Raw genomic sequence first — 110,718 nt, 5'->3', positions numbered from 1 at the left:
AAGCCCCGGATTGAACACCAGCCCCGCCTTGCAGCCCGCGCCCTTGATGGCCTGGATGCTGCGGTTCACGTGCGGCGAGGCATCGGGGTGGAAGCTGATGTAGTCGGCGCCCGCTTCCGCGAAGGAGGCGGCCAGCGCGTCGACCGGCTGGATCATCAGGTGCACGTCGATCGGCACCGCCTCGCCGTCGGCCGTCTTGGCATAGGGCTTGAGGGCCTTGCAGATCATCGGGCCGAAGGTCAGGTTGGGCACGTAATGGTTGTCCATCACGTCGAAATGGATCCAGTCGGCGCCGGCGGCGATGACCTTGGCCAGTTCGTCGCCCAGATGGGCGAAATCGGCCGAGAGAATGGAGGGGGCGATGCGGAACGGCGTGCTGCTCATGCCCCGATTGTCGCAGCCGGCGGAAAACCCGGAAAGCAGTGCAAGAGAAGGCTCCAGTTACCATCGCGCGCATGCCGCACAGCCCCATCCGCGTCCAGGTCGAACCGCGCTATCTCGCAGACCAGTCCTCGCCCAAGGACAAGATCTACACCTTTGCCTACACCGTCACCGTGACCAACGAGGGCGAGACCAGCGCCCAGCTCATCGCCCGCCACTGGCTCATCAACGACGCCTCGGGCCATGCGCAGGAGGTCAAGGGCCTGGGCGTGATCGGCCAGCAGCCGCTCCTGGCGCCCGGCGAATCGTTCCGCTACACCAGCGGCTGCCGCCTGCAGGCGCCCAGCGGCACCATGCACGGCAGCTACTTCATGGTGACGGAAGACGGCGAGCGCTTCGACGTGCCGATTCCGATGTTCGTGCTGGAGGCGGACATCGGCGGGGCGCCCGTTTCACGGGTATTGCACTAGCACTCCCCCAGGCTCCGCGCACTTCGTGTCGCTCCTCCCTCCCCCTCGCCGGGGGCAACACCTGAGGCCCGGCGGAGCCGGTTCCTCGGTGTTTCTGGTATTTGGTTCTCCTTTTTAAGTTTTTTCATGGCTGCTGCATCGCTTGACCTGCAGGGGCTGCTGGCCCGGCTTGATCCGACGGCGGATGTGGCGCAGCGCCACATCTGGCTGATCGACGTCTTCGACTGGCTGCGCGGCGACCGTGCGTCGCCGCAGGCGGCGGTGGGGCGGGTGTCGCTGCTGCTCGACGCGGTCGAGGCGCGGCCCGAGCTGCGCGGGCGGCTGCGGGCATGGTGGCGCGCCTTCACGCAGGCGGTCGACCTGACCACGCTGCTCGCGGACTACGGCTTTGCGCCGCGCACCGCCTTCGTGAGCGAGCTCACCGAACGGCTGCGCCGCAAGATCCTGCCCGGCACGCCCGAAACCACCGACGCCTCGGACCTGTTCCGCATGGTGCTGCCCGGCGCGTTCGACGCGGGCTGGATCGCATTGCTCGACGACGCACAGCTCGCGCGCATCGGCAATCTGCTGGCCGACGCCGCACTCGACGACATCGATGGCGCTCCGCGCTGGCGCCACACCGTGATGGACGCCGTCACCTACTGCAGCAGCCAGGTGGTGGCGGCCGGCTTCTCGCCCGAATTGCGGCTGCGCATGAGCGCCGCGAGCGAGAGCCGCGCCTTCCATGCGCTGATGTCCGATCTCGACGCGTTGCGCGAGCAGATGTTCCGGGCACCCCGCGACGAAGACGCGCTGCAGGCCGCGTTCCTGGCCTTCCGCGACCGGCTCGACGCCTGCCGCGCCAGCGCCTCCTCGGTCTACACGCACCTGGAGGACAACGGCATCTCGGTCGGCCTGGTGTTCCGGCTGCGCCAGCTGCGCGAGCGGGTGCTGCGCATCCGCGAGCTGCTCGACTGCCTGATCTCGCCCGCACCCGCGCCCAGCGTGGCGCGGCTGGTGGGCCGGCTGGTGCTGGCCGGCGGCGAGCGCAACAGCATCCGCGCGCTGATCGCGTCGAATTCCTCGATGCTCGCGGCCAAGGTGACCGAGCGCAGCGCCGAGACCGGCGAGCACTACATCACGCGCGACCGCGCCAGCTACCTGCAGATGGTGCGCAAGGCCGCGGGCGGCGGCGCGCTCACTGCGCTGACGGTGCTGCTCAAGTTCGGGATCTATTCGCTCGCGCTGTCGGCCTTCTGGAGCGGGCTCTGGTCGGGACTGATGTATGCCGCCAGCTTTGTCGCGATCCAGCTGCTGCACCTGACGCTGGCCACCAAGCAGCCCGCGATGACGGCGCCCGCCATGGCAGCGCGGCTGCGCGACATCAAGACCGATGCCGCGGTGGCCGATTTCGTCGACGAAGTGGCCAACCTGGTGCGCTCGCAGGTGGCGGCCGTGCTGGGCAACGTGGGGCTGGTGGTGCCCGCGATGCTGGCGCTCGCCCTGCTGGTGCAGTTCGCGCTCGGCCGGCCGCTGCTGGACACCGCGCATGCCGCGGCCACGCTGCAATCGCTCTCGCTGGCGGGCCCGACCGCGCTCTTCGCGGCCTTGACCGGCGTGCTGCTGTTCGCGGCCAGCATCGTCGGGGGCTGGACAGAAAACGCCTTTGTCCTGCATCGCCTGGACTCCGCCATGCGTTACAACCCTCGCATCGGCGCTTTTCTGGGTGCCGCCCGCGCCCGCCGCTGGGCCACCTTCATGCGCACGCACATATCGGGCTTTGCCTCCAACATCTCGCTCGGGCTCATGCTCGGACTGCTGCCCGCATTCGCGGGTTTCTTCGGGCTCGGGCTGGACGTGCGCCACGTGACACTGTCGGCCGGGCAGATCGCGGCGGCCGCGGCCTCCACGGGCATGGCGGTGCTCCAGCAGCCCGCGCTGTGGTGGGCGGTGGCGGCTATTCCCGTGATCGGCGCGCTCAATGTGAGCGTGAGTTTCTATTTCGCATTCCGGCTGGCGCTGCGCGCGCACAGCGTCAGCCTGGGTGACCGCGCACGCATCCGCAGCGCCATCTGGGCGCGCTGGCGCAGCCGGCCCATCAGCTTTTTTCTACCTGCATGAATTTGACGAATCTCATCAACGATCTGCTGGGCTTCTGGTCCGAGTGGCTGCGCCCTTCGGCCGGCCTGCCCACGGTGCTGTGGTCGCTGCTGCTGGCCGCGGCGGCGGCCTCCGGCCACCTGGTGCAGCGCTACCTGGGCCTGCCCAAGGTGGTGGGCTATTCGATGGTCGGCGCGGTGGCCGGCCTGGCCGGTTTCGAAGGCGCGATCTGGCCGCTGCGCGGCATCAGCCTGTTCCTGCTGGAGCTCGGCGCGGCCGTGGTGCTGTTCGAGGCCGGCGGCCGGCTGCCGCTGCGCTGGTTCCGCCACAACCCGATGGTGCTGGTGCAGAGCCTGCTCGAGGCCACGCTCACCTACTTCGGCGTGTTCTGGATGCTGCAGCTGCTGGGCCTGCCCGATCCGGTGGCCAACCCCATCGCGCTGATGGCCATCGTCGCCTCGCCGGCGGTGCTGAGCCGCGTGATCATCGACACCCGCGCCTCGGGGCCGGTGACCGAGCGCGCCATGACGCTGGCCACGCTCAACACCTTCTATGCGCTGGCGCTCGGCTATGCACAGGCCGGCCTGATCGAACGGGCGCCGCAGACGCTGCTGCAGAAGCTCTATCCGGTGGCGGTGGTGCTCGGCCTGTCGTTCGTGGTCGGCGCCATCCTCGCGCTGGCGCTGCGCACTGCCCTGCGCTTCATGAGCCCGACGAGCGAGAACACCTCGATCCTGCTGCTCGCGCTCATTGCGGCTGCCAGCGCGCTCACGGCCCACGTCGGCGGCTCGGCGCCGCTGGCCGCGCTGATCGGCGGGGTGCTGCTCAAGACGCTGAATCCCAAGCCCTGGGCCTGGCAGCGGCAGCTCGGCACGGCCTCGTCGCTGCTCACCATGCTGATGTTCGTGCTGGTGTCGATCGTGGCGGCGCAGGCCGACTGGACGCTGCCCGTGGCCAGCGTGGTGCTGGCCGTGATCGGCATCCGCCTGTTCGCCAAGATCGCCGGCGTGGCCATTGCCAACCCGGGCAGCGGCGCGAGCTGGAACCAGGCCTTCTGGGTGGGCTGCGCGATGTCGCCGCTGTCGTCGATCGCGCTGCTCATCGCCTCCAACTTCACCACCGCGTCGCCGCTGCTCGGCACCATGATCACGCAGGTGGCCCTGCCCTCGATTCTCCTGATGGAAGTGATGGGCGCCGTGCTCGCCACCGTGGCCATCCACGCGGTGGGCGAAAGCTCGGTGCCCTGGACGCCCCAGGCCTTCAGCACCACGGAGGACACGCAGCGATGACCGCGGCCATGCCTTTGCCCGACAGCGACGACTTCCGCTCGCCCGCCCTGCCCGCGGACCCCGCGAGCCGCGTGGTCAAGCTCGAGCCCTTCAACCGCTCCGAAGCGCTGTCGCTCGGCGTGGAGCTCGAGCTGCAGCTCGTCAACACGCACGACTACGACCTGGCGCCCTATGCCGAGGACATGCTGCGGCTGATGGCGCAGACCCCGCTGCCCGGCAGCGTGGTGCCCGAGATGACCTCGAGCATGATCGAGATCTCGACCGACATCTGCCATTCGGCGCAGGACGTGATCACGCAGCTCTCGCCGATCCGCGAGGCGCTCATCAGGAACGCCGACAAGCTCAACATCGCGGTGGTGGGCGGCGGCACGCATGCCTTCCAGCAGTGGCACGAGCGGCGCATCTACGACAAGCCGCGCTTTCGCGAGTTGTCGGAGCTGTACGGCTACCTGAGCAAGCAGTTCACCATCTTTGGCCAGCATGTGCACATCGGCTGCCCCGATGCCGACTCGGCGCTCTTGATGCTGCACCGCATGTCGCGCTACATCCCGCACTTCATTGCGCTGTCGGCCTCGTCGCCGTTCGTGCAGGGGCAGGACACGCAGTTCGACTCGGCCCGGCTCAACTCGGTGTTCGCGTTCCCGCTCTCGGGCCGCGCGCCCTTCACGCTGAGCTGGAAGGAGTTCGAAGCGTACTTCGAGCGCATGACCCGCACCGGCGTCGTGCGCAGCATGAAGGACTTCTATTGGGACATCCGGCCCAAGCCCGAGTTCGGCACCATCGAGATCCGCGTGTTCGACACGCCGCTCACGGTCGAGCGCGCGGCCGCGCTCGCGGGCTACGTGCAGTCGCTGGCCGCATGGTTCCTGCAGGAGCAGCCCTTCGAGCCGACCGAGGACGACTACCTCGTCTACACCTACAACCGCTTCCAGGCCTGCCGCTTCGGGCTCGATGCGGTGTACGTCGACCCGGCCAGCGGCCAGCACATGCCGCTGCGCGACCACATCCTCATGACCATGACGCAGCTCGAATGGCACAGCGAGGCGCTCAACGCCACGCAGGCGCTCGGCGAGCTGCGCACCAGCGTGGAAGCCAACCGCAACGATGCGCGCTGGCTGCGCGAGAAGCAGGGCAAGGAGCGCCTCTTGGCCGAGGTGGTGCGGCAGGCGGCGCTGCGCTTTCGCGGCGGCGGAGCCTAGGCGGCCACCGCCTCCTGCGAGAACTGCCTGCGGTAGGCCGTGGGCGACACCTTGAACGCCGCCGCGAAGTGCTTTCGCAGCGACACCGCCGAGCCGAAGCCCACGTCGGTGGCCACGCGTTCCACCGGCCGGTCTGTGGTTTCGAGCAGCCGCTGCGCGAGCGCAAGCCGCTGGTTCTGCAGCCATTGGCCGACGGTGGTGCCCGTGGCCTCGCGAAAGCGCCGCGTGAAGGTGCGCCGGCTCATGAGCGCGCGCCGCGCGAGGCTGTCGAGCTCATGCGGGCTCTGGAGGTGGCGGCCCAGCCATTCGAGCAGCGGCGCAAGGCGGTCGCCGTCCGCCGCGGCGGGCATCGGCTGGCGGATGTACTGCGCCTGTCCGCCCTGGCGGTGCGGCGCCACCACCATGCGCCGCGCGGCGCGGTTCGCCGCCTCGGCGCCATGGCGCACGCGCAGCAGGTGAAGGCAGCAGTCGATGCCCGCGGCCGTGCCGGCCGAGGTGAGCACGTCGCCGTCGTCGACGTACAGCACCTCGGGCTGCAGCCTCACCTTCGGATATTGCCTGGCAAAGGCTTCGGCCAGGTTCCAGTGCGTGGTGGCCGGGCGTCCATCGAGCAGGCCCGCCTCGGCCAGCACGAAGGCGCCCAGGCACAGCCCGACCACGATGGCGCCGCGCCGGTGCGCCGCCTGCAGCGCGCGGATCAGCGCCGGCGGCGCGGGCCGGCCGTCGTCGCACCATGAGGGCACGATCACGATCTGCGCACGCCGGATCGCCTCGAGACCGTGCGGCACCCCGAGCGTGAAGCCCGCATTGGTGTGCAGCGGGCCCGGCTCGGTGCCGCACACCTGCAGGCGAAAACGCGGGTCGCCTGCTTCCGTGCGGTCTTCGCCGAAGACCATGCACGGCACCGACAGGTGAAAGGGGCTGATGCCGTCGAAGGCGACGACGGCGATGGTTTCCAGGGTTTTTCGAGCCATGGCCCGATTTTATCGATGAATGGCTTTCGGGCCACTTTCTGCCGAAGGCTCCAGCGCGAACAATCGGGCCATCCCAACCACTTGCAACACGGAGCCACCCACCATGAGCAACCACCCCGCCCCGCGCCGCGCCCTCGTCGTGATCGACGTGCAGAACGAATACTTCGAAGGCGGCGGCCTGCCCATCGAGTACCCGCCGGTCGAAAGCTCGCTGCCGAAGATCGCGCAGGCCATGGACGCCGCGCGCGCGGCCGGCACGCCGGTGGTCGTGGTGCAGCACCACGCACCCAAGGGCGCGCCGGTGTTCCAGGCCGACGCGCACAACGGCCAGCTGCATCCCGAAATTGCGAGGCGGCCGCGCGACCACCTCATCACCAAGACCTTGCCGAGCGTGTTCACCGGCACCGACTTTGCCGACTGGATCGCGCGCCACCAGATCGACACGCTCAGCGTGGTGGGCTACATGACGCAGAACTGCGATGCCTCCACCGTGTTCGAGGCCATGCACCGCGGCCTCAACGTGGAGTTCCTTTCGGACGCGAGCGGCGCGCTGCCCTACTCGAATGCGGCCGGACAGGTCAGCGCCGAGGAAATCCACCGCGTCTTCAGCGTCGTGTTCCACAGCAACTTCGCGGCCGTGGCAAGCACCGAGGCCTGGATTGCCGCGCTGCAGGCCGGCCAGCCGATCGAGAAGGACAACGTCGTGATGTCGAACCGGCGCGCGCGGGCCTGAGCGGTTCAGCGCTTATGCTCGCCCCATGGGTGAATTCGACCTGATCACACGCTACTTCCAGCGCCCCGCCAAGCGCTCCCCGCTCGGCGTGGGCGACGACTGCGCATTGCTCGCGCCCGCGCCCGGCATGCAGCTTGCCGTGTCCTGCGACATGCTGGTCGAGGGCCGGCACTTTCTGTCGACCGTCGATCCCGCGCGGCTCGGCCACAAGGCGCTGGCAGTGAACCTCAGCGACCTGGCGGCCTGCGGCGCAAAGCCGCTGGCCTTCACGCTCGCGCTTTCGCTGCCCGGTGTCGACGAGCCCTGGCTCGAAGCCTTTTCGCGCGGCCTGTTCGCACTGGCCGACGAACACGGCTGCGAGCTCGTGGGCGGCGACACCACGCGCGGCCCGCTCAACATCTGCATCACGGTGTTCGGCGAAGTGCCGGCCGGCGCGGCGCTGCTGCGCTCGGGCGCGCACGCGGGCGACGACCTCTGGGTCAGCGGCACGCTCGGCGATGCGCGGCTCGCGCTCGAGGCGTTCCGCGGCACGCTCTCACTGCCCGCCGACGTGTTCGCGCAGGCGCGCATGCGCATGGAGCAGCCCACGCCGCGCGTGGCGCTGGGCCAGGCGCTGCGCGGTACCGCTTCCGCGGCGGTGGACGTGAGCGATGGCCTCGTGGGCGACCTGGGCCACATCCTCGCGTCGAGCAAGGTGGGCGCCACGCTCGATGCCGATGCGGCCACCGGCGTGATCGCCGCGGCCGCGTCCTGCGGCCTCGGCACCGAGATCCTGCGCACCTGCGCACTTTCAGGTGGCGACGACTACGAGTTGGTCTTCACCGCACCGCCCGCGGCGCGCGCCGCGGTCGAACAGGCCGGCAGGGAAAGCACCACGCGCGTGACGCGCATCGGCCGCATCGACGCCGAAGCCGGCCTGCGCATCGTGGACGCCGGCGGCGCGCCGGTGGCGCAGCGCTTCGGCTCCTTCGACCACTTCGTCTGATCAGGACCCTCGGACCATCGCCTGCATCTTGGCCTGGGCGGCGTTGATGGCAGCAGACTGGCCATTGAGCTCCTGCAGCATCTTGTTGAGCTGCGCCTGCACGGCCGGATCGCTCACGCTGACCGACGAGCCCGAGACCTGGATCTTCGACTTGTTCTGCTCGAGGTAGTCGCCCACCGCGAGCGCGCCGTCGAACACCTTGTCGAGGGCAGGGAACACCTCCTTGAAGGTGGCGGCCGGCGCCGAGACGGTCTTCTCGTAGGCCTTGTCGTAGACCTGCTTCAGGTCGTCGGGCTGCTTGAGCTTCGCGTGCGCGGCGTCGGCCTTGGCCAGTTCCTGGTCGAGCGCGGTGCGCAGGCCGCCCAGGCCGTCCTTGGCGGCCTTGAGGTCGTCGCGCCGCGACGCCAGGTCGGCAATCGAGCGCAGCGCGCCCTTGGCCATGACCTGGCCCATCGGCTGGCTGACCGACTTGTTCATGCCCTCGTTGAAGTCGGCGATCACCGCGTAGTGCTGCGCATAGTCGCCGAAGGAGGCCTTCTCGTCGGCCGTGGGCGTGGGCACGCGCAGGCCGGGCTTGTCGAGCACGCGGGCCTGCAGGAAGCCGATGAAGGCGGTGCGCTGCTCGGCCTCCTTGCTGCCGCAAGCCGCGAGCAGGAAGCTGAACGCCAGGCACAGCCACAACGCGTTGAAACGGACCCGGGTTCTTTTCATGATGCAGGTGCCTTCGCGCTTGGATGAACCGCCGAGCATACGATGGCCCTCATCGGCGGCGCGCGGCAACGAAGCGCGCCACCAGCCACGCCGCCAGCGCGGGCGCGATTGCGAAGCTCGCAAACAGCCAGGCCGCGGCGGAGCGCGCGCCCGCCGCGCCGCCGGGCTCGCTGAGGCCGGCCGCGTTGGCCACCAGCCCCGCCACCGCCGCGCCCACGGCCATGCCGTAGAGCTGCACGGTGGTGATCGAGGCCGAGGCCAGGCCTTCCTGCCCGGCCGGCGCGAGCGACATCACGCGCGTGACCAGGTGCGGCCATCCGATGCCCACGCCCAGCCCCACGGCCGCCAGCGCGATGGCGGCCAGCAGCATCTCGAGCCCCGGCGCAAAGCGCCCGGGTGCCGGCAGCAGCAGCGCGAGCGCGGCAAGCCCCAGCGTGCAGGCCACGGGCCCGGCGCGCAGCATGCGGTCGGCGCCCGCGCCGCTGCGCCCCGACGACAGCAGCGAGCCCGCGCTCCAGCCACCGGCCATCGCCGCAGTGAGATAGCCGGCCGACAGCGGCGAATGGCCATGCAGCAACTGCAGGAAGTACGGCACGAAGATCTCGGTGGTGGTGCCGATCAGGAGCAGCACCACGCAGGCATAGATGGCGCCCATCGGCGTGCGCAGCGCGTAGGCGCCGGCGGGCAGCAGCCGCACCGCGGCATGCCGGTCGATCCGCGTGGCGGCCACGCCGAGCGCCAGGCCCAGCGCCACGCCGGCGGCCTGCCAGGCCATGGCCGACAGGAACTCGCTGGCCGCGATCACCAGCACCGAGGCCGCCAGCAAGCCGATCTGCAGCGCCGCAATGCGCGGCATGGCCGATGGCCGTTCATGCCGCACGCCGGCCGCGGGCCGCAACTGCACCGCGACCAGCAGCGCCTGCACGGCAGCCAGCGGCAGCAGCGACCAGAAGGCCCAGCGCCAGTGCCCCGCCTGCGCGAACAGGCCGCCCACCGCCGGCCCGCAGAGCGTGGCCACGCCCCACATGCCCGACACCAGCGCCACCGCGCGCGGCCACAGCCGCGGCGCGAACACCCGCTGGATCAGCGCATAGCTCAGGGCCGCGAGCAGGCCGCCGCCCAGCCCCTGCACCGTGCGGCCCGCGAGCAGCCACGGCATGGCCGGTGCGAGCGCGCAGGCCATCGACCCCGCGCCGAAGACCACGAGCGCCGCCAGGCAGGCGCCGCGCGGACCCCGCCGCGCCAGCAGCCGCACCGACAGCGTGGCGCCGAGGATCGATCCCACCACGAACAGCGTGGTGCTCCAGGCGTACCAGTCGAGCCCGCCGATCTCGTTCACCACCGAGGGCAGCACGGTCGTCACGATGTGCACGTTGACCGCATGCAGCGCAACGCCGCCCGTGAGCGCCAGCGCACGCCAGCCGTTGCGGCCGCTGAACAGTTCGCTCCAATCGGCAGCGGGCGAAGCGGGGTGGAGCGAGGCAGGGGCGTTGGATGAGGCGGCAGGCATATGGCGCGGTCCTTGGCAGACGACGGGTGGCAAGGCAAGGCCCGGATACTAGGCCGGCCTTGCGAATTAAACAAGCTATTGCTTTGATAAATAGAGGGCCTTGGGCAGCCCCCCGAATGCGCGACACTCTGGCCTGATGCAAGCTGCTTCTTCCTCCGCAGGCCCCATGCCGCCAGCCACGCCCCGCCGTCCCTCGATCGCTTTCCTGTTGTCCCACCCGGCGCATTTCATCGCCATGGGCTTCGGCTCCGGCCTGCCGCGCGTGGCGCCCGGCACCGTCGGCACGCTGTGGGCCTGGGCCGCCTTTGCCGTGATGCAGCTGTGGCTCACGCCCGCGGCCATCGGCTGGATCATCCTGGCCTCGCTGCCGATCGGCTGGTGGGCCTGCAGCATCACCGCGCGCGACATGGGCGTGGCCGACCCGGGCAGCATCGTGTGGGACGAGGTGATCGCGTTCTGGATCGTGCTGTGGCTCGTCACGCCGGCCGGCCTGCTCGCGCAGGCCATCGCGTTCGGCCTGTTCCGCTTCTTCGACGCCGCCAAGCCGGGGCCGGTGGCCTGGGCCGATGCGCTGTTCAAGCAGCGCGACGCGGTCCAGGTGCGCTGGTGGCGCGCGGGCTTCGGCATCATCCTCGACGACCTGGTGGCGGCGTTCTGCACGCTCTTGGTCATCGCGCTCTGGCGCGCATGGTGAACACGATGGAAGCCTCGACCCCAGCGAATTTTCTTGCCGACCAGGACACGCCCGCGCTCGTCGCGGCCTTGGCCGACCTGCTGCTGAAGAAGGGCTGGATGCTGGCCACGGCCGAAAGCTGCACCGGCGGGCTCATTGCCGGCGCATGCACCGAGCTCGCAGGCTCCAGTGCCTGGTTCGAGCGCGGCTTCGTCAGCTACTCGAACGCGGCCAAGACCGAACTGCTGGGCGTCGATGCTGCGCTGATCGAAGCCCACGGCGCGGTCAGCGAGCCGGTGGCGCGCGCCATGGCCGAAGGCGCCATCGCGCATTCGGCAGCGCGCGCCGCGGTGGCCGTGACCGGCGTGGCCGGCCCCACCGGCGGCAGCCCCGAAAAGCCGGTCGGCACCGTGTGGTTCGGCTGGTCGGTCGACGGGCAGGTGCGCACCGAGCGCCGCCGCTTCGATGGCGACCGCGCCGCGGTGCGCGCCGCCACGGTGCACTACGCCCTGCAGACACTGGTGGGCCTGCTCGGCCCGCAGCCCGGCACCACAACGAAGGCCCCATGACATGACAACTGCCACCGCCAATGCCCAGACCATCGAGCGCTTCTACGAGGCCTTCTCCAGGCTCGACGCCCGCGCCATGGCCGCCTGCTACGCCAGCGACGCGGCCTTCGACGACGAGGCCTTCTCGCTGCGCGGCCGGCAACAGGTGGGCGGCATGTGGCGCATGCTCTGCGACGCCACGCGGGCCAAGGGCGCCGACGTCTGGCGTCTGAGTTGGCGCGACGTGCAGGCCGACGGCACCAGCGGCCAGGCCCATTGGGACGCGCACTACCGCTTCAGCGCCACCGGCCGGCTGGTCGACAACAGCGTCGATGCGCGCTTCGGCTTCACGCCCGAGGGGCTGATTGCCACGCACCGCGACAGCTTTGCCTTCTGGACCTGGTCGCGCCAGGCGCTCGGCGCGCCGGGCCTGCTGCTCGGCTGGACGCCGATGCTGCGCAACAAGGTACGCGCCACCGCGGCCGCCAATCTCGCCACTTATCTCGCACGCCAACCATGAGCAACAGCAACCTCGCCATCACCAACAACGAAGCCCTGCACCGCTACGAAGCCGCGCTCGAGGGCCAGCTCGCGGCCTACGCCGAATACAACCTGCTGACCGACGCCATCATGTTCACCCACACCGAGGTGCTGCCCGAGCACGAGGGCAAGGGCGTGGGCTCGGGCATTGCGCGGCATGTGCTCGACGAGGCGCGCGCCAAGGGGCTGCATGTGATTCCGGTGTGCCAGTTCATTGCGGGCTACATCCGCAAGCACCGCGAATACGCCGACCTGGTGCGGCCCGACATCCAGCGCGCCTTCAAGATCTGAGGGCGTCGGCCTTCGGCGCGGGCAGCCACGCGAAGGCCGCGATGCCCAGCACCAGCAGCGCGGCAATGGTGGCCAGCACGGCCGTGAGCGGATCGCCGCCATGCGCCGCGGCCACCGAGGCCGCCACGCCGGTGGCCCACTGCATGAGCGCGACGCCGAGGAACATCGCCATGGTGAAGACCGCCATCGCGCGGCCCGTGAGCGTCGCCGGATAGGCCACGCGCACGTCGGCGTACTGCCAGACGATGAAGCCCGAGAGCACGCCGATCAGCACCATGCCGCCGATGTCCAGCCAGGCCGAGTGCGTGAAGGCAATGAGCGCGAACAGCGCCGCATAGCCGAGCGCGCACACCACGATCCGGCGGCGGCGCGCGGCACCGTCGCGGTCGAAGCGGCCGAACAGCGGCGCACCGAACAGCGAGATCACCGACACCGCGATGGCGACGTTGCCGCTTTGCACCAGCGAGTAGCCGTGGCGCTCCATCATGAGCGGTCCGAGCCAGAGCCCGCGCAGCGAGATGAAGGCGGCGTAGGTCACGGCCCCGAGCATGACGATGCCGAGCGTGTGCGGCATTGCGAGCAGCGCGCCGAACTGGCGGATGGCCTCGGGAATCGACTCGTTCACCCGCGGCACGGCCGCGGCGGGCTCGCGCACCCAGTGCCAGATCGCGAGCCACGCCAGCGCCGAGGCCACGGCCAGCACCAGGAAGCCCGCGCGCCACGAATAGGCCTGCACCAGCCACGCGAGCGGCGTGCCGGTGGCTAGCATGCCGAGGCCGCCGATGGCCAGCACCAGGCCCGAGACGGTGGCAAAGCGCGCGGCCGGAAAGTGCCGCGCGATGAACACGGTGCACACCAGGAAGGCCGGCGCGCAGCCGACGCCGATCAGCGCCTGCCCCGCCACCAGCACCGCGTAACTGGGCGCGAACGCCGACAGCAGCGCGCCCGCGATGGCGACCGGAAAAGCCACCAGCACCGTGCGCCGCACGCCATGCAGGTCGATGCCGATGCCCATGAAGAGCTGCATCGCGCCAAAGGCGAAATGAAAGGCGCCCGAGAAAATGCCCAGTGCCTGGGCCGAGAGCCTGAAGTCGGCCTGCAGCGGGCTCGCCATGATGGCGCCCACCGTGCGAAAGGCCTGGCTCAGCGCCACGCCGGCGCACAGCGCCAGCACCATGGCCCACGCCGCGCGTGGCGTCAGCCGTGCGCTGGCAGGGCCGCTGTCAGGCACCGTGGCACTTCTTGTATTTCTTGCCGCTGCCGCAGGGGCAGGGGTCGTTGCGGCCGGGCGTGGCTTCCTTGCGCACGGTCTCGACCTTCGGGCCCAGGCTCTTCCAGAGCTGGCGCAGGTCGTACACGGCCCAGATGGCGGCGCCGAAATCGTCCAGCCGCTGCTGGCTCACGCTCGGCGGGCCGTCGTCGCTGAACATCGAGAGCGTGGGCTTGGCCTTGTCGTCCTCGGTCAGCGCCACGATGTTGTCGAGCGCGTCGTCCAGCATCTGGGCGGCTTCCTTGTCGCGCGGCGCGGCCCAGTCCTCGGGCCAGTTCTCGACCGCGTACATGAAGCCCAGCGCCCAGACCTGCGCGAACGAGGGAATTTCCTCGCCCGCCACCTCGGCGCGCTCTTCCTCGGGCAGCGAGGCGATGGCGCCGCGGGTGTCGAGCACCTCGGGCTGCCAGCTGCGCTCGTCGTCGAGCGACTGCACGTCGGCGTCCAGGCCCTCTTCGATCTCGAGCCAGCGGCGCTTCCAGTTCCAGACGAACTCCATGTGCTGGGCCGGCACGAAGCCCTCGCCCAGCAGCACCGGCCAGTATTCGGCCGGCTCGATGGGCCGGCGGGTGCAGATCAGCGCGGCCATGAAGCCTTCGCAGAACTCCCACTGGGGAATTTCCTCGTCCTGCTCGCGCATGGAGTCCAGCGCCTGGTCGAGGGCGTCGAAATCGTCGGGGCCGAGGGGGGCGGAAGCGGCCGCTTCGGCCTGGGGGGTGTCGTGGTTGTTGGTCATGGCAAGTTCGGGGCAGCCCTCTATGATGCAGCAGGCTCCGGTCGACACTATTTCTATGTCCACGATTATTCCGTTTCCGACGCGCTACAGCGCCTTCGCCCTGTGCGTGGTCGGCCTGGCGGCCTGCATCGCCCTGGTGCTGGTGTCGCCCCACCTGTGGCTGGCCTGGGTGGGCGTGGCGGTCTTCGCGGTGCTTTCGGGCACCGGCGTGCACGACCTGCGGCAGGCGCGCCACGCGATCCTGCGCAACTACCCCGTCATCGGCCACCTGCGCTTCCTGCTCGAATTCATCCGGCCGGAAATGCGGCAGTACTTCATCGAGAGCGATTCCGAGGCCGCCCCGTTCTCGCGCGCGCAGCGCTCGCTGGTGTACCAGCGCGCCAAGGGCGAGCCCGACAACCGGCCCTTCGGCACGCAGCTCGACGTGACCATTGCGGGCTACGAGTGGATCAACCACTCGATGCAGCCCACCAAGCTCGACAACCACGATTTCCGCATCGTGATCGGCGGCACGCCGCACACCGCCGATGCCAGCCCGCCGCCGTCGGGCGCGGCGTCGCACCATCCCTGCACGCAGCCCTACAGCGCGAGCGTGTTCAACATCTCGGCCATGAGCTTCGGCGCGCTGTCGGCCAATGCGATCCTCGCGCTCAACCAGGGCGCCAGGCTGGGCGGCTTTGCGCACGACACCGGCGAAGGCTCCATTTCGCAGCACCACCGCGTGCATGGCGGCGATCTGATCTGGGAAATCGGCTCGGGCTACTTCGGCTGCCGCAACGAGGACGGCAGCTTCAACGCCGAGCGCTTCAGCGCCAACGCGCGCGATCCGCAGGTGAAGATGATCGAGATCAAGCTGAGCCAGGGCGCCAAGCCCGGGCACGGCGGCGTGCTGCCGGCACCCAAGGTCACGCCCGAGATCGCGGCCGCGCGCGGCGTGCCGATCGGCATCGACTGCGTTTCGCCCTCGTCGCACAGCGCGTTCAGCACGCCCATCGAGATGATGCATTTCATCGCCAGGCTGCGCGAGCTGTCGGGCGGCAAGCCGACCGGCTTCAAGTTCTGCCTCGGCCATCCGTGGGAGTGGTTCGCGATCGTCAAGGCCATGCAGGCGACGGGCATCACGCCTGACTTCATCGTGGTCGACGGCGCCGAGGGCGGCACCGGCGCCGCGCCGGTCGAGTTCAGCGACCACGTGGGCGCACCGCTGCAGGAAGGCCTGCTGCTGGTGCACAACACGCTCGTCGGCGTGAACCTGCGCCACCGCATCAAGCTGGGCTGCGCGGGCAAGGTGATCACCGCCTTCGACGTGGCGCGCATGATGGCGCTGGGCGCCGACTGGTGCAACGCGGCGCGCGGCTTCATGATGGCCCTGGGCTGCATCCAGGCGCAAAGCTGCCACACCGGCCACTGTCCCACCGGCGTGACCACGCAGGACCCAGTGCGCCAGCAGGCGCTGGTGGTGCCGACCAAGGCCGAGCGCGTGCGCAACTTCCACCGCAGCACGCTGCATGCGCTGCAGGAGCTGGTGCAGGCCGCCGGCCTCGACCATCCGCAGCAGATCACGGCGCACCACATCGTGCGGCGCATTTCCGACACCGAGGTGCGCCTCCTGAGCAACCTGGTGATGCAGGTGCAGCCGGGCGCGCTGCTCGGCCCGCTCGACAAGCAGCACAACGTGTTCCGCACCTACTGGCCGCTGGCCAGCGCCGAGAGCTTCCAGCCCCTGACACAAGGACCGCACGGCCTGGTGTCGAACCTTCCGCTGGCCGCATGAACCCCTTGCGACGCGGCGCATCGGCGCGGCTGCACAGCGCCAAGGGCGCGGCCTCCGCGCCCGCGCCGCTGGACGCGCAGCCCTTCGTGCCGGCGGCCGGCGACTACGCCGAATTCCTGCGCCTCATGCTGCCCAAGCAGCAGAAGAACGTCGCCAGCCACCGCCTGGGCAGCGAGCGCGTGTGGCTCAAGAAGGCCGGCCCGCGCCACGGCAAGTGGGGCTACCGCGTGATGGCGGCGGTCGCGCGCATGGCGCGGCTGGACATCATCAAGCCGGTACCCAACCCGGGCGGCGAGGCCGCCATCGCCACCGAGGCGCGGCGCCTGCGGCAGCTCGCGGCCGCGGGCCTGCGCGTGCCGGCGGTGCTGGCGCAGCAGCCCGACGGCCTGCTGATCTCGGACCTCGGCCAAAGCGGCCGCGCCACCGTCGTGCTGCAGGAGCGGCTCGACCAGGCCGCCGCCGCCGGCCCGGCCGCGCTGCTCGCGGTCTGGCGCGTAGGGCTGGCCGCGATCGCCAAGGTGCATGTGCGCGGCCAGCACCTGAGCCAGGCCTTCGACCGCAACCTGGTGCAGTGCCCCGACGGCGTGATCGGCTACATCGATTTCGAGGACGACCCCTCCGAGGTCATGACCCTGGCCGAGTGCCAGGCCCGCGACTGGCTCAGCTACCTGCACTCCACGGCCATGATGCTGGAGGCCGCCGCCCCCGAAGCCGCCGGCCAGCACTGGCACGCCGCGCTGGCCGAGGTGGACACGGAAGTGCGCGAGCGCATCGCCGAGGCGGCGCGGCGCATGAAATGGGCGCAGAAGCTGCCCGCGAGCCGCCGCTGGGGCCGCGACACGCAGCGCGTGCGCGCGGTGGCGCGGCTGCTGGGGCGCTGGCACCTGGGGCCGGCCGCTGCGCTGCAGAACTAGCAGCGGTCGTCAGGGGCGCTGTTGGCGGCTGAGTTGCTTCTGCCGCCATCTGCGGAATGCGAGGTCGCCGAGCCAGCCGCCGGCAATGGCGCAAAGGGCCTGCACTGCAAGAGCGATGACGAAGGCTTGCGACAAATCGCTCTCGCTTTGGGCCCTGTTCATTTCGTACCACTGCCCAATGGGAACGAGCACACCTTTGGCAGCAAGAAAGCTGAGGGTCAGCGCTCCGGCCAGAATACAGAGCAGTCGAATGAGTATCTTCATGGAACTCGGCCGATCCGTGATCGCTACATGAGCTACGGGCGATCAGGCTGCCTCTGCCGCCACTTGCGAAATGCCCAGTCGCCGAGCCAACCGCCCGCGATCAATGCGAGGAGTTGAACGGCGAGCGCGACCATGTACGCCTGGCCCAGGTCACCGTCGTTCCTTGCAAAGTTGAGCTCGTACCAATGGCCCACAGGGCCAATCAGCTTGTAGAAAACAAGGCTGAGTGCAATCGCTCCGACCAAAATACAGAGCAATCGAACGAGTGTTTTCATTTGGCCCAGATCAATGATGACCCCGCCCAACAGATGCGCCACGAGCTACTTGCGATCAAGCTGCTTCTGTCGCCATTTGCGAAATGCCCAATCGCCCAGCCACCCGCCCGCAACAGCGAAAATCGCTTGCACAGCAAGAGCGATAACGAAAGCGTCGGATACATCGTCGAAGCTCTGGGCCTTGTTCATTTCGTACCACTGCCCAATAGGGGCGAGCACGACTTTCGAAACAAGAAAACTGAGCACCAGCGCTCCGACCAAAATGCAGAGCAGTCGAGCGAGGATCTTCATAGGACCGGCCAAAACCATATAGCTTGCGCATGGCGCATGTCAGTGAGGACACCTTCCCAAGAGATCCGCCACTGAATGAGGAACCAGGACGAAAGTTTAGTCAACCGCGATCCATTCCAGAGATCGATATGGTCGCCCTGCCGCCCCTCACCCCAGTAGTTCTGGATGAACACGATGCCAGTGCGTCCTGCAATTTTGTCGAATCCTTCCTTGCCGGTGTACTTTTCGGTGCGCGACATAAGACCGGCGGTTCCCGAATCAAGCCAGCTCGCTAACTCCTGTGCCCGGATCGGATACTTCGGCTTGTCTTTTTGCCAGGAGTAGACGCCTCGAAAAGTGTCGAGATTCATGCTCGACCGGATAAAGGCAGCGCCAACGTTGATCGCACATTGGTCCTTGTAAACGTCCTTGTCCAATAAAGCGCCGTCGCCCTTGATATTGGGATGATTGGCCCAGAGCGTCGCGAAAGATGGTTGCATTTTTTCCCGTCGAAACAAGAATTGAAGGGTGGCGCCAGTGAAAGCTAACACCGTCCCTCGCAGGTGTCGATGAGTCGGAAGTTGTCAATCCGCCGGTTTTCGCGCGTTCCAGCGCGCAGCGGCAATCGACCGGTCCCATGGGTGCAGTTGGCGCGGCATGAGCCGACGCGCCATCACTGCGCCGGCTACGAAATCCCGAGCGCCGCCTGCACCACCACGCCGCGCAAGGCCAGTCGCTTCTTCATCGACAGCACCGCGCGGTCCTTGCTGAGCAGCAGCGCGCGGTGCGCCACCGCAAGGTCGATGAAGACCTGGTCGTCGGGGTCGCTGCAGACGCAGGGCGCACGCGATGGAACGCCTTCGATCATGCGCACCCGCGTGTCGAAGTCCGCCAGCACCGCGGGCACTTGCAGGCCGCGCTGCGCCATGCGCCGGGCGATCAGCGGGTAGCCGAGCACGCGCTCGAGTTCGACGCGCATCGCGGCCGTTGCGAGCCAGCGCAGTTCGCCCGCGGCCAGCAGGGCGATCAGCGGCACCCAGGCGGGATCCTCGAAGACCAGGAGGTCGAGCGCGATGTTGGTGTCGATGACGACGAGGCCGGATTCCGGAACGGTCATGGTGGCGTGCGATCGCGCACCCGCAAGTGCGCGCAGTGCTACTTCCTGGCCGAACCCGCAACCATGTCGAAACGGAACAGCCGGCACTCGATGGGCCCGTTCCACATCGGCACGCGGCGCGATTCCTTCAGCCGCATCTGCCTGGGCAGCTTCAGGTCGGGCGTGAGCACCCAGGCGGTCCAGCCGGCGTAGTTCTTCTTCCAATGGGTGGCGAGCTGCGGAAAGAAATCGCCGCCGCCGTCGCTGCCTTCACCGCCGCCCTCGCCCGGGGTCTGCGCGGCCTCGCGGGCGCCGAAGCGCGCCACGCCGCCGACCTCGATGCGCTCGCCGTACGGCGGGTTGAGCATGATCACCCCGCCCTCGGCCGGCGGCATGCGCTGCAGCGCGTCGCCGCCGCGGAACTCGATGGCATCGGCAACGCCGGCGCGCTCCGCGTTGCGCTCGGCAAAGTCGACCATGCGGTGCGAGACGTCGGAGCCGAAGATGGCGACATCGCGCGGCACCGCCGACGACTGGGCCTCTTTCCTGATGGCGTCCCAGACGTGCGCCTGGAACGGCAGCAGCTTCTCGAAGCCGAAGCGCCTGAGCGACCCGGCCGCAATGCCGCGCGCGATCTGCGCCGCCTCGATGGCGATGGTGCCGCTGCCGCAGCAGGGGTCGTACAGCGGCTCGGCGGCCACGGCGCCGGTTTCGGGGTTCCACCAGCCGCTGGCGGCCAGCATGGCGGCGGCCAGCGTTTCCTTCAGCGGCGCATCGCCCTTGTCCTGGCGCCAGCCGCGCTTGAAGAGCGGCTCGCCGGAGGTGTCGATGTAGAGCGTGCAGTGCTCGGTGGTCAGGTGGGCGAACACGCGGCAGTCGGGCCACTGGGTCTCGATGCTCGGGCGCACGCCGCCGGCCTTGGCGCGGAAGCGGTCGGCAATGGCGTCCTTGATGCGCAGGGTGGCGAAGTTCAGGCTCTGCAGTGGGCTGTGCTGCGCCGTGGTCTCGATCTTGAAGGTCTGCTTGGGCGTGAACCAGATCTCCCAGGCCACGCCGCTGGCGATGGCGTAGAGGTCGTTCTCGCTGCGGTAGGGCGCGTGGGCCAGCTCGACCAGCACGCGCTGCGCGAGCCGGCTGTGCAGGTTGAGCTTGAGCGCGTCGCGCCATTCGGCGCGCACCCGCACGCCGCCGCGCAGCGTGAGCAGGTCCTGGCCGACGCGGCCGGTGAGCGCATGGACTTCCTGCGCGAGGAATTCCTCGACGCCGGCGGCGCAAGGCAAAAAGAGAGAGAGATCGTTCACGGGGGGTTCGCCATCATTCGGCCGCTGGGGAACGCCATTGTCGCCGCGCCGGGCCGCTTCTCTATATAGTGGATCGGCCGATGAATTCCACCACCGCGCCCATGGTTGCTCCGGCTGTCGCCGACGACGATGGGCGCTTTGCCATCCAGTGCGAGGTGCTGCGGCTGTCGATCCGGCCGATCGGGCCGGTGCTGCTGGCGCAATACCTGCTGAACTGCGGCGTGGCGGCGCTCTTCGCCTGGCAGTATTCGCTTTCCCGCGCACTGGTGTGGATTTCGCTCATCACCGTGGTGACGGTCATGCGCGGCTTCTTTCCGCAGCGCCTGCCCGACCCCTTCACCCCGCAAAGCCTGCGCGATGCACAGCGCACGCACACGGCGCGCACCGGCATCTGGGAGCTGGCGCACGGCCTGGCCGGCGTGCTGCTGTTCAACCCGGGCCAGCCCGAGCAGCAGCTGCTGCTCGGGCTGATGCTGATGGGCATGACGCTGTCCTCGGCGTTCTCGGTGTCCTTCTACGTTCCGGCCACGCAGCTGGCGATCACGCTGCTGCTGGCGCCGGTGATCGTGACCGGCCTTTGGCTCGGCGCGCCGGCCATGAAGGCGGTGGCGCTCATCGGCATCGGCCTGACCGCGATGATGTGGAAGCTGGTGGCCGAGCATTCGCGCCAGCTCGAGGAAAACATCGGCTTGCGCCTCAATGAACGCAGCCTGCGCGAGCAGGCGCTGGCCGGGCTGCGCGCCTCCGAGCAGGCGCAGGCCGAGCGGCTGCGCTTCTTCTCGGCCGCCAACCACGACCTGCGCCAGCCGGTGATGGCCATCGGCCTGCAGGCCGAGGTGCTGCGCCAGCAGCTGGACAACGGCGCCGATGCGCCCGTGGTGCAGCACACGGTGGCCTCGCTCGCGCGCGCGCAGCAGGCGCTCGAAGGCCTGACCAACCAGCTGCTCGAGATCGGCCGCATCGAGGCCGCGGCCGATCCGCTGCAGCCGGTGGCGGTGCCGCTGGCGCCGCTTTTGGCCGACCTCGCGCGCCAGGCCGGCAATGGCCGCGTCACGGTGCGCTGCCCCGCCGATGCGGTGGGCTGGGCCGATGCGGTGTCGCTGCGCCGCGTGCTGGCGAACCTGGTCGACAACGCCGTCAAGTTCACGCCGCGCGGCCGGGTGCTGCTGGCCGTGCGCGCACGCCAGCGCGACACCGGGCGCGCCTGGCGGGTGGAGGTGCGCGACAGCGGCATCGGCATTGCGGCGGACTCGCAGGAGCGCGTGTTCGGCGACTTCGAGCAGATCGGCAACGTGGAGCGCAACCTGCAGCGCGGCCATGGGCTGGGCCTGGCGATCGTGCGGCGGCTGGCCGCGCAGCTCGGCATCCAGGTGTCGCTGCGTTCGGCGCCGGGGCGGGGCTCGGTGTTCGGCTTCGAGCTGCCCGCGGCGCCGGCCGATGCGCCGGTGGCGGCTCCCGCGCCCGCGGCGCAGCCCCGGTCCGGCGCGGCGCACGCCCTGCGGCCCGGCCTGGCCGTGCTGGTGGTGGAAGACAACACCGTGGTGGCCGACAGCCTCAGCGCGCTGCTGCAGCAATGGCAGCTCGCGCCGCGCGTGTACGCCAGCGCGGCCGAGGCGCTGGCGCTGGCCGACCTGCGCGCGCTCGACGTGGCGCTGTGCGACATCCGGCTGCCGGGCGCGCTCGACGGCATCGCGCTGGCGGAACGGCTGCAGCGGCAGAAGCCCTCGCTCGCCATCGCGCTGGTCTCGGCCGAAATCGGCGAAGCCACCCAGCGGCTGGCCGCGGAGCGCGGCTGGCATGCGCTGCGCAAGCCGGTGCAGCCGGCCGAACTGCATGCGGTGCTGGTGCAGGCGCAGCAGGCGGCATCGGGGCGCTGACCGGGCGGGCGGTGCGTCTGGCACGGCTCGTGCACTGCCTTCACCGCTTCCGATATATGCTCCGCGCACAGGCCGCCGGTCCTGCCCCCGATGTCCATCGACACCCCCTCCCACCCCGCCGCCATGGCCGATGCGCCCGCCGATCCGCGCGGCCTGCGCGAGCTGCGTTATGGCCCGGTCGCCATGGCGCTGCACTGGCTGCTCGCGGCCATGATCGTCGGCTCGCTCGGCGTCGGCCTCTACATGACCGGCCTGCCGCTCTCGCCGGCGCGCATCAAGCTCTACAACTGGCACAAATGGGCCGGCGTGACGATCCTGCTGCTGTCGGCCGTGCGCCTGCTGTGGCGGCTGCGCCATCCGCCGCCGCCGCTGCCGGCCGAAGCGGCGGCGGCCATGCCGCGCTGGCAGCGCAGCGGCTACCGCGCGAGCCACGCGCTGATGTACCTGCTGTTCCTCGCCGTTCCGCTGTTCGGCTGGGCCTACAGTTCGGCGCTGGGCTTTCCGGTCGTGTGGTTCGGCGTGCTGCCGCTGCCCGACTTCGTGCCGGTCGACAAGGAATGGGCCGAGGCCGTGCTCAAGCCGCTGCACAAGGGCAGCGCCTTCACGCTGGCCGCGGTGGCGCTGCTGCACGTGGCGGCGGTGCTCAAGCACCACTGGATCGACCGCGATGGCATCTTGAAACGCATGTGGCCCGCGCCACGCAAGGAATCCGCCGGATGAAGCGCACCTCCCGTCTCTGTCTTGCGGCCGCCCTGGCGTTCGCCCCTCTCGCGCCCGCGCTCGCCGAGCCCGCCACGGCCACCCGGCTGGTGGCGGACAAGAGCCAGATCGCCTTCGTGAGCAAGCAGATGGGCGTGCCGGTGGAAGGCACGTTCAAGAAGTTCGATGCGCAGGTGGCCTTCGACCCGCGCAAGCCCGAAGGCGGCACGGTCGCATTGCAGATCGACACGGGCAGCGCGTCGCTGGGCGTTCCGATGAGCGATGCCGAACTGCCCAAGCCGCCGTGGTTCGATACGGCGCATTTTCCGCAGGCCAGTTTCCAGTCGAGCGCGATCAAGGCGCTGGGCGACGGCCGCTTCGAGATGGCGGGCAAGCTCACCATCAAGAACATCTCGCGCCCGATCACGGTGCCGGTGAGCATTGCGCCGGCCGGCGCCCACGCGGTGGCCAGCGGAAGCTTTACGATCCAGCGGCTCGACTACAAGGTGGGCGACGGCGAGTGGACCGACACCTCGGTGGTCGGCAACGAGGTGCTGGTTCGCTTCAAGTTCACGCTCGCGGGGTTCGGCCCGCTCTGAATTCCTTTATTTCGTTCTCACGCCACGCACGCCCATTGCCATGAAGAAGCTCCTCCTCGCTGCCGCGCTCTCAGCCGCGGCGGCCCTTGCCACCCCTGCCCTGGCACAGGAATACACCGCGCCGCCCGTCGCCGCCAAGCCCGCGGGCGGCCCGGTGAAGAACGCCAGCTACGTGATCGACCCCACCCACACCTTCGTGATGTACGAGATGGGGCACTACGGCACCACCACCAACCGCGGCCGCTTCAGCACCAAGGACGGCTCGGTGCAGATCGACGGCAGCGGCAGCAGCGGCAAGGTCGACATCACGATGGACATCAGCTCCATCAACACCGGCGTCGACCTGCTCAACCGCCACGTGCAAAGCAAGGACTTCTTCAACGTGGCCGAATTCCCGACCGGGCGCTTCGTGGCGGACCGCATCGAGTTCAACGGCGACAAGGTGGCCGACGTGCCGGGCACGCTCACGCTGATGGGGCAGACCAGGCCCGTCACGCTCAGGGCCGTGCGCTTCAACTGCTACCTGAACCCGCTCATCAACCGCCAGGTCTGCGGCGGCGACTTCGAGACGACGGTGCAGCGCAGCGACTGGGGCATCACCTGGGGCCTGAACTTCGGCTTCGAGAACAAGGTGAAGCTGCTGGTGCAGGTCGAAGCGGTCAATGTGCAGCAATAGAAGAAGAAGGAGGCAACCATGAGCGGCATCACGGTTCCGTTGCTGGGCATCGCGGGCGCGATGATCGTCGGGGCCATGAGCCCCGGACCGAGCTTCGTCATGGTGGCGCGCACCGCCGTGTCGTCGTCGCGCCGCGACGGCCTGGCCGCGGCGCTGGGCATGGGCGCGGGCGGCGTGGTGTTCGCGATTGCGGCGCTGGTCGGGCTGCAGGCGGCGTTCCTCGCGGTGCCGGCGCTCTACCTGGCGGTGAAGCTGCTCGGCGGCGCCTATCTTGTGTACCTGGGCATCCGCATCTGGCGCGGTGCGCGCGAGCCGCTGTCCACCGCGCAGGAGGAACGCGCGGCCGCAGGCACGGGCGGCAATGCACGGCGCGCATTTCTCCTCGGCATGGGCACGCAGGTCAGCAACCCGAAGACGGCGGTGGTCTACGCCAGCATCTTCGCGGCCTTCCTGCCGCGCGAGGTGCCGCTGGCGCTGGCGCTTGCGGTGCCGGCGGTGATCTTCTGCATCGAGACCGGCTGGTATGCGGTCGTCGCGCTGGCGCTGTCGTCGGCGGCGCCGCGCTCGGCCTATCTGCGCTACAAGGCCTGGATCGACCGCGCGGCCGGCGGCGTGATGGTGCTGCTGGGCCTCAAGCTGCTGTCGGGCGTGCGCAGCAGCAGCTGAGCCGCGCGGACTACAGCAGGCTCTCGGGCGTCAGCGGCGCCAGCATCTCGAGCATGGTGCGGCCCCAGAAATCGGAGTCGGGCTCCTCGTTCAGCACGGTGGTCCGGCCGGCCTCCTCCTCGCTGATCCACTCGATGCGCGCATTGCCGCTGTCCTTCGCAAAGCGCAGCCGGTAGGCGCCCTGCTGCTTCAGCACCTCGATGAGCTTGAGCGTCTGCTGCGCCATCTCGGGGCTGCGGATGAACAGGCCGATCTCGGTGTTGTGCGTTTCGGAGCGCGGGTCGAAGTTCATCGAGCCAACGAAAAGAACCTGCCGGTCGATCACCGCCGACTTGGCATGCAGCCGCCCCACCGAAGTGCCGAACAGGCCGAGGCGCACGCTGCGACGCGTGCGCGTGGTGCTCAGTTCGTACAGCTCGGCGCCGAGCTCGAGCATCTCGGGCCGGTAGCGGCGGTAGGCGGTGTGGACCAGCGGCTCGTCGGTGGCGGCGAAGGAATTGGTGACGATGCTGATCTTCACGTTGCGCCGGCGGATCTCGCGCATCACTTCGAGCCCCGCCTTGCCCGGGATCAGGTAGGGCGAGACGATGGTCACCTCGGAGCGCGCGCGGCGCATCTGCTCGACCACGTTGTAGCGCACGCTGTCGACGTCGAGCAGCGGCACGCCGCCGTACGAGGCGGTCTTGCCGATCACGCGCTCGGGCGAATCGGCATACGCCTCGGCCAGCGTCCAGATCAGGTCGAGCTTGCCGGCATCCAGGTCTTCGGCGATCGGGCTGTAGCCGAGCAGGTCGTTGGGCGCGGGCCGGGGCGGCGGCGGCGTGGTGTCCGGGCCGGTGGCGGTGTCGAAGCGCTTCTGCAGCTCGTCACGTGTCAGTGTGCTGGCCACCACCGACTGGACCGGCCGCACATAGACGCTGTTCCAGTACTGGTCGAACAGCGCGCCCAGGCGCGGAATCAGCGCGCCGGCGACGAAGGTATCGAGATCGAGAAAATTCTCGCCCGCCGTGCGCCTGAAATACTGGTTGCCGATGTTGCGCCCGCCCGCCACCGCCATCGCGCCATCGGCGATGAAGAGCTTGTTGTGCATGCGCCGGTTGACGCGGCTGAAGTCGAACAGCGAGGCGGTGAAGCGCCTGAGCAGGCTGCCGCGCCCGGCCGGAAAGGGATTGAACAGGCGCAGCTCGACATTCGGCGTGGCGGCCAGGCCGAGCAGCAGCTCGTCCTCGCCCGAGGTGTAGAGATCGTCCATCAGGAGCCGCACGCGCACGCCGCGCCGGGCCGCATCGCGCAGCGCGCGCAGCAGGTAGCGGCCGGTCTCGTCGTTCTCGATCTGGTAGTACTGCACGTCGAGCGTGCGCTGGGCGCGCCGCGCGAGCTGGATGCGCGTGTCGAAGGCGAAATCGCCGCCCGGCATCAGGCGAAAGCCGCTCAGGTCGGGGTCGGGCTGCGAGGCCAGCGCGATCTTGCCGAGCGCGGTGTCGGCCGAGGCGGCCATGGCCCGGGTGCCCGGGCGCGGCGCCTCGTCGGGCAGGGTGGCGCAGCCGGCGAACAGCAGCACCGCCGCCATGGCGAAGACCCATTGCCCACAGCGCGACAGCAGGCGACGGGCCATCGGCGGCTTTCTACAGCGCCTTGCGGAGGTTGGCGGGCGCGATGCGCAGGGCCTCGCGGTACTTGGCCACGGTGCGGCGCGCGCACTCGATGCCCTGCTCCTTGAGCATCTCGGAGATCTGGCTGTCGGACAGCGGCTTCTTGATGCTCTCGGAGCTCACGAACTGCTTGATCAGCGCGCGCACCGCGGTGCTCGATGCATTGCCGCCGGTCTCGGTGCCCAGCGCCGAGCCGAAGAAGTACTTGAGCTCGACCGTGCCGAAAGGCGTGGACATGTACTTGGCCGTGGTCACGCGCGAGATGGTCGATTCGTGCAGGCCGAGTTCGTCGGCAATCTCGCGCAGCACCAGGGGTCGCATCGCGAGCTCGCCGTGCACGAAGAAGCTCTTCTGCCGCTCGACGATGGCGTTGCTCACGCGCAGGATGGTGTCGAAGCGCTGCTGGATGTTCTTGATGAACCAGCGCGCCTCCTGCAGCCGCTGCGACAGCGCCTGGCTGCCCTCGCCCTTGTGCGACTTGAGCGCGCCGGCATAGATGTCGTGCACGCGCAGCCGCGGCATCACTTCGGGGTTGAGCATGACGCGGAACTTGGCATTGGTGCCGCGGCCGATCTTGGTGACGATCACGTCGGGAATCACGATGTTGCGCTCGACATCGACAAAACGGCGGCCCGGCTTGGGCTCCAGGCGCGAGATGACCTGCAGCGCCGAGCGCACCAGCTCTTCGTTGGTGCGCGTGAGCGTGGCCAGGCGCTTGAAGTCGCGCCGCGCGAGCAGCTCCATCGGCTGCTTGCAGATCGCGATGGCGGTCTTGCGCACCAGCGCCTGTTCCTCGGTCTCGCTTTCGCTGGCGAGCGCGCGCAGCTGGATGCAAAGGCATTCGCCCAGGTCGCGCGCGCCGACGCCGGCCGGCTCCAGGCTCTGCAGCAGGCCGAGCGCCACCTGGAAGTGGTGCACCAGCTCGTCGAACTGGTCGTTGTCGTCGCCCGCGAGGCCCGAGGCCAGCGCCGGCAGGGAGTCTTCGAGATAGCCGTCGTCGTTGAGCGATTCGATCAGGAAGCGCAGCGCGGCGCTGTCGTTCTCGTTGAGCCGCAGGCTCAGCGCCTGCCGGTGCAGGAAGGACTGCAGCGACTCCTGGCTGCGCGCGAGCTCGGTGGCGTCGGCGCGCTCGTCGTCGCCCAGGTTGTTCTGGCGCGCGGGGGCATCGCTGCCCCATTCGCTGTCGTCGGGCGCCATGTCGACGGTGCCGTCGCCTTCCCAGTCGGGCTCGCGCTCGGTGGCGTCGGCGGCGGGAACCTCGGACTCGGCCGTGGAGGCGGTTTCGCTGGACGTGGCGGTCGCGCTGCTGGCCGGGGCCGAGCTGAATTCGCCCTCGGCGGCTTCACCGGCCTCGTCGCGCGGCACCGGCGTGTCGATGGCGTCGAGCCCGAATTCCTCGCGCGCGGCTTCTTCCGCGGTGCGTTCGAGGAACGGGTTCTCGTCCAGCATCTGCTCCACTTCCTGGCTCAGTTCGAGCGTGGACAGCTGCAGCAGCCGGATCGACTGCTGCAGCTGGGGCGTGAGCGCCAGGTGCTGCGAAACGCGAAGGGACAGCCCTTGCTTCATGGAGACCGACTCCTCCCTTACATCCGGAAGTGCTCGCCGAGGTACACCCTGCGTACTTCGGCGTTGTCGACGATCTCCGAGGGTGTGCCTTGTGCCAGCACATGCCCGTCGCTGATGATGAACGCGTGATCGCAGATGCCCAGCGTTTCACGCACGTTGTGGTCGGTGATGAGCACGCCGATGCCGCGCTCCTTCAGGAAGCTGATGATCCGTTGGATTTCGATCACCGCGATCGGGTCGATGCCGGCAAAGGGCTCGTCCAGCAGGATGAAGCGCGGCTGCGTGGCCAGCGCGCGGGCGATCTCGACCCGGCGCCGCTCGCCGCCCGAGAGCGCGAGCGCGGGCGAATCGCGAAGATGGTCCACCCGCAGGTCGGCCAAAAGGCCCGAGAGGCGCTCCTCGATGCGCTGCTTGGTTAGCGGCGCGGGCTTGCCGCTGGCGTCGGGCTCGCGCTGGAGCTCGAGCACGGCGCGCACGTTTTCCTCGACCGTGAGCTTGCGGAAGATCGAGGCTTCCTGCGGCAGGTAGCTCAGGCCCATGCGCGCGCGCCGGTGGATCGGCATGTGGGCGATGGGCTCGCCGTCGATGGTGATCTCGCCCGCATCGGCCCGCACCAGCCCCACGATCATGTAGAACGAGGTGGTCTTGCCGGCGCCGTTGGGGCCGAGCAGCCCGACGACCTCGCCCTTTTGCACGTCGAGCGAGACATCCCGCACGACCTTGCGGCTGCCGTAGCTCTTCTGCAGGCCGCGCACCACCAGGCGGCTGCCCGGCGTGCCGTCGGCGTTCTGGGTTCCAGCGGCTTCGATCACTTGCGCCTTTCCCCGTCGCCGCCCAGCGTGGTGCTCGAGCGCAGGCCGGCACCGGGTGCCGGCTGGGGCGCGGCCGCCGCTGGCGCGGCCCGTCCGCCGGCGGGCGCCGAGGCTCCGGGCGCCGGCGCGGTGGCGCTCTTGGGCGTGAGGATGGTCCGCACGCGTCCGCCTGGGGGTGCGTTCACGCCCGTGTTGGGCGGCACGGTGGAACCGTTGACCGTGTAGGTGTCGTTGCTCTGGTCGTAGACGATGAGCGCGCCGGTGCTCTCGTCGTTGGGCGTGGCGCCGATCAGCCGGCGCATGACGGCATTGCGGATGAACTTGACGTTGTCGGCGCGGCTGTCGTATTCGATGACCTCGGATTCGCCCTCGATCCACTCGTCGGGCGCATTGCGCTTCTGCTTGTAGTAGGCCCTTTTGCCGGGCGCCGCCGTGACCACGCCGTACTGGTAGCCCTCGGCGTCCTGGCGCACGTCGATGCGCGCGCCGCGGATGATGATCGTGCCCTTGGTGACCAGCACGTTGCCCGTGAACACGCTCGTCTGCTTGAGATCGTCGTAGCGCATTGCATCGGATTCGATGTTCATCGGCTTGCTGCGGTCGGCGGTCTCGGCCAGCGCGCCCGAGGCCAGGCCGGCCAGCAGCAGCGCGCCGGCGGCCAGGCGGCGGATTCGGCGAACGAAGGGGGTGGTGTGGGGATAGGAGGGCAATGTCATAGAGGCACGAAACTTGCTCTGAACCATTGTATGCGGCGGATCAGCACCAGCCACCAACGCCGATGAAAAAGGCCCGCCGAAGCGGGCCGGTGTCCCCATCGGGAGACACCGCGGAACCGGCTTCGCCGGGCCGCAGGTGCCGCCCCTGCAAGGGGTGGGCGCAGCGGACACGAAGTGCCGCGCAGCGTGGGGGCTAGCCCTTTTTCGCTTCGCCGATCAGGTAGTTGGTGACCTGCAGCGCCTTGGTCATGTTGCCGGCCAGCTCGCCGTCCACGTACCAGCGCCCGTTCACGGCCAGCGCCGGCACGCCGGCCACCTTGTAGGCGTCGGTCAGCTGCGCGGCGCGCTTGGCCTTGCTGGCCACGCCGAAGGAGGTGAAGACTTCCTTGAACTTGGCGCCGTCCAGCCCGTTGGCCCCGGCCCAGGCAATGATGTTGGCATCGCCGTTCACGTTCTGGCGCTGCTTGTGGATGGCGTCGAAGACCTTCGGCTGGAATTCATCGACCTTGCCCATGGCTTCGAGCGCGTAGTACAGGCGCTGCTTGGCCTCGACGTCGTTGCCCACGAAGGGCACGGGCACGCGGCGGAACGCCACTTCCTTGGGCACCGTCTTTAGCCAGGCTTCCAGCTGCGGCTCGAAGTCGTTGCAGTGCGGGCAGTTGTACGAGAAGAACTCGATCACCTCGACCTTGCCCGCCGGCGCGTCGACCGGCACGCGCTTGTCGAGCACCAGGTACTCGGTGCCGGCCTTGGGCGCGCGCGCCTGGGCGTGTGCGGTGTTGCCAGCCAGCGAAAGCAGGCCCAGCGAGGTGGCGGCCAGCGAAAAGTCACGACGTTTCATTGAAAGAGTTCTCCTGTTGGGTACGGCAGACTGAGCCGGCGCGCCGCGCGGAGTTCCCGCGTGCGGCATGCCCAGGGCGATCCTGGCGGCGGCCCATGCCGCGCGGCGAAGCTTAAAGAATATCCGCGGCGCCTGCCGGCTGGCTCAGCGCTGCACGCGCACGAGCGCCGATTCGAGGCCGCCGCTGTCGAGCCGCTCCTTCAGGCGATCGGCCTCGTCCTTCTTGTTGAACGGGCCCGCGCGCACCCGGTAGACCGTGCGGCCGGCCTGCTCGCGCTCGGTGACCCGGGCCTCGACACCCATCAGCGACAGCTTGGCGCGCTGGGCCTCGGCGTCGTCGGTGGTGCGGAAGGCGCCCGCCTGCACGAAGTACATGAACGGATCGGCACCCGCCGCCGCGCTGTTGCTGCTGGGCGCGGCGGAAGCCGTGGTGGTGCTGCCACTGTTGCCGCCGGCGCGCGCGCGGGCCAGGTCGCCGAGCGGATCGTTCGATGGCGGCAGGGAATTGGCCTCGGCCGGCACCGGGGCCGGGCGCGCGGGTTTCGGAGCCACCACCACCGGCACCGGCGGCGCGGGCGGCGGGGCCGTGCCCGGCGCCACGGCCGCGGTGTCGCCGCCGGCGGGTGGCGCCACCGGGCCGGCCGCGGCTGGCGGCTTGGGCGCGCCGGCCTTGCCTGCCAGCGGCGCGTTGGGGTCCCAGTCGCGGTTCTTGCGGGCTTCGGCTTCGTCCTGCTCGGCACCGCCGCGCTGGGTCTTGGTCACGAACGGGATCGGCACCTTGGTCACGTAGACCGCGATGCCCAGCGCGACACCCAACCCCAGCACCAGGCCGACGATGAGCCCGATGACGATGTTGCCGCGTTGTCTGGTTGTCTTCTTCATAGTCAGTTCACATCTTGCTCGGCGCACTGACGCCGAGAATCGCGAGGCCATTGTGCAGCACCTGCGCGGTGGCCGCGACGAGCGCGAGCCGCGCCAGCTTGACCGGCTCGTCGTCGACCAGGATGCGCTCGGCGTCGTAGTAGCTGTGGTAGCTGGCCGCCAGTTCGCGCAGGTAGAAAGTGACGTCGTGCGGCGCGAAATCCTTGGCGGCGGCCGTGAGCATGGCCGGGTACTTGGCCAGGAGCAGCATGAGCGCCTGCGCGGCCGGGCTTTCGAGCGGCGACAGGTCCACGTCCTTGAGCGAGGTGGCGTCGCCGCCCCAGCCCGCCAGCACCGAGCAGATGCGCGCATGGGCGTACTGCACGTAGTAGACCGGGTTGTCGTTGTTCTTGGCCACGGCGAGGTCGACGTCGAAGGTGTATTCGGTGTCGGGCTTGCGGCTCAGGAGGAAGAAGCGCACGGCGTCGGTGCTGGTCCACTCGATCAGGTCGCGCAAGGTGACGTAGCTGCCGGCGCGCTTGCTGATCTTGACCTCTTCGCCGCCCTTCATCACGCGCACCATGGTGTGCAGCACGTAGTCGGGATAGCCCTCGGGAATGCCCACGCCCGCCGCCTGCAGGCCGGCGCGCACGCGCGCGATGGTGCCGTGGTGGTCGGTGCCCTGGATGTTGACCACCTTGTGGAAGCCGCGCTCCCACTTGGCGATGTGGTAGGCGACGTCGGGCACGAAGTACGTGTACGTGCCGTCCTGCTTCTTCATCACGCGGTCCTTGTCGTCGCCGTAGTCGGTCGACTTCAGCCACAGCGCGCCGTCCTGCTCGTAGGTCTTGCCGGCGGCCACGAGCTTGCGCACCGCCTCCTCGACGCGGCCGCTGGTGTAGAGGCTGGATTCGAGATAGTAGTTGTCGAAGCGCACGCGGAAGGCCTGCAGGTCCAGGTCCTGCTCGCGGCGCAGGTAGGCCACGGCGAATTCGCGGATGGAGTCGAGGTCGTCGATGTTGCCGCTGGCGGTGTATTCCCGGTCGTCCGACTTGACGGTCTTCTTCGCCTTGAAGTCTTCGGCGATGTCGGCGATGTAGTCGCCGTTGTAGGCGGGCGCCTTTTCGCCGCTCGGCCATTCGGGGTCGCCGGGCTTGAAGCCGCGGGCGCGCAGCTGGGTGCTGTGGGCCAGCGTCTGGATCTGCACGCCGGCGTCGTTGTAGTAGAACTCGCGCCAGACGGTGTCGCCCTGCGAGGCGCGCAGGTTGCAGATGGCGTCGCCGAGCGCGGCCTGGCGGCCGTGACCGACGTGCAGCGGCCCGGTCGGGTTGGCCGAGACGAACTCGACCAGCACCTTTTCGCCGGTGGCGGGCTGCTGGCCGAAGGCGCCGCCCGCGGCCAGCACCTCGCGCACGATCTGCTGCTTGGCAGCCGTCTTGAGGCGGATGTTGAGGAAACCGGGGCCGGCGACCTCGATGGCTTCGACCCATTGGCCGAAAACCGGGGTGGCGAGCAGCGCGGCACTGAGCTCCTCGGCCAGTTCGCGCGGCTTGCGCCCGAGCGGCTTGGCGAGTTGCATGGCGGCCGTGCTGGCGAAATCGCCGTGGGCAGCCACCTTGGGCGACTCGAACGCGGCTTTGGAGCCAGCGCCGGGCGAGAGGGATTCGAGCGTGTTCGCGAGCGCCGCGAGCAGCTCCTGTTTGACCAATAGCATCTGCGAATTTTACCGGGGGCAAACCCGGGGCGCCGTTGACCATCGTCATCCGATCGCTGGCTTGGGCCGTTAGAAGCCTCGGCCCCGGGGCGGGGCACCTGTCACAACCCACCTTGCAAGGACATATCACCATGAAGAAGTTCCTTTCCCTGGTCGCCCTGGGCGCCTGTCTCTCCTTCGGCGCCGCACAGGCACAAGACAAGGCCCCGGCTGCCAAGGCTCCGGCACCTGTCACCGCTCCCGCAGCGACCCCCGCCGCTCCTGCGGCGGCCACCCCCGCAGCGCCCGCCACCGCGGCAGCGCCCGCCGCGAGCTGCGAATCCAAGGCCATCGACAAGAACGGCAAGCCGCTGGCCGGCGCCGCCAAGGGCAGCTTCATCAAGAAGTGCGAAAAAGACACCAAGGCCGCCGCAGCACCCGCTTGCGCAGCCAAGGCCGTCGACAAGAACGGCAAGCCGCTGGCCGGCGCCGCCAAGAACAGCTTCATGAAGAAGTGCGAAAAGGACGCCAAGGCCTGAAGCCGCGCCGCGCTCCAGCCTGCGCAAACAGGGCCCGCCGCGTGCGGGCCTTTTTCATGGCTACTTCAGCACGCTCAGCAGGTTGTTGAAATCGTCGGTCCAGGGGCGGACGCCGGCGCGCAGCACGATCGGCGAGGCCGCGGCGCGCACCGGCTCGCGTGCCAGCACGGCGGGATCGCGCGCCACCAGCACCCAGTCGGTCGGGCTGAGCCACCTCGAGGCTTCGGCGTCGTCGCTCACGAGCACGGCATGCAGGCCCTTCAGCTCGGCGATCCGCGCGACCACGGGCGCGAGCTCGAGGAAACGGTTGGTCACATGGAAGGCCACGATGCCATCCGGCTTCATGTGCCGCAGGTAGACATCCATGGCCTGCGCCGTGAGCAGGTGGGCCGGCACCGCATCGCCCGAGAAGGCGTCCACCGCGAGCAGGTCGAAGCCCTGCGGCGGCTCGCGCTCCAGCGCCAGCCGCGCATCGCCGAGCACGCGCTCGATGCGCGCGGGGCTGTCGCGCAGGAAGCTGAATTCGCTGTCCGCGAGCTCGAACACCTGTGGATTGATCTCGTAGATGCGGTAGGCGTCGCCGCTGCGGCCGTAGCTCGCGAGCGTGCCGGCGCCCAGGCCGATCAGCCCCACACGGCGCGGCCCGGCCGGTGCAGCAGCCATGGCGCGGCCGATGCCCGAGGTGGCGCCGTAATAGGTGGTGGGCTCGCGCCGGCGGGCCGGGTCCAGGAACTGCTCGCCGTGCTTGATGGAGCCGTGCGACAGCACCCGCACGCTGTCCGAGGGATGGAGGCGCCGCATGTCGAAGGTGATCAGCGCGCCATGGAAATTGCGCAGCAGGTGGCGCGCGTCCGACCGGTCGCTCGCGATCTGCGCCATCAGGAAGTACGCGCAGCCGGCCGCCAATGCCACGCTCATGGCCCGCAGCCAGTTCCGGCGGCGCAGGACGGCCGCCGCCGTGAGCGCCGTCAGCACCAGGCCGATGCCCAGCTCGTAGTACGCCGGCAGCACATGCGGCGCCACCAACCCGACCGTGGCGCCGCCCAGCGCGCCGCCGAGCGCGAGCATCAGGTAGAAGCGCGTGAGATAGCGCGGCGCCGGCCGCAGCCTGGCGGTTTCGCCGTGCAGGAACATGCATAGCACGAACAGGCCGCCGACATAGATCGGCAGCCCCGTGCGCACGTCCGAGCCGATGTGGTGCTGCAGCCCGAAGGCGCACAGCAGCAGCACGCCCGCCGCCAGCGGCAGGAAGACGCCGCGCCGGTACCAGCGGTCGCTCTCGAAGCACAGCACGAAGGTGAACAGGTACAGCGACAGCGGCACGATCCAGAGAAAGGGAACCGCCGCGACGTTCTGGGTGATGTGGTTGGTCACGGCCAGCAACAGCCACGACGCCAGCGCCGGCAGCACGAGCCAGAGCAGGCCGTCGGACCAGCGCGGCGGTTTTTCGCTATCGGCGGCGGCCGCGGCCTGGCCGGGCGCCGCGCCAACCGGCACAGCCGCAGGCCAGCGGTATGCCACCAGCAATGTCGTGCCGGCGCACAGCAGCGCGAACAGGCCGTAGCCCCACGACCAGCCGAGCGCCTGCTGCAGCAGCGAGCTGCGCGGCTCGATCAGCACCGGGTAGCTCAGCAGCGACAGCAGCGACGCCAGGTTGGAGAGCGAGAAGTAGCGGTACACCCGCGCGCTCCAGGGCGTGCGCGCCACCCACGACTGCACCAGCGGCCCGGTGGTCGACAGAAGAAAGTACGGAAGGCCGATGGTCGCGAGCAGCAGCCCCAGGATCAGCCACGCCGGGTCTTCGGCGCCGGTGGGCTTCCAGCGCGCGGCCACCACCAGCGGAAGGAAGGCCAGGCTCGCCAGCAGCAGCCCCACGTGCAGCGCGGCCTGCGCGCGCACGCGAAGGCGGCGCGTGACCCAGTCGGAGTACGCATAGCCCGCGAGCAGCACGGCCTGGAAGAACACCATGCAGGTCGACCAGACGGCGGCCGAGCCGCCGAACCAGGGCAGGATCTGCTTGGCGATCAGCGGCTGCACCAGGAACAGCAGGAACGCGCTGCTGAAGATCGTGCCGGCAAACAGAAGCTGGATGCCGGCGCGTTCCATGCGCGCCTACTTGCCGAAGCCGCGCGCGAGGAACACGGCGACCAGCGGAATCAGCGCGATCAGGTGGGCCTGCACCATCACCAGCCGGCGCGTCTTGCGGATGTCGGCCTCGGCCGGCAGCGTGCCGTTGGCGCGCAGCGCCTTGCGCCAGCGGAAGTAGGTGAGCGTCGGAAAGATCGAGAGCACGCCGACGATGATGAACAAGCCGAGCTTCACGTGCAACAGCGGGTTGGTCCAATACCACGCCGTGCCCTTCACGCCCCACACCGTGCGCGCAATGCCGGTGGCGAGCACCGCGATGGCGGCCATGCCGTAGACCATGTCGACCTTGGCGAGCCGCTCCACCACGGCGGCATTGAGCCACTGCACGCGGCACAGCGCCGCTTCGCTGGAGATGAAGACGACCATCGTGAGGATGGCCAGCAGATGCAGGTAGGCGAGGATGGCTTCGAGGGTCATCGATGGCTTTCTTCTTCAATGGGGTTGCAAATGCTTGCAGATTGTGACGCCGCTCGCGCGCTTTACCCCCTGCCGCCCCAGAATTCGGGCCGTCCGTACTGCTCCTTGAGGAAATCAAGCCACAGTCGCACCCGCAGCGGCAGGTGCTTGGTGCCCGCGAAGACCGCGTAGATGCCGTTGGGCGGCGCGGCGAATTCGTCCAGCAGCGGCACCAGCAGGCCGGCGTCGATCTCGGCCTCCACTTCCCAGGTGCTGCGCCACGCGATGCCGTGGCCGGCCAGGCACCAGTCGTGCAGCACCTGGCCGTCGGAGCAATCGAGCGGGCCCTCGGGCCGCAGGTAGATCAGTTCTTCGCCGGCCTCCTCGCCGGCAGCCGCCGGGGCGCGCGGAATGCGGAATGCCCAGCCGCGCGTCTGCGAGGCGTCGCTCGACAGCGTGAGGCAGGCAAAGCGCGACAGCTCGTTCGGATGCCGCGGCATGCCGTGGCGGCGCACGAACTCCGGCGTGGCGACGCAGCGGCGGCGGTTGTCGGCCAGCCGCACGCTGACCAAGGACGAGTCGGGCATGTCGCCCACGCGCACCGCGCAGTCGAAGCTCTCGCCGCGCACGTCGACCACGCGGTCGCTCAGGTTCAGCGAGATCGTGACCTCCGGGTGCAGCGCATGGAAGCGCGGCACCAGCGGCGCCACGTGGCGGCGGCCGAAGCCGGCCGGCGCCGTCACGCGCAGGTGGCCGCTGGCCTTGACGCCGCCGGCGCTCACGCTGGCCTCGGCATTGGCGAATTCGGTCAGCAGGCGCTGGCAGTCCTCGAGAAAGGCGCTGCCTTCGTGCGTGAGCGTGATGCGCCGCGTGGTGCGCACCAGCAGCTTGACGCCCAGCCGCGCTTCGAGCGCGTCGAGCCGCCGCCCCATGATCGCAGGCGCCACGCCCTCGGCCTTGGCCGCGGCCGTGAGACCGCCGCGGGTCGCCACCGAGACGAAGGATTCGAGTTGCTTCAGGCGGTCCATGGCGGCGGAACTATAGCCCGCGGCGCCGCGAGCCTGGGCCGGCGCCCGCCGCGGCTATTTCTGGGCCCGCGAGTACGTGGAGTGCGAATAGAGCGGCGCTCCGCCCACCGGCAGCTCGGCTTCCAGCACGCTGCCGGTGGCCGAATCGGTGAGCACCAGCTGCCGCGTGCCCGGCCGGAAGGCAAGGTTGGTCACGGTCTGGCCGGCCGGGCTGCGGACCATGTGCGTGACCTCCCCGCGCGCATTGAGCACGAAGGCGCCGCCCAGGCTGGCATGGGCAACGACCAGCCCGCCATCGGCCGTGAGCGCAAGCCCGTCGGGGCCGCTGGTTCCGAAGAAGGTCTGCAGCGCGCCGACCTTGGAGAGGCTGCCGTCGGGCAGCAGCGGCGCGCGCCAGACCTGGTTGCCGCGGGTGACGGCCACGAACAGCACCTTGCCGTCGCCGCTGGTTGCCACGCCGTTGGGGCTGGGCGCGTTGGCCAGCAGCAGGTCGAGGCGGCCATCGGCATTCCACCGGTAGACGCGGCCGGTGGGATCGTGCAGTCCGGTCTGGCCCTGGTCGGTGAAATAGAGCCGTCCTTCCAGGTCGAAGACGAGGTCGTTCACGCCCTTGAAGGATTCGCTGTTGCGATGCCCGAGCACCGTCTCGACCGCGCCGCCGGCCGCATCGAGCCGCAGGATGCCGCGCCGGTAGTCGGCGATCCACAGGCTGCCGTCGGCATGGACCGCCAGGCCGTTGGGCCAGCCGTCGTAGGCCGCCACCAGCTGCCATTCGAGCGACGAGGGCGCGATCCTGAAGATGCGGCCGTAGGGAATGTCGGTGACGTACAGGTTCCCGGCCCGGTCGAACGCGGGGCCTTCCAGGAAGCTGTCCATCACGTGGCCCGGTTTGTTGGCGTCGACCCAGTCGGTGCGGCGCGGCGTGCGAAACGCATCGGGCAGGCGCGTGAGCACGCGCGCCTCGATGATCTCGGGCGGCTGGAAGCTCAGGTTCCACATGGCTGCATGGTCTCCGGTGGGGTCAGTCGGGCTGCACGCCCGCGGCCTTGATCACCTGGCCCCAGGCCTGGGTCTGACCGTGAACGAACTTGCCGAAGTCGGCCGGGGACAGGCCGCCCGGGCTGGCGCCCTGCTCCGCAAAGCGCTTCGCGAGGTCCGGCGATGCCAGCGCCTTCTTCACCTCGGCATGCAGCTTGTCGATGATCGGTTGCGGCGTGCCCTTGGGCGCCGCGATGCCGAACCAGTTGCTGGCGGTGAAATCCTTCAGGCCGGTCTCGGCGCTGGTGGGCGCCTCGGGCAAGGCGGCAAGGCGCTGCGGCGAGGTCACGAGCAGTGCGCGCACCTTGCCGCCCTTGACCTGCGGGATGGCCGTGGGCGCTGCGGTGACCAGCACGTCGACCTGTCCCGACACCACGCCCAGCATCGCTTCGCCCGCGCCCTTGTAGGGCACGTGGGTGAGCCCGAGCTTGCCGTTCTGCTTGAGCAGTTCGCCACCCAGGTGGGTGGAGCTGCCCACGCCGCCCGAGCCGAAGGTCAGCTTGCCGGGGTTCTTGCGGGCCTCGTCGATCAGCGCCGCCACGCTCTTGTAGGGCGAGTTCGCACCCACCACCACGACCAGCGGCGCATCGACGATGGTCGTCACGGGCACCAGGTCGGCGGGCTCCCACGGCAGCTTCCTGAAGAGGTGCGGCAGCATCGCGTAGGTGGTGTCGTTGACCAGGAAGGTGCCTCCGTCCGGCGCGGACTTGGCCACCAGGCTGGAGCCGATCGTGCCGCTCGCGCCGGCCTTGTTCTCCACATAGAAGGAGATGCCGGTCTGCTCGGTGAGCTTCTGGGCGATCTGGCGCGCGGCGTAGTCGGTGGTGCCGCCGGGCGCGTACGGGACCACCAGGCGCACCGGCTTGCTCGGCCACGCGGTGTCTGCGGCCAGGGCGGGAAGGCAAGCCGCGGTCGCGGCGCAGAAGAACAGGACGGGCAAGGCGCGCCGCGGGATGGAAGGCATTGGCTCAGTCTCCAAGGGTGATGTTGCGTGTCCTGAGGGCGGCGATCTCCGTGTCGCTGTAGCCCACTTCCCTCAGCAGCTCGCCCGTGTGCTCGCCGATGCGCGGCGGCTGCAGGCGGATGCCGGGGCGCTCGCCGTCGAGCGTGAAGGGCATCAGCGGCACCTTGGCCATGTGGCCGTCGTTCATGCGCACGGGCGCGAGGCCGCCGGTGGCGTTCAGGTGCGGATCGTCGAACAGCTGCTGCGGCTTGGTGATGGGCGCGAAGGGCAGCTCGTTCTGCTCGAACACCGCGCTGAGTTCGGCGGCGCTGTAGCCGGCCAGGTGCGAGCGCAGGATCGGCATCATCCAGTCGCGCGCGAGCACGCGGTCGTTGTTGGTCTTCAAGCGCGGGTCGGCCAGCATTTCTTCCAGGCCGAAGGCCCTGCAGAAGATGGCCCACTGCTTGTCGCTCACGGCCGCCAGGAAGATCTGCTCGCCGTCCTTCACGGTGAACACGTCGTACACGGCCCAGGCCGAGATGCGGCTGGGCATCGGGTCGGCGGCCTTGCCGGTGGCGGCGAACTGCATCATGTGCTGCGCGACCAGGAACACGTTGTTCTCGAACAGCGCGGACTGCACCTCGCAGCCCTTGCCGGTGAGCTCGCGCTGGCGCAGCGCGGCCATCGCGCCGATGGCGCCGAACATGCCGCCCATGATGTCGTTCACGCTGGTGCCCGCGCGCAGCGGGTCGCCCGCGCGGCCGGTCATGTAGGCGAGGCCGCCCATCATCTGCACCACTTCGTCCAGAGCCGTGCGATGGTCGTAGGGGCCGGGCAGGAAGCCCTTGTGGCTCACGTAGATGAGGCGCGGGTTGAGCTGCTTCAGGCTGTCGTAGTCCAGGCCCAGCTTCTTCATGGTGCCGGGCTTGAAGTTCTCGCTCACGATGTCGGCCGTGGCGACGAGGCGCAGCGCGGCCTCCACGCCCTCCCGTGTCTTGAGGTCGAGCGCGATGCTCTTCTTGTTGCGGTTGAAGGTCGGGAAGAAGCCCGAGCCCGAGCCGAGCAGGCGGCGCGTGCTGTCGCCCTCGATGGGCTCGACCTTGATGACCTCGGCGCCGAGGTCGGCCAGCAGCAGGCCGCAGGTCGGGCCCATCACCATGTGGGTGAACTCGACGACGCGGACGCCGGCGTACGGCAGGGGTTGGGATTCAGGCATGTGCGGTGGTTGTCTGTTGAACAAAGCCCTTGGGCAGGCCGGCTTCGGGCGTCATGCCGTAGACCGGTTCGCCGGGCAGGCCGGCCATGAGCGGCGCGCGCGCCGCGATGAGCTTCTGGATGTCGATGCCGGTGCGAACGCCCATGGCCTCGAACATGAAGACGAGGTCCTCGGTGACCGCATTGCCCGAGGCGCCGGGCGCATAAGGGCAGCCGCCAAGGCCGCCGAGCGAGGCGTCGAAGGTGCGCACGCCCTCGTCCCAGGCGGCCAGGCAGTTGGCGATGCCGAGGCCGCGCGTGTTGTGCATGTGGGCGGCGCCGGCGTGCGCGCCGAGCTCGGCGCGCAGGCGCCTGAAGAGCCGGCGCACCTGTGCGGGGTTGGCGTAGCCGACGGTGTCCGACAGGCCCGCTTCTTCCGCGCCGGCCTCGATGCACTGCGCGGCGAGGCGGATCACGTCGTCTTCCGGCACCAGCCCCTGCAGCGTGCAGCCGAAGGCGGTGGAGATGCCGGCCTCGAGCCTCACATGCGGCGCCATCGCGCGGCGCAGCTCGGAGATGGCGCGCACTTCTTCCACCATTTCCGTGGGCGTCTTGCGCACGTTGGCGAGCGAGTGCGCCACGCTGGCCGAAACCGGCATCGTGAGCTTGTGCGCGCCCGCTTCGAGCGCCGCCAGCGCGCCCTTGCGGTTGGGCACCAGCGCCATCACGGTGAGGCCGGGCAAGGTGATGGCGTGGCGCACCACCTCGGCGGCGTCGGCCATCTGCGGCAGCAATCTGGCGGGCACGAAGGAGGCGACCTCGATCTCGCGCACGCCAGCCGCGTGGAGTGCATCGATCCAGCGCAGCTTGTCGGCCGTGGGCATGGTGGCCTTGACCGACTGCAGGCCGTCGCGCGGGCCGACCTCGCTGATGAGGACGTCGGGGGGTGTCATCGGTTTCGTCTCCTTGGAGCGATCGCCTGACCGGGCATCGATCGCTTGACAGTTCTATCTTGCAGAACTAAATTCCGTTAAACAGAATTAAACCGCCGAACGACTTCCCCTGTCAAGCCGACGCCATGCCCCGCAAAGCCCAGACCGAATCGGTTTCAGACCTCAATGCCGCGCCCGGCGGCGCCGCCGCGGTCGACCGCGCGCTGAGCCTGCTTTCGGCCTTCCAACCCGGCGACGAGGCGCTCACGCTCGCGCAGTTCGCCGAGCGCACGCAGCTCTACAAGAGCACGGTGCTGCGGCTTCTGGCCTCGCTCGAACATGCGCGGCTGATCCGCCGGCAGGACGACGGGCGCTATGCGCTGGGCGCGGAGATCGCTCGGCTGCACGGCCTCTATGCGGCGTCGCTGTCGCTCGACCGCATCGTGCTGCCGGTGCTGCGCGCGCTGGCCGCAACGACGGGTGAGAGCGCGGCGTACCACGTGCGGCAGGAACAGGGCGACAGCTGGGTGCGGCTGTGCCAGTTCCGTGTCGATTCCTCGCACGTGGTGCGCGACCACGTGCGCACGGGCGACCTGCTGCCCAACGACCGCGGCGCCGGCGCGCGCGTGCTGATCGCCTTCGGCCCCGAGGCCGAGCGCCCGCGCGGCGCCAGGGAGCGCAAGCTGTACGACGAGATCCGCGCCCAGGGCTACTGCGCGCTGGTGGGCGACCGTACGGCCGAGCTGGCCGGCATCTCGGCACCGGTGTTCCATGCCGACGGCCGCCTGGCCGCGGCGGTCACGCTGACGATGCCGGCGCACCGCTACGACGCGCGCCACATCGAGCCGGTACGCGCCGCGGCCCGTGAGCTGAGCGGAGCCCTCTGACAAAAAGGAAGAGAAAACGCAGGTCTTCCTGCGATTACCTTCATTTTTGTCACTGATAAATCCCGATCTTGGTTATTACTTGTCGGCAAAGTATCGAATAAAGTCCAAGCCATGGATCAACCCGGCGCAGTGCTCTTCGATGCCTACGGCACGCTGTTCGACGTCTACAGCGTCGGGCAGACGGCCGAGCGCCTGTTCGCGGGCCAGGGTCAGGCGCTGGCCGCGGGCTGGCGCGACAAGCAGATCGAATACACGCGACTCGTCACCACCAGCAATCACGGCGCCCACTACCGGCCCTTCGGCGAACTCACGCGCGCCGCGCTGCGCTACACCTGCAAGCGGCTGGGCCTCGGCCTGACCGAAGCCGCCGAGCAGCAGCTGATGGACCAGTACCGCACGCTCACGGCTTTTCCCGAATGCCGCGAAGTGCTTCAGGCGCTCAAGGACCGCGGCGTGGTCACCGGCATCCTCTCGAACGGCGACCCCGGCATGCTCGACGCCGCCGTGCGCAGCGCCGGGCTCGATGGCCTGCTGGACCATGTGCTGAGCGTCGACGGCATCCGCAAGTACAAGACGCATCCCGATGCGTACCAGCTCGGCGTCGCCGCCACCGGCCTGGCGCCCGGGCGCATCGCCTTCGTGAGCTGCAACGGCTGGGACGCGCTCGGCGCCACCTGGTTCGGCTTTCGCACGCTCTGGGTCAACCGCTACCAGCTTCCGTTCGAAGAACTCGGCACGCAGCCCGAACGCATCGGCAGCAGCCTGCGCGACGTGCTCGGGTTCTTCTGACAGACACCGCTCCTCATTTCATTCAGCATTGCACCGTTCTCAAGGAGAGAAAAAACATGACCGCCCGCACCACCACCCACGGCCTCCAGGTTGCGACCGAGCTTCACCGCTTCATCGAAGACAAGGTCCTGCCCGCCAGCGGCGTGGCCAGCGATGTTTTCTGGAAAGGCTTCGACGCCATCGTCCATGACCTCGCGCCGAAGAACATCGCGCTGCTGGCGGAACGCGACCGCCTGCAGGCCGAGCTCGACGCCTGGCACAAGAAGAACCCCGGCCCGATCGCCGACATGCCGGCCTACCGCGCCTTCCTCGAGAAGATCGGCTACCTGCTGCCGCAGCCGAAGGGCGCGAAGGCCACCACCGCGAACGTCGATTCCGAGCTCGCGCTGCAGGCCGGCCCGCAATTGGTGGTGCCGATCCTCAATGCCCGCTACGCGCTCAACGCCGCCAATGCGCGCTGGGGTTCGCTGTACGACGCGCTCTACGGCACCGATGCCATTCCCGAAACCGGCGGTGCCGAAAAGGGCAAGGGCTACAACCCCGTGCGCGGCGCCAAGGTCATCGAATTCGCGCGCAACGTGCTCGACCAGGCCGCACCGCTCGAAAACGGCTCGCACAAGATGGCAACCGGCTACAGCGTGAAGGACGGCAAGCTCGTGGTCGCGCTGCAAAGCAGCAGCACCGGCCTCGCCGATCCCGCGCAGTTCGTCGGCTACCAGGGCGATGCGGCCGCGCCGTCGTCGGTGCTGCTCAAGCACAACGGCATCCACCTGGACATCCGCATCGACCGCAGCACGCCCATCGGCAAGGGCGACGCCGCCGGCGTGAGCGACCTGGTGCTCGAAGCCGCGCTCTCGACCATCCTCGATCTCGAAGACTCGGTGGCCGTGGTCGATGCGGCCGACAAGGTGGTCGCCTATTCGAACTGGCTCGGCATCGTCGAGGGCACGCTCACCGAAGAAGTCGCCAAGGGCGGCAAGACCTTCACGCGCGGCCTCAACCCCGACCGCGAATACACCGGCGCCGACGGCCGCCCCGTGAAGCTGCACGGCCGCTCGCTGATGTTCCTGCGCAACGTGGGCCACCTGATGACCAACCCGGCCGTGCTGTATGCAGGCGGCAAGGAAATTCCCGAAGGCATCCTCGATGCCGTGGTCACCACCACCATCGCGATGATCGACCTGAAGCGCAAGGGCAACTCGCGCACCGGCAGCATCTACATCGTCAAGCCCAAGATGCACGGCCCGGCCGAAGTGGCCTTTGCAAGCGAGCTGTTCGGCCGCGTCGAGCAGCTGCTCGGCCTGCCCGCCAACACCGTGAAGCTCGGCATCATGGACGAGGAGCGCCGCACCAGCGTCAACCTCAAGGCCTGCATCGCCGAGGCCGCCGCGCGCGTGGCCTTCATCAACACCGGGTTTCTCGACCGCACCGGCGACGAGATGCACACCGCCATGCACGGCGGCCCGATGATCCGCAAGGGCGACATGAAGTCCAGCGCGTGGATCGGCGCGTACGAGAAGAACAACGTGCTGGTCGGCCTCTCGTGCGGCCTGCGCGGCAAGGCGCAGATCGGCAAGGGCATGTGGGCCATGCCCGACCTGATGGCCGCCATGCTCGAGCAGAAGATCGCGCACCCCAAGGCCGGCGCCAACACCGCCTGGGTGCCCTCGCCCACCGCGGCCACGCTGCATGCGCTGCACTACCACCAGGTGAGCGTCACGGCCGTGCAGCAGGAGCTCGAGAAGATCGACGCCGACGCGGAGCGCGACAACATCCTCAATGCGCTGCTGCAGGTGCCCATCGCCCCCGCGGCCAACTGGACCGAGGCCGAGAAGCAGCAGGAGATCGACAACAACGTGCAGGGCATCCTCGGCTACGTGGTGCGCTGGATCGACCAGGGCGTGGGCTGCTCCAAGGTGCCCGACATCCACAACGTGGGCCTGATGGAGGACCGCGCCACACTGCGCATCTCGAGCCAGCACATCGCCAACTGGCTGCTGCACGGCGTGGTGACCAAGGCGCAGGTCGACGAGACCTTCCAGCGCATGGCCAAGGTGGTCGACGAGCAGAACGCCGGCGACCCGGTGTACCAGCCGATGGCCGGCCACTTCGACACCTCGGCCGCGTACAAGGCCGCGCAGGACCTGGTGTTCAAGGGCATCGAGCAGCCGAGCGGGTATACCGAGCCGCTGCTGCATGCGTGGCGGCTGAAGGTGAAGGGCGAAGTCTGATCTTCGGCCTCTTTCCTGAGTCAACCAACGGCACCTTCGGGTGCCGTTCTTGTTTTTATGCGTCCGGTCCGGCCTTTTTTCTTAGGTGCATTTCGAGCGTCGCAATGCCGAAGTCGTTGTCAATTTCCGAGGCGCCGTCTCGGAAATCGGTTGCTACGAGGCGTCGCCACTGCGACCCTGCGTGCCCGACGATCAATTAGCATCCAGGTCGCCCCTCCTTCCTGGCCTCTCGCCCCATGAACCCGAACGCGGCATCCAAGCCCGCGGAGCGCCCCAGCTCACGCCTCTCCCGTTTCTCCCGCTGGTCCACCTCGACCACCGCGATGTTGATCGCCCTCGCCTCGGCCTTCGCCCTGAGCCAGGCCTTCCGCACCGTCGGCGCCATGATGGCCACGCCGCTCAGCGGCCACTTCGGCCTCTCGCCCCAGCAGATCGGCACCTGGGCAGGCACCTTCCACTTCATGTTCGGCATCATGCAGCTCGCGATGGGCGTGTCGATCGACACGTTCGGCGTGCGCCGCACGGTGCTCGCCGCCTTTCCGCTGGCCGTTGCGGGTGCCGCACTGTGCGCGGTGGCATCGAGCTTCCATGCGCTGCTGCTCGGGCAGGCGCTGATCGGCGTCGGCTGCGCGCCGGCCTTCCTGGCCTGCACGGTGTTCATCGCACGGCATTTCGATGCCTCGCGCTTCACCGCGATGTCGGGGCTGGTGATGAGCCTCGCAGGCCTGGGCATCCTGTTCACCGGCACGCCGCTGGCGCTGCTGATCGAAGCCGCGTCATGGCGCGCCGGCTATGCGGTGCTGGCTGCGTCCGCCGTGCTTTCGTGGATCCTCATCTTCTGGCGCGTGCGCGACCCCGTGCGCGCGGAGGACCGCACGAGCGCGGAGACCGCGCCGGCCGAACGCCAGTCGCTGCGCAAGGCCGTGCGCGAACTGCTCCCGCTCTTTGCCATGCCGCACACACTGGGCCTGCTGTGCTTTGCCTGCGTGTCATATGCGGCCTTCATCACCCTGCGCGGCCTTTGGCTCGGCCCCATGCTGCACGACCGCCATGGGCTGTCGCTGGTCAGCAGCGGCAACGTGGCGCTGGTGATGACCATCGCCGGCATGATCAGCCCCGCCATGTTCGGCCGCCTCGACCCGGGCGGCAGGCGGCGCGGCCGCTGGCTCATGGGCTGCGCGTTCGCGGCCGCGGTGATCTTCGCGCTCATGGCGTTCACGCATTCGCTGGCCGTCGACATCGGCCTGCCGATTCTCTATGGCCTGCTCTCGGGCTACTCGGTGCTGCAGTATTCGTACACGCGCGCTGCCTATCCGGCGGCCATGACCGGGCGCGCGCTGTCGCTGCTCAACATGGCGATGTTCCTCGGCGTGTCGCTCATGCAGTGGACGACGGGCGTGGCCGCGTCGTGGGCCGCGTCGAACGGCGTGGAGCCGTTTCGCGCGGTGTTCCTCACGATCACGGGCATGCTCGCGGTGGGCACGCTGGCGTTCCTGTTGCTGCCGCGTGCGCACGAAAAGGCGAGCCTCGCCTCCGCCCAGCCCTGAGCGGCATCGCGCCGTGGGCGTTCCACGATGACCTTGTCCATGTCTTCGCGCATGGTCAGCCCTCCCGCCCCAGGCTGCGCGCAGCCTTCTGCAACGCGACCTTCTGCGCGCGCCGTTCCGCACGGTGCGTGCGCAGATGCCGCCCGGCCTTCTGGTTCGATTCGCCGCGCGCGATCGCGGCCACCACGGGATTGCGAGGTGCCGCATTCGGCACCGAAAAATAAAACCGGCCCAGACGCTTGTCGTCGTCGCGGGCCTTTCGTTGAGCACTCATGTGCGCACACTCCAGAAACAGGAAAGCCCCGGCGAATGGCTGCGCGGGGCCTTTGTCGATGGGCCTCGGCGGATGCGTGGATGCACACGCGGCCGGGGCGGTCGGTGTGCGGGTCAGGTGTTCAGGAAACGGTTCATTGAATGTGTTGCCGCCCGGGAGGTTGGTCGTCGCCAGGCGCGGATGAAAAACTGTTGCTGAAAAACGAAGGGCGGATTCTGGCGAGCACGCGCGCTGTGTGCAAGCGCGGCACCTGCGGCTGTGGCGCAAAGCCCACGCCTCGCGCTGCGAGGCACTTGTCTCGAATCCCTCAGCTCCGCTGCGCCGCCTCGGCTTCGTCGCGCAGCCACTCTGCGAACTCCTGCGCATCGCGGTTGCCGGCGGCGCGCCGCGAGGCCTCGATGAAGTAGCCGCGGTGCGAGGCCGCACCTTCGCCGAGCGGCGCCACCAGGCGGCCGTCCTGCACCAGCTCGCGCAGCAGCGGCAGCCGGCCGATCACCACGCCCTGCCCGGCCACGGCGGCGGCCACCGCATCGGCGTACTGGGTGAAGCGCAGCGTGCTCTTCATGCGCAGGTCGTCGAGCCCCATCACCTTGAGCCAGGGTTCCCAATCGGCGGTGGGCGCTTCGCTGTGGTCCGGGTATTCGACGGTGAGCAGGGTGAGCTTCGAAAAGTCCGCCGGCGTGCGCAGCGAGGCGGCAAGCTGCGGCGAGCACAGCGGGATCACCGATTCCTCGAACAGCGCCGGGCCGATGCCGCGGCCGATCGGCATGAAGCGCACCGCCAAGTCGAGCCGGCTGCTTTCCAGGTCGAGCACGTCGAGCGTGGCGGACACGCGCACGTCGACCTGCGGATGGCTGCCGGTGAAGCGCGCGAGCTTCGGAATGAGCCAGAGCGACGCAAAACCCGGCGTGGTGGTGATCGCCACCTGGCGCGGCGCGGAACTGGCACGCACCCGCGCGGTGGCGTCGCGCAGCCGCTCCAGGCTGTCGGTCACGGCCCGCTGCATCACGCCGCCGGCTTCGGTGAGCGCCAGCGCGCGGTGCCGGCGCTCGAACAGCAGCACGCCCAGGCTGGCTTCGAGCTGCTGGATCTGGCGGCTCACGGCCGACTGGGTCAGGTGCAACTCGCTGGCCGCGAGCGTGAAGCTCAGCCGGCGCGCCGCGGCCTCGAAGCTGCGCAGCAGCTCGAGCGGCGGCAGTTCGCCGGAGGCGGTGCCGAGGGCTTTCGCATTCTCTGGAAGCATGCAACGAGTTCCGAATTACCGTGTGCAAGAGGAAGGCCGGCTCACTATATTCATTCGTATCACGAATGCAATGGAGCTTGCCATGAGCACCCAGCCTCTTTCTTCTTCCCGCTTCCAGGTCAGCCTGCCGACCCGTTCCATCTTCTCGGTGCCCGATGGCGCCGGCGTGGGCATCGAATGCCGCAGCGGCTCGGTCTGGGTGACGCTCGACCGCGATCCGCGCGACATCGTGCTTGCGCCGGGCGAGCGCTTCGAAGGCAGCGAGCACCGGCGCGTGCTGGTGTCGGCGCTCGAAGCCTCGTGCATCACGGTGTCGGACGCGCAGCCCGCGGCCATGCCGCTGCCGACGCGGCGCCGGTCGCCTTGGCGACTGCTGCCGCTCGGGTTGTCCCCGGCTTGACCTGGGCGGCCCCGGCATCGACCCTCGATGCCATGGACCTTCCAAGCACCCAACGCCGCCGCCGTGACGGGCGGCTTTTTTGCGTCGGGCGCCGCGCGGTTCACGCTGTTTTCTTTTCTGGAGGGACATGACCATGGCAGAGGCATACATCGTGGCCGCCGCGCGCACGGCCGGCGGGCGGCGCGGCGGCAAGCTCGCGGGCTGGCATCCGGCCGACCTGGCGGCGCAGGTGATCGACGCACTGGTGGCAAGGAGCGGCATCGATCCGGCCGCGGTGGAAGACGTGATCCTCGGCTGCGTGAGCCAGGTGGGCGAGCAGGCGACCAACGTCGCGCGCAACGCGGTGCTGGCCTCGAGGCTGCCCGAGTCGGTGCCGGGCACCTCGGTCGACCGGCAGTGCGGCTCGTCGCAGCAGGCGCTGCACTTTGCGGCGCAGGCCGTGATGTCGGGCGCCATGGACGCGGTGATTGCAGGCGGCGTCGAGAGCATGACGCGCGTGCCGATGTTCACGCCCAATGCGCTGCCGGCCAAGGCGGGCCTGGGCACCTACATGAGCCCGGCCATGAAAAGGCGCTACCCCGGCGTGGAGTTCAGCCAGTTCACCGGCGCCGAGATGATCGCGAAGAACTACGGCATCGACAAGGACGCGCTCGACCGCTACGCGCTCGAAAGCCATCGCCGCGCCATGGCCGCGACGCGCTCGGGCGCGTTCGACGGCGAGATCGTGCCCATCGAGATCCTGCAGGCCGACGGCAGCGGCACGGGCGAGCGGCACACGGTGGACGAAGGCATCCGCTTCGATGCCACGCTCGAAGGCATTGCGGGCGTCAAGCTGATTGCCGAGGGCGGACGCTGCACCGCGGCCACCGCGAGCCAGATCTGCGACGGCGCGAGCGGCGTGCTGGTGGTGAACGAACGCGGCCTCAAGGCCCTGGGCGTGAAGCCGATCGCGCGCATCCACCACATGAGCGTGATGGGGCACGACCCCGTGATCATGCTGGAGGCCCCGCTGCCCGCCACGCTGCGCGCGCTCAAGAAGGCCGGCATGCGCATCCAGGACATCGATCTCTATGAAGTGAACGAAGCCTTCGCGCCCGTGCCCATCGCCTGGCTGGAGGCATTGGATGCCGACCCCGCGCGGCTCAACGTGAACGGCGGCGCGATCGCGCTCGGCCATCCGCTGGGCGCCTCGGGCACCAAGCTCATGGCCACGCTGGTCCACGCACTCGGCCGGCGCGGCAAGCGCTACGGCCTGCAGACGATGTGCGAAGGCGGCGGCATGGCCAACGTCACCATCGTGGAGCGGCTCTGATGAACGCACCGCAGCCCTATGTGCTCTACGCGCTGGCCGACGGCATCGCCACGCTCACGCTCAACCTGCCGGCCAAGCTGAATCCGATTGCGCGCGAGCTGCAGGTCGAGCTGCGCGACACGCTGGAACGCATCCGCGACGACCGTGCGGTGCGCGCCGTGATCCTGACCGGCGCCGGCAAGGCCTTTTGCGTGGGCGCCGATTTGAGCGCGATGGCGCCCGGCGGCGAAGGCAAGTCGCTCGGCGCGCAGACCGCGGAGTGGATGCAATCGCTCAGCAATCCGCTGATCGAGACGCTGCGCACGTTGCCCGTGCCGGTGGTGGCGGCCGTCAACGGCGCCGCGGCCGGCGCCGGCGTGGGCTTGGCGCTGGCGGCCGACGTGACGATCGCGGCGCGCAGCGCCTATTTCTACCTGCCCTTCCTGCCCAAGCTCGGCATCGTGCCGGACCTGGGCTGCACCTGGGCCATTCCGCGGCGCGCCGGCCGGGCACGCGCCATGGGCATGGCGCTGCTCGACGAGCGCCTGGGCGCCGAGCAGGCGGTGCAATGGGGCCTGATCTGGGCCTGCGCGGACGACGAACAGCTGCTCGACGAAGCGCGCGCCATCGCCCAGCGGCTCGCCCGCCTGCCGGCGCATGCGGTGGCCGAGGCGCGCGAAGCCTTCGAGGCCGCCGAGCGCCACACGCTGGCCGAGCAACTGCACTACGAAAGCGAGCGCCAGCGCGAGCTGATCGACCGCCCCAGCTTCCGCGAAGGCGTGAGCGCCTTCCTGCAGAAGCGTCCGCCAAGCTTCCCCGGGCGCTGAGCCATGATCGAACGCACGCTTTTCAGCGCCGACCACGAGGCCTTCCGCGACAGCTTCCGCCGCTTCATGGACAAGGAGATCGCGCCCTTCCACGAGGCCTGGGAAGAACAGGGCTACGTCGACCGCGCCGTCTGGTCCAAGGCCGGCGAGAACGGCTTTCTCTGCATGGCGCTGCCCGAGGCCTACGGCGGCGCGGGCGCCGACCTGCTCTATTCGGTGATCCAGTTCGAGGAGCTCTGGGCGCGAGGCTTCACGGGCATCGGCTTCGGGCTGCACAGCGAGATCGTGGCGCCGTACGTCCTGCGCTACGGCACCGAGGCGCAGAAGCAGCACTACCTGCCCAGGCTCGCGAGCGGCGAGATGGTCGGCGCCATCGCGATGAGCGAGCCTGGCGCGGGCAGCGACCTGCAGGCGGTCAAGACCAGCGCCATCCGCCAAGCCGACGGCAGCTACCTGCTCAATGGCAGCAAGACCTTCATCACCAACGGCTGGCATGCCGACCTCGTGATCGTGGTCGCCAAGACCGACCCGGCCGCGGGCGCCAAGGGCACCAGCCTGTTCCTGGTCGAGCGCGGCATGCCGGGCTTCGAAAAAGGCAAGCGGCTCAAGAAACTCGGGCTGAAGGCGCAGGACACCTCCGAGCTGTTCTTCGACGACGTGCGGCTGCCGGCCGACGCATTGCTCGGCGACGCCGCGCAGCTGAACCGCGGCTTCGTCTGCCTGATGGAGCAGCTGCCCTGGGAGCGGCTGCAGATCGCGATCAGCGCGGTGGCCGCGTCGCAGGCGGCCATCGACCAGACCGTCACTTATGTGAAGGAGCGCAAGGTGTTTGGCCAGCCGGTGGGCAGCTACCAGAACACGCGCTACACGCTCGCCGAGCTGCAGACCGAGGTGCAGGTGGCACAGGTGTTCGTCGACAAGTGCATCGAACTGCTGATGGCCGAGAAGCTCGATACCGCCACCGCCAGCATGGCCAAGTACTGGACCACCGACCTGCAGTGCAAGGTGATGGACGCCTGCGTGCAGCTGCACGGCGGCTACGGCTTCATGTGGGAGTACCCGATCACGCGCGCGTATGCCGATGCGCGGGTGCAGCGCATCTATGGCGGCACGAACGAGATCATGAAGGAAGTGATCACGCGGGCGATGGGCCTCGGCGGGCGCTGAAACAGCACCCCTGGCGCCCGGCCTGAGGCTGCGGGAGAATCGCCGCATGCCCATCCTCAACGCCTTCTACGCCCAGTCGGGCGGCGTCACCTCGGTCATCAATGCGTCGGCCTGCGGCGTGATCGAGACGGCACGAAAACACCCGGACCGCATCGGCAATGTCTACGCCGGGCGCAACGGCATCATCGGCGCGCTGACCGAGGAGCTGATCGACACCGGCGCCGAGCCGGCCGAGGCGATTGCGGCGCTGCGCAGCACGCCCTCGGGCGCCTTCGGCTCGTGCCGCTACAAGCTCAAGTCGCTCGAGAAGAACCGGCGCGAATACGAGCGGCTGATCGAGGTGTTCAAGGCGCACGGCATCGGCTATTTCTTCTACAACGGCGGCGGCGATTCGGCCGACACCTGCTTCAAGGTGAGCCAGCTGTCGCAGTCGCTCGGCTATCCGCTGCAGGCGATCCACGTGCCCAAGACCATCGACAACGACCTGCCGCTGACCGACTGCTGCCCGGGCTTCGGCTCGGTGGCCAAGTACGTGGCGGTGTCGACGCTGGAGGCCTCGTTCGACGTGCGCTCGATGGCGGCCACCTCCACCAAGGTGTTCGTGCTCGAGGTGATGGGGCGGCATGCGGGCTGGATCGCGGCGGCCGGCGGGCTGGTGGCCGACCATGGCATTCCGGTGGTGGTGCTGTTCCCCGAGATCGAGTTCGACAAGGCGCGCTTTCTCGCGCGCGTCGACGAACTGGTGAAGCAGCACGGCTACTGCTCGGTGGTGGTGTCCGAGGGCTGCCACTACCCTGACGGCAGCTTCCTGGCCGAGCAGGGCACGCGCGACGCCTTCGGCCATGCGCAGCTGGGCGGCGCGGCGCCCGTGGTGGCGCAGATGGTCAAGGAGGCGCTGGGCCACAAGTTCCACTGGGCCGTGGCCGACTACCTGCAGCGCGCGGCGCGGCACATTGCCTCGGCCATCGACGTGCGCCAGGCCTACGAGCTGGGGCAGCGCGCGGTCGAGCTCGCGCTCGAAGGCCGCAACGCGGTGATGCCGACCATCGAGCGCACCTCCGATGCGCCCTACACCTACCGCATCGGCAGCGCGCCGCTCGACGCGGTGGCGAATGTCGAAAAGCCGATGCCGCGCGACTTCATCTCGGAGGACGGCTGGAGCATCACCGACACGTGCAGGCGCTACCTGCTGCCTTTGATCGAAGGCGAGGACTACCCCGCCTACCGCAACGGCCTGCCGGTGTACGCAACATTGCGCAACGTGGCCGTGCCCAGGAAGCTGCCGGCCTTCGAGCTCGCCTGACGCGATGGAAACAGCCACCGCCACCATCGACACCACGCGCTGTCCGCTGTGCGGCGAGGAGAACCGCTGCGCGATGGAAACCGCGCGCGAAACCGGCCAGCCGCAGCCGCCCTGCTGGTGCATGGCGGCCGACTTCGGCAAGGCGCCGTTTGGGGCCCTGCCGCCGGCATCGCGCGGCAAGGCCTGCATGTGCGCACGCTGCGCCGCGGGGATAGCGGCGGCCGAGCCTCGTCAGGACTGAGCGGCGCCCTGCTGCTGGTTCTGGGCCTGCGGTACTGGCGCGGGCGCCGCTTGGGAAGCAGCTGCGGGGGCTTTTGCCTCCGGCGGCAGCGGCACGCCGGGCGACGCGGCTGCGGACATGCCGCGGTCACGCTGCTGCGTGATCACGCAGTGGATGAACTGCAGCTTGCCGACGGCCACGCGCGGCAGCACGAAGGGGTAGTAGTCGGGCTGGCCCATGCTGCGCGAAAGTTCGTTGAGCACGTTGGTGAGCAGCACCCAGCCGTTGAGAAAGTCCAGGAACTTGGCGGCGCCGGGATGCTCGGGCTGCCAGAGGTCTTCCGCGGTGAACAGGTCGGTCGCAAGCTCGACGTTGGTGGCGTCCACGCCAAAGCTCATCGCCGTGTCGGCGGTGTCGGCCATGTGCAGGTAGTGGGCCCAGGTCTCGGCCCAGTCTTCCCAGGGATGCATGCTCGCGTAGCTGCTCACGAAGCGGTTGGCCCAGTCGGGCGGCGGGCCCTGCTCGTAGTGCTGCTGGAGCGCCGCGGCGTAGTCGGCGCGCTCGTCGCCGAAGAGCGCGCGGAACCCGTCCAGCCACGGCGTGGGCTGCACCAGCAGGTCCCAGTAGTAGTGGCCGACCTCGTGGCGGAAATGCCCGAGCAGCGTCCGGTAGGGCTCGCGCATTTCGGCGCGGATGCGCTCGCGCACCGCGTCCTCGGCCTCTTCGGCGTTGAGGGTGATCACGCCCTGTTCATGCCCGGTCATCACGTGCGGGCCGCCCGGCATGTTGCCGAGGAAGTCGAAGGCCAGCCCGTGCACCGGATCGGCATGGCGGCTGACCACCGGCAGCCCGAGCGCGAGCAGCTGCGAGATGAGCCGGCGCTTCGCATGCTCGAGCTTGCGCCAGAGTTCGCCGTTGCTCTCCACCGAAAGATCGGGGATGGTGCGGGTGACGCTGCAGGCCAGGCAGTAGCCGGGCGCGAGGCCGTCGGTGTTGAACGAAGGGTCGTCGCCCTCGCGCGGGGCCGGCACCATCCAGTTGCAGCTGGCGGCGGTCATGAGGTTGGCGCAGCGGCGGTAGGTGCGGCCGTCGGGATTGCCGAACACGGTGAAGAGTTGCTCTTGTTCTTCAGGCTCGGCGCCGTCGGCTGCGCCGCCCTCGGCCTTGTCTTCGGCCTCGATCGGCGCCAGCGGCACCACGCCCAGGCGCTCGATCACGTAGCCGAGCGGCGTGCGGCAGGCCAGGCACTGGCTGTTGCGCAGGAACACAGGCCGGCCGCACTGGCAGCGGTAGGCGCGGCTCACGGTGGGCGCCGCGAGTTCGGAGGCAAGGTGGGAGGGCGCGCCCGGTTCGGGAGCGCTGGCATGGTCAGGTGGCGTATTCATGTCGTTGTTCTGGAAGGGCAGCGCGGGACAGCGGTGCATTGTGTGACGCGCAGGCGCCGGCTCCGCCGCGCAAAGCCCGATATGCTTGTAGGACGACGGACCCGCATCGAATAAAAAAGCGGGGCCCCCGCCCATGACCACCACTCCCAAGCCCGAAGCCGCTTCGCCGGCCCCGCCCTCCATCGGCACGCTGCGCGAACGCTACGGCCCGCGCTACCGCTGGTACCTGCTGCTCTCGGTGATGGTGGGCGTGATGGCGTCGATCATGTCCTCGACCATCGTCAACGTCGCAATCCCGGGCATGAGCCACCACTTCTCGCTGGGCCAGGAGCGCGCGCAGTGGGTGAGCTCGGGCTTCATGGTGGCGATGACGGTCTCGATGCTGACCACGCCGTGGCTGCTGTCGCGCTACGGCTACCGGCGCACCTACGCGGGCACGATGGTGCTGCTGCTCGCGGGCGGCGTGGCGGGCGGGCTGGCCAACAACTTCTCGCTGGTGCTGCTGGCGCGCGTGGCCGAAGGGCTTGCGGCGGGCGTGGTGCAGCCGATTCCGGCCATCATCATCCTGCGCGCCTTCGAGCCGCATGAGCAGGGGCGCGCGAGCGGCATCTTCGGCATGGGCGTGGTGCTGGCGCCGGCCATCGGGCCGAGCATCGGCGGCGTGCTGGTCGACCTGTTCGGCTGGCGCTCGATCTTCTTCATGGTGGTGCCGTTCTGCCTGGCCTCGCTCTGGCTGGCCTACCGGTTCGTGCCCACCACGGCGCCCGGCGGCGTGGCGGCCACGCGCGGCAGCGGGCTCGACTGGCGCGGCCTCGCGCTGGGCACCGTGGGCACGCTCTGCCTGCTGAACGGCCTGGTCGAACTGCGCGGCGATTCGCCGGTGCAGGCCGGCCTGCTGCTCGCGGCCGCGGTGCTGGCCTTTGGCGCCTTCGTCTGGTGGCAGCGTCGCTACGCGGCCGGCGGCGGCGAACCGCTGATGAACCTGGCGCTGTTCCAGTACCGCCAATTCGCCATGGGCAGCGTGGTCGCCTTCATCTACGGCACGGCGCTGTTCGGCTCCACCTACCTGCTGCCGGTGTACATGCAGGTCGGGCTGCAATTGTCCGCGTCGCACGTGGGCACCATCCTGCTGCCGGCAGGCATCGTGCTGGCCCTGACCATTGCGGGCGTGGGCCGGCTGGCCGACCGGCAGCCGACCTGGATGCTGGTGAGCATCGGCCTGGTGCTGCTGGCGGCTTCGTTCGCGCTGATGGTGGTGCTCCGGCTCGACAGCGCGCTCTGGCTGCTGGTGGCTTTTGCGATCATCGGGCGCATCGGGCTCGGCTTCATCCTGCCCTCGCTCAACCTCGGCTCGATGCGGCCGCTGGCCAAGCCGCTGATTCCACAGGGCGCCAGCGCGATCAACTTCCTGCGCATGCTGGGCGGCGCGGCCGGCGTGAGCCTGTGCGCCATCGTGCTCGAGTGGCGGCTGGCGGCGCATGGCGATTCGCTGGCCAACGCCGCGAGCAGCCCCGCGCGGCTGGCGGCCTTCGACGAGGTGTTCCTGATGCTGGCGGGGCTCTGCGCACTGGCCATCTGCGCGGCCTGGCAGCTTCGGCAGTCCGATCCGGCAAGGGTAAGCACTTAGTAATACTTAAGCACCCATCGTTTCTAATTGTTAGCATTTGTTAGCTAATGATGGGATGGGTTTCATGCAACGCAGAAGTTTTGTCGCCGGAACGGCGGTTTTCGCAGCGGGCCTGGCCCATCTCTCGTCCGCGCAAGCGGCCGAATCCGGGGTGACCGACACCGAGATCGTGCTCGGCAGCTCGGCCGTGCTGAGCGGGCCGCTCGGCTCGCAGATCAAGGTGGTGCACAACGGCGCCGCGCTGGCCTTCGACGCCATCAATGAGCAGGGCGGCGTGGGCGGACGCAAGATCAAGCTGGTGGCGCTGGACGACGAGCTCAAGCCCGAGAAGGCGGTCGAGAACTACGCCAAGCTGCTGAACGACCACCGCGTGTTCGCGTTCTTCGGCTGCGTGGGCTCGGGCACCACGGCCGCCGCGGCCAAGCTGCTGCAGCAAAGCGGCGCGCCCAGCGTCGGCGGCTACGGCGTGGGCGACAGCGCGCGCGAACGCGTGGCGGGCTCGGCCTACTTCGTGCGCGCCAGCAATGCACGCGAAGCGCAGGCGCTGGTCGAGCACCTGTCGACCATCGGCGTGAACAAGATCGCGATCGCCCACCTGGACAATCCCGGCGGCGTGGAGGCGGTGAAGCTGATCGAGGCGGCCATGGCCACGAACAAGCAGGCCCCCGCCCTGGTGGTGTCGGTGAAGGGCGACGGCTCGACCTCCGCGGCCGCCGGCAAGATGCTGGCCGACAGCCAGTCCCAGGCCGTGCTGATGTACCTGGCCGGCACCGTGGCCGGCGAGGTGATCAAGGCGACCTATGCGGCCGGCAGCAAGCCGATGTTCTACGGCATGTCGATCGTGCCGGGCGAGGTCACGGCCAAGGTGGTGCAGCTGCAGGCCAGCGGCCTGGCCATCTCGCAGGTCATGCCCTACCCCTGGGGCGAGGTGGAATCCGTCACGCGCGACTACCGCCGCCTGGCCGAGCGCGCGCAGGTGCCGGTGGGCTACGGCAGCTTCGAGGGCTACCTGAACGCGCTGGTGATGATCGAGGCGCTCAAGCGCACCGGCCGCGACCTGACGCGCGCGCGCCTGCATGCAACGCTGCGGGCGTTCAGGCTGCGCCTGGCCGGCATGGACATCGACTTCTCGACCGGCGCCAATGCCGGCTCGCGCTTCATCGAGATGGTGCGCGTCACGCCCGAAGGCCGCTTCGTGCGCTGAACCGGCGATGGGGTTCGCCGGGCGGGCGGCGCTCGCGCTCTAATAGCGCCATGTGCCAACTGCTTGGAATGAACTGCAACACGCCCACGGACGTGACCTTCAGCTTTACGGGCTTCGCGCAGCGCGGCGGGCGCACCGACCACCATGCCGACGGCTGGGGCATCGCCTTCTTCGAGGACCGCGGGCTGCGCCACTTCGTCGACCACATGCCCGCGAGCGAGTCGCCGGTGGCCGAGCTGATCCGGCGCTACCCGATCCAGAGCCGCAACGTCATTGCGCACATCCGCAAGGCCACGCAGGGCGCCGTCAACCTGCAGAACTGCCACCCCTTCGTGCGCGAGCTGTGGGGCCGCTACTGGGTGTTCGCCCACAACGGCGACCTGAAGGATTTCCGCCCGCGGCTGCACGGCAACTTCCACCCGGTGGGCAACACCGACAGCGAGCACGCCTTCTGCTGGATCATGCAGGAGCTGGCCAAGTCGCATGCGGGCGTGCCGAGCATCGAGGAGCTCACGCTCACGCTGCGCGAGCTGGCGCCGCAGCTTGCGGGCCACGGCACCTTCAACTTCATGCTGTCGAACGGCCAGGCGCTCTGGGCCCATGCCTCCACGCATCTCTGGTACGTGGAACGGCGCCATCCTTTCGTCACGGCGCAGCTGTCGGACGAAGACCTGGAGATCGACTTTGCGCAGCACACCACGCCGAACGACCGCGTGGCGGTGGTCGTGACCGCGCCGCTCACCACCAACGAAAGCTGGACGGCCTTCGCGCCCGGCGAGCTGCACGTGTTCGTGGACGGGCAGCTGGCGCCGTTCTGAAGCGGCCCTGTCCGGCAGGGCTTCGATTGACGACTTTCCCCTGACACTTTTCCGCAACATGGCGGGAAAGTTTCGAAATCATGGGCTTTGTTATCGAATAATAACGGTTCTCATTTGTATTACAGATTGAACCGTTCCATGTCCGCTGCTCCGTTTCCCCGGCTTCGCCCGACCGTGGCCGCCTCGCTGCTCGCCCTTCACGCCGTGGCCGCCCTTGCACAGACCACCGCGGCGCAGCCAGCCGCCTCGCCCTCGCCGTCTTCATCGAACGGCACGCTGGCCACCGTCACCGTCGAAGCCAGCGCCGACGCCTCGGCCGAGGGCCTGACCAAGCCCTACGCCGGCGGCCAGGTGGCGCGCGGCGGGCGCGTCGGCATCCTGGGCAACCAGGACATGATGAGCACGCCGTTCTCCGGCACCAGCTACACCCACGAGCTGATCCAGAACCAGCAGGCCCGGAGCGTGGCCGACGTGCTGCAGAACGACCCGACCGTGCGCGTGGCGCGCGGCTTCGGAAACTTCCAGGAGTCGTATTTCATCCGCGGCTTCATCGTCAACTCGGACGACATCGCCTACAACGGGCTCTACGGCCTGCTGCCGCGGCAGTACATCTCGTCCGAACTGTTCGAGCGCGTGGAAGTGTTCCGCGGTGCGAGCGCGTTCCTGAACGGCGCCACGCCCTCGGGCGGCGGCATCGGCGGCAACATCAACCTGCTGCCCAAGCGCGCCCCGAACGAGCCGCTCACGCAGGTCACGCTGGGCACGGCCAGCGGCTCGCAGGCCTATGCCGCAACCGACATCGCGCGCCGCTTCGGCCCCGACCAGAGCGTGGGCGTGCGCCTGAACGCCGCGCACCGCGACGGCGGCACGGGCGTGGACGGCGAAGGCGTCAAGCTCGACGTGCTCTCGGTGGGCCTGGACTGGCGCAGCCGCGATGCGCGCATCTCGGCCGACATCGGCCACCAGGAGCACCGCCTGCGCAACACGCGGCCCAACGTGACGCTCGGCAGCGGCGTCACGTTGGTGCCCAGGGCGCCCGACAACAGCACGAACTTCGCGCAGCCCTGGACCTATTCCTACGAGCGCGACACCTTCGGCTCGGTGCGCGGCGAGTACGACATCACGCCGGACATCACGGCCTGGGCCGCCGCCGGCGCGCGCAGCAGCTACGAGAACAATTCCCTCGCGGGCCCGACGGTCTCCAACGGCCTCACGGGCGCGGCCACGATGACCCGCTTCGACAACACGCGCGAGGACAAGGTCAAGACGGCCGAGATCGGCGTGCGCGGCAAGCTGCGCACCGGCGGCGTGGGCCATGAATGGGTGCTGGGCTATTCCTACTTCGATCTCGAGAAGAAGAACGCCTACGGCATGGGCCTGGGCGCCGGCGGCACGCTCAACACCGGCATCTACTCTCCGCGCAGCTATTTCCCGCCGGCGCTGACCTACCTGGGCAACGACCTCGCCAACCCCGCGCTCAACGGCACCACCACGCTCAAGAGCCTGGCCATCGGCGACACGCTGTCCTTCATGGACGACCGCCTGCGCCTGACGCTGGGCGCGCGCCGCCAGACGATCGAGACCGCCGACATCGGCTACCGCATCGTGAGCAACGGCCGGCAGACCGCCGCCGGCGGCACCGTCACCTCGTACGACCAGAGCCGCACCAGCCCGCTGGCGGGCATCGTGTTCAAGGCCAACGACCGGCTGTCGGTCTATGCGAACTACATCGAAGGGCTGGCGCAGGGCGAAACCGCGCCCGCCCAGTCCGGCGGCCAGCCGGTGCTCAACGCCGGCCAGCAGCTGCGTCCCTACGTCTCCAAGCAGAAGGAGGTCGGCATCAAGTACGACGCCGGCCAGGTCGGCGGCACCCTCGCCTTCTTCTCCACCGAGAAGCCGCGCGCCTTCGTGCAGGGCAACTACTTCTCCGCGAACGGCAAGGACCGCCACCAGGGCGCCGAGCTCAGCGTCTTCGGCCAGGTCAGCAAGGGCCTGCGGCTGCTGGGCGGCGTGACCTGGCTGGACGCCAAGCAGAAGGACACGGGCAGCAGCACCACCGACGGCAAGCGCGTGATCGGCGTGCCCAAGGCGCAGGGCAGCATCGGCGTCGAATGGGACGTGCCGGGCGTGCAGGGCCTCTCGCTCGACGGCCGCGTGGTGGCGAGCGGATCGAGCTACGCCAATGCCGCCAACACGCTGCGCGTGCCGGGCTGGACCCGCGTGGACATCGGCGCGCGCTACGTGACCGAAGTGAGCGGCAAGCTGCTCACCCTGCGCGCGCGCATCGAGAACCTGGCCGACCGCAACTACTGGTCCTCGGTCGGCGGCTATCCCGGCTCCGGCTACCTGGTGCTCGGCGCGCCGCGCACGTTCAACCTCTCGGCCACGCTCGAGTTCTGATGCGCGCCCTTGCAACCGCCGTGCACCGCTGGGCGGGACTGGCGGTGGCCCTGTTCCTCGTCGTCTCGGGGCTGACCGGCGCCGTCATCTCGTGGGACCACGAGATCGACGGCTGGCTCAACCGCAAGCTCTACGACACCGCGAGCCGCGGCCCCTTCAAGGATCCGTTCGAGCTCGCCGCCGCGGTCGAGGCGCACGATCCGCGCGCGCGGGTCGCCTACCTCCCGCTGGGTTTCGAGGAAGGCCACGCCGCCGGCTACTTCGTGCAGCCGCGCACCGACCCGGCGACCGGCAAGCCCTTCAGGCTCGGCTACAACCAGGTGTTCGTCGACCCGGTGACGGCCGAGGTGCGCGGCCGCCGCGACTCGACCGCGATCTCGCTCAAGCCCGAGACGCTGATGCCCTTCCTGCGCAAGCTGCACTACATGCTGCACGTGCCGGCGATGTGGGGCACCGACCGGCTGGGCTACTGGATCATGGGCACGGTGGCGCTGGTGTGGCTGCTCGACAGCTTTGTCGCGCTCTACCTCACGACGCCGCGCCGGCTGCGCCAGGCAGTGCATCCGGCGCACCGGCCCGCGGGCGCCTGGTGGCAGCGCTGGAAGCCGGCCTGGACGGTGCGCTGGGCGGCCGGCGGCTACCGGCTCAACTTCGACCTGCACCGCGCGGGCGGGCTGTGGATGTGGCTGCTGATCATCGTCATCGCCTTCACCTCGTTCTCGCTGAACCTCTACAAGGAGGTGTTCCATCCGATGCTCTCGCTGGTGTCGAAGACCACGCCGGGACCGTCGGCGCTGGTGCCGCTCGCGCCGCTGGGCACGCGCATCGAGCCCGCCATCGGCTTTCGCGAGATCGTGGCGCGGGCCGATGCCGAGGCGCGGCGCCGTGGCTGGACCACGCCGCTGGGCGGCGTGTTCTACAACGCGCGCGGCGGCTTCTACAACATCTCGTTCTTCGACCGTGCCTCGCACGACGACAGCGACGGCATGGGCCTGTCGAACCTCTACCTCGACGGGCGCGACGGTCACCTGATCGGCAGCAACCGGCCGTGGCACGGCACGGCGGCCGACGTGTTCGCGCAGCTGCAGCTGCCGCTGCATGGCGGGCGCATCCTCGGGCTGCCGGGGCGCATCCTGATGTCGGCCATGGGCCTTGCGGTGGCGATGCTGTCGATCACGGGCATCGTGATCTGGGCGCGCAAGCTGCGCTCGCGGCGGCTGCAGGACCGGCGCCAGCGCGAACCGGCCGGCGCGGCCCCGGCGCTCAGGCAGGACGCAGGGTTTTCTCCAGCGCGTCGATGAACATTGCCGGCACGTCGAAGCCGGTCTGCTCGGTGATCTCCTGGAAGCAGGTCGGGCTGGTCACGTTGATCTCGGTCACCGAGTCGCCGATCACGTCGAGCCCGATCAGGAGCAGGCCGCGCGGTGCGAGCGCGCGGCCCACGGTTTCGGCGATCTCGCGGTTGCGCGGCGTGAGCGGCTGCGCCACGCCCTTGCCGCCGGCCGCCAGGTTGCCGCGCACTTCGGAGCCCTGCGGAATGCGCGCCAGCACGAAGGGCGCCGGCTCGCCCGCAATGATCAGGATGCGCTTGTCGCCCTGCACGATGTCGGGCACGAAGCGCTGCACCATGATGGTCTCGGCGCCGTTCTTGTTGAGCGTCTCGACGATGGAGCCGAGGTTCAGCGCGTCCTGCCTCACGCGGAAGATGCCCATGCCGCCCATGCCGTCGAGCGGCTTCAGGATGATGTCGCCGTGCTCGGCATGGAAGTCGCGCACGGCCTGCGCGCTGCGCGTGACCAGCGTGGGCGTGGTGAACTGCGGAAACTCCATGATCGCGAGCTTCTCGGGATGGTCGCGCAGTGCGCGCGGCTTGTTGACCACGTGCGCGCCTTCGCGCTCGGCCTGCTCGAGCAGGTGGGTGGCGTAGATGTACTCGGCGTCGAAGGGCGGGTCCTTGCGCATGAGCACCGCGTCGAAGTCCTTCAGCGCCTTCGACTCGCGGATGTCCTCGCGGTACCAGGCCTTGCTGTCGCCGGTGAGCGTGATCTGCTGCACGTTGGCCGTGACCAGCCCGCCCGACACCCACTGCAGCTCTTCCGGCAGGCAGGCCGCGATGCGGTACCCGCGGCGCTGGGCCTCGCGCATCATCGAGAAGGTGGTGTCCTTGTAGATCTTGAAGTGATCGAGCGGATCGGCGACGAAGAGGATGTTTTTCATCTGGGAGTCTTTCCGGCGCCGGGTGTGGCCGCCATGTTGCTGCTGTCTGGCGCGATGTTGCCGGAAGCGGCGATGCCCTTGCCGGCGGAGGCCTTTGTGCGCCCGGCCTGCTGCACCGCGAGTGCGAGCGCGCCCGCCACCACGCCCCAGAAGGCCGAGCCGATGCCCGCGATGGCCACGCCCGAGAGCGTCACCAGGAAGGTGATGACCGCGGCCTCGCGGTGCGGCTCGTCGCGCACCGCGGCGGCCAGCCCGCTGCCGATGGTGCCCAGCAGCGCCAGGCCGGCAATGGCGGCGACCAGTTCCTTCGGAAAGGCCGTGAGCAGCCCGGTGACCGCCGCGCCGAAGAAGGCGATCACCACATAGAGCGCGCCGCAGCTCACCGCGGCCGTGTATCGGCGCGCCGGGTCTTCGTGCGCCTCGCGGCCCATGCAGATGGCGGCGGTGATCGCGCCCAGGTTCAGGGCAAAGGCACCGAAGGGCGCGAGCACCAGCGTGGCGAGGCCGGTTGCCGTGATGATCTTGCTGACCGGCAGGTCGCCGTAGCCCGCGGCGCGGATGGTCGCCACGCCTGGCAGGTTCTGCGAGGCCATGGTGACGATGAAGAGCGGCAGCGCCAGGCTCACGATGGCCTGCCAGCTGAACACCGGCATGGTGAACACCGGCCAGGTGAGCGAGAGCTGCACTGCGGAAACGCTCATCTCGCCGCGCGCGGCCGCAAAGGCGACGGCCGCCAGCAGCGTGAGCGGCACCGCATAGCGCGGCAGCAGGCGCTTGCCCACCAGGTAGGTGCCGAGCATCAGCAGCACCAGCGGCAGCGCGGTTCTCGCGGCGATGAACGCGTCGAGCCCGAAGCGCGCGAGCACCCCGGCCAGCAGCGCGGCGGCAATGGCCATCGGGATCCGGTTCATCACGCGCTCGAACCATCCCGTGGCGCCCGCCAGCACGACCAGCACGGCGCAGGCGATGAAGGCGCCCACCGCCTCGCCCATGCCATAGCTGCCGGCCGCCACGGCGAGCACCGCGGCGCCCGGCGTGCTCCAGGCGATCATCACCGGCTTGCGCCACCACAGCGACAACAGGATGGACGGCAGGCCCATGCCGATGCCCAGCGCCCACATCCACGAGGCCGCAAGCTCGGGCGTGGCGCCGAAGGCCTGCGCGGCCTGGAACACGATGGCCACCGAGCTCGTGAAGCCCACGAGCACCGCGACGAAGCCCGCAGTGAAGGCCGAGAGGCTCAGATCCTTGAAAAAACGCATCGGGCGATTGTGCCGGGGACGCCGCGGCGCCGCCCAGCCGACGGTTCCGCCGGCGCCCTCAAGGATTGTCGACAATTTCCACCAAGTTACGTCGACAATCGGCACGAGAATTGCTGCAGCACTGCCGTGCTTTCCGCCATGCGCCGCCATGGCCCCACGCTGGAGAACCCATGAACACGCCTGCTTCGCCCGATGCACCCCCATCGCCGCATCCTTCCACGCCCGCCGAGGTGGTCGACGAATTCCTTCGCCTCGTGATGATTCCCGACCCGCAATCGGCGTCGCGCTTCACCGCGCCCGACATCCGCATCCGCTTCACCGGCAACCGCGAGATGCAGGCACCCGGCGACACCTCGGCCTTCAATGCGAAGCGCTACGCCTGGGTGAAGAAGAAGATCGAGCGCACCGAAGTGGTGGCCGGCGGCACGGCCGAGGAAACCGTGGTCTACAGCCTCGGCACGCTCTACGGCGCCTGGCCCGACGGCACTGCCTTCGAAGGCAACCGCTATGTCGACCGCTACGTGGTGCGCCACGGCCTCATCAGCCGCATGGACGTGTGGAACGACAGCGCCGAATGGCTGCTGGTGCGCGCCGGGCTGGCGGTGCTGTGAGGCCGCGCGCATGACCGCACGCTGGCCCGGGCGGCTGCCCACGCACGGCCGCTTCGGCTACAGCCCGATCACGCGGCGGCCCGACTACGCCTGGCCGAACGGCGCACGGCTGGCCGTGTACATCGGCTTCAACATCGAGCATTTCGCGTTCGGCGACGGGCTGGGCGCCTGCATCGGCCCGGCCTCGCCGCAGCCCGACGTGCTGAACCACGGCTGGCGCGAATACGGCAACCGCGTGGGCGCCTGGCGCTGCCTCGAGCTGTTCGATGCGCTGGCGCTGCCGGCGGGCGCGCTCGTCAACACCGCTCTCTACGACCACTGCCCGGAACTGGTCCAGGCCTGCGTGGCGCGCGGCGACGAGCTGATCGGCCACGGCCACAGCAATGCGGAGCGGCAGGGCGCATGGGACGAGGCACACGAACGCGCCTTGCTCTCGGGCTGCCGCGAGCGCATGCAGCGCGAAAGCGGCCAGGCGCCGGCCGGATGGCTGTCGCCATGGATCTCGGAAAGCGCCGTCACGCCCGACCTGCTGGCCGAGACCGGCTACGGCTACACGCTCAACTGGTGCCACGACGACCAGCCGGTGCGCATGCGCACGCGCGGCGGCGGCTCGATCTGGTCGGTGCCGTATCCGCAGGAGCTCAACGACATTCCGATGATCGTGGGCCGACTCATGGACGCCAGGGATTTCAGCGCGATGGTGGTCGACAACTTCGACGAGATGCGCGAGCAGTCGCGCGCGCAGCCGCTGGTGATGGGGCTCGCGCTGCATCCCTACATCGTGGGCCAGCCCTATCGGCTGCGCCACCTGCGCACCGCGCTCGCGCACCTGGCCCGCGCGCGCGACCGCGGCGACATCTGGTTCACCACGCCCGGGGCGATCGCATCGCACATGCAGCAGCTTGCGGCGGACCGGCCCGCGGACTTTGCATAAGCCCCGGCACGCGCCGCACGCGCTCGATAATGGGCAGGTTCCCCCATCGACTGCGCCATGCCCCGTTCTTCTTCGCCGCCCAAGCCCGCCACCGCGCCGCGATCCACCCGGCGCAAGCTGCCGCCCACCGGCGGCGCCGCGGCAAAGAACGAGGGCAACGGCGACATCGAGGAACGCATCTTCCGCTCGGTCTTCGAAGGCGTGGCCAGCCAGCGCCTCGCGCCCGGCACCAAGCTGCCGGAGGCCTCGCTGTGCGAACTGTTCGGCGTGAGCCGCGCGCTGGTGCGCAAGGTGCTGCAGCGGCTCGCGCACGACCACATCGTGGAACTGCGGCCGAACCGCGGCGCCATCGTCGCCATGCCCTCGCCCGAGGAGACGCGGCAGATCTTCGAGGCGCGCCGCGCGCTCGAGGCCGCGCTGGTGCGCATGGCGGTGCGCAATGCCACGCGCGCCGAAGTCGCCGAGCTGCGGCGCCACCTGAAGCAGGAGCATGCGGCGATGCACCGCTATGCGCAGCCCGAGTGGGCGCGCCTGGCCAGCACCTTTCACCTGCGCGTGGCGAAGCTCGCGCGCAATCCGATCCTGGAGCGCTACCTGAGCGAGCTCATGTCGCGCTGCTCGCTGATCGTGGCGCTCTACGAGCCGCCCGGCAATGCATCGTGCGAACACGGCGAGCATGCGGACGTGGTCGATGCCATTGCGCGCGGCGATGCGGACGAGGCCGTGCGCCTGATGGAAGCGCACCTCCTGGTGCTCGAGAAGAACATCGCGCTCGACCGGCCCGCTTCCGGGCGCAGCCTGGGCCAGATGCTGGGACTGGGCTGAGCGGCGGCGGGCGGCCTGCCGCGGCAGGGCCCGTCGCCGTCATCATCAGATCTCGATCTTCGAGCCCAGCTCGACCACCGCGTTGTTCGGCAGCCCCAGGAACGCGGCGGCGCCGCTCGCGTTGTGGTGCATCTGCGCGAACAGCTTCTCGCGCCACGGCGCCATGCCGCTGCCCAGCGTGGGAATGACGACGTCGCGCGAGAGGAAGTAGCTCGTCGTCATGGGCTCGAGCTGGCAGCCGCGCATGCGCGCGTTGTCGAGCGCGCGCGGCAGGTCGATGTCGTTCTTGAAGCCGTAGTGCACGGTGACCTGCCAGCAGTGATGGCCGAGCGCCTCGATCTCGATGCGCTTGTCCATCGGTATCCAGGGCACTTCGTGGTTGCGCACGGTCACGAACATGTTCTGCTCGTGCAGCACCTTGTTGTGCTTGAGGTTGTGCAGCAGCGCATTGGGCACCACGCCGGGTTCGGCGGTGAGGAACACCGCGGTGCCGTCCACGCGCGCGGGCGGGCTCTCGAAGACCGAATCGAGAAAGGCCTTCAGCTCGATGGCGTCGGCGCGCTGCACCTCGCCCATCAGCCGGCGGCCTTCCTTCCAGGTGATCATCAGCGTGAACACGGCGCCGCCGATCACCAGCGGGAACCAGCCGCCTTCGAACAGCTTGAGCAGGTTCGAGGCGAAGAACAGGAAGTCGACCACGAAGAACATCGCGGTTGATGCAATGCACAGCGCCAGCGGCAGCTTCCAGGCGTAGCGGATCACGAAGAAGGTCAGGATCGTGGTGATCAGCATGTCGGTGGTCACGGCGATGCCATAGGCCGCGGCCAGGCTGCTCGACGAGCGGAACATGACCACCGCCAGCACGATGGCCACGAACAGCCCCCAGTTGACCAGCGGAATGTAGATCTGCCCCGCCGTGCGCACGCTCGTGTGCTCGATGTTCAGGCGCGGCAGGTAGCCCAGCTGGATGACCTGGCGCGTGACGCTGAAGGCACCCGTGATGAGCGCCTGCGACGCGATGACGGTGGCCGCCGTGGCCAGCAGCACCAGCGGAACGAGCGCCCATTCGGGCGCCATCATGAAGAAGGGGTTCTTCACGGCCTCGGGGTTCGCCAGCAGCAGCGCGCCCTGGCCGAAGTAGTTGAGCGTGAGCGCCGGCATCACGACCGTGAACCAGGCCACGCGGATCGGCCGCTTGCCGAAGTGGCCCAGGTCGGCGTAGAGCGCCTCGGCGCCCGTCACGCACAGCACCGTGGCGCCCAGCAGGATGAAGCTGGTGCCCGGGTTGTCCCACATGAACTTCAGCGCGAACCAGGGGTTCAGCGACTTGAGGATTTCAGGGTGGTGCAGGATCTGCGACACGCCGAGCACCGCAATGGCCAGGAACCACGCGAGCGTGATGGGCCCGAAGAACTTGCCGATGCCCGCCGTGCCGCGCTTTTGCACCACGAAGAGGCCGAACAGCACCACCAGCGTGACCGGCAGCACATAGTGCTTGAAGTGGGGCGACACCACTTCGAGGCCCTCGACCGCCGAAAGCACCGAGATGGCCGGCGTGATGACGCCGTCGCCATAGAAGAGCGAGGTGCCGAAGATGCCCACCAGCAGCAGCACGTGGCGCAGCCTGGGTTTGTCGGCCACCGCGCGCGAGGCCAGCGCCAGCATGGCGACCAGGCCGCCCTCGCCTTCGTTGTCGGCGCGCAGCACCAGCACCACGTACTTGATCGACACGATGACGGTGAGCGTCCAGAAGAACATCGACAGGATGCCGTAGACGTTTTCGACAGTGAACGGCAGGTGGCCGTGGCCGAACACTTCCTTGACTGCATACAGCACGCTGGTGCCGATGTCGCCATAGACGACACCGATGGCGCCGATGATCAAGGCGGCGGCGGAAGTGGATTTGGGAGGTGACACGAAGTCGATGGGAAAAAGGGAGGCTGCCCGCGCGTAACCAGACGTCACACGCACCGAGATGCTGCCGCGGTGGAATTTCCAGCCGCCGCGCGCACCCCTCCGCCCTTTTGTTTCCTTTGCTGTGGGGCCGCTATTTTGCCGCCGACCGGAGCCCGCGCAAGCCGCCCCGGAAAATCATTCGTAGATTTCGGCGTCCGGATCGGTGGCTTCCATCTCGTAGCTCGCGGCCACCATGGCCAGGCGGCCCACCACGCCATACATGTAGAAGCGGTTCGGGGCGCTCGCGCCGGGCTTGGCGCCGGGCTGCGGCAGGTGCGCGCTTTCGGAGAACGCCAGCGGCACGAAGCTCGCGCCCGGGAGCTTGAGGTTCTCGTCGGGCGCACGCTCGGCATGCACGCGGTAGAAGCCGCCCACCACGTAGCGGTCCATCATGTAGACCACCGGCTCGGCCACGCCGTTGTGCACGCGCTCGTTGGTCAGCACGCCTTCCTGCACGATCACCTCGCCGGGCTCGCGCAGCTCCCTGGCGGCCGCGCCCGCCTTGCCTGCCGGAGCGCTGCGCGGCTTGCCGACCAGGCCCTCGACTTCCTTCGCGTCGCGCACGGTGACCACGCCCGGGCCGTCGCCGCCGACATGGCCCTTGACGACGACGAAGGGCTTCTCGTTGATGCCGTATTCCTTGTACTTGCGGCGCACCTTGGTCAGCACCGCATCGACGTGGCTGGTCAGCACGTCGATGCCGCGGCCTTCGGAAAAATCGACGCCGTCGGCGCGCGCATAGATCGGGTTGATCAACCAGGGGTCGATGCCCAGCAGCTTGCCGAAGCGCTTGGACAGCTCTTCGTAGCTGTGCAGGTGGTTGCTCTTGCGCCGCACCGACCAGCCCGCGTGCAGCGGCGGCAGCAGGTACTGCTCGTGCAGGTCTTCCAGGATGCCCGGCGTGCCGGCCGTCAGCTCGTTGTTGAGCAGGATGGTGCAGGGATCGAAGTTCTTGAGCCCGAGGCGGCGCTTGCTGCGCACCACGGGCTCCAGGCACACGGTCTCGCCGTTGGGCAGCTCGATCTTCTTGGGCGACTTGATGGCCGGATCGATCGAGCCCACGCGCACGTTCAGTCCCGCCATGTGGAAGATCCGCACCAGCTGGGCGACGTTGGCGAGGTAGAAGGTGTTCTTCGAGTGGTTCTCGGGAATGACCAGCAGGTTGCGCGCTTCCGGGCAGATCTTCTCGATGGCGGCCTGCGCGGCCTGCACCGCCAGCGGCAGCATCTCCTTGGTGAGATTGTTCCAGCCGCCGGGGAAGAGGTTGGTGTCGACCGGCGCCAGCTTGAAGCCCGCGTTGCGGATGTCGACCGCGCTGTAGAACGGCGGCGTGTGCTCCATCCATTCGAGCCGGAACCAGCGCTCGATGGCGGGCGTGGAGTCGAGGACGCGCTGTTCCAGTTCGTTGATCGGGCCGGTCAGGGCGGTGACGAGATGCGGAACCATGCGGCGGCCTTGTTGGATTTGTACTTGAAAGGTAGAGCGGAATTGTAGGATTTGGGGATGGCCGCCCCAATGACAAGACTACGTAGAGCGGACTTGGTTCAGTCCGCCCGCTTCCGGTGCATCAGCTGCGCACTTCGCCCTGCCCGAGCACCACGTACTTGAGCGAGGTCAGCCCCTCGATGCCGACCGGCCCGCGCGCATGGAACTTGTCGGTGCTGATGCCGATTTCCGCCCCCAGGCCAAACTCGAAACCGTCCGCGAAGCGTGTGCTCGCATTGACCATGACGCTGGCCGAATCGACCTCGCGCAGGAAACGCTGCGCATGCACGTGGTCGCGCGTGACGATCGCGTCGGTGTGGTGGCTCGAGTAGCGGTTGATGTGCGCAATGGCCTCGTCGACCCCTTGGACCACCTTGATGCTGATCACCGCGGCAAGGTATTCCTCGGACCAGTCGGACTCCACCGCGTCGACGATCCTTGCGCCGGCACCGGCCAATGCCTCGTCGGCGCGCAGGATGCGGGCCGCCACCGGGTCGCAGCGCATCTCGACGCCCTTGGCCGCAAAGATGGCGGCGATCCGGGGCAGGAAGTCTTCGGCCACCGCGGCCGACACCAGCAGGCCTTCGGCCGCGTTGCAGGGGCTGTATTTCTGCGTCTTGGCGTTGTCGACGATGCGCAGCGCCATCTCGAACTCGGCCGTGTCGTCCACGTAGACATGGCAATTGCCGTCCAGGTGCTTGATGACCGGCACCTTGGCATCGCGGCTGATGCGCTCGATCAGGCCCTTGCCGCCGCGCGGGATGATCACGTCGACGAACTCGGGCATGGCGATGAGCTGGCCCACGGCCTCGCGGTCGGTGGTCTGCACCAGCTGCACCGCATCGACCGGCAGGCCGGCCTCGGCCAGCGCGCCGGACACCAGCAGCGCCAGCGCCTTGTTCGACTCGATCGCCTCCGAGCCGCCGCGCAGGATGGCGGCGTTGCCGCTCTTGATGGCCAGGCTCGCGGCTTCGATGGTCACGTTGGGGCGGCTCTCGTAGATCATGCCGAAGACGCCGATCGGCACGCGCATCTGGCCCACGCGGATGCCGCTGGGCTGCTGCTTCATGCCGATGATCTCACCGATCACGTCGGCCATGCCGGCGAGCTGCTCGCAGCCCTGTGCCACGGTCTCGATGACCTTGGGCGTGAGCTTGAGGCGGTCGACCATCGGCGCCGACAGGCCGGCGGCCGTGGCGCGCGCTAGGTCCTTCTGGTTGGCCTCGGCCAGCCCCGGGCCGGCTTCGCGCAGGCGCTTGGCCAGCGCCTTCAATGCTCTGTTTTTGGTAGCTGCATCCGCTCGGGCCATGAGGAATGCGGCGGTTTTTGCCTGCAGGCCGAGGGTCTGCATGTGCTCGCTGACGTTGAACGCGTTCATGCGGGCATTTTCCTGCATTTGGATCAACCCCAGGCTTCGCCCATTTGCCGGGTTGTCCCCTCTCCCTCCGGGAGGGGCTAGGGTGAGGGCCGCGGCACCCGAAAACGCGCGATGCGATGAAGGCCGCCGGCCCTCATCCCAACCCGGAGGGAGAGGGAGCGGGACCGGTGCTGCAGGCGCGGCACAGCATCAGCGCCAGGCGCTGCAGCGCCTGCCAGCCGCCGGCGGGCCAGTCGGGCTGCTTGAGCCCCTTGCAGATGCCGTCCACCACATGGGCCGCGCGCAGCAGGCGGGCCAGCATGCGGTCGTCCAGCCGCGGCAGCACGCGCTCGAAGGCGCGCTCGCGCGGGCCCCAGATGCGGTTCTCGCGCAGCGCCATGGGCAGCGGCCGGCCCGCGGCCATGGCGTCCTTCACGCGCTTGAGCGCGCGGATGTCCTCGGCGATCGTGTAGTGCACCAATACCTCGGCCTCGCCTTCGGCCTGCAGGCCGTCGAGCATGCGCGCCACGCGCTGCGGGTTGCCGGCCAGCACAGCCTCGGAGAGCTTGAAGACGTCGTAGCGCGCCACGTTGTTGACCGCGCCCTCGACCTGCTCCCAGCTCAGCTCGCCGGCCGGGTGCAGCAGGGCGAGCTTCTGGATCTCCTGGTGGGCGGCCAGCAGGTTGCCCTCCACGCGGTCCGCAAAGAACTGCAGCGTGCGCTGGCCTTCGTCGCCGGGCATCACGCGCTGGCCCTGCAGGCCCAGGCGCTGCGCGATCCACTGCGGCAGCGCGTTGCGCTCGATCGGGTCGACCTGCAGGCTCACGCCGTTGTTCTCGAGCGCCGAGAACCAGGCACCGGTGCGCGTGGCCTTGTCCAGCCGCGGCAGCATCACCAGCGTGAGCGTGCTGTCGTTGCCCTGCGCCGCCTCGGCCAGCTGCTGCAGCGCGGTGCTGCCGTCCTTGCCGGGCTTGCCCGAGGGAATGCGGATCTCGACGATCTGCTTGTCGGCGAACAGCGAGAGCGAACCGCCCGCCGCGAGCACTGCGCTCCAGTCGAAGTGCGCGCCGGCCACGGTGTAGGAGCTGCGCTCCGTATAGCCCGCCACGCGCGCCGCGGCGCGGATGGCATCGGCCGCCTCCTGCGCGAGCAGCGGCTCGTCGCCATGGATCGTGTAGAGGGACTTCACCCCCTTCTGCAGATGGGAGCCCAGCTGGGCACTGGCAAGTTGCATCCGCCTAGAGTTCCTTGACGGCCGCAAGGCGGCGCATCAGCTGCTGCGCGATGTCGGCCTGCATGTCGCGGTACAGCAGCTCGGCTTCGCCTTCCTTGGCGAGCGCGTTGGTTTCGTTGAAGCTCAAATCGCGCGTCTGCGACACCTCGCTGGGCGCGAGCAGCATCTTGCCGCCCGGCGTGCGCAGGCTGAAGCGAACGCGCAATTGCAGCTGCAGCTCGCGCAGCAGGCCGGCCGAATTGGTCGAGATCACGATGCGGTCGCGGTTCTCGCCGAGGATCTCGAGGATCGCGTCGGCGCTTTGGGTCTGATCGGGCGGCACCAGCGTGACGGTGCCCGCGGCGCGCATCTCGCGCCGCAGCCGGTTGATCAGTTCCGAATTGCCCGACAGCGACAGCGTCTTGAACGCGAACACCGGCGCCTTGCGCAGTTCGAACCCGCAGCCGGCCAGCGCGAGGCTCGCGCCCGCCGCAGCCAGGCCCAGGAGAAAGCCGCGGCGCGGCAGCGGGGCGTTGCGATTGTTCATGCTTCTATCGTTCGTTTCGTTCAGATGACCACGTTGACCAGCCGGCCGGGAACCACGATGACGCGCTTGGCCGGCGCGCCTTCGGCGAACTTGACGAAGTCGTCGCACGAGAGCGCGAGCGCTTCGATCTCGGCCTTGGAGGCGCCGGCCGGCACGCGCAGCGCGCCGCGCAGCTTGCCGTTGACCTGCAGCATGAGCTCGATCTCGTCCTGCTCCAGCGCGCCCACGTCCACCACGGGCCAGGGCGCATCGAGCAGGTCGCCCAGCTCCTTGTCGTAGCCCAGATGCTGCCAGAGCTGGTGGGCGATGTGCGGTGTGGCCGGATACAGGCAGCGCAGCAGGATGCCCAGGCCTTCGCGCAGCGCGGCGGCATCGCCGGCGCTGCCATCGGGCTTGAAGCCTTCGAGCGCATTCAGGAGCTTCATCGCGCCTGAGACCACGGTGTTGTATTGCATGCGCTGGTAGTCGTAGTCGACCTGGCGCAGCACGGTGTGCACTTCGCGCCGCAGCGCCTGGGCGGCCTTGCCGAAGGCCTGGCCGCCGAACGCCACCGGGGCCACGCCGGCCTGCGCCACGCCGAAGTTCCAGACCCGGCGCAGGAACCGGTAGCTGCCTTCGACGGCCGCGTCGTTCCACTCGAGCGTGGCCTCGGGCGGTGCGGTGAACATGGTGTACAGGCGCGCAGTGTCGGCGCCGTACTTCTCGATCAGGTCCTGCGGGTCGACGCCGTTGCGTTCGCTCTTGCCCATCTTGCCGACGCCGCCGTATTCGACCTTGGTGCCGTCCGCGGTGGTGCCGCCGACGATGCGGCCCTGCGCATCGAGCGTGGGCGTGACCTCCAGCGGCGGGTGGTAGTTCTTGCCGCCCTTCTCGTCGCGGTGGTAGTAGATGTGGTTGAGCACCATGCCCTGGGTGAGCAGCTTGCTGAAGGGCTCGTCGACCTTCACCAGGCCCAGGTCGCGCATCACCTTGGTCCAGAAGCGCGCGTACAGCAGGTGAAGGATCGCATGCTCGATGCCGCCGATGTACTGGTCCATCGGCATCCAGTAGTCGGCGCCCTCGGCGACCATGGCCTGGTCGTTCTTCGGGTCGCAGTAGCGCATGAAGTACCACGAGCTGTCGACGAAGGTGTCCATGGTGTCGGTCTCGCGCCGCGCGGGCTTGCCGCAGACCGGGCACACCACGCCGGCATGGAAGCCTTCGTGCTTGGCGAGCGGGTTGCCCGAGCCGTCGGGCACGCAGTCCGTCGGCAGCACCACGGGCAGGTCCTTCTCGGGGACCGGCACCGCGCCGTGCTCGTCGCAATGGATGATCGGGATCGGCGTGCCCCAGTAGCGCTGGCGGCTCACGCCCCAGTCGCGCAGGCGCCAGGTGGTCTGCATCTCGCCCAGGCCCTTCTGGGCGAGCGCATGCGCCACAGCAGCCACGGCCTCCTTGTGGGTCATGCCGCTGAAGTTGTCGGAGTTGATGGTGACGCCGCGCTGCTTGTCGCCGTACCAGTCCTGCCACTTGTGATAGTCGAAGTGCGGCTCGTCGTCGACCAGCACCACCTGGATGATCTCGATGCCGTACTTGTTGGCAAAGGCGAAGTCGCGCTCGTCGTGCGCGGGCACGCCCATCACGGCGCCGTCGCCGTAGTTGATGAGCACGTAGTTGCCCACCCACACCGGCACCTGCTCCTCGGTGATCGGGTGCTTGACGGTCAGGCCCGTGGGCACGCCCTTCTTTTCCTGCGTGGCAAGCTCGGCCTCGGTGGTGCCGCCGCTCTTGCACTCCTCGATGAAGGCCGCGACCTTGGGGTCGAGCGTGGCGGCATGCGCAGCCAGCGGATGCTCGGGCGCCACGGCGCAGAAGGTGACGCCCATGATGGTGTCGGCGCGCGTGGTGAACACGTACATGCGGCCGTCCTGGATCAGCTGGCCGCTCGCGTCCTGGATGTCGTGCGTGAAGGCGAATCGCACGCCCTCGCTCTTGCCGATCCAGTTCTCCTGCATCAGCTTGACGCGCTCGGGCCAGCCCGGCAGCTTGTGCTGGGTGTGCTCGAGCAGCTCTTCGGCGTAGTCGCTGATCTTCAGGTAGTAGCCCGGAATCTCGCGGCGCTCGACCGTGGCGCCGGTGCGCCAGCCCTTGCCGTCGATCACCTGCTCGTTGGCCAGCACGGTCTGGTCGACCGGGTCCCAGTTGACGACCTGCGTCTTGCGGTAGGCAATGCCCTTTTCGAGCATCTTGAGGAACAGCCACTGGTTCCACTTGTAGTAGCTGGGATCGCAGGTGGCGATCTCGCGGCTCCAGTCGATCGCCAGGCCCATGGCCTGGAGCTGGCCGCGCATGTAGTCGATGTTCTCGTAGGTCCACTTGGCCGGCGGCACGCCGTTCTTCAGCGCCGCGTTCTCGGCCGGCAGGCCGAAGGCGTCCCAGCCCATGGGCATCAGCACGTTGTAGCCGCTCATGCGCAGGTAGCGCGTGAGCATGTCGTTGATGGTGTAGTTGCGCACGTGGCCCATGTGCAGCTTGCCGCTGGGGTACGGCAGCATCGAGCAGGCGTAGTACTTTTTACGGCTCGCGTCTTCGGTGACGCGGTAGGCATCGGCGGCGCTCCATTGCGCCTGGGCAGCGGACTCGACGTCGCTGGGTTTGTAGCTGGGGTTCATGGCGGTTCGGCAAGACCCGGCGCGGGGTGGCCGGGGAGGACGGATTATCGCGCCGGACTAGACTCGCCCCCAGTCTTCGCGCACTTCGTGTCGCTGCGCCAACCCCCTACTGGGGGCAACAGCAGCGGCCCGGCAAAGCCGGTTCCGCGGTGTTTCGCGAAAAATGCATGACTTCCTGCCACCTGACGCAGACGGAAAACGCCATGAAACTGCTCCTGAAACACCTCGCCCTGGGCCTCGCGGCCGCCGCCAGCCTGGCCGCGGTGCCGCTGCATGCGCAGCCGAACGGCGACAAGCCGCTGCGCATCGTCGTGCCCTTCGCGGCCGGCGGGGCGCAGGACGTGATCGCCCGCTACCTGGGCGCCAAGCTCTCGGACAAGCTCGGCGGCAGCGTGATCGTCGACAACAAGGCGGGCGCGGGGGGCATCGTGGCGGCCGATGCGGTGGCCAAGGCGACCGACGGCGCCACCGTGCTGCTGGCCACCGGCGGCGCCATCACCATCGCGCCCCACCTGCAGTCCAGGCTTCCCTATGACCCGGTGCACGACCTGGCGCCCGTGGCCCTGGTCGGCGACACGCCCATGACCGTGGCCGTGCGCACCGAAAGCCCCTACAAGACGCTGGCCGACCTGCTGCGCGACGCCAAGGCGAAGCCCGGGCAGCTGACCTACGCTTCCACCGGCAACGGCACCGTCTCGCACCTGACGGGCGCGCTGCTGGCGCAGGCGAGCGGCGTGGACCTGCTGCATGTGCCCTACCGCGGCGCGGCGCCGGCGCTGACCGACCTGCTGGGCGGCCAGGTGGCACTGATCGTGACCAGCGCCGCCTCCATCGAGCCGATGGTCGCGAGCGGCAAGGCCCGCGTGCTCGGCACCTTTTCGCGCGCGGCCCTGCCCAGCCTCGGCACGCCGCCGACGGTCGCGGAGGCGGCGGGCCTCGCGGGCATGGACGTGCCGGTGTGGGTGGGCGTGATGGCGCCCGCGCGCATGCCGGCGGCCAGCATCGAGAAGCTGTCGGCGGCGCTGGTCGAGGTGTGCAACCTGCCCGAGACCAAGCAGCGCTTCGCCCAGCTGGGCGCGGTGAACACCTGCGGCGGCGGCGCGGCGCTGGGCAAGGTGATTGCCGAAGACAGCCAGCGCTGGGCGAAGGTCATCAAGCAGGGCGGGATCAAAGTTGACTGAGCCTGCGGCAGGGCGCCTGCGCGTCGGCATCGCGGGCACCGGGGCGATCGCCCTGGCAAGCGCGGCGTGGCTGCGCCAGGCGGGCCACGCCGCGATGCTCTGGTCGCCGGGCGGCCAGGGTGCCGAGGCCCTGCGCACGCAGCCGCTCGAAGCCGCCGGCGTGCAGCCCTGCTGCGTGGCGGTCGAAGTGGCCGACGATGCGGCGCAGCTTTGCCGGGCGTCGGACGTGCTGCTGCTCGCGTTGCCGGTCAACGGGCACAAGCGCGTCATGGATGCGCTGCTGCCCTTCCTGCGCGACGGGCAGACCGTGATCGTCAGCTCGATGGCCTCGCTGTCGTCGCTCTATCTGCACGAAGGCGCACGGCGCGCGGGCAAGCGGGTGACGGTCGCGAGCTTCGGCACCACGGTGCTGACCGCGCGCCGCGAATCCGCCACGCAGGTCCGGGTGATGACGCGGCGGCAGGCGGTCGGTGTGTCGGCGCTGCCGCGCACGGAAATAGAGAGCGCCATCGAACTGTGCGCCGCGCTGTTCGGCGGCGGCTTCTTCGCGCAGGAGAACACGCTCGCCAGCGCGCTCGCGAACGTCAACCCGCAGTCGCACGGCCCGCTGGCCGTCTTCAACTGGACGCGCATCGAGCATGCCGAGAACTGGCCGCAGTACCACTGCATGACGCCCGGCGTGGCCCGCGCGATCGAGGCGCTGGACCGGGAGCGGCGCGCCGTGGCCCAGGCCTTCGGCATCGCGCTCGGTCCCATCGAGGAGCATTTCGCGCGCTCCTTCGGCACGGAATCGTCGCGGCTCGAGGACATCGCGGCCGAGCTGCATGCCAAGCGCGGCGGGCCGCCCGGCCCCGTGCGCACCGACACGCGCTACCTGAGCGAGGACATGCCCTACGGCCTGGCCTTCGTGGAAGCGCTCGGCGCCATCGCCGGCGTGGCGACACCCGCGACGCGCACCATCGTGGACGCCGCCTCGCTGGTCAGCGGCATCGACTTCCGGCAGCAGAACGACCTGCTGGCGCCGCTGAATCTGGGCACTGAAACCGTGGCCGGCCTGCTCGCCCGCCTATGACGCTGCCGTTACCGGCGGAAAGACCGGCTCGCCCAGGTTGAGCATCAGCCGGTTGGCCCAGGCGAAGAGCGCCACGGAATGAACCAGGTCGAGGATCTCGAGCTCGGTGAGCCCCACCGCCTTGAGCGTTCGCACATCGTCGGCCGACACCTTGCCGGGCTCGGCGCCGAGCCGGATCGAGAATTCGACGATGGCCTTCTCGCGCGGCGTGGTGCCCGCGGAAGCCGGCTCCTCGAACACCTGCGTGATCACGTCGCTGCGCTTGGCCAGTTGCTCGAAGCGCTGCGCATGCACCGAGGCGCAGTACACGCAGCCATTGACGCGCGACTCCACCGTGGCGCCCAGCTCGCGCTCCGCGCGCGGCATGCCGCCCGGTGCGAACATGATCGCGTTGAAGGCGATGGAGCGCTGCAGCAGCATCTCGGGCTGGTGCGCGAGCAGCAGGAAGTACGGCGAGGTGCGGGCCTGCGGGCTCATCTCGTCGAGCGCGGCCAGCTGGGCCGGCGTGGCCGAGGCAACGTCGACCGGGTCGAGCCAGGGCTTCCAGCTCAGCACCTCGTTGGTGAAGCCCTTGATGCGGATCGGCGTGTTCGTATTGCTCGTGCTCATGCTGCAACCTCCGCGGCGGCCAGCGCCTGCAGCCCTGCGACCACGCGGACCTGGTAGGAGAGAAAGGCGATCAGCTGGCCCAGCGCGACGATGGCGGGCGTCGAGAGCCCGGCGTCGGCCAGCGACTGCACCGCGGCCTTGTCGCCCTCGATGGGTCGCTCGATCAGGCTCGCGGTGAATGCCAGCACCGTGCGCAGCCGCGCATCGGCCACCGGGGCGCCGCTGCCCACGGCCGCGATCAGCTCGCGGTCCACGCCCTCGGCCAGCAATTGCTCGCGGTAGTGCGCGGCGAGCGTCGCGGCCTTCGACACGCTGCATGCATGCAGCGCGACCAGCAGGCGCTCGGCCACCGACAGGCCTTCGACCGATGGCGAGAACATCGCGTCGTAGCTGCCCTGCGTGGCCGCCACGACCTTGTCGCGCTGCTGGCGCAGCAGGCGGGTGGCGTGGCCGGGCACCAGCGGCACCGTGGCGTCGATCACGTCGATGGCAAGTGGAGATTCGGAAAGAGTGGTCATGCGTTTCGATGAAGAAGTCTGGAGTTCAGCCGCGTTCGGACGGCGGCGGCGCGGGCACCCATTCGTCGCCGAACAGTTCGGGCTCGCTGTAGGCCTCGAGGTTGGCGAAGTGCTGCTCGAAGTCCTCGCGGTAGAACAGGCTGGCCATGCCGCTCGCAAGCCGCCTGGCGCCATCGCTGATTGCGGGAATGTCGCCCGACACCGTGCCGTGCGACAAGGCCGCGGGATAGCAGAAGCAATGGATGCGGTCCAGGCCTGGGCACTGGCCCGCTGCGCGCTCGCGGAATTCGAACACCGGCCCGAGATCGGGAGAATCGGCCAGCTCCTGGTCTTCGTCGCCGGGCGCGGGCACGAAACGGTCCTTCCAGGTGCGCACATGCGATGCAATGGTGTCGAACTCGGGGCGGCAGCGCCAGTCGATCTTGAAACCGGTCGAAACAACGAGGAAGTCGAACACGAAGTCGCCCCGGGGCGTGGCCACGCGCATTGCCGCGCCCTGCGGCTCGACCGCAAGCACCGGGCAGCCGAAATTGAAGAACGCATTCGGGTGGCGCGACACGCGCAGCGTGCTGCCATGCGGCGGCGGCACGTTGGCGACGTTGATGTAGTGGCGGATGCGCCACTTGAACGCGTCGGGCAGGTCGTAGTGGCCCTGCGTCAGGCCCGGCACGCCGGCGCCCTTGCCCTTGTTGACGCGCGGCAGGTCGGGCCGGCGGATCAGGAGCTCGACGCTGTGCGCGCCGGCCTCCAGCGCGGTGGCCGCGCTGTCCATGGCCGACGAGCCCGCGCCGACCACGCCCACGCGCAGCCCGGCGAGCTTGCCGTAGTCCATCTCGTCGGACGAATGGGCCCATTGCGAGCGCGGCAGCGCGTTGACGAACGCCGGAACCGCGGGGCCGCCAAGCCCGTCGCGCCCCGTGGCCAGCACCACGCGGCGCGCCAGCACCTGCTGCGCACCGGCCGGCGTGCGCAGCGCGAGCCGCACCATCGCACCATCGGCGAGCGGCTGGATGCCGGTGACGGCCATGTCGTTGCGCACATCGATGTTCATCACGCGGCGGTACCAGCGCAGGTAGTCCATCCACTGCAGGCGCGGGATCTTGTCCATCGCAGCCCAGGCCTCGCTGCCGAACTGGGCCTCGAACCAGGCGCGGAAGGTCAGCGCGGGCAGCCCGAGCGCGGGGCCGGTCAGTTCCTTGGGCGAGCGCAGGGTTTCCATGCGCGCCGTGGTGGCCCACGGCCCTTCGCTGCCCGCGGGCGCGCGGTCGAACACCACCGCGCGGATGCCCTGCTGGGCCAGTGCGGCCGCAGCCGCGAGCCCGGCCTGGCCGGCGCCGATGATGGCCACGTCCAGCACGGGCTCGCCGCCGTGCGTGCGAGCCGGCATCCACGCGCGCGCGGGCCAGCCGAGGCATTCGAGATCCCGGGCGAGCCGCTGCTCGAGCGCGGCAAGGCCTTGCGGGTGGGGGGATGGGGCGGGGGAAGCGGCGTCGGTGGTCATCTTGCAAAACGAAACGGGAAGCGGGTTCGCATGGAACCCCACCCAGTGTAGAAAGCTTTTCAGGCGGGACCGGGACAGGCCCATGCACGGACCGGGCCCGGATCTCGCATGCCACAATGATTTTCAGACCACAGGGACAGCATGCGCAGCAACAACAGCAGCAATGGCGAATGGTGGCGCGGCGCGGTGATCTACCAGATCTACCCGCGCAGCTTCATGGACAGCAACGGCGACGGCATCGGCGACCTGCCCGGCATCACCTCGCGGCTCGATCATGTGGCGAGCCTGGGGGTCGATGCGATCTGGGTGTCGCCCTTCTTCCGCTCGCCGATGAAGGACTTCGGCTACGACGTGGCCGACTACCGCGCGGTCGATCCGATCTTCGGCACGCTGGCCGATTTCGACGAGATGCTGGCGCGCGCCCATGCGCTGGGCCTGAAGATCATCATCGACCAGGTGCTTTCGCACACCTCCGACCAGCACGCCTGGTTCGCCGAAAGCCGCGCGAGCCGCGACAACCCCAAGGCCGACTGGTACGTGTGGGCCGACCCGCGGCCCGACGGCACGCCGCCCAACAACTGGCTCTCGGTCTTCGGCGGGCCGGCCTGGCAGTGGGATTCGCGCCGCCGCCAGTACTACCTGCACAGCTTCCTCCAGGAGCAGCCCGACCTGAACTTCCATTGCGCCGAGGTGCAGCAAGCGCTGCTGGGCGAAGTGCGCTTCTGGTGCGAGCGCGGCGTGGACGGCTTCCGCTTCGATGCCTGCAACCACCAGTTCCACGATGCGCTGCTGCGCGACAACCCGCCGGCCAGCGCCGCCTCGCTGGACGAGGTGAGCACGGTGCGGGCCGACAACCCCTATGCCATGCAGCAGCACCTCTACGACAAGAGCCAGATGGAGAACCTGCGCTTCCTCGAAAGCCTGCGCGGGCTGCTCGACGACTACGGCGCGGTCGCGCTCGGCGAGGTCGGCGACGAGAACGCGCCGCCCGTCATGGCGCAGTACACCGAACTGGGCAAGCGCCTGCACCTGGCCTACAGCTTCAGCCTGCTGACGGCCGAGCACAGCGCCCGGCACCTGCGCCACCAGGTCGAGACGCTCGACCAGGCGCTCGCGCCGACCGGCGGCTGGGGCTGCTGGGCCGTCTCCAACCACGACGTGCCGCGCGTGGCCACGCGCTGGAGCGGCGGCGGCCCGGAAGACACGCGGCGCGACCGGCTCTGGCTCGCGCTGCTGCTCGCGCTGCGCGGCAGCGCCAGCATCTACCAGGGCGAGGAGCTCGGCCTGCCCGAGGCCGAGGTGCCGTTCGAGCTGCTGCAGGACCCCTACGGCCGCGCCTTCTGGCCCGAATTCAAGGGCCGCGACGGCTGCCGCACGCCCATGCCCTGGAAGGCCGACGAGCTGCACGCCGGCTTCACCACCGGCGGGCCCTGGCTGCCGGTCTACGGCCGCCACCTGCCGCTGGCCGTCGACCGCCAGTCCACCGATCCCGACTCGATGCTCGCATTCAGCCGCGCGCTGCTGCGCTGGCGCCGCACCCAGCCGCTGCTGCGCACCGGCAGCATCGCCTTCATCGATGCACCGGAGCCGGTGCTGTGTTTCGAACGGCGCGAAGGGAACCAATCGCTGCAGGCCGTCTTCAACCTGGGAGGCGAGTCGGTGTCCATCGCGCTGCGCGAGGCGCTCGAGCCGCTCGCGGGGCATCCGCTGGCATCGTCGTCGTCCCTGCAGGCCGGCGCTGAAAGGCGCATGCTGAGGCTGGCGCCCTACGGCGTGTTTTTCGGCCGCCCCGCCGGCGAAGAAGAACCGATGTGAAGAACAACATGCCTTCCCTGCTGCTGCCCGAACGCGAAGTGCACGCGCTGATGCGCGCCGAGCACGGCGATCCGTTCGCGGTGCTCGGTCCGCACGAGACGCGCGACGGCCTGCTGGTACGCGCGCTGCTGCCGGGCGCGCAGAGCGTGGCCGTGGTGCATACGCGCACGGGCTGGCCGCTGGCGCTGCTGTCGCGGCAGGAAGGCTCCGATCTTTTTGCGGGACTGGTGCCCGCGGCGGAGGCGCTGCTGGGTTATTCGTTCCAGGTCGACTGGGGCACGCACAGTTCGCGGCTCGAAGACCCGTACCGCTTCGCGTTCGTGCTGGGCGCCACCGACGTATGGCTGCTGGCCGAAGGCACGCACCTGCGGCCCTGGGAGCGGCTGGGCGCGCACCTGTGCGAGATGGATGGCGTCAAGGGCGTGGCCTTTGCGGTCTGGGCGCCCAACGCACGGCGCGTCTCGGTGGTCGGCGACTTCAACAACTGGGACGGCCGGCGCCACATGATGCGGCTGCGCCGCGAATGCGGCGTGTGGGAAATCTTCGCGCCGCAGGTGGGCACGGGCGACGGCTACGAATTCGAGATCCTCTCGGCCCAGGGCGAGGTGCTGCGCAAGGCCGATCCCTTCGCCTTTTCCTCGCGCCTGCGGCCCGAGACCGCCTGCGTGGTCGCGCCACTGCCCGCGCCGGTGGCGATGCCGCCCGGACGCGCCGCCGCCAACGGCCGCCATGCGCCAGTGAGCATCTACGAGGTGCACCTGGGCTCCTGGCGCCGCAAGAACGGCCACGAATGGCTGGACTACCGCGAGCTGGCCGACACGCTGGTGCCGTACGCGCGCGACATGGGCTTCACGCACATCGAGCTGCTGCCGGTCAGCGAGCATCCGTTCGACGGCTCCTGGGGCTACCAGCCGATCGGCCTGTATGCGCCCACCTCGCGCTTCGGCACGCCCGGCGACTTCCGCCATTTCGTCGGAGCCGCGCATGCCGCGGGCCTGGGCGTGATCCTCGACTGGGTGCCCGCGCACTTTCCCACCGACGCGCACGGCCTGGGCCGCTTCGACGGCACCGCGCTCTATGAATACGCCGACCCGCGCGAAGGCTTCCACAACGACTGGAAGACCTTCATCTTCAACTACGGCCGCACCGAGGTGCGCAACTACCTGGTCGGCAATGCGCTGTACTGGCTCGAGCGCTACGGCGTGGACGGGCTGCGCGTCGACGCCGTGGCCTCCATGCTCTACCGCGACTACAGCCGCCAGCCCGGCGAATGGGTGCCCAACATCCACGGCGGGCGCGAGAATCTCGAGGCCATCGACTTCCTGCGGCGCATGAACCAGGTGGTGGGCGTCGAGCGCCCGGGCGCCATCACGCTGGCCGAGGAGTCCACGAGCTTTCCGGGCGTGACGCGGCCGCCCGAGGACGGCGGCCTGGGCTTCCACTACAAATGGAACATGGGCTGGATGAACGACACGCTCGCCTATGCGGGCATCGACCCGGTCCACCGCAAGCACCACCACCAGAAGATCACCTTCGGCCTGATGTATGCGCACAGCGAGAACTTCGTGCTGCCGCTCTCGCACGACGAGGTGGTGCACGGCAAGGGCTCGATGTTCGGGCGCATGCCCGGCGACGAGTGGCAGAAGTTCGCGGGGCTGCGCAATCTTTATGGCTACCTCTGGGCCTATCCGGGCAAGAAGCTGCTGTTCATGGGCAATGAATTCGCCCAGGTGGCGGAATGGAACGCCGACCGCAGCCTCGACTGGCACCTGCTCGAGCAGGCGCCGCACCAGGGCATGCGGCGGCTGGTGCGCGACCTCAACAACGTGTACCGGCACTTCCCCGCGCTGCACGAGCTCGACACCGAAAGGGCCGGCTTCGAGTGGCTGGTGCATGACGACCGGGAGCAGTCGGTCTTCGCCTTCGTGCGCCGGGCCCAGGGCGGCTCCTTCGTGGTGGCGGTGTGCAACTTCACGCCGCTGCCGCGCCACGGCTACCGGCTCGGCATGCCGGCAGCGGGCGCCTACCGCGAGGCCATCAACACCGACGGCGCCGTGTACGGCGGCAGCGGTGTCGGCAACGGCGTGGTCGACAGCGAACCGGTGCCCTGGCACGGCCGGGCCGATTCGATTCTCATCAGCGTGCCGCCCCTGGCCACCGTGATGTGGGTGCTGGCCTGAAGCGATGCTGAGCCCGGGCTCCCCCTTCCCCCTTGGCGCGACGCTCTCGCCGACCGGCGTGAACTTCGCGCTCGCGGCGCCCAGCGCCGAAGCCGTCGAGCTCTGCCTTTTCGACGGCACGGGCCAGCACGAGCAGCAGCGCATCCGGCTGCCGGCCTTCACCGACGGCGTCTGGCACGGGCTGCTGCCGAGCGGTCGCGCCGGGCTGGTCTACGGCTTTCGCGTGCACGGCCCGTGGGCGCCGCACGAGGGAAAGCGTTTCAATCCCGCGAAGCTGCTGCTCGATCCGTATGCGCGCGAGATCATCGGCAAATACGACGGCAGCGACCTGTTCCTCGGACACGATCCCGCGAATCCGCACCAGCGCAACACACGCGACAACGGCGCCGTGGCGCTCAAGGCGCGCGTGGCGGCCGCCGCCGAGGCTTCGGCCGCACCGGGCCACGCCCGCATCCCGGCCGGCGAGCGCGTGCTCTACGAACTGCATGTGCGCGGACAGACCCGGCTGCACCCGGGCGTGCCCGCGGCCTTGCGCGGCACCTATGCGGGCCTGGCCGAGCCCGTGGTGCTCGACCACCTGCAGGCCCTGGGCGTCACCACGCTGAGCCTGATGCCGGTGCAGCACCGCGCCGACGAACAGCGGCTGCTCGCCATGGGCCTCAGCAACTACTGGGGCTACAACCCCATCGGCTGGTTCGCGCCCGAGGCGCGCTACTGGAGCGGCCGCGCCGGCACCACGCCGGCCAGCGAATTCCGCGCCCTGACCGACGCGGTGCATGCGCGCGGCATGGAGCTGGTGATCGACGTGGTCTACAACCACAGCGCCGAGAGCGACGAGCTCGGTCCCACGCTGTCGATGCGCGGCATCGACAACGCGCTCTACTACCACCTGCGCGCCGATGACCGCGCGCTCTACACCAACTGGGCCGGCACCGGCAACTGCCTCAACCTGGCCGAGCCGCGCGTGCTGCAGCTCGTGATGGACAGCCTGCGCCACTGGACCTGCGCGCTCGGTGTCGACGGCTTCCGCTTCGACCTCGCGCCCGTGCTGGGGCGCGGCGCCGATGGCCATTTCGACCCGCGCGCGCCCTTCTTCGCGGCCATCGCGCAAGACCCGGTGCTCTCGCGCACGCTGCTGATCGCGGAGCCCTGGGACATCGGGCCGGGCGGCTACCGCCTGGGCGAATTCCCGCCGGGCTGGCTCGAATGGAACGACCGCTACCGCGATACGCAGCGCGGCTTCTGGCTGCGGCAGGGGCGCGAGGGCGCCGCCGGCCTCGGGGACTTCGCGCACCGCTTCACCGCCTCGAGCGCGCAGTTCGCCCACCATGGCCGCGCGCCCACCGCGAGCGTCAACTTCATCACCGCGCACGACGGCTTCACGCTGCGCGACCTGCTCTGCTACGAAGAGCGGCACAACCTCGCCAACGGCGAGAACAACCGCGACGGCCATGCGCACAACCTGAGCAACAACTGCGGCGTCGAGGGCTCGAGCGACGACCCGGCCGTGCAGGCCGAGCGCGGCCGCCTGCAGCGCGCGCTGCTCGCCGCGCTGCTGCTGTCGCAGGGCACGCCGATGCTGCTGGCCGGCGACGAGCTCGGCCACAGCCAGCAAGGCAACAACAACGCCTACTGCCAGGACAATGAAACCACCTGGCTCGCCTGGATCGGCGCCCACGATCCCGCCAGCGAAGCAGCGCGGCTGAGCGCCTTCGTCGCCCGGCTCGTTGCCCTGCGCCGCGAAGCCCCCGTGCTGCGCAGCACGCGCTGGTGGCCGGCCGAGCCGGCAGAGGGCGCGCGGGGCATCCGCTGGCTGCGGCCCGACGGCCAGCCGATGCGCGAGGCCGACTGGCACGGCGGCACGGCGCTTGCAATCCTTTTCGAAGCGGCGGCCGCGGATGCGGGCGACTGGCTGGTGCTGGTGAATGCGGGGCCGGCGGCCGTGCCGTTCAGGCTGCCGGCGGGTTCGTGGCAGTGGCGGCTCGCAACCGACGATCCGGCGCCCGAGGCCGGCGCCGCGCAGCCACAGCCGCATGCCGGCACGGTGGAGGTACCGCGTTCGAGCCTCCGGATTGCAAGAACGTAGCAGCCAGCCGCGCCGCACGGTGCTAGGCTGGCTGCAGAAGCGCTGAAGACGAAGAAGACAAGACGACAAACCGCCAAACGAACGGAGACACAGGATGGACAACCACAGCATCAGCAGCAACAGCACGCCGCAGGCCCCCCTGCAGGCGCATCAACTGGTCCGCCGCACCATCGCGCTGGTGCTGGCCGGCGGCCGGGGCTCGCGCCTCAAGCAGCTGACCGACCGGCGCGCCAAGCCGGCGGTGTACTTCGGCGGCAAGTTCCGCATCATCGACTTCGCGCTGTCGAACTGCCTGAACTCGGGCATCCGGCGCATGGCGGTGGTCACGCAGTACAAGTCGCATTCGCTGATGCGCCACCTGCAGCGCGGCTGGAGCTTCCTGCGCGCCGAGCTCAACGAGATGGTCGACGTGCTGCCCGCGCAGCAGCGCACGGGCGACGAGCACTGGTACCGCGGCACGGCCGACGCGGTGTACCAGAACCTGGACATCATCCAGACCCGCTCCACCAAGCACGACTACGTGGTGGTGCTGGCCGGCGACCATATCTACAAAATGGACTACTCGATCATGGTCAAGGACCATGCCGAGCGCGGCCTGGGCTGCACGGTCGGCTGCATCGAGGTGCCGCGCATGGAGGCCACCGCCTTCGGCGTGATGGCCATCGACGACGGCCGCCAGATCACGGCCTTCCTCGAAAAGCCGGCCGACCCGCCCGCCATGCCGGGCCATCCCGACGTGGCGCTGGCCAGCATGGGCATCTACGTGTTCGATTCCGAGTACCTCTACCAGCTGCTCGAGGAAGACGCCGCCAACCCCGATTCGAGCCACGATTTCGGCAAGGACATCATCCCGCGCGCCGTGGCGCAGGGCCGCGCGCTGGCGCATCCGTTCGGCATGTCCTGCGTCACGCGCGCCTCGCGCGGGCCCGACGCCAAGGCCTACTGGCGCGACGTGGGCACGATTGATGCATTCTGGGCAGCCAACCTCGACCTGGCCTCCATCACGCCCGAACTCGACATCTATGACACAGACTGGCCCATCTGGACCTACCAGCGGCAGCTGCCGCCGGCCAAGTTCGTGCTCGACCGCGAGGGCAAGCACGGCATGACGGTCAACACCATCGTCTCGGGCGGCTGCATCGTCTCGGGCTCCAAGGTCAGCAGCTCGGTGCTGTTCTCGGGCGTGCGCATCCATTCGTTCTGCGACATCAACGAGGCCGTGCTGCTGCCCGACGTCGAGGTGGGCCGCGGCGCCCGGCTCAACCGCGTGGTGGTCGACCGCGGCTGCGTCATTCCGGACGAGATGGTGATCGGCGAAGACGCCGACGCCGATGCCGCGCGCTTCGAGCGCACCGACAACGGCGTGGTGCTGGTCACCCGCGAAATGCTCAAGCGCCTGCTGGCTGCCTGAGGCCGCACCCTTCCCCGATGCGAATCCTCCAGGTCAGCGCCGAACTCTTCCCCCTGCTCAAGACCGGTGGCCTCGCCGACGTGGCCGGCGCGCTGCCACTCGCGCTCATGGCCGCCGGACAGGACGCGCGCGTGCTGCTGCCCGGCTTCCCGGCCATCCTGGCCGGCGTGCGCGAGCTGGCGCCCGTGGCCGAATTCACGGCGCCCTGGGGTCCGGAACGCTTCAGCCTGCGCGCGGGCCGCATCGCGATCGACGGCGCGGCGACGCCGATCACCGCCTACGTGATCGACGCGCCGGCGCTCTACGACCGGCCCGGCAACCCGTATGAAGACGCCACGCGCCAGCCCTACGGCGACAACCACCGGCGCTTCGCGCTGCTGGGCTGGGCCGCGGCGCAGCTGGCGCAAGGGCTCGATCCCGCCTGGCAGCCCGAGGTCGTGCATGCGCACGACTGGCATGCGGGGCTGGCGCCGGCCTACCTGCACTTCGCGCGCGAGGCCGGCGCCACCCGCACTGGCAGCGTGTTCACGGTGCACAACCTGGCCTACCAGGGCATCTCGGCACCATGGAACTTTGCCGATCTCGGCCTGCCCGCGCCGGCGTTCCACATGAACGGGCTCGAATACCACGGGCAGGTGTCGTTCATGAAGGGCGGCCTCTACTTTGCCGACCGCCTGACCACCGTGAGCCCGACCTACGCCCGCGAGATCCAGACGCCCGAGCAGGGCTTCGGCCTGGACGGCCTGCTGCGCCTGCGCGGCGGCGTGCTCACGGGCATCCTCAACGCGGTCGACGACGAGGTCTGGAATCCGGCCACCGACAGCGCGCTGGTGCAGGGCTACCACACGCCCGAAGGCCGCCACATGGCGGGCAAGGCGCGCTGCAAGGCCGTGCTGCAGCACCAGCTCGGCCTGGCCGAGCGCCCCGATGCGCCGCTCTTCATCCTGGTGAGCCGGCTCACCGAGCAGAAGGGCCTGCACCTCGTGCTTGGCGGCCTCGACACCCTGCTGGCCGAAGGCGGGCAGCTCGCGCTGCTCGGCAGCGGCGAGGCCGGGCTCGAGCAAGCCTTCCGCGAGCGCGCGGCGGCCGCGCCGCGCGCGGTCAGCGTCACCATCGGCTACAACGAAACGCTCGCGCACCAGCTCTTCGGCGGCGGCGACGTGACGCTGGTGCCGTCGCTCTTCGAGCCCTGCGGCCTCACGCAGATGTACGGCCTCAAGTACGGCAGCCTGCCGCTGGTGCGCCGCGTCGGCGGCCTGGCCGACACGGTGGTCGACTGCACGCTCGAAGACATGGCCAGCGGCCATGCCACCGGCTTCGTCTTCGACCGCTTCGACGCCGCCGACTACGATCGCGCATTGCGGCGCGCCTTCGCGCTCTACCAGCGTGCGCCCGACTGGCGCCGCGTGCGCGGCAATGCCATGCGGCGCCCGGCCGACTGGGCCAGCGCCGCCGGCCAGTACATCGAGGTCTACCGGCAGGCGCTCGAGTCCGCCGGCACCTGAACCAAGCGCCACGGCGCACCACCCCACCACTCTTCACCGAAGCCCATGACCCTCAAAGACTTCGCCTACGACCATCCCGACCGCGACGTGGCCGCGTTCAAGCGCGCCGTCGCCAACAAGCTGATCTATGCGGTCGGCAAGGACCCCGTCGCAGCCAGCCAGGACGACTGGCTGCACGCCACCGCGCTGGCCGTGCGCGACCAGCTGGTCGAGCGCTGGATGGCGACCACGCGCGCCAACTATGCGCAGGACCTCAAGCGCGTCTACTACCTCTCGATGGAGTTCCTGATCGGGCGCACCTTCACCAATGCGCTGCTGGCGGTCGACCTCTACGACACGGTGCGCGAAGCGCTGGCCGACTTCGGCGTCGACATGGCGGCACTGGCCGAGCGCGAGCCCGACGCGGCGCTGGGCAACGGCGGCCTCGGCCGGCTCGCGGCCTGCTTTCTCGATTCGATGGCCACGCTCGGCGTGCCGGGTATGGGCTACGGCATCCGCTACGAATACGGCATGTTCCGCCAGCGCATCGTCGACGGCCAGCAGGTCGAGACGCCCGACTACTGGCTCACGCGCGGCAACCCCTGGGAGTTCCAGCGGCCCGAGGTGAACTACCGCGTGCGCTTCGGCGGCCGCGTGCAGAAGCGCGAGGGCACCAACGCGCCCTACGGCGCGGCCGACTGGGTCGACACGCACGACGTGCTGGCCGTGGCCTACGACACCATCATCCCGGGCTACGGCACGCAGGCCACCAACACGCTGCGCCTGTGGTCGGCGCGCGCCACCGAGGAGATCGATCTCTCGGCCTTCAACCGCGGCAACTACATGGCGGCGGTGGAGAGCAAGAACCACTCCGAGAACGTCTCGCGCGTGCTCTACCCCGACGACTCCACGCCCTCGGGCCGCGAGCTGCGGCTGCACCAGGAATATTTCTTCTGCAGCGCGAGCGTGCAGGACCTGCTGCGGCGCTACCTGCGCAACCACAAGAGCTTCGACCAGCTGGCCGACAAGGTCAGCATCCACCTGAACGACACGCACCCGGTGCTCGCGGTGCCCGAGCTCATGCGCCTCCTGCTCGACGAGCACGGCCTGGCATGGGACGCGGCCTGGGCCCACACGCAGAAGGTGTTCAGCTACACCAACCACACGCTGATGCACGAGGCGCTGGAGACCTGGCCGGTCGAGATGCTCGGGCGCATCCTGCCGCGGCACCTGCAGATCATCTACGACATGAACGCGAAGTTCCTCGCCGCCGTGACGCAGAAGGCCGGCAACGACGTCGAGCTGCTGCGCCGGCTCTCGCTGGTGGACGAAGCGGGCGAGCGCCGCGTGCGCATGGCCTACGTGGCGGTGCTCGCGAGCCATTCGATCAACGGCGTGTCGGGCCTGCATTCGGAGCTCATGAAGCAATCGATCTTCGCGGACTTCGCGAAGATCTTCCCCGAGCGCTTCAACAACAAGACCAACGGCGTCACGCCGCGGCGCTGGCTCGCGCAGGCCAACCCGCCGCTCGCGAGCCTGCTCGACCAGCGCCTGGGCAAGGGCTGGCGGCGCGACCTCTCGCAGCTCGAGGCGCTGCGGCCGATGGCGGCCCAGCCGCCCTTCGCACGGGCCTTCCGCCATGCCAAGCGCGAGAACAAGCTGCGCCTGGCCAACTGGGTCGAGCAGCACATGGGCCTGGTGCTCGACACCGACGCGATGTTCGACGTGCAGGTCAAGCGCATCCACGAATACAAGCGGCAGCTGCTCAACGTGCTGCACGTGGTCACGCGCTACCACCGCATCCTCGATGCGCAGGCCGCGGGCGCGCCGGTCGACATCGTGCCGCGCGTGGTGGTGTTCGCGGGCAAGGCGGCCTCGGCCTACCAGATGGCCAAGCTCGTGATCCGGCTGATCAACGACGTGGCCCACACCATCAACAACGACAGCCGTGTCGGCAAGCTGCTGAAGGTGGTGTTCCTGCCCAACTACAGCGTGAGCCTGGCCGAGGTGATCATGCCCGCGGCCGATTTGTCGGAGCAGATCTCCACCGCGGGCACCGAGGCCTCGGGCACCGGCAACATGAAGTTCGCGCTCAACGGCGCGCTCACCATCGGCACGCTCGACGGCGCCAACGTGGAGATGCGCGACAACGTGGGCGCGGAGAACATCTTCATCTTCGGCAACACCACGCCAGAGGTGGCCGACATCCGCGCCCACGGCTACCAGCCGCGCGACATCTACGAAGAGAACGCCGAGCTCAAGCGCGTGCTCGATGCGATCCGCGACGGCGCCTTCTCGGCCGGCGAGCCCTCGCGCTACCAGGGCATCTACGACGCACTCGTGAACTGGGGCGACCACTACCTGCTGCTGGCCGACTACGCGAGCTACGTCGCGAAGCAGGCCGAGGTCGATGCGCTCTACCGCGACCCGGACGCCTGGACGCACATGGCCATCCTCAACGTGGCGGGCATGGGCGCGTTCTCGTCCGACCGCACGATTGCGCAGTACGCGCACGAGATCTGGCACACCAAGCCCGTGGTGCTGGCCTGAGCCTTCGACTTTCTCCCTCCCCTGCCGGGGGAGGGCCGGGGTGGGGGCACGTCGGCCTCGATGCCTTCGCGTCATCGGATGCGGGGCCAGCCCCCATCCCAGCCTTCCCCCGGAAGGGGAAGGAGCAAGACAGGATCAGCGCGGCGTTTCGGGCGCCGCCTTGGCCTCGGTCACGAAGCCGATGCGGTTCAGGCCCGCCTTGTTCGCAATGCCCATCAGCGCCACCAGCTTGCCGTAGGGCACCGTCTGGTCGGCGCGCAGCTGCACCTCGGTGTCCTTGCTGTCGGCGGCGGCCTTCTGCAGCCGGGCGGCCAGTTCCTCGTCGGTCACGGCCTGGTCGTTGAAGAAGGTCTTGCCCGCGGCATCGACCGACACGCTCACGAACTTGGGCGTGTCGTTGGGCTGGCCGGCATCGGTCTGCGGCAGGTCGAGCTTGATCGAGCTCGCCATCAGCGGCGCGGTGATGATGAAGATCACCAGCAGCACCAGCATCACGTCGACCAGCGGCGTGACGTTGATGTCGGACAGCGGCCGCTGGCCGCCCGCCCCGGTCGCGCGCCCGCCGCCGGCGGCACTGCTGCCCAGGGAGGTGCGACCGAAGACCATGGCTCGTGCGCTCCGTTCGGCTAGGCCGACACCGGCATGGGCCGCGCGGGCGGCGGCGCGGCCGGTGGCGGCGGGCTGCCGAAGCTCCCGAGCAGGTCGTGCGCAAAGCCCTCGAGCTCGGCTTCGATGCGGCCGATGACGCGGCCGAACACGTTGTAGGCCAGCACGGCCGGAATGGCCACGGCCAGGCCGAAGGCCGTCATCACCAGCGCCTCGCCCACCGGGCCGGCCACCTTGTCGATGGTGAAGCCGCCGGTCTGGCCCGCAATGCCCGACAGCGCGCCGTAGATGCCCCACACCGTGCCGAGCAGGCCCACGAAGGGCGCCGTGGCGCCGACGGTGGCCAGCAGGATCTGGCCGGACTGCAGGCGCCGCAGCGCACCATGCAGTGCGCCGCGCAGCGCCCGCGTGAGCCGCTGGTTGCGGTCGCCGGTGGTGGCGCCGAGCGTGGCGTCGCCTGCATCCGTCGCTGCCGCATTCCTGATGGCGCTCACGGCCGGCCCCACCAGCATGGCGCGGTCGAAGGCCTGCAGGCGCTGCTGCGCATCGGCGAGCGTGGCCGACTGCCAGAATGCCGCAATGCTGCGCAGCACGTCGCGCGTGCCGCCGCGCAGCAGCCAGGCTTTCCACAGAATCACCACCCAGCTGGCGATCGACATCGCAAGCAGCAGCGCCGCCACCGCGCGGCTCACGCCGTCGCCCTGGGTCAGCAGTTCGAGGACGCTCATCGTTCTTTCAGCGCAAGCCCAGCACGTCGAACATGTCGAACAGGCCCGCCTTCTGGCCGGCCAGGAAGCGCACGGCGCGCAGCGCGCCCTGCGCGTAGGTGACGCGGCTCGCGGACTTGTGGGTGATCTCGATGCGCTCGCCGGTGCCCGCGAACAGCACGGTGTGGTCGCCCACGATGTCGCCGCCGCGGATCGCGGAGAAGCCGATGGTGGACGGGTCGCGCTCGCCGGTGATGCCTTCGCGCGCGTACACGGCGCAGTCCTTCAGGTCGCGGCCCAGCGCGCCGGCGATCACTTCGCCCATCTTGAGCGCGGTGCCCGAGGGCGCATCGACCTTGTGGCGGTGGTGCGCCTCGATGATCTCGATGTCGTAGCCCGTCGAAAGCGCCTTGGCCGCCATTTCGAGCAGCTTGAAGGTGACGTTGACGCCCACGCTCATGTTGGGCGAAACCATGATCGCGATGTCCTTGGCGATCTCGGCGATCTCGGCCTTCTGCGCATCGCTGAAGCCGGTGGTGCCGATCACGGCCTGCACGCCGAGCTCACGGCAGGCTGCCAGGTGCGCGAGCGTGCCTTCGGGGCGGGTGAAGTCGATGAGCACCTGCGCGTCCTTGAGGCCGGTGCGCAGGTCGGCCACGATCGGCACGCCGCTCGTGAAGCCGAGGAACGCAGCCGCATCGGCGCCGATGGCGTTGCTGCCCGCCATGTCGAGCGCGCCGGCCAGCCGGCAATCGGGCGCCTCGCGCACCGCCTCGACCAGCATGCGGCCCATGCGGCCCGAGGCGCCCGCAATCGCGATGCGCCGCAGCGGCGGCGTGGAAGACCCGGAAAGGGACGAAGAAGTGGAAATGGATTCAGTCACGCGGATTCAGCCTTCGAAATTGGCATGGAAACCGGCACGCCCGCCCGACCCGGCGGGTGCGCCCGCCCTCGCCCTGGGTTTGGCGCGTGCTCAGCGCGCGGCTTCGAGCGGGGGGTATGCGGCGGGAAGCGGGGGCAGGCTGGTGGCCGTGGCGGTGGCATCGGCCTTCTTGCCGTCGTCCTTGGGGGCGAATTTCTTGAGCTCTTCTTCCGACGCCTCGAGCGGCGGCACCTTGCCGCTCTTCTTGCGGGTGTCCAGCGTGGCGACGAATTCTTCCTCGCTGGGCATCGGGTCGCCCTCGAAGCGGTCGAGCAGTTCGCCGTTGAAGAAGACAGTCAGGCGGCGTTCCTGGGGATCGACGCCCTGGCGCCTGATCGTGAAGACGTAGTCCCAGCGGTCCTTGTGGAAGACGTCGGTCAGAAGCGAGGTGCCGAGGATTTCGCGCACCTGCTGGCGCGACATGCCGGGCTTGAGCGCCTCGACCTGTTCCTTCGACACGAAATTGCCCTGGACCACTTCGACCTTGTAGGGCGTGATGGCCGTCAGCGCACCACGCGTGCGATCGCTGAAGCCGCTGCAGGCACCGAGGCAGAAGGTCGCGGCGACGGCCGCGGCCAGCAGCCAGGGACGGCGTTGGAGAATGGCAGGCATGGGAGGAAAAAGGGGGGTAGCGATATGATCGGCCATTGTAGCGGCTGGCCCTTTTTGGGGCCTGTCTGCAGCCCAGGGCGCAGGAACCATCATGGCCAATATCGACGAACTCAAGAACACCGGCCTCAAGGCCACTCTGCCACGCCTGAAGATCCTCGAGATCTTCCAGACCGGCAGCCAGCGCCACATGACGGCCGAGGATGTTTTCCGCGTGCTCCTGAACGAGCACTCCGACATCGGCCTGGCCACCGTCTACCGCGTGCTGACGCAGTTCGAGCAGGCCGGCATCCTCGAGCGCAGCCATTTCGAAAGCGGCAAGGCGGTCTACGAGCTGAACGAAGGCACGCACCACGACCACCTGATCTGCACCTCGTGCGGCAAGGTCGAGGAGTTCTACGACGCCGAAATCGAGCGCCGCCAGCAGATGATCTCCAAGGACAAGGGCTGGATCCTGCAGGACCACGCGATGTCGCTCTACGGCCTGTGCGGCGACTGCGTAAACAAAAGATAGCCGGTCAGTCCCCGTCGCGCCCGCTTTCCATCGCCTTGTGGTGGCGCGCCACGAAATCGGCATAGGTGTCGATGCCGCGCAGCTGCAGGATCGAGTTGCGCACGGCGGCTTCGACCAGCACGGCGATGTTGCGCCCGGCCACCACCTGGATGATGACCTTGCGCACCGGAATGCCCAGCACATCCTGCGTGAGCGGCGCCGAGGGCATGCGCTCGTAGTCGCGCTCGAAGCTGTCGCGCCGCACCAGGTGCACGATGAGCTTGAGCCGCATCTTCCGCCGCACCGCCGTCTCGCCGAAGATCGCGCGGATGTCCAGAAGGCCGATGCCGCGCACCTCCAGCAGGTTGAGCAGCAGGTCGGGGCAGCGGCCCTCGATGGTGTTCTGGTTGATGCGGAACAGGTCGACCGCGTCGTCGGCCACCAGGCCGTTGCCGCGCGAGATCAGCTCCAGCCCGAGCTCGCTCTTTCCGAGCCCCGATTCGCCGGTGATCATGACCCCCATGCCCAGGATGTCCATGAACACCCCGTGCATCGAGGTGCGTTCCGCGAAATGCTTGGACAGGTAGGCCCGCAGCAGGTCGATCACGAAGGCCGACGACTCGCGCGTGGCGAACAGCGGCAGCTGGGCGCGCTCGCAAATCGATAGCAGCTCGTCCGGCGCGGCCTGGCCGTCGGCCAGCACCAGCATGGGTGGCTCCAGCGTGACGATGCGGGCGATGCGCCGGGCGCAGTCTTCCTGGCTGCCGCGCGTCAGGTAGGCCACTTCGCGCGCGCCCAGGATCTGCACGCGGTACGGATGGATGTAATTGAGGTAACCGACCAGATCGGCCGCCGACTGGGCCCGGCTGATGACTTCAGGGTCGAACTGGCGCTCTGACGCCCCAAGCCCGGCGAGCCATTCCCAGCGGAGCGACCCGCGGAATTCCTCGAACATGGCGTCGGCACTGATGACGGTCGGCTTCATGCGTAGGGAAATGGCGCTGCGCGCCTAGTTGGAGGCCGGCCAGAATACCGCGGAACCGGCCCGGCAGGGCCGCGGGAGCCTCTGGGCGGGCACTTCAGGCGACTTGCGTCGACTGCCAGCCGGCAATGAGTCCGTGCAGTTCGGCCGCGTCGGTGCTCGACTTGATCTGCTCGCGCAGGTTGGCGTCGCTCAGCAGCTCGGCGATCTCGGAGAGGATCTCAAGGTGCTTCTGGGTGGCCGCCTCGGGCACCAGCAGGAAGATCAGGAGCCCGACGGGCTGCTCGTCCGGCGCGTCGAAGCCGATCGGGTTGGCCAGCTGGAAGACCGCGGCCATGGGGGCCTTGAGGCCCTTGATGCGGCCGTGCGGAATGGCCACCCCGTGCCCGAGCCCGGTGGAGCCGAGGCGCTCGCGTGCGAACAGGCTGTCGGTGATGAGCGCGCGGCCGAGGCCGTGAAGGCTCTCGAACAGCAAGCCGGCTTCTTCGAAAGCACGTTTCTTGCTGGTAGCGTCAACGCTCACAAGCACTTGAGCGGGCGGCAGGATGGACGCGAGGCGATTCATGGTGGGGGAAGGGCGGGGGCGATTATGCACCCGCTTGGTAAAAACCCCCACTCCCGTTACTTACTTTTTGGCTACATGTTGCCCGGAGGCCTCGCAGCCTTGTCAGCGCCGGTAACAGCAACAGGCAGCAAAAAGCCGCCCGCAGGCGGCTTGTCGGCAGGGGCTGCAGCCCTCTGGCCCGTGGTCTACATCACGCGCTTGGGGGCGGCGTGGTGGTGGTCCTGCAGGCGGTCCTTGTGGCGCACTACCTGGCGGTCGAGCTTGTCGACCAGTTCATCGACCGCAGCATAGAGATCAGCGTGGCTCGACTCCGCGAACATGTCGTTACCCTTGACGTGAATGTTGCACTCCGCCCTTTGGCGGCGTTCCTTTTCCTTCTGCTTTTCCACCGTGAGGAGCACCTTCACATCGACCACTTGGTCGAAGTGCCGTGTGATCCGGTCCAGCTTGCTCGTGACGTAGGTGCGCAAGGCAGGTGTGACGTCGAGGTGATGACCGCTGATCGTCAAATTCATGAATGACCTCCTGAGAATTGACGGTTGGGAAAATGGCCCCGCTCCGGGATGGGGCGTGGCCGGCGAAACAGATATGGGGGTTGGGGGAGAAAAGGGGAAGAAGAGAAAAGAGGGAACGGTCGATTCACTATGCCCAAGCTGTCACGGTATTGCAATAGCAGACTTCTCCGGGTGGCGGACGCCAGCGGGCCATGCGCTGCTCACGCTAGCGATTCCATAGCGGCCCGCGCATGCAGGCCCGCCGATGCGGCACTTTGGCAGCAAGTGTTTCAGTGCGTCACCAGCGGTGACCCTGCCGGGCGAAGGGCCGGCCGGCTCAGCTCCAGGCCGCGCGCATGCGGTTGCGCAGGTCGATCACCGCGGCCGGCGGCGGCACTGCGGGCGGGCGCGCCGGCGGCGGCGGCCAGGTCTGCTGCTCGAAGCCGGCAAGATCCGATTCGGAAATGAAGCGCGTGCGGTTGGCATACAGGTGCCGGTCGCCGCGCACGGCCTGCTGCGTCACGTAGAAGCGCTGCGGCACCAGAAGATGCAGGTGGTCGCGCGCCCGCGTCATCGCCACGTAGAGCAGCCGCCGCTCCTCCTCGAGTTCGTGCGCGCTCTGCGCCACGTCGGCCGGCAGGCAGCCGTCGACCACGTTGAGCACGTGCACCGAATTCCACTCCTGCCCCTTGGCCGAGTGGATGGTCGAAAGAATGAGGTAGTCCTCGTCGAGCGAGGGCGGACCCGGCTTGTCGCTGGTGGCTTCGGGCGGATCGAGCGTGAGTTCGGTCAGGAAGCGCTCGCGCGAGCCGTAGCCCGAGGCCAGCCGCGCCAGCTGCTCGACGTCGCCGCGCCGCACGCCGGAGGGGTCGTCGTAGAGCCGGTCCAGGTGCGGCAAATACCAGCGCACCGCCAGTTCCACATCGGCCGGCCACGGCAGCGAGGGCGCGCACAGCGCGGCATAGGCTTCGGCAAAGACCGCCCATTCCTCGCGGGCGGCCGAGGGCGGCACGAATTCGCGCACCGCCGCCGCCGGATCGGCGGCCTGGTCCATGGCATCGAGCAGCCGCGCGCCCGTGGCCGGCCCGATGCCCGGGATGAGCTGCGTGACGCGGAAACCCGCCATGCGGCCGCGCGGGTTCTCGGCGAAGCGCAGCACCGCGAGCAGATCCTTCACATGCGAGGCCTCGAGAAACTTGAGGCCGCCGTACTTCACGAACGGGATGTTGCGGCGCGCCAGTTCGAGCTCGAGCGGCGCGCTGTGCGTGGCGGCACGGAACAGCACCGCCTGCGACTTGAGCGCGAGGCCGCCCTCGCGGTGCGCGAGCACCTTGTCGGCCACCCAGACGGCCTGCTGCGCCTCGTCGGGCACCAGCACCAGCTGCGGCCGGCCGGCGGAGGGCTTGTCGGTCCAGAGCGTCTTGGCATGCCGCTCGGCCGCCTGTGCAATGACCCGGTTCGAGACATCGAGAATCGGCTGGGTCGAGCGATAGTTGCGCTCCAGCGTGACCACGCGCGCAGCCTGCGAGAACTGCGACGGAAAGTCGAGGATGTTACGCACCGTTGCGCCTCGAAACGAGTAGATCGACTGCGCATCGTCGCCCACCACCGTCACGCCGCGACCATCGGGCTTGAGCGCCCGCAGGATCGAGGCCTGCAGCAGGTTGGTGTCCTGGTATTCGTCGACCAGCACGTGGTCGAAGCGCTCGCCGACCAGCGCCGCCAGCGCGGGCTCGGCCACCATGCCGGCCCAGTAGAGCAGCAGGTCGTCGTAGTCGAGCACGTTCTGCTGCTGCTTGGCCTCCACATAGGCGCCGAACAGGCGCTTGAGTTCGGCTTCCCATTCGGCGCACCACGGAAAGGCCTCGGCCAGCACCTCGGCCAGCGGGGCACGCGTGTTGACGCAGCGCGAATAGATCGAAAGGCAGGTGCCCTTGCGCGGAAAGCGGTTCACGCTCGACGACAGGCCGAGCTCGTGGCGCACCAGGCCCATCAGGTCCTCGGCGTCGCCGCGGTCGTGGATCGTGAAGTGGTCGTTCAGGCCGATGTGCGCGGCGTACTCGCGCAGCAGCCGCGCGCCGATGCCGTGGAAAGTGCCGGCCCAGGGCAGCGCGGGCGGCTTGTCGGACTTGAGCCCCAGCACGCGCGCCAGCACCTGGCCCGCGCGGCGCTCCATTTCCTGCGCCGCGCGGCGCGAGAAGGTCAGAAGCAGCAGGCGCTGCGGATCGACGCCGCCGGCGATGAGGTGCGCCACCCGGTGCGCCAGCGTGCTGGTCTTGCCCGAGCCCGCGCCGGCGATCACCAGCAGTGGCCGCTCGTCGCGCCCGGCCGTCAGCGTGCCGACGCCGTGCTCGACGGCGGCGCGCTGCTCGTCGTTGAGCGCCGAGAGCGCCGCGGCCAGGCGCTCGGCCTGGGTGGCACCGGCGGCGGAAAAAGCGGGGAGCGCAGCGGTCTGCATGCCCGCGACTTTACTGTATGTCCATCCAGATCGGAGGGCCTGCCGTCACATGGCCGATGACATAATCGCCGCTCGCTGCAACTGGAGACCGCATCATGGAAACCGCACCGTCTCGGCAGCTTTCAACTCCCGCGTCCTGACGCCCGGGCCCGGGGATTGAAAGCACCCCTCCCCTCGCCCCATCGCCTCAGCCATTTCACGGGAGTGAGCCCATGCTCAATATCTTTACGCTTGCCAACGGCCGCCTTGTCCAGGAAGAGATCGAGGCGCTCGAGGAGCTTTCCAAGTTCCAGCCGATCTGGGTCGACCTCGAATCGCCCACGCTCGAGGAAAAGCGCTGGATCAAGCAGTACTACGGCCTCTCGATTCCCGAAGACGCGATGGACGAGGACATCGAGGAGTCGGCCCGCTTCTACGAGGAAGACAACGGTGAGCTGCACATCCGCTCCGACTTCCTAATCGACGACGACGAAGACCCGCGGTCGGTGCGCGTGGCCTTCATCCTGAACCAGCACAACACCGAGCTTCGCAGCCGCGGCGTGCTGTTCTCGATCCACGACGAGGACGTGCCGGTGTTCCGGCTGCTGCGCATGCGTGCGCGCCGCGCGCCGGGCCTCATCGAAGACGCCAAGGAAGTGCTGCTCAAGCTGTTCGACGCCGACGCCGAATACTCGGCCGACACGCTCGAGAACATCTACGACGAGCTCGAGATCGCGGGCAAGAAGGTGCTCGAAGGCAACGTCAGCGACGAGCTGGCCGGCGAGGTGCTGGGCGCCATCGCGCGCCAGGAAGACTTGAACGGCCGCATCCGCCGCAACGTGATGGACACGCGCCGCGCCGTGAGCTTCATGATGCGCAGCCGCATGCTCAATGCCGAGCAGTTCGAGGAGGCGCGGCAGATCCTGCGCGACATCGAATCGCTGGACAACCACACGGCCTTCCTGTTCGACAAGATCAACTTCCTGATGGATGCGACCGTCGGTTTCATCAACATCAACCAGAACAAGACCATCAAGATCTTCTCGGTGGCCAGCGTGGCGCTGCTGCCGCCCACGCTGATCGCGAGCATCTACGGCATGAACTTCAAGCTGATGCCCGAGCTCGACTGGTCGCTGGGCTATCCGTATGCGCTGGCCTTGATGGCGGCAAGCGCGCTGGTGCCGATGTGGTACTTCCGCCGGCGCGGCTGGCTCAAGTAGCGGCCGGCATTCCGCAAGAAGGCAGCGTGGCCAGCCACGCATCGACCAAGGCCAGGCTGTAGCGGCTCGCCACCTCGGCGACGAAGCGCGCGAAGTCGCCATGCGCGGCGTCGTCGGCTCGGTCCGAGATGGTGCGCATGGCCGCGAACGGCACGCCGTAGTCGTGGCACACCTGCGCGACCGCCGCGCCTTCCATCTCGACTGCGAGCGCATCGGGCAGGCTGCGCCGCAAGGCAGCGCTCTCGGCGGCCGTCGAGACGAAGCGATCGCCGCTCACCAGCAGGCCGCGGTGCACCTTCGGCGACCGGAGGCCGAATTCATCGGCGGCCGCCTGCCCCACCAGCGCCACCGGATCGCGCAGCGCGGCTTCGGCCACGGCCGCCAGCGCATCGCCCATCGAGGCATCGGCCGCAAAGCGCGAAAGGCCCATGAGCGGCACTTCGTACTTCGGGAAGATCGGCGAGGCGTCGAGGTCGTGCTGCAGCAGCTGCGTGGCGACCACCACGTCGCCAACCTCCACGCCCGGCGCGAGCCCGCCTGCCACGCCCGTGAACACGATCGCGCGCACGCCGAAGCGCTCGAGCAGCACCGTGGCCGTGACCGCCGCCGCGACCTTGCCGATGCGCGACAGCACGGCCACCACCGGCTGGCCGTGCAGGTGCCCGACCCAGAAGTCGCGGCCCGCGGCGCGCACGCGCTGCTCGTCCGGCATCTGTGCGAGCAGCGCGCCCAGCTCCTCGTGCATCGCCGCGACGATGGCAACGGGTGCGTTCATCGGCTACTTGATGTCCACGCCGTAGAAGGTGTGGCGGCCGAAGGGGCTGAGCTTGAAGTCGACCACCTCCTTGCGCACCGGCTTCAGCTGCACCGCGTGCGCGATGGTGAACCACGGCGCCTGCTCCTTGAAGATGACTTGCGCCTTCTTGTAGAGCGCATCGCGCTCAGCCTGCTTGGTCGCGCTCTTGGCCTTGAGCACGAGGTCTTCGTAGGGTTGGTAGCAGAATTTGGAGATGTTGCTGCCGCTGGCCGACTTGGCCGAGGCGCAGCCCAGCAGCGTGTAGAGGAAGTTGTCGGGGTCGCCGTTGTCGCCGGTCCAGCCGAGCATGCCCATCTGGTGCTCGCCGGCCTGCAGGCGCTTGCGGTACTCGCCCCACTCGAAGCTCTTGATCTCGGCCTTGACGTTGATCTTGGCAAGGTCGGCCTGCATCAGCTCGGCGATGCGCTTGGCATTCGGGTTGTAGGGCCGCTGCACCGGCATGGCCCACAGGTCGGTCGAGAAGCCATCGGGAAAGCCGGCCTGCGCCAGCAGCTTCTTGGCGGCTTCGGGGTCGTAGGGATCGTCCTTGACCGCGTCGTTGTAGGACCACATGGTTGGCGGGATCGGGTTCTTCGCGGCCACGCCGGTCGACAGGTACACGCCGTCGATGATCGCCTTCTTGTTGATCGCCATGTTGATGGCCTTGCGCACGCGCACATCGTCGAAGGGCTTCTTGGTGGTGTTGTACGAAAGGTAGCCCACGTTGAGGCCGGGCTGCTCGAGCACCTGCACGTTCGGATCCTTGCGGATCGCGTCGAGATCGGCCGGATTCGGATACGGCATGACGTGGCATTCGCCCTTCTGCAGCTTGGCCCAGCGCACCGAGGCATCGGGCGTGATCGCGAACACCAGGTCGTCGATCTTCGCCTTGCCGCCCCAGTACTGCGGGAAGGCCTTGAAGCGGATGACCGCGTCCTTCTGGTATTGCACGAGGTAGAACGGGCCGGTGCCGATCGGGTCCTGGTCGACCTTCTCGGGCGTGCCGGCCTTCAGCATCGCAATGGCGTATTCCTTCGACTGGATGCCCGCGTACTGCATGGCCAGGTTGGCAAGGAACGGCGCCTCGGCCTGGTTGAGCGTGATCTTCACGGTCAGGTCGTCGATGCGGTCCACCGACTTCAGGAGCTTGGGCATGCCCATGTCGTTGAAGTAGGAGTGGTTCTGGCTCGTGACCTTGAAGAAGGGATCGCTCTCCTTCCACTGCCGCTCGAGCATGAAGATGAAGTCGTCGGCGTTGAAGTCGCGCGTGGGCTTGAAGCTCTTGCTGGTGCTGTGCCACTTGACGCCCTTGCGCAGGTGGAAGGTGTAGACCGTGCCGTCGGCCGAGATGTCCCATTTTTCGGCGAGGCCCGGCACGACCTTGGTGCCGCCGCGCTCGAACTCGACGATGGTGTTGTAGACCTGCGTGGTCACGTCGAACGAGGTGCCGGTGGTGTTGACGCCCGGATAGAAGTTCTCGGGACTGCCCTCCGAGCAATAGACCAGCGTCTTGGCGGACACGGCGCCCGTGCCCAGTGCGAGCACGGCGAGTGCCGCCGGCGCGAGCAGCGCGCCAAGCCTGGGCGAGCGGCGCGAAACGGATGGCTGGGTGGTCTTCTTCATGGCAACTCCTTGGGACACGGTGGAAGTGAACTAGGGGTTCGCCGCCAGAGGCGCGGCGAACGGCGGGGACAAAGGCACATCGGCGCTGACCGGCGGCGTGCCATCGAGGAATTTCTCCGCGTAGTGGCAGGCCACCAGGCGCTCGTCGAGTGCGCGCAGCAGGGGCCGCTCCTCGCGGCAGCGCTGCGTCGCGTGCGGGCAGCGCGTGTTGAAGACGCAGCCCGTGGGCGGATCGAGCGGCGACGGCAGCTCGCCCTTGAGCACGATGCGCTGGCTGCTGAGGCCGGGCGTGGATGCCAGCAGCGCCTGCGTGTAGGGATGCAGCGGCCGCGCGAAGATGCGCGCCTTGGGGCCCTGCTCCACCGCATGGCCGAGGTACATCACGAGCACCTCGTGCGCGATGTGCCGCACCACGCCCAGGTCGTGCGAGATGAAGAGATAGGCCAGGCCCAGCTCGGCCTGCAGGTCGGCCAGCAGGTTCAGCACCTGCGCCTGGATCGACACGTCGAGCGCCGACACCGGCTCGTCGGCCACCAGCAGGCGCGGCTCCAGCATGAGCGCGCGCGCAATGGCGATGCGCTGGCGCTGGCCGCCCGAGAACATGTGCGGATAGCGGTTCGCATGCTCGGGCCGCAGGCCCACGCGCGCCAGCATCTCGCGCGCCTTGGCAACCCGCTCGGGCTTGCCGAGCGCGGTGTTGATGGCCAGCGGATCCTCGAGCACCGCAGAGATCTTCTTGCGCGGATTGAGCGAGCCATAGGGGTTCTGGAACACCAGCTGCACGGCCTGGCGCAGTTCGCGCCGGTATGCGGGCGGCGGGTCCACCGCATCGTGGCCGGCCAGCACGAGCTGCCCGGCCGTGGGCTTTTCGATCAACGCGACCATGCGCGCGAGCGTCGACTTGCCGCAGCCCGATTCGCCGACCACCGCGAGCGTGCGGCCGCGCTCGATGCGAAAAGAAATGTCGCCGACCGCGCGCAACTGCGCAGGCGCGCGGAACATGCCGCGCCGCACGGCATAGGTGCGCTGCAGGTTGCGCGCCTCCACGACGACGTCGCCGATGGCATCGCCACTCATGGCAGCGCCTCCGCGGCCTGCGGCCGCGGCCGGTCGGCCTCGATGGCCGCCATGCGCCCGGGCTCGCCGAGCGGGAAATGGCAGCGCACCTCGGCGCCGGGCGGCGACTCGACCTCGCGCAGCGCCGGCCGCACGTTGCAGGCCTTCGTCGTCACGTAGCTGCAGCGCGGCGCGAACAGGCAGCCGGCCGGCCGGTCGTGCACGCCCGGCACCACGCCCGCGATGGTGGCCAGCCGCCCCTCGGGCGCGGCGCGTTCGGGCAGCGCGGCCAGCAGGGCCTCGGTGTAGGGATGCTGCGGATCCGCGAAGAGCCGGTCGACGCGCTGCTGCTCCATCACCTGGCCCGCATACATCACGGCGATGCGCTGCGCCATCTCGCTGACCACGCCCATGTTGTGCGTGATGAGCACCAGCGCCATGCCGCGCTCCTTCTGCAGCTCGCGCAGCAGGTCGAGGATCTGCGCCTGGATCGTCACGTCGAGCGCGGTGGTCGGCTCGTCGGCGATCAGGAGGCGCGGGTTGCAGGCAATGGCCATCGCGATCATCACGCGCTGGTTCATGCCGCCCGAGAGCTGGTGCGGATAGCTGCCCAGGCGCGACGACGCGGCCGGTATGCCGACCTGCTCGAGCAGCTCGGTCGCGCGCTTCTTCGCCGTGCGCCGGTCCAGATGAAGGTGCAGCCGCAGCGTTTCCATCAGCTGGAAGCCGATGGTGAAGCAGGGATTGAGGCTGGTGGTCGGCTCCTGGAAGATCATGGCCACCTCCTTGCCGACCAGCGCGCGGCGCGCCTTGTCGGAGATGCCGAGCAGCTCCTTGCCCGCAAAGCGCATGTGCTGCGCGCGCACGCGGCCCGGAAAGCCCACGAGGCCCATCAGCGCCATCATCGTCACGCTCTTGCCCGAGCCCGATTCGCCGACGATGCCGAGCACCTCGCCCTCCTCGAGCCTGAGGCTCACGCCGTCGACCGCATGCAGCACGCCGCCTTGCGTCGGAAACTCGACGTGCAGATCCTTGATGTCGAGCAGCATGTTCATCGTTTCAGTTTGGGATCGAGCGCATCGCGCAGACCGTCACCGAGCAGGTTGAAGGCCAGCACGGCCGCGAGGATCGCGAGCCCCGGAAAAGTCACGACCCACCAGGCGCGCAGCACGAACTCGCGCGCATCGGCCAGCATCGTTCCCCATTCGGGCGACGGCGGCTGCGCGCCCAGGCCGATGAAGCCCAGCGCCGCCGCATCGAGGATGGCCGTGGAGATGCCGAGCGAGGCCTGCACGATCAGCGGCGCCGCGCAGTTGGGCAGCACCTCGCGGAACATCAGGCGCAGCGTGCCGGCGCCGCTCACGCGCGCGGCGGTCACGTAGTCGCGCGAGATCTCGGCAATGACCGCGGCGCGCGTGATGCGCACGTAGTGCGGCAGCACGACGATGGCCACCGCCACCATGGCGTTGACCAGCCCCGGCCCGAGGATCGCGACGATCACGATGGCCATCAGCAGGCTCGGCATCGTGAGCACGATGTCCATCAGCCGCATGATCGCGATCTCCAGCACGCCGCGAAAGAAGCCCGCGACAAGGCCGAGCACCACGCCGACGACCACCGACAGCGCCACCACCGCCACGCCGATGGACAGCGAGAGCCGCGCGCCGTGCATCAGCCGCGAAAGAATGTCGCGCCCGATGGCGTCGGTGCCCAGCAGGTAGCTTGCGGAGCCGCCCTGCTGCCATGCCGGCGGCAGCAGGAAGACGGCGCTGTTGGTCTCGTTGGGCGCATGCGGCGCGATCCACGGCGCGAACAGCGCCACCAGCAGCAGCAGCGCGACGGTGGCAAGCCCGATCACCGCGCCGCGATTGGCCGAGAAGGCGGTCCAGAACTCGCGCCAGGGGCCGGGAGGCGCTGCGCCGCCGGCGCTGCCCGAAATTGCGTGGGGTGTTGTCGTTGCCATGGGATCGGTCAGTGCCGGATGCGTGGATTGATGACGCCGTAGGCCACGTCGACCAGCAGGTTGACCAGCATCACGATGCCGCCCAGCAGCAGCATGCCGCCCTGCAGCACCGGATAGTCGCGCCGGCCGATGGCCTCGATCAGCCACTTGCCGACACCGGGCCACGAGAAGATGGTCTCGGTGAGGATCGCGCCCGTGAAGAGCACGCCCACCTGCAGCCCGATCACCGTGACCACCGGAATCAGCGCATTGCGCAGCGCATGCAGTCCCACCACGCGAAGGCGCGAGAGGCCCTTGGCGCGCGCGGTGCGGATGTAGTCCTCGCCCAGCACCTCGAGCATGGCCGAGCGCGTCATGCGCGCGATGACCGCAAGCGGCACGGTGCCGAGCACGATGGCCGGCAGGACGAGGTGATGCAGCGCCGACCAGAAGGCGCCGGTGTCGCCGGCGCGCAGCGCATCGATCAAGAGGAAGCCCGTTTCAGGCTCGACGAAGTACTGCACCGCAATGCGGCCTGACACGGGCGTCCAGCCCAGCTGCACCGAGAAGAACAGGATCAGCAGCAGCCCCCACCAGAAGATCGGCATCGAATAGCCGGTGAGCGAGGTGGCCATCACGCCATGGTCGAAGATGGAATTGCGCCGCACCGCCGCCAGGATGCCCGCCGGCAGCCCCAGCAGCAGCGCGAAGGCAATGGCGCACACGGCCAGCTCGACCGTGGCGGGGAACAGCGCAAGGAACTCGTTGGCGACCGACTCCTGGGTGACCAGCGACTTGCCGAGATCGCCATGCAGCACGCGGCCGATGTAGATGCCGTACTGCACGATCACCGGCTTGTCGAAGCCGTAGGCCGCGCGCAGCTGGGCATGGCGCTCGGGATCGATCCCGCGCTCGCCCGCCATGGTTTCGATGGGGTCGCCCGGCACCAGCCGGATCAGGAAAAAGGCAAGCAGCGTCATGCCGATGAAGGTCGGCACCAGCAGGCTCACGCGCGTGAGGAGGAAGCGAAGCATCGACCCGCAATATGCAAGATCGATGCCGCGGCCCTACCCGGGCCGAACCCTTACTTCTTGACGTCGCGCAGTTCGCGTCGCAGGATCTTTCCGACTGGCGTCTTCGGGAGTTCGCCACGGAACTCCACGATCCGCGGCTGCTTGTAACCCGTAAGGTTTGCTCTGCAGTATTCGCGCACCTGCGCTTCGGTCAGCGACTCGTCCTTCTTGACGATCACCAGCTTGACGGCCTCGCCGGTCTTCTCGTCGGCCACGCCGACCGCGGCGCATTCGAGCACGCCCGGAATCTGCGCCACCACGTCCTCGATCTCGTTGGGGTACACGTTGAAGCCCGAGACCAGGATCATGTCCTTCTTGCGGTCGACCACCTTGAAGTAGCCGCGCTCGTCGACCACGCCGATGTCGCCGCTCTTGAAGTAGCCGTCGGGCGTCATGACCTTGGCGGTTTCGTCGGGGCGCTGCCAGTAGCCGGCCATCACCTGCGGGCCCTTGATCGCGATCTCGCCGGGCTGGCCCGGCGGCACTTCGCGGCCTTCGTCGTCGAGCAGCTTGAGCCAGGTGCTCGGCAGCGGCAGGCCGATGGTGCCGGTGTAGGCCTTGCTGTTGGTGGGGTTGCAGGTGGCCGAGGGCGAGGTTTCGGACAGGCCGTAGCCCTCGCAGATCGGGCAGCCGGTCTTCTCGAGCCAGAGCTTCGCGACCGCCGCCTGCACCGCCATGCCGCCACCCACCGACACCTTGAGGTTCTTCCAGTTGACGGTGTTGAAGTCGGGGTGGTTGGCCAGCCCGTTGAACAGGGTGTTGACCGCGGGAAAGCTGTGGATCGTGTGCTTGGACAGTTCCTTGAGCACGCCCGCGAGGTCGCGCGGATTCGGAATGAGGATCAGCTTGCCGCCCGTGCGCATGTTCAGCATCATGCCCACGGTGAAGGCGAAGATGTGATAGAGCGGCAGCGCGCACACGCTCGTGGGCTGCTCGCCCGCCGGCACCTGGGCCATCACGGGTTCGTTCCAGGCTTCGGACTGCAGCACGTTCGCAATGACGTTGCGGTGCAGCAGCACCGCGCCCTTGGAGACGCCGGTGGTGCCGCCGGTGTACTGCAGGACGGCCACGTCGTCGGGGCCGAGGGCCGGCGCCTTCAGCGTGCGGCCCGCGCCCTGGTCGAGCGCATCGTTGAAGCGCACCGCGCCCGGCAGGCTGTAGTGCGGCACCAGCTTCTTCACGTTGCGCACCACGTAGTTGACGAGCGCCCCCTTGAGGAAGCCGAGCCGGTCGCCCATGGCCGCCAGCACGATGTGCTTGATGGGCGTGGCCGCGATGCACTGCTGCAGCGTGGTGCCGAAGTTCTCCATGATGACGATGGCCTTGGCGCCCGAGTCCTTGAGCTGGTGCTCGAGTTCGCGCGGCGTGTACAGCGGATTCACGTTCACCAGGATCAGGCCGGCGCGCAGGATGGCCGCGACCGCGATCGGGTACTGCGGGCAGTTGGGCATCATGACCGCGACGCGGTCGCCCTTGGCGAGGCCAAGCCCCTGCAGGTAGGCGCCGAAGGCCTTGCTGAGCTTGTCGGTCTCCGCATAGCTCACGTCCTTGCCCATGAAGCTGTAGGCCGTGCGGTCGGCGTACCTGGCAAAGCTCTCCTCCATGAGACCGACCAGCGAGGAATACTGCGAGGCGTCGATGTCGGCGGGCACGCCTTGCGGATAGCTGCTGAGCCAGGGGCGGTCGGTCATGGGTGTGTCTCCTCGGAATCGCGTGTTTTTGAAACGACAGCGGCGCACAAGTGGCGCCGCGGTGATGATCTGCCCGCACTGCGCGGGTGCGGACCTTGGGCCTATTCGATGGCCTTGCCCATATCTTCCACTACTTTCTTCGCATCCCCAAAGACCATCATGGTCTTGTCCATGTAGAAGAGCTCGTTGTCCAGGCCCGCATAGCCCGCCGCCATGGAGCGCTTGTTCACGATCACTGTCTTGGCCTTGTAGGCCTCCAGGATGGGCATGCCGTAGATCGGGCTGCCCTTCTGCAGCGCCGCCGGGTTCACCACGTCGTTGGCGCCCAGGATGATCGCCACGTCGGCCTGGCCGAACTCGCCGTTGATGTCTTCCATCTCGAACACCTGGTCGTAGGGCACCTCGGCTTCGGCCAGCAGCACGTTCATGTGGCCCGGCATGCGGCCGGCCACCGGGTGGATCGCGTACTTCACGGTGATGCCCTTGTGCGTGAGCTTCTCGGCGAGTTCCTTCACCGCATGCTGGGCGCGCGCCACCGCCAGGCCGTAGCCCGGCACGATCACCACCGTCTCGGCATTGCCCAGCACGAAGGCCGCGTCGTCGGCGCTGCCGCTCTTGACCGGCCGCTGCTCCTTGGCGCCGCCGGCCGCGCTGACCGCCTCGCCGCCGAAGCCGCCCAGGATCACGTTGAAGAACGAGCGGTTCATGGCCTTGCACATGATGTAGCTCAGGATCGCACCCGAAGAGCCCACCAGCGAACCGGCCACGATCAGCATCGCGTTGTTCAGGCTGAAGCCGATGCCCGCGGCCGCCCAGCCCGAGTAGCTGTTGAGCATCGACACCACCACCGGCATGTCGGCGCCGCCGATCGGGATGATGATGAGCACCCCCATCACGAAGGCCAGCGCCAGCATCGCGAAGAAGGCCGGCCAGCTTTCGGTGGCCATGAACACCAGCCCCAGGCCGATCATCGCCAGGCCGAGCACGAGGTTGAGCATGTGCTGGCCCTTGAACTGCACCGGCGCACCCTGGAACAGCCGGAACTTGTAGGTGCCCGAGAGCTTGCCGAAGGCGATCACCGAGCCGCTGAAGGTGATGGCGCCGATGGCCGCCCCGAGGAACAGCTCGAGCCGGTTGCCGGCGGGAATGGGCGCGCCCTTGGCGATGCCTTCGAGCATGGCCGCGGGTTCGACCACCGCCGCCACCGCGATGAACACCGCCGCCAGGCCGATCATGCTGTGGAAGAAGGCCACCAGCTCGGGCAT

At 69.0% G+C, this 110,718-nt stretch carries 102 protein-coding genes (1 of these 102 only partly in view); 46 read left to right on the top strand and 56 right to left on the bottom strand.

Annotated elements, in window-relative coordinates:
* Nucleotides 1–384 carry the 5' portion of a ribulose-phosphate 3-epimerase gene (gene rpe, locus AC1DMS_RS21835; RefSeq protein ID WP_478181807.1) on the bottom strand. It extends 315 nt beyond the left edge of the window, so 384 of the gene's 699 nt are visible here — the first part of the coding sequence; its start codon is at nt 382–384; its stop codon lies off the left edge, out of view.
* A gap of 71 nt (nt 385–455) precedes the next feature.
* On the opposite strand from rpe, the gene apaG reads away from it, so the two are divergent.
* The 4 genes from apaG (at nt 456) to AC1DMS_RS21815 (ending at nt 5,418) form a co-directional block, all read left to right on the top strand.
* A complete protein-coding gene (apaG, locus tag AC1DMS_RS21830) occupies nt 456–851 on the top strand; it encodes a Co2+/Mg2+ efflux protein ApaG (RefSeq protein ID WP_012745656.1) in 396 nt (131 codons plus the stop codon).
* A 126-nt stretch (nt 852–977) separates the two neighbouring features.
* Nucleotides 978–2,951: a site-specific recombinase gene (locus AC1DMS_RS21825; RefSeq protein ID WP_478081204.1), complete on the top strand. Its 1,974-nt coding sequence runs from the start codon at nt 978–980 to the stop codon at nt 2,949–2,951.
* Nucleotides 2,948–4,219 (top strand): cation:proton antiporter, encoded by a 1,272-nt coding sequence (locus tag AC1DMS_RS21820; protein ID WP_012745654.1) that lies wholly within the window; start codon nt 2,948–2,950, stop codon nt 4,217–4,219. Before AC1DMS_RS21825 ends, AC1DMS_RS21820 begins: the two co-directional genes overlap by 4 nt.
* The gene (locus AC1DMS_RS21815) at nt 4,216–5,418 is read left to right on the top strand and encodes a YbdK family carboxylate-amine ligase (RefSeq protein ID WP_478129338.1); all 1,203 of its coding nucleotides are present in this window, start codon (nt 4,216–4,218) and stop codon (nt 5,416–5,418) included. The genes AC1DMS_RS21820 and AC1DMS_RS21815 overlap by 4 nt, the downstream gene beginning before the upstream one ends.
* Here AC1DMS_RS21815 and AC1DMS_RS21810 read toward each other — a convergent pair.
* The gene (locus AC1DMS_RS21810; RefSeq protein WP_478181806.1) at nt 5,415–6,392 is read right to left on the bottom strand and encodes a GlxA family transcriptional regulator; all 978 of its coding nucleotides are present in this window, start codon (nt 6,390–6,392) and stop codon (nt 5,415–5,417) included. The two genes, AC1DMS_RS21815 and AC1DMS_RS21810, sit on opposite strands and share 4 nt — an antisense overlap.
* Nucleotides 6,393–6,495: 103 nt before the next feature.
* Here AC1DMS_RS21810 and AC1DMS_RS21805 point away from each other — a divergent pair, with 103 nt between their 5' ends.
* The gene (locus tag AC1DMS_RS21805) at nt 6,496–7,125 is read left to right on the top strand and encodes an isochorismatase family protein (protein WP_436299392.1); all 630 of its coding nucleotides are present in this window, start codon (nt 6,496–6,498) and stop codon (nt 7,123–7,125) included.
* Between the two features lie 25 nt (nt 7,126–7,150).
* A complete protein-coding gene (thiL, locus tag AC1DMS_RS21800; RefSeq protein ID WP_478181805.1) occupies nt 7,151–8,110 on the top strand; it encodes a thiamine-phosphate kinase in 960 nt (319 codons plus the stop codon).
* On the opposite strand, the gene AC1DMS_RS21795 is transcribed toward thiL, so the two are convergent.
* Nucleotides 8,111–8,821 (bottom strand): DUF3053 domain-containing protein, encoded by a 711-nt coding sequence (locus AC1DMS_RS21795; protein ID WP_049826138.1) that lies wholly within the window; start codon nt 8,819–8,821, stop codon nt 8,111–8,113. It abuts the gene before it with no gap.
* A gap of 49 nt (nt 8,822–8,870) precedes the next feature.
* Nucleotides 8,871–10,331, bottom strand: a complete 1,461-nt coding sequence (locus AC1DMS_RS21790; RefSeq protein WP_478083996.1) for an MFS transporter — start codon at nt 10,329–10,331, stop codon at nt 8,871–8,873.
* Nucleotides 10,332–10,497: 166 nt separating this feature from the next.
* Here AC1DMS_RS21790 and AC1DMS_RS21785 point away from each other — a divergent pair, with 166 nt between their 5' ends.
* The 4 genes from AC1DMS_RS21785 to AC1DMS_RS21770 are packed head-to-tail and all read left to right on the top strand — an operon-like array spanning nt 10,498 to nt 12,383.
* Nucleotides 10,498–11,025 carry a phosphatidylglycerophosphatase A family protein gene (locus tag AC1DMS_RS21785; protein WP_062363668.1) on the top strand — a complete coding sequence of 176 codons (528 nt, stop codon included), beginning with the start codon at nt 10,498–10,500 and terminating at the stop codon, nt 11,023–11,025.
* Nucleotides 11,019–11,573, top strand: a complete 555-nt coding sequence (locus tag AC1DMS_RS21780; protein WP_436287186.1) for a CinA family protein — start codon at nt 11,019–11,021, stop codon at nt 11,571–11,573. The genes AC1DMS_RS21785 and AC1DMS_RS21780 overlap by 7 nt, the downstream gene beginning before the upstream one ends.
* A gap of 1 nt (nt 11,574) precedes the next feature.
* Entirely contained in the window at nt 11,575–12,072 is a 498-nt protein-coding gene (locus AC1DMS_RS21775; protein WP_307592912.1) for a nuclear transport factor 2 family protein, read from the top strand.
* Nucleotides 12,069–12,383, top strand: a complete 315-nt coding sequence (locus tag AC1DMS_RS21770) for a GNAT family N-acetyltransferase (protein ID WP_307592913.1) — start codon at nt 12,069–12,071, stop codon at nt 12,381–12,383. Before AC1DMS_RS21775 ends, AC1DMS_RS21770 begins: the two co-directional genes overlap by 4 nt.
* Here the strand turns inward: AC1DMS_RS21770 and AC1DMS_RS21765 are convergent.
* Nucleotides 12,373–13,560: an MFS transporter gene (locus AC1DMS_RS21765; RefSeq protein ID WP_436301874.1), complete on the bottom strand. Its 1,188-nt coding sequence runs from the start codon at nt 13,558–13,560 to the stop codon at nt 12,373–12,375. The genes AC1DMS_RS21770 and AC1DMS_RS21765 overlap by 11 nt on opposite strands.
* 46 nt (nt 13,561–13,606) lie before the next feature.
* Nucleotides 13,607–14,389, bottom strand: a complete 783-nt coding sequence (locus AC1DMS_RS21760) for a UPF0149 family protein (RefSeq protein WP_478181804.1) — start codon at nt 14,387–14,389, stop codon at nt 13,607–13,609.
* 55 nt (nt 14,390–14,444) lie between these two features.
* On the opposite strand from AC1DMS_RS21760, the gene AC1DMS_RS21755 reads away from it, so the two are divergent.
* Nucleotides 14,445–16,163 carry an FMN-binding glutamate synthase family protein gene (locus tag AC1DMS_RS21755; RefSeq protein WP_478181803.1) on the top strand — a complete coding sequence of 573 codons (1,719 nt, stop codon included), beginning with the start codon at nt 14,445–14,447 and terminating at the stop codon, nt 16,161–16,163.
* Nucleotides 16,160–17,077: a BUD32 family EKC/KEOPS complex subunit gene (locus AC1DMS_RS21750; protein WP_369664111.1), complete on the top strand. Its 918-nt coding sequence runs from the start codon at nt 16,160–16,162 to the stop codon at nt 17,075–17,077. Before AC1DMS_RS21755 ends, AC1DMS_RS21750 begins: the two co-directional genes overlap by 4 nt.
* 9 nt (nt 17,078–17,086) lie before the next feature.
* Here the strand turns inward: AC1DMS_RS21750 and AC1DMS_RS21745 are convergent, their stop codons facing one another.
* From AC1DMS_RS21745 to AC1DMS_RS21720, 6 genes are all read right to left on the bottom strand, one after another.
* On the bottom strand, nt 17,087–17,341 hold the full coding sequence (locus AC1DMS_RS21745; protein WP_478181802.1) for a hypothetical protein: 255 nt from the start codon (nt 17,339–17,341) through the stop codon (nt 17,087–17,089).
* Nucleotides 17,342–17,373: 32 nt separating this feature from the next.
* Entirely contained in the window at nt 17,374–17,616 is a 243-nt protein-coding gene (locus tag AC1DMS_RS21740) for a hypothetical protein (RefSeq protein ID WP_062364466.1), read from the bottom strand.
* A 45-nt stretch (nt 17,617–17,661) separates the two neighbouring features.
* Entirely contained in the window at nt 17,662–17,907 is a 246-nt protein-coding gene (locus AC1DMS_RS21735) for a hypothetical protein (RefSeq protein ID WP_062363682.1), read from the bottom strand.
* Complete coding sequence (locus tag AC1DMS_RS21730; RefSeq protein ID WP_436299383.1) at nt 17,904–18,386, bottom strand: type VI secretion system amidase effector protein Tae4; 483 nt, start codon at nt 18,384–18,386, stop codon at nt 17,904–17,906. The genes AC1DMS_RS21735 and AC1DMS_RS21730 overlap by 4 nt, the downstream gene beginning before the upstream one ends.
* A gap of 185 nt (nt 18,387–18,571) precedes the next feature.
* Entirely contained in the window at nt 18,572–19,003 is a 432-nt protein-coding gene (locus tag AC1DMS_RS21725) for a putative toxin-antitoxin system toxin component, PIN family (RefSeq protein WP_436299382.1), read from the bottom strand.
* A gap of 38 nt (nt 19,004–19,041) precedes the next feature.
* Nucleotides 19,042–20,283: a THUMP domain-containing class I SAM-dependent RNA methyltransferase gene (locus AC1DMS_RS21720; RefSeq protein ID WP_012745636.1), complete on the bottom strand. Its 1,242-nt coding sequence runs from the start codon at nt 20,281–20,283 to the stop codon at nt 19,042–19,044.
* Nucleotides 20,284–20,363: 80 nt separating this feature from the next.
* Here AC1DMS_RS21720 and AC1DMS_RS21715 point away from each other — a divergent pair, with 80 nt between their 5' ends.
* The 5 genes from AC1DMS_RS21715 (at nt 20,364) to AC1DMS_RS21695 (ending at nt 24,800) form a co-directional block, all read left to right on the top strand.
* Nucleotides 20,364–22,160 (top strand): sensor histidine kinase, encoded by a 1,797-nt coding sequence (locus AC1DMS_RS21715; protein ID WP_478181801.1) that lies wholly within the window; start codon nt 20,364–20,366, stop codon nt 22,158–22,160.
* Between the two features lie 90 nt (nt 22,161–22,250).
* A complete protein-coding gene (locus AC1DMS_RS21710) occupies nt 22,251–22,880 on the top strand; it encodes a cytochrome b (RefSeq protein ID WP_307592924.1) in 630 nt (209 codons plus the stop codon).
* The gene (locus AC1DMS_RS21705; RefSeq protein ID WP_012745633.1) at nt 22,877–23,458 is read left to right on the top strand and encodes a YceI family protein; all 582 of its coding nucleotides are present in this window, start codon (nt 22,877–22,879) and stop codon (nt 23,456–23,458) included. Before AC1DMS_RS21710 ends, AC1DMS_RS21705 begins: the two co-directional genes overlap by 4 nt.
* 40 nt (nt 23,459–23,498) lie before the next feature.
* Nucleotides 23,499–24,134, top strand: a complete 636-nt coding sequence (locus AC1DMS_RS21700; protein WP_012745632.1) for a YceI family protein — start codon at nt 23,499–23,501, stop codon at nt 24,132–24,134.
* A gap of 18 nt (nt 24,135–24,152) precedes the next feature.
* Nucleotides 24,153–24,800 (top strand): LysE family translocator, encoded by a 648-nt coding sequence (locus AC1DMS_RS21695; RefSeq protein WP_478181800.1) that lies wholly within the window; start codon nt 24,153–24,155, stop codon nt 24,798–24,800.
* Between the two features lie 10 nt (nt 24,801–24,810).
* On the opposite strand, the gene AC1DMS_RS21690 is transcribed toward AC1DMS_RS21695, so the two are convergent.
* The 7 genes from AC1DMS_RS21690 to argS all read right to left on the bottom strand — a co-directional run bounded on the left by AC1DMS_RS21690 (nt 24,811) and on the right by argS (nt 32,962).
* On the bottom strand, nt 24,811–26,415 hold the full coding sequence (locus AC1DMS_RS21690) for a phospholipase D family protein (RefSeq protein ID WP_478181799.1): 1,605 nt from the start codon (nt 26,413–26,415) through the stop codon (nt 24,811–24,813).
* Nucleotides 26,416–26,425: 10 nt separating this feature from the next.
* Nucleotides 26,426–28,018 (bottom strand): RNA polymerase factor sigma-54, encoded by a 1,593-nt coding sequence (locus AC1DMS_RS21685; RefSeq protein WP_062363710.1) that lies wholly within the window; start codon nt 28,016–28,018, stop codon nt 26,426–26,428.
* Between the two features lie 17 nt (nt 28,019–28,035).
* Nucleotides 28,036–28,830 (bottom strand): LPS export ABC transporter ATP-binding protein, encoded by a 795-nt coding sequence (gene lptB, locus AC1DMS_RS21680; protein WP_018904015.1) that lies wholly within the window; start codon nt 28,828–28,830, stop codon nt 28,036–28,038.
* Nucleotides 28,827–29,546 carry a lipopolysaccharide transport periplasmic protein LptA gene (gene lptA / locus AC1DMS_RS21675; RefSeq protein ID WP_018904014.1) on the bottom strand — a complete coding sequence of 240 codons (720 nt, stop codon included), beginning with the start codon at nt 29,544–29,546 and terminating at the stop codon, nt 28,827–28,829. Before lptA ends, lptB begins: the two co-directional genes overlap by 4 nt.
* Before the next feature lie 193 nt (nt 29,547–29,739).
* On the bottom strand, nt 29,740–30,387 hold the full coding sequence (locus AC1DMS_RS21670; protein WP_012745626.1) for a thiol:disulfide interchange protein DsbA/DsbL: 648 nt from the start codon (nt 30,385–30,387) through the stop codon (nt 29,740–29,742).
* 144 nt (nt 30,388–30,531) lie between these two features.
* On the bottom strand, nt 30,532–31,269 hold the full coding sequence (locus tag AC1DMS_RS21665; RefSeq protein WP_478181798.1) for an SPOR domain-containing protein: 738 nt from the start codon (nt 31,267–31,269) through the stop codon (nt 30,532–30,534).
* A 7-nt stretch (nt 31,270–31,276) separates the two neighbouring features.
* Nucleotides 31,277–32,962: an arginine--tRNA ligase gene (gene argS / locus AC1DMS_RS21660; protein ID WP_478181797.1), complete on the bottom strand. Its 1,686-nt coding sequence runs from the start codon at nt 32,960–32,962 to the stop codon at nt 31,277–31,279.
* Nucleotides 32,963–33,093: 131 nt separating this feature from the next.
* Here argS and AC1DMS_RS21655 point away from each other — a divergent pair, with 131 nt between their 5' ends.
* Entirely contained in the window at nt 33,094–33,480 is a 387-nt protein-coding gene (locus AC1DMS_RS21655; protein ID WP_436287175.1) for a hypothetical protein, read from the top strand.
* Nucleotides 33,481–33,540: 60 nt separating this feature from the next.
* Here AC1DMS_RS21655 and AC1DMS_RS21650 read toward each other — a convergent pair whose 3' ends face one another.
* From AC1DMS_RS21650 to AC1DMS_RS21620, 7 genes are all read right to left on the bottom strand, one after another.
* Complete coding sequence (locus tag AC1DMS_RS21650; protein ID WP_436287174.1) at nt 33,541–35,586, bottom strand: spermidine synthase; 2,046 nt, start codon at nt 35,584–35,586, stop codon at nt 33,541–33,543.
* A gap of 6 nt (nt 35,587–35,592) precedes the next feature.
* Nucleotides 35,593–36,045, bottom strand: coding sequence for a DUF2214 family protein (locus AC1DMS_RS21645; RefSeq protein WP_012745621.1), 453 nt, complete (start codon nt 36,043–36,045; stop codon nt 35,593–35,595).
* Between the two features lie 62 nt (nt 36,046–36,107).
* Nucleotides 36,108–37,052, bottom strand: a complete 945-nt coding sequence (locus tag AC1DMS_RS21640; RefSeq protein ID WP_369664100.1) for a LysR family transcriptional regulator — start codon at nt 37,050–37,052, stop codon at nt 36,108–36,110.
* A 54-nt stretch (nt 37,053–37,106) separates the two neighbouring features.
* A complete protein-coding gene (locus AC1DMS_RS21635) occupies nt 37,107–38,051 on the bottom strand; it encodes an SMP-30/gluconolactonase/LRE family protein (RefSeq protein WP_369664099.1) in 945 nt (314 codons plus the stop codon).
* Between the two features lie 22 nt (nt 38,052–38,073).
* Nucleotides 38,074–39,054, bottom strand: coding sequence for a Bug family tripartite tricarboxylate transporter substrate binding protein (locus AC1DMS_RS21630; RefSeq protein WP_369664098.1), 981 nt, complete (start codon nt 39,052–39,054; stop codon nt 38,074–38,076).
* Between the two features lie 4 nt (nt 39,055–39,058).
* Complete coding sequence (locus tag AC1DMS_RS21625; RefSeq protein WP_478181796.1) at nt 39,059–40,249, bottom strand: CaiB/BaiF CoA transferase family protein; 1,191 nt, start codon at nt 40,247–40,249, stop codon at nt 39,059–39,061.
* Nucleotides 40,242–41,180 carry a hydroxymethylglutaryl-CoA lyase gene (locus tag AC1DMS_RS21620; RefSeq protein ID WP_412510234.1) on the bottom strand — a complete coding sequence of 313 codons (939 nt, stop codon included), beginning with the start codon at nt 41,178–41,180 and terminating at the stop codon, nt 40,242–40,244. Before AC1DMS_RS21620 ends, AC1DMS_RS21625 begins: the two co-directional genes overlap by 8 nt.
* Nucleotides 41,181–41,305: 125 nt before the next feature.
* On the opposite strand from AC1DMS_RS21620, the gene AC1DMS_RS21615 reads away from it, so the two are divergent.
* The 4 genes from AC1DMS_RS21615 (at nt 41,306) to AC1DMS_RS21600 (ending at nt 46,613) form a co-directional block, all read left to right on the top strand.
* Nucleotides 41,306–42,046: an IclR family transcriptional regulator gene (locus AC1DMS_RS21615; protein ID WP_412510233.1), complete on the top strand. Its 741-nt coding sequence runs from the start codon at nt 41,306–41,308 to the stop codon at nt 42,044–42,046.
* Nucleotides 42,047–42,157: 111 nt separating this feature from the next.
* The gene (locus AC1DMS_RS21610) at nt 42,158–42,835 is read left to right on the top strand and encodes a haloacid dehalogenase type II (RefSeq protein ID WP_412510232.1); all 678 of its coding nucleotides are present in this window, start codon (nt 42,158–42,160) and stop codon (nt 42,833–42,835) included.
* 56 nt (nt 42,836–42,891) lie between these two features.
* Nucleotides 42,892–45,066, top strand: a complete 2,175-nt coding sequence (locus AC1DMS_RS21605; protein ID WP_012745615.1) for a malate synthase G — start codon at nt 42,892–42,894, stop codon at nt 45,064–45,066.
* A 236-nt stretch (nt 45,067–45,302) separates the two neighbouring features.
* Complete coding sequence (locus AC1DMS_RS21600) at nt 45,303–46,613, top strand: MFS transporter (RefSeq protein WP_412510231.1); 1,311 nt, start codon at nt 45,303–45,305, stop codon at nt 46,611–46,613.
* A gap of 55 nt (nt 46,614–46,668) precedes the next feature.
* Here the strand turns inward: AC1DMS_RS21600 and AC1DMS_RS21595 are convergent, their stop codons facing one another.
* The gene (locus AC1DMS_RS21595; RefSeq protein ID WP_012745611.1) at nt 46,669–46,887 is read right to left on the bottom strand and encodes a hypothetical protein; all 219 of its coding nucleotides are present in this window, start codon (nt 46,885–46,887) and stop codon (nt 46,669–46,671) included.
* A 307-nt stretch (nt 46,888–47,194) separates the two neighbouring features.
* Nucleotides 47,195–48,130, bottom strand: coding sequence for a LysR substrate-binding domain-containing protein (locus AC1DMS_RS21590; protein ID WP_412510230.1), 936 nt, complete (start codon nt 48,128–48,130; stop codon nt 47,195–47,197).
* Between the two features lie 82 nt (nt 48,131–48,212).
* Here AC1DMS_RS21590 and AC1DMS_RS21585 point away from each other — a divergent pair, with 82 nt between their 5' ends.
* From AC1DMS_RS21585 to AC1DMS_RS21560, 6 genes are all read left to right on the top strand, one after another.
* Nucleotides 48,213–48,530, top strand: coding sequence for a DUF2917 domain-containing protein (locus AC1DMS_RS21585; RefSeq protein WP_026283921.1), 318 nt, complete (start codon nt 48,213–48,215; stop codon nt 48,528–48,530).
* A 133-nt stretch (nt 48,531–48,663) separates the two neighbouring features.
* Nucleotides 48,664–49,842 (top strand): acetyl-CoA C-acetyltransferase, encoded by a 1,179-nt coding sequence (locus tag AC1DMS_RS21580; RefSeq protein ID WP_412510229.1) that lies wholly within the window; start codon nt 48,664–48,666, stop codon nt 49,840–49,842.
* Nucleotides 49,842–50,648: an enoyl-CoA hydratase-related protein gene (locus tag AC1DMS_RS21575; RefSeq protein ID WP_412510228.1), complete on the top strand. Its 807-nt coding sequence runs from the start codon at nt 49,842–49,844 to the stop codon at nt 50,646–50,648. Before AC1DMS_RS21580 ends, AC1DMS_RS21575 begins: the two co-directional genes overlap by 1 nt.
* 3 nt (nt 50,649–50,651) lie before the next feature.
* A complete protein-coding gene (locus AC1DMS_RS21570) occupies nt 50,652–51,815 on the top strand; it encodes an acyl-CoA dehydrogenase family protein (protein WP_412510227.1) in 1,164 nt (387 codons plus the stop codon).
* Between the two features lie 46 nt (nt 51,816–51,861).
* Nucleotides 51,862–53,118, top strand: coding sequence for a 6-phosphofructokinase (locus tag AC1DMS_RS21565; RefSeq protein WP_412510226.1), 1,257 nt, complete (start codon nt 51,862–51,864; stop codon nt 53,116–53,118).
* 4 nt (nt 53,119–53,122) lie between these two features.
* Nucleotides 53,123–53,359: a cysteine-rich CWC family protein gene (locus tag AC1DMS_RS21560; protein ID WP_062363754.1), complete on the top strand. Its 237-nt coding sequence runs from the start codon at nt 53,123–53,125 to the stop codon at nt 53,357–53,359.
* On the opposite strand, the gene AC1DMS_RS21555 is transcribed toward AC1DMS_RS21560, so the two are convergent.
* Entirely contained in the window at nt 53,350–54,723 is a 1,374-nt protein-coding gene (locus tag AC1DMS_RS21555; protein ID WP_412510225.1) for a zinc-binding metallopeptidase family protein, read from the bottom strand. The genes AC1DMS_RS21560 and AC1DMS_RS21555 overlap by 10 nt on opposite strands.
* 133 nt (nt 54,724–54,856) lie before the next feature.
* Here AC1DMS_RS21555 and AC1DMS_RS21550 point away from each other — a divergent pair, with 133 nt between their 5' ends.
* From AC1DMS_RS21550 to AC1DMS_RS21530, 5 genes are all read left to right on the top strand, one after another.
* Nucleotides 54,857–56,350, top strand: coding sequence for a DHA2 family efflux MFS transporter permease subunit (locus AC1DMS_RS21550; RefSeq protein WP_412510224.1), 1,494 nt, complete (start codon nt 54,857–54,859; stop codon nt 56,348–56,350).
* Nucleotides 56,351–56,414: 64 nt separating this feature from the next.
* Complete coding sequence (locus tag AC1DMS_RS21545; RefSeq protein WP_012745599.1) at nt 56,415–57,554, top strand: ABC transporter substrate-binding protein; 1,140 nt, start codon at nt 56,415–56,417, stop codon at nt 57,552–57,554.
* 50 nt (nt 57,555–57,604) lie between these two features.
* Nucleotides 57,605–58,372, top strand: coding sequence for a class II glutamine amidotransferase (locus tag AC1DMS_RS21540; RefSeq protein ID WP_012745598.1), 768 nt, complete (start codon nt 57,605–57,607; stop codon nt 58,370–58,372).
* 138 nt (nt 58,373–58,510) lie between these two features.
* Nucleotides 58,511–60,772 (top strand): TonB-dependent receptor, encoded by a 2,262-nt coding sequence (locus tag AC1DMS_RS21535; RefSeq protein ID WP_478181795.1) that lies wholly within the window; start codon nt 58,511–58,513, stop codon nt 60,770–60,772.
* Complete coding sequence (locus tag AC1DMS_RS21530; RefSeq protein WP_478181794.1) at nt 60,772–62,073, top strand: PepSY-associated TM helix domain-containing protein; 1,302 nt, start codon at nt 60,772–60,774, stop codon at nt 62,071–62,073. The genes AC1DMS_RS21535 and AC1DMS_RS21530 overlap by 1 nt, the downstream gene beginning before the upstream one ends.
* On the opposite strand, the gene gshB is transcribed toward AC1DMS_RS21530, so the two are convergent.
* Together gshB and AC1DMS_RS21520 are read right to left on the bottom strand one after the other, a co-directional pair.
* The gene (gene gshB / locus AC1DMS_RS21525; protein ID WP_478181793.1) at nt 62,036–62,989 is read right to left on the bottom strand and encodes a glutathione synthase; all 954 of its coding nucleotides are present in this window, start codon (nt 62,987–62,989) and stop codon (nt 62,036–62,038) included. The two genes, AC1DMS_RS21530 and gshB, sit on opposite strands and share 38 nt — an antisense overlap.
* Nucleotides 62,986–64,251 carry a benzoate/H(+) symporter BenE family transporter gene (locus AC1DMS_RS21520; protein ID WP_478181792.1) on the bottom strand — a complete coding sequence of 422 codons (1,266 nt, stop codon included), beginning with the start codon at nt 64,249–64,251 and terminating at the stop codon, nt 62,986–62,988. The genes gshB and AC1DMS_RS21520 overlap by 4 nt, the downstream gene beginning before the upstream one ends.
* A gap of 170 nt (nt 64,252–64,421) precedes the next feature.
* Here AC1DMS_RS21520 and AC1DMS_RS21515 point away from each other — a divergent pair, with 170 nt between their 5' ends.
* The 3 genes from AC1DMS_RS21515 to AC1DMS_RS21505 are packed head-to-tail and all read left to right on the top strand — an operon-like array spanning nt 64,422 to nt 66,621.
* Nucleotides 64,422–64,862: a hypothetical protein gene (locus tag AC1DMS_RS21515; protein WP_018903989.1), complete on the top strand. Its 441-nt coding sequence runs from the start codon at nt 64,422–64,424 to the stop codon at nt 64,860–64,862.
* 10 nt (nt 64,863–64,872) lie between these two features.
* Entirely contained in the window at nt 64,873–65,796 is a 924-nt protein-coding gene (locus AC1DMS_RS21510; RefSeq protein ID WP_478181791.1) for a polysaccharide deacetylase family protein, read from the top strand.
* A 57-nt stretch (nt 65,797–65,853) separates the two neighbouring features.
* Nucleotides 65,854–66,621, top strand: a complete 768-nt coding sequence (locus tag AC1DMS_RS21505) for a GntR family transcriptional regulator (RefSeq protein ID WP_478181790.1) — start codon at nt 65,854–65,856, stop codon at nt 66,619–66,621.
* Between the two features lie 45 nt (nt 66,622–66,666).
* Here AC1DMS_RS21505 and AC1DMS_RS21500 read toward each other — a convergent pair whose 3' ends face one another.
* The 6 genes from AC1DMS_RS21500 to leuS form a co-directional block, all read right to left on the bottom strand.
* A complete protein-coding gene (locus AC1DMS_RS21500) occupies nt 66,667–68,538 on the bottom strand; it encodes a potassium transporter Kup (protein ID WP_026283919.1) in 1,872 nt (623 codons plus the stop codon).
* Between the two features lie 174 nt (nt 68,539–68,712).
* Nucleotides 68,713–70,023, bottom strand: a complete 1,311-nt coding sequence (gene gshA, locus AC1DMS_RS21495) for a glutamate--cysteine ligase (protein WP_012745589.1) — start codon at nt 70,021–70,023, stop codon at nt 68,713–68,715.
* Nucleotides 70,024–70,144: 121 nt separating this feature from the next.
* Nucleotides 70,145–71,440, bottom strand: coding sequence for a glutamate-5-semialdehyde dehydrogenase (locus AC1DMS_RS21490; RefSeq protein ID WP_478181789.1), 1,296 nt, complete (start codon nt 71,438–71,440; stop codon nt 70,145–70,147).
* A 133-nt stretch (nt 71,441–71,573) separates the two neighbouring features.
* Nucleotides 71,574–72,653: a DNA polymerase III subunit delta gene (gene holA / locus AC1DMS_RS21485; protein WP_478181788.1), complete on the bottom strand. Its 1,080-nt coding sequence runs from the start codon at nt 72,651–72,653 to the stop codon at nt 71,574–71,576.
* A gap of 4 nt (nt 72,654–72,657) precedes the next feature.
* Nucleotides 72,658–73,179, bottom strand: a complete 522-nt coding sequence (locus AC1DMS_RS21480; protein WP_278874030.1) for an LPS-assembly lipoprotein LptE — start codon at nt 73,177–73,179, stop codon at nt 72,658–72,660.
* Between the two features lie 20 nt (nt 73,180–73,199).
* Nucleotides 73,200–75,830 carry a leucine--tRNA ligase gene (gene leuS, locus AC1DMS_RS21475; RefSeq protein WP_478181787.1) on the bottom strand — a complete coding sequence of 877 codons (2,631 nt, stop codon included), beginning with the start codon at nt 75,828–75,830 and terminating at the stop codon, nt 73,200–73,202.
* A gap of 203 nt (nt 75,831–76,033) precedes the next feature.
* On the opposite strand from leuS, the gene AC1DMS_RS21470 reads away from it, so the two are divergent.
* Both AC1DMS_RS21470 and AC1DMS_RS21465 read left to right on the top strand, forming a co-directional pair.
* The gene (locus AC1DMS_RS21470) at nt 76,034–77,011 is read left to right on the top strand and encodes a Bug family tripartite tricarboxylate transporter substrate binding protein (RefSeq protein WP_478181786.1); all 978 of its coding nucleotides are present in this window, start codon (nt 76,034–76,036) and stop codon (nt 77,009–77,011) included.
* Complete coding sequence (locus AC1DMS_RS21465; protein ID WP_478181785.1) at nt 77,004–78,083, top strand: NAD/NADP octopine/nopaline dehydrogenase family protein; 1,080 nt, start codon at nt 77,004–77,006, stop codon at nt 78,081–78,083. Before AC1DMS_RS21470 ends, AC1DMS_RS21465 begins: the two co-directional genes overlap by 8 nt.
* Here AC1DMS_RS21465 and AC1DMS_RS21460 read toward each other — a convergent pair.
* From AC1DMS_RS21460 to AC1DMS_RS21450, 3 genes are read right to left on the bottom strand one after another with little or no spacing between them, the layout of a single operon-like run.
* Nucleotides 78,078–78,692: a peroxidase-related enzyme gene (locus AC1DMS_RS21460; RefSeq protein WP_478181784.1), complete on the bottom strand. Its 615-nt coding sequence runs from the start codon at nt 78,690–78,692 to the stop codon at nt 78,078–78,080. The genes AC1DMS_RS21465 and AC1DMS_RS21460 overlap by 6 nt on opposite strands.
* The gene (locus tag AC1DMS_RS21455) at nt 78,689–79,210 is read right to left on the bottom strand and encodes a CMD domain-containing protein (RefSeq protein ID WP_018903980.1); all 522 of its coding nucleotides are present in this window, start codon (nt 79,208–79,210) and stop codon (nt 78,689–78,691) included. The genes AC1DMS_RS21460 and AC1DMS_RS21455 overlap by 4 nt, the downstream gene beginning before the upstream one ends.
* A gap of 25 nt (nt 79,211–79,235) precedes the next feature.
* Entirely contained in the window at nt 79,236–80,711 is a 1,476-nt protein-coding gene (locus AC1DMS_RS21450; protein ID WP_478181783.1) for an FAD-dependent oxidoreductase, read from the bottom strand.
* 141 nt (nt 80,712–80,852) lie between these two features.
* On the opposite strand from AC1DMS_RS21450, the gene AC1DMS_RS21445 reads away from it, so the two are divergent.
* The 6 genes from AC1DMS_RS21445 to AC1DMS_RS21420 all read left to right on the top strand — a co-directional run bounded on the left by AC1DMS_RS21445 (nt 80,853) and on the right by AC1DMS_RS21420 (nt 92,237).
* The gene (locus AC1DMS_RS21445) at nt 80,853–82,526 is read left to right on the top strand and encodes an alpha-amylase family glycosyl hydrolase (protein WP_478181782.1); all 1,674 of its coding nucleotides are present in this window, start codon (nt 80,853–80,855) and stop codon (nt 82,524–82,526) included.
* 8 nt (nt 82,527–82,534) lie between these two features.
* The gene (gene glgB / locus AC1DMS_RS21440) at nt 82,535–84,706 is read left to right on the top strand and encodes a 1,4-alpha-glucan branching protein GlgB (RefSeq protein ID WP_478181781.1); all 2,172 of its coding nucleotides are present in this window, start codon (nt 82,535–82,537) and stop codon (nt 84,704–84,706) included.
* 4 nt (nt 84,707–84,710) lie between these two features.
* Nucleotides 84,711–86,792 (top strand): glycogen debranching protein GlgX, encoded by a 2,082-nt coding sequence (gene glgX, locus AC1DMS_RS21435; protein ID WP_478181780.1) that lies wholly within the window; start codon nt 84,711–84,713, stop codon nt 86,790–86,792.
* Nucleotides 86,793–86,886: 94 nt separating this feature from the next.
* A complete protein-coding gene (gene glgC / locus AC1DMS_RS21430) occupies nt 86,887–88,203 on the top strand; it encodes a glucose-1-phosphate adenylyltransferase (RefSeq protein WP_012745576.1) in 1,317 nt (438 codons plus the stop codon).
* Between the two features lie 17 nt (nt 88,204–88,220).
* Nucleotides 88,221–89,708 (top strand): glycogen synthase GlgA, encoded by a 1,488-nt coding sequence (gene glgA / locus AC1DMS_RS21425; protein WP_478181779.1) that lies wholly within the window; start codon nt 88,221–88,223, stop codon nt 89,706–89,708.
* 45 nt (nt 89,709–89,753) lie between these two features.
* A complete protein-coding gene (locus AC1DMS_RS21420) occupies nt 89,754–92,237 on the top strand; it encodes a glycogen/starch/alpha-glucan phosphorylase (protein ID WP_478181778.1) in 2,484 nt (827 codons plus the stop codon).
* 135 nt (nt 92,238–92,372) lie between these two features.
* On the opposite strand, the gene AC1DMS_RS21415 is transcribed toward AC1DMS_RS21420, so the two are convergent.
* The 4 genes from AC1DMS_RS21415 to AC1DMS_RS21400 all read right to left on the bottom strand — a co-directional run bounded on the left by AC1DMS_RS21415 (nt 92,373) and on the right by AC1DMS_RS21400 (nt 95,084).
* Nucleotides 92,373–92,843 (bottom strand): ExbD/TolR family protein, encoded by a 471-nt coding sequence (locus AC1DMS_RS21415; protein WP_478181777.1) that lies wholly within the window; start codon nt 92,841–92,843, stop codon nt 92,373–92,375.
* A 20-nt stretch (nt 92,844–92,863) separates the two neighbouring features.
* The gene (locus tag AC1DMS_RS21410) at nt 92,864–93,571 is read right to left on the bottom strand and encodes a MotA/TolQ/ExbB proton channel family protein (RefSeq protein WP_478181776.1); all 708 of its coding nucleotides are present in this window, start codon (nt 93,569–93,571) and stop codon (nt 92,864–92,866) included.
* A gap of 7 nt (nt 93,572–93,578) precedes the next feature.
* Complete coding sequence (gene dapB, locus AC1DMS_RS21405) at nt 93,579–94,379, bottom strand: 4-hydroxy-tetrahydrodipicolinate reductase (protein ID WP_259347626.1); 801 nt, start codon at nt 94,377–94,379, stop codon at nt 93,579–93,581.
* A 144-nt stretch (nt 94,380–94,523) separates the two neighbouring features.
* Nucleotides 94,524–95,084, bottom strand: coding sequence for an outer membrane protein assembly factor BamE (locus tag AC1DMS_RS21400; RefSeq protein ID WP_012745570.1), 561 nt, complete (start codon nt 95,082–95,084; stop codon nt 94,524–94,526).
* Nucleotides 95,085–95,175: 91 nt separating this feature from the next.
* Here AC1DMS_RS21400 and fur point away from each other — a divergent pair, with 91 nt between their 5' ends.
* The gene (gene fur / locus AC1DMS_RS21395) at nt 95,176–95,595 is read left to right on the top strand and encodes a ferric iron uptake transcriptional regulator (RefSeq protein WP_012745569.1); all 420 of its coding nucleotides are present in this window, start codon (nt 95,176–95,178) and stop codon (nt 95,593–95,595) included.
* 4 nt (nt 95,596–95,599) lie between these two features.
* Here fur and hprK read toward each other — a convergent pair whose 3' ends face one another.
* The 4 genes from hprK to AC1DMS_RS21375 form a co-directional block, all read right to left on the bottom strand.
* Nucleotides 95,600–96,559 (bottom strand): HPr(Ser) kinase/phosphatase, encoded by a 960-nt coding sequence (hprK, locus tag AC1DMS_RS21390; protein WP_012745568.1) that lies wholly within the window; start codon nt 96,557–96,559, stop codon nt 95,600–95,602.
* Nucleotides 96,560–96,653: 94 nt separating this feature from the next.
* Nucleotides 96,654–97,121, bottom strand: coding sequence for a PTS sugar transporter subunit IIA (locus AC1DMS_RS21385; RefSeq protein WP_012745567.1), 468 nt, complete (start codon nt 97,119–97,121; stop codon nt 96,654–96,656).
* 185 nt (nt 97,122–97,306) lie between these two features.
* Nucleotides 97,307–97,636, bottom strand: a complete 330-nt coding sequence (hpf, locus tag AC1DMS_RS21380; protein ID WP_012745566.1) for a ribosome hibernation-promoting factor, HPF/YfiA family — start codon at nt 97,634–97,636, stop codon at nt 97,307–97,309.
* Between the two features lie 316 nt (nt 97,637–97,952).
* Nucleotides 97,953–100,073: an ATP-dependent helicase gene (locus tag AC1DMS_RS21375; protein ID WP_478181775.1), complete on the bottom strand. Its 2,121-nt coding sequence runs from the start codon at nt 100,071–100,073 to the stop codon at nt 97,953–97,955.
* A gap of 212 nt (nt 100,074–100,285) precedes the next feature.
* Between AC1DMS_RS21375 and corA the strand changes: the two genes are divergently transcribed.
* Nucleotides 100,286–101,272: a magnesium/cobalt transporter CorA gene (gene corA, locus AC1DMS_RS21370; protein WP_012745564.1), complete on the top strand. Its 987-nt coding sequence runs from the start codon at nt 100,286–100,288 to the stop codon at nt 101,270–101,272.
* Here corA and AC1DMS_RS21365 read toward each other — a convergent pair.
* From AC1DMS_RS21365 to AC1DMS_RS21330, 8 genes are all read right to left on the bottom strand, one after another.
* Nucleotides 101,265–102,047 (bottom strand): 5'-methylthioadenosine/adenosylhomocysteine nucleosidase, encoded by a 783-nt coding sequence (locus AC1DMS_RS21365; protein ID WP_478181774.1) that lies wholly within the window; start codon nt 102,045–102,047, stop codon nt 101,265–101,267. The two genes, corA and AC1DMS_RS21365, sit on opposite strands and share 8 nt — an antisense overlap.
* 3 nt (nt 102,048–102,050) lie before the next feature.
* The gene (locus tag AC1DMS_RS21360; protein ID WP_018903968.1) at nt 102,051–103,691 is read right to left on the bottom strand and encodes an ABC transporter substrate-binding protein; all 1,641 of its coding nucleotides are present in this window, start codon (nt 103,689–103,691) and stop codon (nt 102,051–102,053) included.
* Between the two features lie 30 nt (nt 103,692–103,721).
* Entirely contained in the window at nt 103,722–104,768 is a 1,047-nt protein-coding gene (locus tag AC1DMS_RS21355; RefSeq protein ID WP_012745561.1) for a peptide ABC transporter ATP-binding protein, read from the bottom strand.
* On the bottom strand, nt 104,765–105,802 hold the full coding sequence (locus AC1DMS_RS21350; protein ID WP_012745560.1) for an ABC transporter ATP-binding protein: 1,038 nt from the start codon (nt 105,800–105,802) through the stop codon (nt 104,765–104,767). Before AC1DMS_RS21350 ends, AC1DMS_RS21355 begins: the two co-directional genes overlap by 4 nt.
* Nucleotides 105,799–106,710 (bottom strand): ABC transporter permease subunit, encoded by a 912-nt coding sequence (locus tag AC1DMS_RS21345; protein WP_278881111.1) that lies wholly within the window; start codon nt 106,708–106,710, stop codon nt 105,799–105,801. The genes AC1DMS_RS21350 and AC1DMS_RS21345 overlap by 4 nt, the downstream gene beginning before the upstream one ends.
* 8 nt (nt 106,711–106,718) lie before the next feature.
* Complete coding sequence (locus AC1DMS_RS21340; RefSeq protein WP_012745558.1) at nt 106,719–107,723, bottom strand: ABC transporter permease subunit; 1,005 nt, start codon at nt 107,721–107,723, stop codon at nt 106,719–106,721.
* A 50-nt stretch (nt 107,724–107,773) separates the two neighbouring features.
* Nucleotides 107,774–109,453, bottom strand: coding sequence for a long-chain-fatty-acid--CoA ligase (locus AC1DMS_RS21335; RefSeq protein WP_012745557.1), 1,680 nt, complete (start codon nt 109,451–109,453; stop codon nt 107,774–107,776).
* Nucleotides 109,454–109,554: 101 nt separating this feature from the next.
* A partial coding sequence (locus tag AC1DMS_RS21330) for an NAD(P)(+) transhydrogenase (Re/Si-specific) subunit beta (RefSeq protein WP_478181773.1) occupies nt 109,555–110,718 on the bottom strand: 1,164 nt, incomplete at its 5' end.

It is taken from the genome of Variovorax sp. 05T418 (assembly GCF_056396385.1).
This window is presented reverse-complemented; position numbering and strand designations above follow the sequence as displayed.

What these genes read in the sequence shown, in the direction of transcription:
- apaG (WP_012745656.1), top strand. Translation starts at nt 456, where the DNA reads ATGCCGCACAGCCCCATCCGCGTCCAGGTCGAACCGCGCTATCTCGCA.
- AC1DMS_RS21825 (WP_478081204.1), top strand. Translation starts at nt 978, where the DNA reads ATGGCTGCTGCATCGCTTGACCTGCAGGGGCTGCTGGCCCGGCTTGAT.
- AC1DMS_RS21820 (WP_012745654.1), top strand. Translation starts at nt 2,948, where the DNA reads ATGAATTTGACGAATCTCATCAACGATCTGCTGGGCTTCTGGTCCGAG.
- AC1DMS_RS21815 (WP_478129338.1), top strand. Translation starts at nt 4,216, where the DNA reads ATGACCGCGGCCATGCCTTTGCCCGACAGCGACGACTTCCGCTCGCCC.
- AC1DMS_RS21810 (WP_478181806.1), bottom strand. Translation starts at nt 6,392, where the DNA reads ATGGCTCGAAAAACCCTGGAAACCATCGCCGTCGTCGCCTTCGACGGC.
- AC1DMS_RS21805 (WP_436299392.1), top strand. Translation starts at nt 6,496, where the DNA reads ATGAGCAACCACCCCGCCCCGCGCCGCGCCCTCGTCGTGATCGACGTG.
- thiL (WP_478181805.1), top strand. Translation starts at nt 7,151, where the DNA reads ATGGGTGAATTCGACCTGATCACACGCTACTTCCAGCGCCCCGCCAAG.
- AC1DMS_RS21795 (WP_049826138.1), bottom strand. Translation starts at nt 8,821, where the DNA reads ATGAAAAGAACCCGGGTCCGTTTCAACGCGTTGTGGCTGTGCCTGGCG.
- AC1DMS_RS21790 (WP_478083996.1), bottom strand. Translation starts at nt 10,331, where the DNA reads ATGCCTGCCGCCTCATCCAACGCCCCTGCCTCGCTCCACCCCGCTTCG.
- AC1DMS_RS21785 (WP_062363668.1), top strand. Translation starts at nt 10,498, where the DNA reads ATGCCGCCAGCCACGCCCCGCCGTCCCTCGATCGCTTTCCTGTTGTCC.
- AC1DMS_RS21780 (WP_436287186.1), top strand. Translation starts at nt 11,019, where the DNA reads ATGGTGAACACGATGGAAGCCTCGACCCCAGCGAATTTTCTTGCCGAC.
- AC1DMS_RS21775 (WP_307592912.1), top strand. Translation starts at nt 11,575, where the DNA reads ATGACAACTGCCACCGCCAATGCCCAGACCATCGAGCGCTTCTACGAG.
- AC1DMS_RS21770 (WP_307592913.1), top strand. Translation starts at nt 12,069, where the DNA reads ATGAGCAACAGCAACCTCGCCATCACCAACAACGAAGCCCTGCACCGC.
- AC1DMS_RS21765 (WP_436301874.1), bottom strand. Translation starts at nt 13,560, where the DNA reads ATGGTGCTGGCGCTGTGCGCCGGCGTGGCGCTGAGCCAGGCCTTTCGC.
- AC1DMS_RS21760 (WP_478181804.1), bottom strand. Translation starts at nt 14,389, where the DNA reads ATGACCAACAACCACGACACCCCCCAGGCCGAAGCGGCCGCTTCCGCC.
- AC1DMS_RS21755 (WP_478181803.1), top strand. Translation starts at nt 14,445, where the DNA reads ATGTCCACGATTATTCCGTTTCCGACGCGCTACAGCGCCTTCGCCCTG.
- AC1DMS_RS21750 (WP_369664111.1), top strand. Translation starts at nt 16,160, where the DNA reads ATGAACCCCTTGCGACGCGGCGCATCGGCGCGGCTGCACAGCGCCAAG.
- AC1DMS_RS21745 (WP_478181802.1), bottom strand. Translation starts at nt 17,341, where the DNA reads ATGAAGATACTCATTCGACTGCTCTGTATTCTGGCCGGAGCGCTGACC.
- AC1DMS_RS21740 (WP_062364466.1), bottom strand. Translation starts at nt 17,616, where the DNA reads ATGAAAACACTCGTTCGATTGCTCTGTATTTTGGTCGGAGCGATTGCA.
- AC1DMS_RS21735 (WP_062363682.1), bottom strand. Translation starts at nt 17,907, where the DNA reads ATGAAGATCCTCGCTCGACTGCTCTGCATTTTGGTCGGAGCGCTGGTG.
- AC1DMS_RS21730 (WP_436299383.1), bottom strand. Translation starts at nt 18,386, where the DNA reads ATGCAACCATCTTTCGCGACGCTCTGGGCCAATCATCCCAATATCAAG.
- AC1DMS_RS21725 (WP_436299382.1), bottom strand. Translation starts at nt 19,003, where the DNA reads ATGACCGTTCCGGAATCCGGCCTCGTCGTCATCGACACCAACATCGCG.
- AC1DMS_RS21715 (WP_478181801.1), top strand. Translation starts at nt 20,364, where the DNA reads ATGAATTCCACCACCGCGCCCATGGTTGCTCCGGCTGTCGCCGACGAC.
- AC1DMS_RS21710 (WP_307592924.1), top strand. Translation starts at nt 22,251, where the DNA reads ATGTCCATCGACACCCCCTCCCACCCCGCCGCCATGGCCGATGCGCCC.
- AC1DMS_RS21705 (WP_012745633.1), top strand. Translation starts at nt 22,877, where the DNA reads ATGAAGCGCACCTCCCGTCTCTGTCTTGCGGCCGCCCTGGCGTTCGCC.
- AC1DMS_RS21700 (WP_012745632.1), top strand. Translation starts at nt 23,499, where the DNA reads ATGAAGAAGCTCCTCCTCGCTGCCGCGCTCTCAGCCGCGGCGGCCCTT.
- AC1DMS_RS21695 (WP_478181800.1), top strand. Translation starts at nt 24,153, where the DNA reads ATGAGCGGCATCACGGTTCCGTTGCTGGGCATCGCGGGCGCGATGATC.
- AC1DMS_RS21690 (WP_478181799.1), bottom strand. Translation starts at nt 26,415, where the DNA reads ATGGCCCGTCGCCTGCTGTCGCGCTGTGGGCAATGGGTCTTCGCCATG.
- AC1DMS_RS21685 (WP_062363710.1), bottom strand. Translation starts at nt 28,018, where the DNA reads ATGAAGCAAGGGCTGTCCCTTCGCGTTTCGCAGCACCTGGCGCTCACG.
- lptA (WP_018904014.1), bottom strand. Translation starts at nt 29,546, where the DNA reads ATGACATTGCCCTCCTATCCCCACACCACCCCCTTCGTTCGCCGAATC.
- AC1DMS_RS21670 (WP_012745626.1), bottom strand. Translation starts at nt 30,387, where the DNA reads ATGAAACGTCGTGACTTTTCGCTGGCCGCCACCTCGCTGGGCCTGCTT.
- AC1DMS_RS21665 (WP_478181798.1), bottom strand. Translation starts at nt 31,269, where the DNA reads ATGAAGAAGACAACCAGACAACGCGGCAACATCGTCATCGGGCTCATC.
- argS (WP_478181797.1), bottom strand. Translation starts at nt 32,962, where the DNA reads ATGCTATTGGTCAAACAGGAGCTGCTCGCGGCGCTCGCGAACACGCTC.
- AC1DMS_RS21655 (WP_436287175.1), top strand. Translation starts at nt 33,094, where the DNA reads ATGAAGAAGTTCCTTTCCCTGGTCGCCCTGGGCGCCTGTCTCTCCTTC.
- AC1DMS_RS21650 (WP_436287174.1), bottom strand. Translation starts at nt 35,586, where the DNA reads ATGGAACGCGCCGGCATCCAGCTTCTGTTTGCCGGCACGATCTTCAGC.
- AC1DMS_RS21645 (WP_012745621.1), bottom strand. Translation starts at nt 36,045, where the DNA reads ATGACCCTCGAAGCCATCCTCGCCTACCTGCATCTGCTGGCCATCCTC.
- AC1DMS_RS21640 (WP_369664100.1), bottom strand. Translation starts at nt 37,052, where the DNA reads ATGGACCGCCTGAAGCAACTCGAATCCTTCGTCTCGGTGGCGACCCGC.
- AC1DMS_RS21635 (WP_369664099.1), bottom strand. Translation starts at nt 38,051, where the DNA reads ATGTGGAACCTGAGCTTCCAGCCGCCCGAGATCATCGAGGCGCGCGTG.
- AC1DMS_RS21630 (WP_369664098.1), bottom strand. Translation starts at nt 39,054, where the DNA reads ATGCCTTCCATCCCGCGGCGCGCCTTGCCCGTCCTGTTCTTCTGCGCC.
- AC1DMS_RS21625 (WP_478181796.1), bottom strand. Translation starts at nt 40,249, where the DNA reads ATGCCTGAATCCCAACCCCTGCCGTACGCCGGCGTCCGCGTCGTCGAG.
- AC1DMS_RS21620 (WP_412510234.1), bottom strand. Translation starts at nt 41,180, where the DNA reads ATGACACCCCCCGACGTCCTCATCAGCGAGGTCGGCCCGCGCGACGGC.
- AC1DMS_RS21615 (WP_412510233.1), top strand. Translation starts at nt 41,306, where the DNA reads ATGCCCCGCAAAGCCCAGACCGAATCGGTTTCAGACCTCAATGCCGCG.
- AC1DMS_RS21610 (WP_412510232.1), top strand. Translation starts at nt 42,158, where the DNA reads ATGGATCAACCCGGCGCAGTGCTCTTCGATGCCTACGGCACGCTGTTC.
- AC1DMS_RS21605 (WP_012745615.1), top strand. Translation starts at nt 42,892, where the DNA reads ATGACCGCCCGCACCACCACCCACGGCCTCCAGGTTGCGACCGAGCTT.
- AC1DMS_RS21600 (WP_412510231.1), top strand. Translation starts at nt 45,303, where the DNA reads ATGAACCCGAACGCGGCATCCAAGCCCGCGGAGCGCCCCAGCTCACGC.
- AC1DMS_RS21595 (WP_012745611.1), bottom strand. Translation starts at nt 46,887, where the DNA reads ATGAGTGCTCAACGAAAGGCCCGCGACGACGACAAGCGTCTGGGCCGG.
- AC1DMS_RS21590 (WP_412510230.1), bottom strand. Translation starts at nt 48,130, where the DNA reads ATGCTTCCAGAGAATGCGAAAGCCCTCGGCACCGCCTCCGGCGAACTG.
- AC1DMS_RS21585 (WP_026283921.1), top strand. Translation starts at nt 48,213, where the DNA reads ATGAGCACCCAGCCTCTTTCTTCTTCCCGCTTCCAGGTCAGCCTGCCG.
- AC1DMS_RS21580 (WP_412510229.1), top strand. Translation starts at nt 48,664, where the DNA reads ATGGCAGAGGCATACATCGTGGCCGCCGCGCGCACGGCCGGCGGGCGG.
- AC1DMS_RS21575 (WP_412510228.1), top strand. Translation starts at nt 49,842, where the DNA reads ATGAACGCACCGCAGCCCTATGTGCTCTACGCGCTGGCCGACGGCATC.
- AC1DMS_RS21570 (WP_412510227.1), top strand. Translation starts at nt 50,652, where the DNA reads ATGATCGAACGCACGCTTTTCAGCGCCGACCACGAGGCCTTCCGCGAC.
- AC1DMS_RS21565 (WP_412510226.1), top strand. Translation starts at nt 51,862, where the DNA reads ATGCCCATCCTCAACGCCTTCTACGCCCAGTCGGGCGGCGTCACCTCG.
- AC1DMS_RS21560 (WP_062363754.1), top strand. Translation starts at nt 53,123, where the DNA reads ATGGAAACAGCCACCGCCACCATCGACACCACGCGCTGTCCGCTGTGC.
- AC1DMS_RS21555 (WP_412510225.1), bottom strand. Translation starts at nt 54,723, where the DNA reads ATGAATACGCCACCTGACCATGCCAGCGCTCCCGAACCGGGCGCGCCC.
- AC1DMS_RS21550 (WP_412510224.1), top strand. Translation starts at nt 54,857, where the DNA reads ATGACCACCACTCCCAAGCCCGAAGCCGCTTCGCCGGCCCCGCCCTCC.
- AC1DMS_RS21545 (WP_012745599.1), top strand. Translation starts at nt 56,415, where the DNA reads ATGCAACGCAGAAGTTTTGTCGCCGGAACGGCGGTTTTCGCAGCGGGC.
- AC1DMS_RS21540 (WP_012745598.1), top strand. Translation starts at nt 57,605, where the DNA reads ATGTGCCAACTGCTTGGAATGAACTGCAACACGCCCACGGACGTGACC.
- AC1DMS_RS21535 (WP_478181795.1), top strand. Translation starts at nt 58,511, where the DNA reads ATGTCCGCTGCTCCGTTTCCCCGGCTTCGCCCGACCGTGGCCGCCTCG.
- AC1DMS_RS21530 (WP_478181794.1), top strand. Translation starts at nt 60,772, where the DNA reads ATGCGCGCCCTTGCAACCGCCGTGCACCGCTGGGCGGGACTGGCGGTG.
- gshB (WP_478181793.1), bottom strand. Translation starts at nt 62,989, where the DNA reads ATGAAAAACATCCTCTTCGTCGCCGATCCGCTCGATCACTTCAAGATC.
- AC1DMS_RS21520 (WP_478181792.1), bottom strand. Translation starts at nt 64,251, where the DNA reads ATGCGTTTTTTCAAGGATCTGAGCCTCTCGGCCTTCACTGCGGGCTTC.
- AC1DMS_RS21515 (WP_018903989.1), top strand. Translation starts at nt 64,422, where the DNA reads ATGAACACGCCTGCTTCGCCCGATGCACCCCCATCGCCGCATCCTTCC.
- AC1DMS_RS21510 (WP_478181791.1), top strand. Translation starts at nt 64,873, where the DNA reads ATGACCGCACGCTGGCCCGGGCGGCTGCCCACGCACGGCCGCTTCGGC.
- AC1DMS_RS21505 (WP_478181790.1), top strand. Translation starts at nt 65,854, where the DNA reads ATGCCCCGTTCTTCTTCGCCGCCCAAGCCCGCCACCGCGCCGCGATCC.
- gshA (WP_012745589.1), bottom strand. Translation starts at nt 70,023, where the DNA reads ATGGTTCCGCATCTCGTCACCGCCCTGACCGGCCCGATCAACGAACTG.
- AC1DMS_RS21490 (WP_478181789.1), bottom strand. Translation starts at nt 71,440, where the DNA reads ATGAACGCGTTCAACGTCAGCGAGCACATGCAGACCCTCGGCCTGCAG.
- holA (WP_478181788.1), bottom strand. Translation starts at nt 72,653, where the DNA reads ATGCAACTTGCCAGTGCCCAGCTGGGCTCCCATCTGCAGAAGGGGGTG.
- AC1DMS_RS21480 (WP_278874030.1), bottom strand. Translation starts at nt 73,179, where the DNA reads ATGAACAATCGCAACGCCCCGCTGCCGCGCCGCGGCTTTCTCCTGGGC.
- leuS (WP_478181787.1), bottom strand. Translation starts at nt 75,830, where the DNA reads ATGAACCCCAGCTACAAACCCAGCGACGTCGAGTCCGCTGCCCAGGCG.
- AC1DMS_RS21470 (WP_478181786.1), top strand. Translation starts at nt 76,034, where the DNA reads ATGAAACTGCTCCTGAAACACCTCGCCCTGGGCCTCGCGGCCGCCGCC.
- AC1DMS_RS21460 (WP_478181784.1), bottom strand. Translation starts at nt 78,692, where the DNA reads ATGAGCACGAGCAATACGAACACGCCGATCCGCATCAAGGGCTTCACC.
- AC1DMS_RS21455 (WP_018903980.1), bottom strand. Translation starts at nt 79,210, where the DNA reads ATGACCACTCTTTCCGAATCTCCACTTGCCATCGACGTGATCGACGCC.
- AC1DMS_RS21450 (WP_478181783.1), bottom strand. Translation starts at nt 80,711, where the DNA reads ATGACCACCGACGCCGCTTCCCCCGCCCCATCCCCCCACCCGCAAGGC.
- AC1DMS_RS21445 (WP_478181782.1), top strand. Translation starts at nt 80,853, where the DNA reads ATGCGCAGCAACAACAGCAGCAATGGCGAATGGTGGCGCGGCGCGGTG.
- glgB (WP_478181781.1), top strand. Translation starts at nt 82,535, where the DNA reads ATGCCTTCCCTGCTGCTGCCCGAACGCGAAGTGCACGCGCTGATGCGC.
- glgX (WP_478181780.1), top strand. Translation starts at nt 84,711, where the DNA reads ATGCTGAGCCCGGGCTCCCCCTTCCCCCTTGGCGCGACGCTCTCGCCG.
- glgC (WP_012745576.1), top strand. Translation starts at nt 86,887, where the DNA reads ATGGACAACCACAGCATCAGCAGCAACAGCACGCCGCAGGCCCCCCTG.
- glgA (WP_478181779.1), top strand. Translation starts at nt 88,221, where the DNA reads ATGCGAATCCTCCAGGTCAGCGCCGAACTCTTCCCCCTGCTCAAGACC.
- AC1DMS_RS21420 (WP_478181778.1), top strand. Translation starts at nt 89,754, where the DNA reads ATGACCCTCAAAGACTTCGCCTACGACCATCCCGACCGCGACGTGGCC.
- AC1DMS_RS21415 (WP_478181777.1), bottom strand. Translation starts at nt 92,843, where the DNA reads ATGGTCTTCGGTCGCACCTCCCTGGGCAGCAGTGCCGCCGGCGGCGGG.
- AC1DMS_RS21410 (WP_478181776.1), bottom strand. Translation starts at nt 93,571, where the DNA reads ATGAGCGTCCTCGAACTGCTGACCCAGGGCGACGGCGTGAGCCGCGCG.
- AC1DMS_RS21400 (WP_012745570.1), bottom strand. Translation starts at nt 95,084, where the DNA reads ATGCCTGCCATTCTCCAACGCCGTCCCTGGCTGCTGGCCGCGGCCGTC.
- fur (WP_012745569.1), top strand. Translation starts at nt 95,176, where the DNA reads ATGGCCAATATCGACGAACTCAAGAACACCGGCCTCAAGGCCACTCTG.
- hprK (WP_012745568.1), bottom strand. Translation starts at nt 96,559, where the DNA reads ATGAAGCCGACCGTCATCAGTGCCGACGCCATGTTCGAGGAATTCCGC.
- AC1DMS_RS21385 (WP_012745567.1), bottom strand. Translation starts at nt 97,121, where the DNA reads ATGAATCGCCTCGCGTCCATCCTGCCGCCCGCTCAAGTGCTTGTGAGC.
- hpf (WP_012745566.1), bottom strand. Translation starts at nt 97,636, where the DNA reads ATGAATTTGACGATCAGCGGTCATCACCTCGACGTCACACCTGCCTTG.
- AC1DMS_RS21375 (WP_478181775.1), bottom strand. Translation starts at nt 100,073, where the DNA reads ATGCAGACCGCTGCGCTCCCCGCTTTTTCCGCCGCCGGTGCCACCCAG.
- corA (WP_012745564.1), top strand. Translation starts at nt 100,286, where the DNA reads ATGCTCAATATCTTTACGCTTGCCAACGGCCGCCTTGTCCAGGAAGAG.
- AC1DMS_RS21365 (WP_478181774.1), bottom strand. Translation starts at nt 102,047, where the DNA reads ATGAACGCACCCGTTGCCATCGTCGCGGCGATGCACGAGGAGCTGGGC.
- AC1DMS_RS21360 (WP_018903968.1), bottom strand. Translation starts at nt 103,691, where the DNA reads ATGAAGAAGACCACCCAGCCATCCGTTTCGCGCCGCTCGCCCAGGCTT.
- AC1DMS_RS21355 (WP_012745561.1), bottom strand. Translation starts at nt 104,768, where the DNA reads ATGAGTGGCGATGCCATCGGCGACGTCGTCGTGGAGGCGCGCAACCTG.
- AC1DMS_RS21350 (WP_012745560.1), bottom strand. Translation starts at nt 105,802, where the DNA reads ATGAACATGCTGCTCGACATCAAGGATCTGCACGTCGAGTTTCCGACG.
- AC1DMS_RS21345 (WP_278881111.1), bottom strand. Translation starts at nt 106,710, where the DNA reads ATGGCAACGACAACACCCCACGCAATTTCGGGCAGCGCCGGCGGCGCA.
- AC1DMS_RS21340 (WP_012745558.1), bottom strand. Translation starts at nt 107,723, where the DNA reads ATGCTTCGCTTCCTCCTCACGCGCGTGAGCCTGCTGGTGCCGACCTTC.
- AC1DMS_RS21335 (WP_012745557.1), bottom strand. Translation starts at nt 109,453, where the DNA reads ATGACCGACCGCCCCTGGCTCAGCAGCTATCCGCAAGGCGTGCCCGCC.